Source organism: Streptomyces sp. NPDC096193 (assembly GCF_040302905.1).
Classification (GTDB): domain Bacteria; phylum Actinomycetota; class Actinomycetes; order Streptomycetales; family Streptomycetaceae; genus Streptomyces.
The window spans coordinates 278,734-364,720 of sequence record NZ_JBEOSJ010000004.1 but is presented as its reverse complement, the minus strand read 5'-3'; the positions used below and the strand labels follow the sequence as shown (position 1 = coordinate 364,720).

Sequence of the window (85,987 nt, the reverse complement as noted above, 5' to 3'; positions counted from 1 at the left end):
CGTCGCCGCCGGACTGGATCCCGCCGATGTCGACAGCAAGCTGGGTTTCTCGCAGTCGAAAACCAGCCGCATCGAGCTCGGACGGCACGGCTGCAAGCAGGTCGACGCACTCGCCCTGCTGCATCTGTACGGGGTCGACGGTGAGGAGCGCGTCGACGAGTTCCTCCGGCTGGTCGATCAGTCCCGCCGACCCGACTGGTGGCGGTCGTTCAGTGACGTCCTCTCCGACTTCTTCACACCGCTGGTCGCGCTCGAAGGCGCGGCCGAACGCATCCGTACCTACGAGCCGTTCTATGTTCCCGGACTGCTTCAGACGCCGGACTACACCCGCGCCGTGATCCAGGCCGGCCCCGGGCAGCTGCTCGAGCACGAAGTGGCGCGGCGCGTGGAGCTGCGCCAGGAACGGCAGCGTCAGCTGGACCAGCCGGACGCGCCGCGGCTCTGGGCCGTCATCGACGAGTCCGTCCTGCTGCGGGTCGTCGGCGGCAGGGACGTGATGCGCGCACAGCTGGAGCATCTGCTCGTCATGATGGAGCGCCCTCGCGTCACCCTGCAGATCGCGCCGCTGGACGTGACGGCCGCGGTCGGGGTGGGGACCGGCGTGACCTATCTGCGCTTCGCCCTCGGCGACCTGAAGGACGCCGTGTACATCGAGCACCTCACCGACTCGACGTTCACCCAGAAGCCCCAGGGGGTCGAGCAGTACCGGAACATGCTCGACCGGCTGGGCGCGTGCGCCCTCACGCCCGTACAGTCGATCGCGGCATTGCGCGAGCGCATGGACACCCTCTGACCGTTCCACACACCAAGTACGGTCCGGCAGGCGTGCGGTCGGCGCAAGAGCTACCCGGCACGAGAACGGCCCCGGCACACGCGTCGTAGCGCGCGGCCGGGGCCGTTCTCTGTCGTGGGCGTCAGCCGAGCCGTGCCACGCCGCCCCACTCGATCCACTCGTCGGTGAGCTGCGTGGGCGCCAGATCGGTGTCGGGTCGCCAGGTCGACACCTCCACCAGGCCGGGCTCGAGAATCTGGAGGCCGTGGAAGTACTCCGTGACCTCGCGCTCCTCGCGGACCCTGCCCCAGTTGCCGCCGGTGGCCTCCGCCATGAAGTCGGTGACGAACTTCCGGATCTCCGGCCGATCGCTGACCAGTTGGCAGACGACCAGGAAGCTGCCGGGCACCAGGCGTTCCGCCACCCGCCGGAGCAGCGCCGCCGGGTCGTCCTCGTCCGGAATGCAGTGCATGACCGAAACGAAGAGGGCCGCCACGGGTTGACTGAAATCGATCAGCCGCGTGGTCTCCGGGTGACCGAGGATGTGGTCCGTCTCGCGCATGTCTGCCTGGATCACAGCGGTGTTGTCGTTCTCGTCCAGCAGTGCCCGTCCATGGGCCAGAACGATCGGATCGCTGTCGACATAGACCACTTTGGACGCCGGGTCGATGGCCTGGGCGACCTGGTGGACGTTGTCCTGGGTGGGCAGGCCGGAACCGTGGTCGATGAACTGGCGGATGCCGTACTCGCTGGCCAGCAGGCGGACGACGCGCTGAAGGAACCTGCGGTTGTTGACCGCCAGCACCTTGGTGCTGGGCACCTGCTTGAGCAGCTGCTCGCAGGCGTCACGGTCCGACTGGTAGTTGTCGCTGCCCCCCAGGAAATAGTCATACATGCGTGCCACGCTGGGCACCGTCGTGTCGATGGCGTCCGGGCGCCACGACTCCTCTCGCATCCAGTTCTCACCCGCGTCAGTAGAAATCAGGACCTGTTGGGCGCTCATGCTAAGGAGCGCGGAGCCCCTCCGGATAGGCCACGGGAGAGGGAACAGGCGGACGTGATGCCTTTTCAGCCATCTCTGGTTCAGGGGCGGTTGTACACCCCTGTTCCTGTGGGGAGTTCAGGCCACGGGATGGATCACCGTGCGGATGGCAGCCGTGCAGGCCGCGACGCTGTTACGGGAGTGACGGGAATGTCCGGTTGCGGCCGGATCGTAATGCTCAAGTTCTGCTCAGATCTACTGACGGTGGCCGAACGTCGTCCATACCCTCCTCCCAGCGGACACGGGGGCCCTGCGACGGCGCGCCTCGTGCTCCCGCCGTCGCATCTGCTCTATCCGGACATGAGGGATTCTTGATCATGAAGGTCCGCAAGTCTGCCGCCACCGCGGCGATCGCTGTACTCGCGCTGACGGCGACCGCCTGCAGCAGCAGCGAGTCCGGCACGTCCGACGACGACGTACTCATCGGCGGTTCGGGCGGCAAGGACCAGCCCCGGCTGCCCACCTATCCGGTGGCCAAGTCCGTCGACCTGGACTCCCCGACGCTCAAGAAGGCCCAGAAGGCCGGCAAGATCGTCATTGGTGCCAAGAACGACCTCCCCTTCCTCGGCTTCGAGGACAAGGAGGGCACACGGTCCGGGTTCGACGCCGAGGTGGCCAAGATGGTCGCCGCGGATCTCGGCTTCTCGCCCGCCCAGATCGAGTTCAAGACGGTCGAGTCCAGCGTCCGCGAGACCGCCATCGCACAGGGGGACGTCGATCTGTACGTGGGCACGTACACGATCAACGACAGGCGCAAGAAGCAGGTCGGCTTCGCCGGGCCGTACTTCGTCGCCGGCGCCGACCTCCTGGTCCGCAAGAACGACAAGACCATCGCCGGACCCTTCTCCCTCCAGGGCAAGACGGTCTGCTCGATCAAGGGCTCGACGTCGCTCCAGGAGATCAAGAAGCCGGACTACGGCACCAAGACCCTGGAGCTCGACAAGTACTCCGCGTGCGTCCAGCAGCTGCTCGACAAGAAGGTCGACGCCGTCACCACCGACGACGCCATCCTCATGGGCTTCGCCGCCCAGCGGCCCTCCAAGCTGAAGGTCGTCGGCAGGCCGTTCACCAAGGAGCCCTACGGCATCGGCATGGACAAGAGCGACAAGGTCCTGCGCGACGCGGTGTCCGACTCCCTGGAGGCGCACGACACGAACGGCGACCTCATGGAGGCGTACGACGCGACGCTCGGGCTCTCCGGCTCCGGCTGGATCGGCCCGCCGATGCTCGAACGCTACTGAGGATCGGGCGGGCGGGCCACGGACGCCGCGGCCGCGGTGACCGGATCGGTCCGCCCGTGGACCCCCTCGGCCCTGTTCGGCGCTCGTCCGGGCAGGTCAGACTGACGGCATGACCCGAGCGCTGATTGTCATCGATGTCCAGGAATCCTTCCGTGCCCGCCCGCAGTGGAAGACGATCTCGGACCCGGACGTGGCCCGGAAGGCGGACCGTCTCGTGCAGGCGGCACGCCGGGCGGGCGATCTCGTCGTGTGGGTGCTGCACTGCGAACCCGGCACCGGCGGTGTGTTCGACCCTGTGCTCGGCCACGTGCGGTTGATGGAGGAGCTGCGGCCCCTGGACACGGAGCCGCTGATCCGCAAGACCTCGCACAACGCCTTCACCAGCACCAATCTGCAGCAGACCCTCACCCGGCACGGGGTGGGGCACGTCACTGTCTGCGGGATCCGCACGGAGCAGTGTGTGGAGACGACCGCGCGGGTCGCGAGCGACCTCGGCTACGAGGTCACCTTCGTCGTCGACGCGACCGCCACCAACCCGATCGCCCACCCCGGCGCCCCTGACGACCAGAGCGTGGACGACTTGCTGTCCGACCCCCGCACCCTGAGTGCCGACGAGGTCATCCGGCGCACCGCGTACGTCCTCGCCGGTCGGTTCGCCACCATCACCACGGTCGCCGAGGTGGAGGCTGCCCTCCCGGCCCTGGCCACGGGATCATGAGCCGGGTCGTCTTTCTGCTCCTGCCCGGGGTGCATCTGCTGGACCTGGCAGGTCCAGCGCAGGTCTTCTTCACGGCCGCGGACTTCGGCCACCCCTACACCCTCGGTTATGTGGCGGAGCAGCCCGACGTGGCCTCCGCCCAGGGACTGCCGCTGCGGGCCTCACTCGACTGGCCCGGACTCGGGCCGGAGGATCTGGTGGTGGTGCCGGGCTGGCGAGCGCGCACGCTCGCCGACAGCCCCGTCCTCGGGCCGGCCTCGCTCCGGGCGCTGCGGGAGCACCACGCCCGCGGCGGCACGGTCGCCGGCGTCTGCTCCGGCGCGGAGGCACTCGGCCAGGCGGGTCTGCTGGACGGCCGCCGCTGTACGACCCACCACGAGGTGCAGGACGAACTGGCCCGTCGCCATCCACGCTCGCACCTCGTACGCGACGTCCTGTTCACGGCCGACGACCGGGTGGTCACCTCCGCCGGAATCGCCAGCGGCATCGATCTGTCGCTCCATCTGATCGCCACCCGGCACGGCCCCGCAGCGGCCGCCCAGGTGGCGCGGAGCATGGTCGTCTACTCCCGGCGCAACGGCGACGAACCGCAGACCAGTGTCATGCTCCGGCACCGCTCGCACCTCAGTGACACGGTCCACCGCGCGCAGGACCTCATCGACGCGCAGTTCGACAAGCCCCTGCGCCTGCCCGACCTCGCCGCGGCCGTCGGCGTCAGCGAGCGCACCCTCTCCCGTTCCTTCACACGTGTCACCGGAGGCCTCACCCCGCTGCGCTATCAGCAGACCCTCCGGCTGGAGCGTGCGGAACACCTCATCGGTCAGGGCGCGACGGTCCATGCCGCCGCTCGTTCGGTGGGCTTGCAGGATGCGCGGACGCTGCGCCGGATGCGCGCCCGCTCCCAGTGATCCGGCGGAACCGCGGCGCACGATCGTGCTGGTCGAGAGCGATTCACCGGGACGCGGCGGCTGGGCGGGCGATAGAGAGGCAATTCACCCGATGTGGCCCAAATGTTCCATCGGGCGCGAGGAACGCGAGGAGTGGGGGACACATCAGCAGACGCTCGGCGGCTCCCGACCGCGGCGCCAGGCTGTCCGAAGCGGGCACCTGCGCCAGGGGCCGCCTCCCCCGCTTCTGTACAGGAGATCTCTTCATGGCTCTCATCAAGTCCGCTGCAGTCGCCGCCGGTGTCTGCGCCCTCGTGCTCGGCGGCGCCGGCTTCGCCACCGCCGACAGCGACGCCAACGGTGTCGCGGCGCACTCGCCCGGCTTCCTGTCCGGCAACGTCATCCAGGTGCCGATCAACGCGCAGCTCAACCTCTGCGGCAACACGGTCAACGTCATCGGCCTGCTCAACCCGGCGGTCGGCAACGTCTGCCTCAACGACTGACGAAGCAGTGGTCGGTGTGGCCCCCGGACAGTTGTCCGGGGGCCACACCCCTGTCGGCACCCTGTCAGCCGGCCACGTCCCGCGCCGTGAACACCCACGTGCCGTGGGGGACGCGATGGACCACATGACCGGACTCGGTCCGGTCGTAGCGAGCACCCTCAGGTGCGCTGACAGCCGAGCGGCCCGCGGCGGGCAGATGGACCTCGGCCTGCGAACCGACCGGCACCTCCACCGTGAGGCGCAGCTCCCCACCCGTACGCTGCCAGCCCGCGGACACCCGCCCCCTGACCGTGCGGATCGCGGTGCGGGCCCAGGTGACGCCCGTTCTCGCGTCGGGACGGACGACGAAGCTCCGGTATCCGTCGTCGCCGGGACGCAGGCCGGCCACGTTCTCGTAGAGCCACTGCACGACGGTTCCCTGGAAGTAGTGGTCACGCGAACGTGAGTCGAGCGGCCACATCTCCCACATGGTGTCGGCGCCGTTCTCGAACCAGTGCCCCCAGCCGGGATAGGTCTTCTGCGTGGCGATGGCATGGGCCACGTCCGCGTGCCCCTCGGCCGTCAGCGCGGGCAGCAGCACACTGGTCCCGAGCGCGCCGGTGTTGAGGTGGCTGCCCCGTGCGGCGATGTCGTCGAGGAGACTTTGGGTCACCGAAGCGCGTGCGGACTGCGGCACGAGCCCGAACGCCAGCGGTATCGCGTTGCTGGTCTGCCGGTATCCCGGGTCCTTGGCAGTGCGGTAGTGGCCCGCCACAGGGTCGAGGAACGCCGCGTTGAAGGCGGTCCGGAGCCGCTCGGCGCTCTCCCGGTACCGCTCGGCCGTCGCCGCCTCGCCGATGACGTCGCCCATCTCGGCGGTGTGCAGAAGGGCACGGCGCAGATAGGCCGTGGCGGTCAGACGGGTGTCCTCGGGTGGATTGCCGCCGTAACCAGGAGGCAGATAGTCACCCAGGGCGGTGACGGCGAGACCGTCCTTCAGCCGGGAGGTCTCCCAGTCCAGATAACGGGTGAGCGCGGGCCAGTGCTGCCTGGCGATCCGGTCGTCCCCGTACACCCGGTACATCTCCCGGACCAGGAAGGGATAGACGGTGGTCCATTCCGGCGAGGGGCCCAGATCGCCGTATCCCCAGCCGCCGCTCGGCACGATGACGGGCAGTTGGCCGTCCGCGTTCTGGCTGTCCGCCAGGTCGTCGAGCCACTTGGACAGGAAGCGGTGGACACCGAAGGCGTGGGCCATCACGGGGGCGCCGAGCTGGGCGTCGCCGGTCCAGCCGTTCTTCTCGTACATCGGGGTGTCGGTCGGGATGCCGTGCAGGTTGTTGAGGACCGTGCGGCGCATCGCCCTGTCGAGCTGCTCGTAGAACGGTTCGGAGCAGCGGAACTCGCTCACCTCGTCGACCCTGGTGTGCACCACACGGCCGAGCACCTCGTCGGGGTTCGGCCGCCGTGGCAAGCCGCTGATCTGGACGTGACGAAAGCCCTTGTAGGAGAACTTGGGCTCCCAGGTCTCCCGGCCCCTGCCCGCGCACACGTACTCGTCCGTCTGGAACCGCCCGGGCACGTGGCCGGTCTCGGCGTGCACGCTGCCGTCGGCCTTCAGCTTCTCGCCGTGGATCAGCCGGACCGTGGTCCCGGCGGGGGCGGTGACGGTGAGGCGGGTCCAGCCGGCGAGCGTGCGCCCCATGTCGACGACGTGGACGCCGGGGCTCAGCTCCGTGACAGCGGTCGGCCGGACCGTCTCGATGATCTCGATCGGATCGTGGGGCTGGGCCTTGAGCGTGCCCTTCGGGGCCTGCTGGACACGTGAGGCGGACCACTCACGGTCGTCGAAGCCGGGCCTGGTCCAGCCGCGCTGCGCGCGTCGCGCGTCATAGGTCTCGCCCGCGTAGAGGGAGTTGGAGAGGGTGGGGCCCTGCGTGATCCGCCAGTCGGGGCCGGTCGCCACGGTCGTGCGGGAGCCGTCGGGGTGGTCGATCTCCAGCTGGGCCAGCAGCCGGGGCTCGCCGTGCCAGGGCGGGCGGTGCCAGTTCCAGACGTTCGGGGTGGTCATGCCGTAGAAGCCGCGGCCGAGGGTGACGCCGATGGCGTTGGCGCCACGCTCCAGGTGCTCGGTGACGTCGTGGACGGCGTACAGCACGGTCTCGTCGTAGTCGGTGAAGCCGGGGTCGAGCACCTGGCGGCCCACGCGCCGTCCGTTGATCTCCGCGTCGTAGTAGGCGAGTCCGGAGATGTACAGCCGGGCGCGGGTGAACGGCCTGCGCAGGGTGAACTCCCGGCGCAGCAGCGGCGCGGGCCGCTCCGGGACGGCGACGGTGACACCGGTGCCCCAGGGGCCTTGACCGTAGGGGGCGAGGACCACGGCCGGTGCCCAGCCGCTGTCGTCGTGGTCGGGCCGTTGCCAGCCGTCGTGTTCGGATTCCTCGACCCGCCAGCCGTTGCCGGTCACGAGCTGATGCCGGTGGCCGTCGGCGGTCTCGACCTCGAGACGGACCAGGAGCCCGCCGGGGTTGATGACAACGTTGCCGCGATTGGTCGCCACCGCCGCCAGCACGATGCGGCCACCCGAGGCCCGCACCTGCTCGGTCACGTCGGCGCTGTGGCCGGTGCGCCAGCCGTCCGTCTGCTCGGGGGCGTGCAGTACCTGCTGTCCGCCCAGATGGAGGGTGAAGTCGTCGTCGGCGGTGGCCACCACGGTCGCCCGGGACACCTCGGTCCCGGCGGGCAGTTTCAGGGCGGCACGGAACCAGCGGGGTCCGGCCGGGGCGTCGGTGGAGGTCGCGCCGGGCGACCAGATCCAGGAGGCGCCGTCGAAGCCGGGCGCCTCGGGGGCCGGCTCCGTTCCGATCCAGCGGGCGCGCCAGCCGTCTGCGGGCAGAGCGGTCTCCCACCAGTGGACGGCACTCCACGAGGAGGCGCGGCCCTGTTCGTCCCAGACGCGCACCTGCCAGTGGTAGCGGGTGCGGGGCCGCAACTCGGGTCCTGCGTAGGGGACGTTGCCCGACCGGTCGGAGACTACGCGGCCCGAGTCCCACAGCGGGCGGCGGCTCAGATCACGGACGTCGACGGCGACGCGCACCTGGTACGCGCTCTGTGCGGCGCCCCGGCCACCGGCGGCGAGCTCCCAGCCGAGGTGCGGGGTGGAGATGTCGGTGCCGAGGAGTTCCTCCGCGTACTCGACGGTCGTGCGCTCGACGCGCAGCCGGCCGGCGCCGGGCCCGGGTGGCCGTGGCGCACCGGCGGCGGAGCCCATGGTGCCGGCCGCGGCACCGGCCGCTGCCGACACGACGGCCGCGCGCAGGAATACCCGGCGGTTCCAGCTTCTGCTCATGACTCGTCCCTCGCTCTGGAGTGTGAGATGGAGCGTGATGGCAACGATGCACTCGTGCCCGCCACCCGCATTCGTGACGAAGCGTCAAAAATCCTGTGTATAACCGGCGTTGGGAGAGGGGGGACCTCAGCGCCGTTTGAGAGCCGGCCTCGCGATGGAGGAGCCCCGCACCACCAGCTCGGGCTGGAGCACGATCCGCTGATGACGGTGGTCCGCCGCATCGGGCCCGGTCTCCTCGATCAGCAGCTCGGCCGCCAGCCGCCCCATCCGTACGGCCGGCTGCCGCACCGATGTGAGAGGCACCGCGGCCGCGGAGGCGAACTCGATGTCGTCGTACCCGACGAGCGCGATCTCGTCGGGGACGCTCACGCCGGCGGCGAAGAGTGCCTGGAGGACACCGAGTGCCAGCAGGTCGTTGGCGCAGAACACCGCGGTGGGCCGGGGCGACATCCCCAGCAGCCGGGCCCCGGCGTCCCGGCCGGCCGACACATCGAGCTTCCGGGTCTCGAGGACCGTCAGCCGGTCCGCGTCCAGCCCGGCCTCGGCGAGGGCCCGCAGCACCCCTGTACGCCGGTCCTGGCACTGCGAGAGCTGAAGCGGTCCGCTGACGTACACGATCCGCTCATGCCCCTGGTCGAGCAGATGCCGTCCGGCGAGGCTGCCGCCGACGACGTCGTCCACCGACACCGAACACCCCTCGGCGCTCGGCACCACCCGGTCGACGGTCACGAACGGGATCTCCTGGCGGCGGAAGCCCGCCAGATTGTGCCCGGAGGTGTCCGCGGGGGTCACCAGCACGCCACGCACCCGCTGTTCGCTGAAGAGACCGAGATACTCGGCCTCCTCGTCGCTGCTCTGCGCGCTGTTGCAGAGCATCACGCCGAGTCCGGCGTCACGGGCCACCCGTTCGGCGCCGGCCGCGACGTCGACGAAGAAGGGGTTGGCCATGTCGAGCACGAGCAGCGCGATGATGCGGCTCCGACCGGCCCGCAACTGGCGGGCCGACTCGCTGCGTACATAGCCGAGCCGGTCGATAGTGGACAGGACGCGGGACCGGGTCGCCTCCGCCACCGAGTCGGGCCGGTTGATGACGTTCGACACCGTGCCGACCGACACCCCGGCCTCACGCGCGACATCCTTGATACCCACCGACTGCGTCATCAGGCCGAGACCTCCACCAGCTCCAGTCCGCCGAGATCGGCCAGCGCGCGAAGGTCGGGCAGCAGACGACCGGTGGCCAGTGCCCAGTGATGGCCGACCCCGCCGGCACTCCACGCGTCGGTCCATTCACCGGGGTCGCAGCCGAAGTCGACGCGCGACGTGGTGTTGCCGATCTCGAGGAGCGGACCGCCGACCACTTTACCCTCGGCCGCGACCAGCCGGTATGCGCCCTGACGGGTCTGCCCCAGGCCCACCAGGGTGACCGGTCCATGGCGTACGTCGAACTCCACCGACACGCCCCAGCCCCGCTTGCCGTGGAAGACGCCGAGCCCGCGGAGCAGTGGTCTGCGGGCGCTGACGGCCGGATGGCCCGGGCCGTCGTGGCCCATCTCGACCACGCCCGCCCGGAAGTCCAGTGCCTGGAGTTCGGTGAAGGATCCGCCGCCGCCCAGGCGTCCCGCGATGAGCATCGCGATCGAGGTGCGGAGCTCGTACTCGCCGCAGGCGGGAATCCCGCGAGCGGTCAGCAGCGACGAACCGAGGATCATGCCGGCACCGAGGCGTTCGTGGATCTCGCCGTCCAGACCCCGGTGGTAGTACGCGAGGCTGTCCAGGTCGAAGTCCGCGACGAGCCGGTCCAGGCCCACGGAGACCCGTGCCGCCCACGCGAGGTCCTCCGTCACCACGCTGTCGTCGAGTTCGAAGACCTCGCGCGTCTCGGCGAGTCGGGCCTCCACCTCCGCGTCGTCGGCCTTTTGGACCCGGACCCGCAGATCGTCGAACTCCAGGACCTCCACATGGCCGCCGAGGTGGCCCGGCACCATCGTGAGGTCCGTCGAGACGTCGTACATCCCGGGGTACAGATGGCCCATGAGGCCGTGCCGTCCGCCGCGCAGCACGGCGAGGGCGCCCGTTGCCCTGATCCAGCGGCCGATCCGCTCCCAGGCCCGCTCGTCCTCCAGATACCCGGACACCGAGCGGAAGGGGACGCCGACGCGTTCGAACGTGTTGGCCATCTCGGGCAGCGGACAGGCCCCGCAGTACGCCAGCCAGTCCCCGGTGCCGAACGATGCGTGGTCCATCGCCTCGGTCGGCTGGAGGTTGACGAGCAGCACGGGCGCGCCGCTGCGCCGGGCGATCGGCACGAGCATCGTCGCCGTCATGTACGTGGTCAGGAAGCCGACGATGAGATCGCAGTCGGCCGCGCGCAGCCGTTCGGCGGCCGCCGCACCGTCCGTGGCGTCCGAGATGAAGCCGACGTCGACCACCTCCGCGTCGAACGCCCGCATGCGCTCGGCGACCCGCGCCGCCGACCGTTCCAGCTGGGGCAGCAGATCGGGGAACTGCGGCCAGTAGGCCCCCAGTCCGCCCGCGACGAGACCGATCCTCGGTCTGCGGCTGACGGCGGGGACGCGTCGAAAGGCGCCGGCCTCGGTGGTCATGTCCGTATCTCCGTCTCCTCGGCGTCGCCGCCGAGGTGGAACACCTCGGTCAGCGGCGTCATCGCCTCGTCCGGTCCGGCGCCGGCCGGCGCCTCGAAGAAGTCCGCCATCTGCGCCTGCCAGCGGGCGTTGACCCCGGTGGCGGCCATCGCCTTCCGCGCGGCCGTGAAGTCCTCCGTTTCCAGATAGCCGACGAGCAGGCCGTCCTCGCGCAGGAAGAGGGAGTAGTTGCGCCAGCCGGCGGCGGTCAGCGCCGTGAGCATCTCGGGCCACACGGACTCGTGCCGCCGGCGGTACTCCTCCGTCCGCTCGGGACGGACCTTCAGGACGAAGCACACGCGTTGCATCCCGGCTCCCCGGCTCAGAAGTCGAACTCGTCGATGTTCTCGACGTCGAAGACGGTCGGCGGGCCGAGGATGACCTCCCCGTCCTTGCCGATCGTGTACTCGCCCAGATCGCCTGCCGTGAACATCTCGCCCTGCGCTCCCGTGATCCGGCCGGAGGCGAGGGAGGCCGCCGCGTACGCGCCGAGGCGTCCCAGCTTTTTGGGGTCCCACAGCGAGAACTGCTCGACGGTGCCGTCCTTCACGTACTTGCGCATCTGATTGGGCGTGCCGAGGCCGTTGAGCACGACCTTGCCCTTGTACGACGAGCCGCTGATGTAGCGCGCTGCCGCGGCGATGCCGACGGTGGTGGGGGAGATGATGCCCTTGAGGTTCGGATACGCCTTGAGCAGTCCCTGCGTCTCCTGGAAGGACTTCTGGTCGTCGTCGTCCCCGTAGGCCACCTTCACCAGCTTCATGTCCTGGTACGCGGGCTTCTTCAGCTCGTCCTTCATGAACTCGATCCAGGTGTTCTGGTTGGTCGCGTTCTGGGTGGCCGAGAGGATCGCTATCTCACCCTTGTTGCCGAGCTGCTTCGCGAGATGCTGCACCTGGGTGCGGCCGATCTCCTCGGAGCCGGCCTGGTTGATGAAGATCTGCCGGCAGTCCTTGGCGGTGTCCGAGTCGTAGGCCACGACCTTGATGTCCTGACGCATGGCCTGCTTGAGCGGGCCGCAGACGGCGTTGGGGTCGTTCGCCGCGATGAGGATGGCGTCCTGGCGCTGCTGGATCAGGGTGTTGATGTACGAGACCTGGGACGAGGCCTTGGCGTCGGAGGGGCCGACCTCCTTGCCGGTGGCGCCGAACTCCTTCGCCGCGGCGATCCCCGCTTCGTCGACGATCTTCTCGTACGGGTTGTTGATCTGCTTCGGCAGGAAGGCGAGCTTGAGGCCCTTCTTCATCGGCGCGCCGGGATCCGCTTTCGCGCCGGCCGCCGCGGTCCCGGTGTCCTTCGCGGCGTCGTCCTTGGTGGTGCCCGAGCAGCCGGTGAGAGCGACGGCGAGGGCGCACACGGCTGCCGCGGCGGGCAGGATACGGCGGCGTGCGCGGGAGTGCGGTTGCATGGCGGGGCCTTTCGGGTTGCGGGGGCGGGCATCGGGACGGGTGGTCGGGAGGTGGCATCAACTCACGGGTGTGGCCGCGGCGTTGCGCCGGTGACGGCGCTCGGTGACCGTGGTGACGACCCTCGGGGTGAGCACGGAGGTGATGAGCAGCAGCCCGGTGACGATCACCTGGATCTCGTTGGACACGTCGTTGAGGGTGAGCAGGTTGTTCAGGAGGCCGATCAACAGAACGCCGGCGACGGCGCCGCCGAGGGTTCCCTTGCCGCCGTCGAAGTCGACGCCGCCCAGCAACACCGAAGCGATGACGACGAGTTCGAGCCCGACGCCGTTGTCGGCGCGGGCGCTGCCGTAGCGCAGGGTGTAGACGATGCCGGCGAACGAGGCGACCAGCCCGGAGACCATGAACAGCGCCAGCTTGATCCGCTTGACCCGGATGCCGGCGAAGTGGGCCGCGTCCTCCTGCGCGCCGATGGCGTACAGGGAGCGGCCGAATCCGGTGCAGTGCAGGACGACTGCAGCGACGACCGCGAGGACGGCGAACAACGCGACGGGATAGGGCACAAACGTACCGGGAACGGTCTCCGTGTAGCGGGCCCACCGGGCGTACGACTCGGGGAAGTCGGCCACGGCCTTGTCGCCGAGGGCCACGGAGGCGAGACCCCGGTAGAGGGTGAGGGTGCCGATCGTGACGGCGAGCGAGGGCAGTCCCACCCGGGTGACCAGCCAGCCGTTGAGGAGCCCGCCGAGGACGCCGGTCAACAGGCAGATCGGCACGATCAGTTCGAAGGTCCATCCGGCGTCCCACAGCGAACCGGCCAGCGCGCTGGACAGCCCCAGCATGGAGGCCACCGAGAGGTCGACCTGTCCCGCGACGACCAGCAGCGTCATGGGCAGGGCGATCAGCGCGATCTCCGCCGTGTCGTCCAGCGCGGCCGAGAGGTTCGCGGTGTCGGCGAAGCCCTCGGTGGTGCCCGCGCCGGCGAGGAAGACGGCTATCAGCAGGATCCCGACCGCCGTGTCCCAGCGGAGGTACTTGGTCAGAGTGCTCATCGCCGGCTCTTCTTCCTCAGGGCGCGGGTGGTGCGCACCTGGACGACACGGTCGGTGGTGATGGCCAGGAGCAGCAGGACACCGGTGATCGCCTGCTGCCAGAAGGAGTCCACCTTCAGCACGACCAGGGCGCTGCCGATCGTGGTGAGCAGCAGGGCACCGAGCGCCGCGCCCCACACACTGCCGGTGCCGCCGGTGATGGCGATTCCGCCGACCACGACCGCGCTCACGACGGTGAGTTCCCAGCCGTTCGCGGCGTCGGCGACGACCGTGCCGAACCGTGCCAGCCACAGGGCGCCGGCGAAACCGGCGACCGCGCCCGAGAAGGCGTAGGCGGCCAGGACGCGTCGGCGGATCGGGATGCCGGCCAGTCGCGCGGCCTCGGGGTTGGAGCCGATCGCGTACAGCTCGCGGCCGCTGCGGTAGGTCCGCAGGAAGTACGCGGTGCCGGCCAGGACCGCGGCGGAGATGAGCGGCAGACAGGGGATGCCCATGACGGAACCGCTGCCCAGCGAGAGGACCCCGTCGGGGACGTCGGCGGCGTTGATCTGTTCGCCGTGGGCCCATGCGTGGTCGAGACCCTGGATGACGTAGAGCATGCCGAGGGTGACGACGAGGGCCGGGACCCGGCCGAAGCTGACCAGCGCACCGCTGACCAGTCCGCACACCACGCCGAGCGCGATGCCGAGCACGACGACGGTGAAGGCGCTGTGGTCCGTGCCGGAGACGAAGTTGCCGCAGGCGAAGGCGGTCAGGCCGACGACGGAACCGACCGAGAGGTCGATGTTGCGGGTGATGACGACGACGGACTGACCGACGGCGAGCAGCACCAGGATCGAGGAGTTGAGGAGCAGGTCCTTGATGCCCTGGTCGTCGAGGAAGGACGGATTGGCGAGCCAGGTGCCCGCGATCAGCAGGACGAGTGCGCCGCCGATGCTGATCTCGCGGGCGCGGAAGACGGCGTCGGCGAGGGAGCGCGCCGAACGCTCGGGCTGCGTCCCGGTGGTGGGCGGCTTGTCGAGCGCGGTGGTCATGCGGAGCTCTTTTCGTTGTCTCCGGCTGACGGCGCGGGGACCGGCGGCCGGCCGGCTCCCGCGCCGGTTGCGGCGGCCATCACCGTCTCCTCGGTGGCCTGGGAGCGATCCAGTTCCCCGACGAGCCGGCCCTCGCGCATCACGAGGACCCGGTCGGCCATGCCGAGCACCTCGGGCAGATCGGAGGAGACCATGAGCACCGCGAGTCCGTCGGCGGCGAGCGACGAGAGCAGCCGGTGCACCTCCGCCTTCGTCCCCACGTCGATGCCGCGGGTGGGCTCGTCGACGATGAGGACGGCGGGCCGGGTGGCCAGCCACTTGGCGAGCACGACCTTCTGCTGGTTGCCGCCGGACAGCACGCCGACCGGGTCGGACAGCTTGTTGTACTTGAGCTGGAGGCGGACCGCCCAGTCGGCGGCCCGGGCCTGTTCGAGGGCGCGGCGCACGAGGCCGCCCCTGCCGAGCCGGTCCAGCCCGGTGAGGGCGATGTTGCGCTCGATGGACATCTCCATGACCAGTCCGCGCTGTCTGCGGTCCTCGGGTACCAGCGCGATGCCGGCGTCCATCGCGGCGGTGGGGGAGCCGGCCGGAAGTTTGCGTCCCGCCGCCGTCACCTCACCGGCGTCGGGTCGGTCGACTCCGAAGACCGCCTGGACCACTTCGCTGCGCCCTGCGCCGACCAGTCCGGCGAGTGCCACGATCTCACCGCGGTGCACGTCGAAGGAGATGTCGCGGAAGACGCCCTCCCGCGTGAGCCGCCGCACGGACAGGGCCGACTCCCCGACGGTGGTGCGCTGTTTGGGATACAGCTCGTCGAGATCCCGGCCGACCATCCGCCGTACGAGCGCGTCCTCGGTGAGGCCCTCCAGCGGTTCGGTGGCGATCAGCCGTCCGTCCCGCAGCGTGGTGACACGCCGGCAGATCTGAAAGATCTCCTCCAGGCGGTGGGAGATGAACAGGACGGCGGTGCCCTCGCCGCGCAGCGTCTCGACGACGGTGAAGAGGCGTGCGGTCTCGCTCGTCGTGAGCGCTGCGGTGGGTTCGTCCATGATGAGGACCCGTGCGTCGAAGGAGAGAGCTTTCGCGATCTCGACGATCTGCTGGTCCGCGATGGACAGTCCGCGGGCGGGGCGCTGTGGGTCGAGTCCGACACCGAGCCGGGTCATCAGGGCCGAGGTGGCCTCGTGGACGGAGCGGCGGTCGATACGGCGCAGCGCGCCCAGCGGCTGACGGCCCATGAAGATGTTCTCGGCGACGGACAGGTCGGGGAAGAGCGTGGGTTCCTGGTAGATGACGGCGATACCGGCATCGCGGGCGTCACCGGGCCCGTGGAAGGCCACCGGGACCCCGTCGAGCAGCAGCGTGCCCGCGTCGGGCCGGTGCACCCCGGCGAGGATCTTGATGAGGGTCGACTTGCCCGCACCGTTCTCACCGGCGAGGGCATGGACCTCACCCGGGAGAAGGCTCAACGAGACGTCCTGCAGGGCCCGTACGGCACCGAAGGACTTGGAGACGTCCGTCAGCGCCAGAACGGGGGCCGGGCCCGTGTCGGACTGGTTCATGGGGGACTCCTCAGGGTCGCCGGGGGTCGTTCTTCCCTGACGCCGTGAAAGGTTTCAAATGAGTTTCACGGAAGCTAGACGCGTGGGACCGGCGCCGTCAATGGGTCTGCAGCCCTGAGTTTTCCTGTTGAATCTCGCGACTCAACAGAGCGGAAAGTCCTGCGGGTTGAGCCCTTGACAGTCCTTTGCGGGCTCCTTAGCTTCGGCCTGATGAATCGATTCATGGTGTTGTTGTCCGTGACACGGGAGTGCTGACCATGCCGAGCCGAACCACCGTCATCGCCGCCCTCCAAGCGCAGGCCGTCGAGACGGCCTCCTGGGCGTACGCGAACTCCGGCACCCGTTTCAAGGTCTTCGCCCAGCGGGGCGTCCCCCGCACCCCGCAGGAGAAACTGGACGACGCCGCCCAGGTCCACCGCCACACCGGCGTGGCGCCTACCGTCGCGCTGCACATCCCCTGGGACAGGGTCGACGACTACGCCGCCCTGGCGAAGTACGCCGAGGAGCGCGGACTGCGCCTCGGCGCGATCAACGCCAACGTCTTCCAGGACGACGACTACCGACTCGGCAGCGTGTGCCACCCCGACGCCTCGGTCCGCCGCAAGGCACTGGACCACCTCTTCGAGTGCGTCGACATCATGGAGGCCACCGGCTCCCGCGACCTCAAGCTGTGGTTCTCGGACGGCACCAACTACCCCGGCCAGGACGACATCCGGGCCCGCCAGGACCGGCTCTCCGACGCGCTCGCCGCGGTGTACGAGCGGCTCGGCGACGACCGGCGGATGCTCCTGGAGTACAAGCTCTTCGAGCCCGCCTTCTACACGACCGACGTGCCGGACTGGGGCACCGCGTACGCGCACTGCCTGAGGCTGGGGGAGAGGGCCCAGGTCGTCGTGGACACCGGGCACCACGCGCCGGGCACCAACATCGAGTTCATCGTCGCGGTGCTGCTGCGGGAGGGGAAACTCGGCGGCTTCGACTTCAACTCACGGTTCTACGCCGACGACGACCTCATGGTCGGCGCCGCGGACCCCTTCCAGCTCTTCCGGATCATGTACGAGGTCATCCGCGGTGGCGGACTCGTCCCCGGCACCGCCTTCATGCTCGACCAGTGCCACAACATCGAGGCGAAGATCCCCGCGATCATCCGCTCGGTGATGAACGTTCAGGAGGCCACGGCCAAGGCACTGCTGGTGGACGCCGAGAGCCTCACCGCGGCACAGGCGAGCGGAGACGTGCTGGAGGCCAACGCCGCCCTCATGGACGCCTACAACACCGATGTACGGCCGCTCCTCGCCGATGTGCGTGAGGAGATGGGCATCGACCCCGATCCCGTCGGCGCCTACCGCCGCTCCGGCTGGGCCGAGAAGATCATCGCCGAGCGTGTCGGCGGCACGCAGGCCGGGTGGGGAGCATGAACGAGACGACACAGCACCCGGCGGCCGCCGAACTGCTCGCCCGTTCCCACCGGCTGGGAGCGGACCCCCGGAACACCAACTTCGCCGGCGGCAACACCTCCGCCAAGGGCACCGCCACCGACCCCGTCACCGGCACGGACGTCGAGCTGATGTGGGTCAAGGGATCGGGCGGCGACCTCGGCACGCTCACCGTCGAGGGCCTGGCCGCCCTCCGTCTCGACCGGCTGCGCGCGCTCACCGCTGTCTACCCGGGCATCGAGCGCGAGGACGAGATGGTGGCCGCCTTCGACTACTGCCTGCACGGCAAGGGCGGGGCCGCTCCCTCCATCGACACCGCGATGCACGGCCTCGTGGACGCGGCCCATGTGGACCACCTTCATCCCGACTCCGGCATCGCGCTCGCCTGCGCGGCGGGCGGTGAGGCGCTGACCGAGGAATGCTTCGGCGACCGGGTGGTGTGGGTGGCATGGCGGCGGCCCGGCTTCCAGCTCGGCCTGGACATCGCGGCCGTCAAGAAGGCACACCCGCAGGCGATCGGCTGCGTCCTCGGCGGCCACGGGATCACCGCCTGGGGGGCGACCTCCGAGGAGTGCGAGCGCAATTCGCTGGACATCATCCGTACCGCCGAGACCTTCCTGGCCGAGCGCGGCGCACCCGAACCCTTCGGCCCGGTGCTCGCCGGGTACGAACCCCTGCCCGAGGCCGAGCGGCGGGTCCGCGCCGCCGCTCTCGCGCCGGTGATCCGCGGCCTCGCCTCCCACGACCGGGCGCAGGTCGGCCACTTCACCGATGCCGGACCGGTGCTCGACTTCCTGTCCCGGTCGGAGCATCCGCGACTGGCCGCGCTGGGCACCTCGTGCCCCGACCACTTCCTGCGCACGAAGGTACGGCCCCTCGTCCTGGACCTGCCGGCGGGCGCCGGACTGGAGACCGCCGTGGACCGGCTGAAGGAGCTCCACCGGGAGTACCGCGAGGAGTACCGGGCCTACTACGAGCGGCACGCCGACGAGCACACACCCCCCATGCGGGGCGCCGATCCGGCGATCGTGCTGGTCCCGGGCGTGGGCATGTTCTCGTTCGGCAAGGACAAGCAGACGGCGCGGGTCGCCGGCGCGTTCTATCTCAACGCGGTCGAGGTCATGCGCGGTGCCGAGGCCGTCTCGTCCTACGCGCCGATCGAGGAGTCCGAGAAGTTCCGCATCGAGTACTGGGAACTGGAGGAGGCCAAGCTGCGGCGGATGCCGAGGCCCAGGCCGCTGGCGGCACGGATCGCGCTGGTCACCGGAGCAGGCTCCGGCATCGGCCGGGCGATCGCTCACCGGCTCGTCGCCGAAGGGGCGTGTGTCGTCGTCGCCGATCGTTCCCGGAGCGGCGCCGAGACGGTGGCCGCCGAACTCGGCGGACCCGATCACGCGGTCCCCGTGACCGTCGACGTGACCAGCGAGGAACAGATCACCGAAGCCTTCGCGGCGGCCCATCTCGCCTTCGGCGGCGTCGACCTGGTGGTGAACAACGCCGGGATCTCCATCTCCAAGCCGCTGCTGGAGACCTCGTCGCAGGACTGGGATCTCCAGCACGACATCATGGCGCGCGGATCGTTCCTGGTCTCCCGGGAGGCCGTCCGCACGATGATCGCCCAGCAACTGGGCGGCGACATCGTCTACATCGCGTCCAAGAACGGGGTCTTCGCGGGCCCGAACAACATCGCGTACGGCGCGACGAAGGCGGACCAGGCCCACCAGGTCCGGCTGCTGGCGGCCGAGGTCGGCGAACACGGCATCCGGGTCAACGGGGTCAACCCCGACGGAGTGGTGCGCGGCTCCGGCATCTTCGCCGGCGGCTGGGGCGCCCAGCGGGCCGCCGTGTACGGCGTGGAGGAGGCGGAGCTCGGCGCTTTCTACGCCCGGCGCACGCTGCTGAAGCGGGAAGTGCTGCCGGAGCATGTGGCCAACGCGGTCTTCGCGCTGACCGGCGGGGACCTCTCGCACACCACAGGACTGCACATCCCGGTGGACGCCGGCGTGGCGGCCGCCTTCCTCCGCTGACCGCGCGGCGCCCGATGACGAACAGCCGGAACGCCGCACCCGACCCGGCCCCGACCGGGAGACGTCGGCACCCGACCGGCAGGAGGTGCACGTGACCGTCGCCGAACCACTCGCCTTCGCCGCCGTCGACCTCGGAGCGTCGAGCGGGCGGGTGATGCTGGGCCGGGCGGGCCCGGGCGTACTGGAGCTGACCGAGGTCCACCGGTTCCCCAACCGGCCGGTCAGGACCGGCGCCACCCTGCACTGGGACATCCTCGCCCTCCACCGGGGTGTGCTCGACGGCCTGCGGGCCGCGGCCGCCGCGACGGACGGACGCCTCGCGGGCATCGGCATCGACAGCTGGGCCGTCGACTACGGACTGCTCGACGCCTCCGGCGAGCTCCTCGGCAATCCGGTCCACTACCGGGACGACCGTACGAAGGGGGTGGCGGAGAGGGCGGCGGCCCTCCTGCCACCCGGCGAACTGTACGCGGCGACAGGGCTCCAGTATCTGCCGTTCAACACCGTCTACCAGCTGATCGCGGCAGCGGGCACCCCCCAACTCGCCGCCGCCCGACAGGCGTTGCTGATCCCCGATCTGATCAGTTACTGGCTGACCGGCAGGGCCGGGACGGAGATCACCAACGCCTCCACCACACAGCTGGTCGACCCCCGCACCCGTGACTGGTCGCGCACCGTCGCCCGGCGTCTGGGGATCGACCTCTCCCTCTTCCCACCGCTGCGCGCACCCGGTGACGCCGCCGGCACTCTTCGCCCCGAGGTGCTGGCCGAGACCGGGCTCACCGGGCCGGTGCCGGTGATCGTCGTCGGCTCGCACGACACCGCGTCGGCCGTCGTCGGTGTCCCCGCCGACGGCGAGGACTTCGCCTATGTCGCCACCGGCACCTGGTCACTCGCCGGACTGGAGCTGCCCGCGCCGGTCCTCGGGGAAGCCAGCAGACGCGCCAACTTCACCAATGAGCTCGGCGTGGACGGTACGGTCCGGTATCTGCGCAACATCATGGGCCTGTGGCTCCTCCAGGAGTGCATGCGGACCTGGGAGGCGCAGGGGCGGGCGCAGAGTCTTCCCGCGCTGCTCGACGCGGCAGCCGCCGCCGTACCGCTGCGCTCGGTGGTCGACGCGAGCGACCCCGCGTTCATCGCCCCCGGCGACATGCCCCGCCGCATCGCCGAAGCCTGCCTGCGGACGGGGCAGCCCGCGCCCCGCACCGAGGCCGAGACGGTGCGCTGTGTTGTGGACTCGCTCGCGCTGGCCCACCGACAGGCGGTCGAGGAAGCCGTCCGGCTGTCGGGACGCTCCGTCTCGCGCGTGCACATCGTCGGGGGCGGAGTGCGCAATCCCCTGCTGTGCCGGCTGACGGCCGAGGCGACGGGCCTGCCGGTCGTCGCCGGTCCGGCGGAGGCCGCGGCCTTCGGCAATCTGCTGGTCCAGGCGCGTGCGGCGGGGGCCGTCGGCGGAGGCCTTCAGGATCTGCGTGCTCTGCTCCGCACCACCCAGGAGCCGCGGGTGTACGAGCCGCGGGGTACGAGTGGCAGCACGCGCGAGGCGTGGGACGCGGCGGCGTCCCGCTGTGGTCGCGCCGAAGGGGCACCCGCCGGGCCCGGGTGAACCCGTGCCGCCCCGGTGTCGTCACACCCCTGCGCCCCGGAGGGCCGCGGATCCTCACTGGTCGGGTCGGCCGGGGAGTGCGATTCTGGGAGAGGGCAGTCTGCCGAGGGGACTCGGGAGGGCCGATGGGACGAGACGTTCCGGCGAAGGTGTTCACACGTGAGGACCGCCGCCGGTACCGGATCAAGATGCAGGCATGCCTCGACGCCTTCGCGCAGATGCTGCGCGACTCCCGGTTCGAGTTCGAGCGGCCGCAGGTCGGTCTGGAGATCGAGCTCAATCTGGCGGACGCCGACGGCCGGCCCGCGATGCGCAGCACCGACGTGCTGGAGGCGATCGCCGATCCCGCCTGGGCGACCGAGCTGGGCCGGTTCAATCTGGAGATCAACATCCCGCCACGGCGGCTCACGGCCGGCGGTCCCGACGACTGGGAACAGGAGATCCGGGACGCGCTCAATCATGCCGAGGAGCGGGCCGCCGCCGTCGGTGCGCATCTGATCATGGTGGGCATCCTGCCGACCCTGCGGCAGCCGGACGTGGGCGAGGCCGCGCTGTCGGAGGATCCGCGCTACAGGCTGCTGAACGAGCAGGTCTTCGCGGCCCGCGGCGAGGATCTGAGGATCGCCGTGGACGGGGTGGACCGGCTGCGGACGTACGCCGACACCATCACGCCCGAGGCGGCGTGCACCAGTACCCAGTTCCATCTGCAGGTCTCGCCGGACGAGTTCGCCGGCTACTGGAACGCCGCACAGGCCATCGCCGGCGTCCAGGTGGCACTGGCGGCGAACTCGCCGTTCCTGTTCGGCAAGGAACTGTGGCACGAGACCCGTATCCCCCTCTTCGAGCAGGCCACCGACACCCGCTCCGACGAGATCAAGGTGCAGGGGGTGCGGCCCCGCGTGTGGTTCGGGGAACGGTGGATCAACAGCGTCTTCGACCTCTTCGAGGAGAACGTGCGGTACTTCCCCGCGCTGCTCCCGCTGTGCGACGAAGCCGATCCGCTGCAGATCCTGGACGGTGGCGACATCCCCGAACTGGCCGAACTCACCCTGCACAACGGCACGATCTACCGCTGGAACCGGCCGGTGTACGCCATCGACCACGACAAGCCGCATCTGCGCGTGGAGAATCGCGTCCTCCCCGCCGGGCCCACGGTCGCCGACGTCCTCGCCAACGGAGCGTTCTACTACGGTCTGACCCGCGCGCTGGTCGACGAGGAACGTCCGGTCTGGTCGCGCATGTCGTTCTCGGCCGCGGAGGACAATCTGCACGCCGCCGCGCGGAACGGGATCGACGCACGGCTGTACTGGCCCGGCATGGGTGAGGTGCCCGTGGTCGAGCTGGTGCTGCGCCGGCTGCTGCCGCTGGCGCACCAGGGGCTGGAGCGGTCCGGTATGGACGCGGCATGGCGGGAGCCGCTGCTGGGGATCATCGAGCAGCGGTGCGTCACGGGCCGCAACGGGGCGGTCTGGCAGAAGGAGATGTTCCATCACATCGCCGACTCCACCCATGTCGGATCCCACGAGGCGCTGCGGCGGATGACCCGGCAGTACAGCGACTACATGCATCTCAACGCACCCGTCCACACCTGGCCGGTGGACTGAGAGCGGCACAAGGCCCGGCCGCCTTCGAGAGGTGGCCGGGCCTCCGTCGCTGTTTGTCGTCCGTGTGTCAGGGGGCGTTGATCAGGTCGTGCGGAGGAACGGTGACCTTGCGGGCACCCGCCTTGCCGCTGAGGACGACCTTGCGCAGGGCGACGTTGTTCTTGAGGTTCGTCTCCTGCAGCCGCTTCTCGGGGTTGGCGATGACCTGGATGTAGTAGGTGCCGTTGGGCAGGTCCGTCACGTCGAAGGACTGGCCGGGACGGTACTGGGTGTAGGTGTCGCCGGAGCCCACGTCCAGGACCTCACGCACCGAGATCGAGCTCTGCTGGCCGCACGCGGTGGACAGATCGGTGTTGAACGGGTGCCAGTTGGCGTTCTTCACCGTGTAGTCGATCGCGTCCGTGTTGGCCAGGCAGAAGGCCTCCTTGCCACTGCGGACGATCTCGCTCTGGTCGGCGCTCAGGAGGCGGTAGCTGGCGAAGTCGGTGAAGTGCCAGTGCTCGTGGCCGATACGTGGGTCCCACTCCATGGTGCCCGTGGGGGTGTAGCCGACCTGCTTGCCCTTCGCGTCGTAGAAGTACTGGTAGGCGTCCATCAGGTCCTTGCCGGGACTGCGGAAACCGTCCACGACGAGCGGCGCGGGACCGGCGTTCCACACGTTGGCGCTGAAGACCATGTAGTCCTTGCCAGGGACGTCACCGTCCTCGCCGTCGGAGATGCCGATGTCCCAGGCGGGCAGCGAACGCAGGTCGGGCTTGGGCACGTCGGGCACACTCGCCCGGCCGGTCGGACGCTTGGCGTTGGGCTGGAGGGCGGGAGCGATACGGGAGCCGTCGGTGTGGCCCGGGCCGTCACCGAGGTGACCGGCCGCACGGGCGGCCTTGAGCGCGTACGGCAGGGCGGGCGGCGCGGGTGCGTCGGCTCCCCGGCCCTCGTGGTAGGCGTGCCCGGAACCGGCAGCCGGCTTCCCGTGGGCGGCGCCGTGACCGGAGTGACCGGTCTTCGACGAGCGCATCCCTTCCCCGGGCGGGCTCTGGCCTTCCCCGGACGGGCCCTGGCGCACGGTCACCTTGAGCGACTTGGTCTCGTTGGGCATGCCGAACAGATCGCGGTACGCCTTCGTCACCGACAGCTTGGCGGTGTACTCACCCACGGGCAGGTTCACCGGCTCGGAGTAGTACCCGAGGTAGGTGTTGGAGGCCCAGCCGTTCTCGACGCCCCAGACCGAACCGAGGGTGAAGGGGTTGGTGGGACAGCTCTCGGGATACTTCGACTTCGCCGGGGCGTCCGGGCGGATCCGGCCGGACGCGTTGTTCGGGCAGAAGGTCTCCTGCTTGCTGAGCACCTTCTTCCCGTTCTTGTCGGTGATGGTGACCTGGAGGAAGCCGGCCAGACCGGTGAAGTCCTTGACGAGGCCCTTCGGCAGCGTCTTGGTCGTGGTCTTCTTCCCCTGGCGGACGACCTGTCGGGCCACGACAGGGTCCTTGTAGGACGCGCGCCTGACCTGGAACTCCAGGGGCGCGCCCTCGGCGGTGAGGTAGGTGCCGAGGTCGAGATAGACCCCGGATTCCTCGTCCCGGTCGAGAGTGACAGCGTTGGAGGCGGCGATCAGCCGAAGCTTGGGTGTGGTCTGGGCCTTGGCGGTGTCGGGTGCGGCGGCGGCAACGCCGGCGATCACAGCCAGCGCGGCGGAGCCCGCGAATGCGGCGCGCCAGAGACGATTGCGGTGAGGTCTGGTCATCGGTTCCTCGTCCTCGGGAGCCAGCGGAATGACCGATCAGTTCTGATCGGAGCCTGGCCGACCTGTCAGAACGCAGGACGCCCGAACCGGTTGTCTGAGGACCCTCAAGTCCTCGATCGTTGTCCGAAATGATGGCCGGTCCGCGACAATCCGGCCGTCCCTCTGCCTTCTCGCCCCGCGCCAAACGGCGCTGTGCTAACGGACGCGGCCGGGTCCGGACCATGCCTGTCGCGGTGTCACCACACAGTGATCCCGGTGGAGCGGTGCCCCGGTTCCGGGAGTGAGGGAAACTGGTGATCATGACATCTGAGGCGATTACCGCGACGGCCGCGGGCACCTGGAGACTCGGCGACCTCGTGGTCAACCGGATGGGATACGGCGCGATGCGCCTCACCGCGACCGCGGACGGGCGGCCGACCGACCGCGACCGGGTGATCGGCGTGCTGCGCCGCGCCGTCGACCTCGGGGTCAACCACATCGACACAGCGGCGTTCTACTTCTCGACGCTGCGCTCCGCCAACGAACTGATCAACAGCGCACTCGCGCCCTACCCCGACTCCCTCGTCATCGCCACCAAGGTCGGCCCGGGGCGCGACCCCTCGGGAGTCTGGTCGTGGGCCACGCCCGGACAACTGCGCGGCCAGGTCGAGGAGAACCTGCGCCAGCTCGGCCGCGACCACCTGGACGTGGTGAATCTGCGGATCCCGCGGCAGGACAGCACCGGTTCGATCGCCGAGCACTTCGGTGCACTGTCCGAGCTGCGCAACGCCGGACTGATCCGTCATCTGGGGCTGTCGAACGTCCGGCCCGACCACCTCGCCGAGGCACTCGCCATCGCGCCGGTGGTCTGCGTCCAGAACTCCTACGGGGTCGGCGCACCTCCCGGGGAGCACGCGTTCCTGCGCGCGTGCGGCGAACAGGGCATCGCCTACGTGCCGTTCTTCGCCATCGCGGGCGCCGGTCGCGAGGAGGGCGCGAGTGCCACCGACACCCACGAGGTGCTGGCCGTCGCCCGGGCCCACGGAGCGAGCGCCGCGCAGGTCCGCCTTGCCTGGACGCTCCAGCGCGGACCTCATGTGCTGGCCATCCCGGGCACCGGCAACCCGGACCACCTGACCGACAACGTGGCCGCGGGCGCGCTGCGGCTGTCCGAGGACGAACTGGCGCGGCTCGCCGGGTAGAAGGCAACGCCGGTCGGACGGGAGCCGGACGGCCGCCTGGCGCGGCGGGCGGTGAGGGCGTGGCGTGGCGGACACCGCGCCCTGACGGCACCGGGGCCGGCGCGCCTGTCGGCTCATCGGTCTCGGACGGCACTCCGGCTTCGTTGACGGCGTCGGGCCCCGCGCGTGGCAGCACGCTGCCGGCGTGCCCGACCGCGGACAGCTGCCCCGATCGTGCCGGGCACAGGGCACTGATCATGCCGGGCACAGGATGTCGGGTGCGGGACCGGACCCACGTCCTAGCGTGGGTGATCAACAGGGAGGAGGCCGGCGTGCTGGACAGACTGAACCAGGCCATGGAGCACATTGAGCGCCGACTCGACCAGCGGATCGAGACGGCCGAGCTCGCACGTATCGCCGTCACGTCGGAGTACCACTTCCGGCGGCTGTTCTCCGCACTCGCGGGGATACCGCTGTCCGCATACATCCGGCGCAGGCGGCTCACCGTCGCCGGGGCCGAGGTGATCTCCGGGGAGCGGACGCTGCTGGAGATCGCCGTGCGATACGGCTACGGATCGGGCGAGGCGTTCGCCCGCGCCTTCAGGGCCGTGCACGGCGTCGGACCCGGCGAGGCCCGGCGCACCGGTGCGGCTCTGGTCTCCCAGCCACGGATGTCCTTCCATCTCGTCGTCGAAGGGAGCAGCAGCATGCAGTACCGCCTGGTGGAGAAGGAGGAGTTCCATGTCGTTGGGCGCAGGGCCCGTGTGCCGCTGGTGCACGAGGGCATGAACCCGGCGATCGTCGCGTTCATCCGGAGCATCGGGCAGGAGACGTTGCAGCGGATGACGGACCTGTCCGACCAGGAGCCGCGGGGGATCGTCGGGGTGAGCGACAACCTCGCCGACAGTCGTGCGGAGGGAACGGAACTCGACTACTACCACGCTGTGGTGAGCGCCTCTCCGGCACCGGAGGGCATGGACTCACTCGCCGTTCCGGCCGGCACCTGGGCGGTGTTCGAGAACGCGGGTGCCTTCCCGCAGGCGCTGCAGTACCTGTGGCGCGATGTGTTCACCCAGTGGTTCCCGTCCAATCCGTACCGGAGCAGGCCGGGCCCGGAAATCCTGCGCACCCGGCTCTCGCCGGACGGTGCACAGGCGGAGGCGGAGCTCTGGATCCCGGTGGAGAGGACCGAGCCCTGACGCCATGAGCGACCCCGGTGGCGCCGCAACGGATGGACCACCTTGCCCGTACACCGGTCGCGGCCTACTGTTCCGGTGCCGGAGACCCGGTGCGGTCTCCGGTGCCAATGACCCACTCCGGTCTCAGTGGCTCACCCCGAAGACCTGCGTCCACCACGGACCGCCCGGGCCTTCGTGGATGCCGAGGCCCATGTTCTTGAAGTCGCAGTTCAGGATGTTCGCCCGGTGACCAGGGCTGTTCATCCAGCTCTCCATCACCGACGCCGCAGTCTGTTGTCCCCTGGCGATGTTCTCGCCGTAGGTCCGCCACTGGTAGCCGGCAGCGGTGATGCGGTCGCCAGGGCTCCTGTCGTCCTGACCGGTGTGCGAGAAGTAGTTCTTCGCCGCCATGTCGTCGGAGTGCCGGCGAGCGGCCGTGTCCAGCCGGGCGTTGCCGCTCAGCGGTCCGCAGCCGGCCGCGGTCCGCTCCTTGTTGACCAGGGAGAGGACGGCGCCGGCAGGTCCGGACCGGGTCTGCCGCGTTGCTGTGTCCGGTTTCGGAGCGGGCGCGGAGTCCGCGACGACGGGACGTGGGGCCGGCGTGCGGGTCGCGGCGCGCTTCGTCGGTGACGGCGAGGGCCGGGGTGTCGGGCTCGCGCTGCTGCGAGACGGCGAAGGTGAGGCGGTCGCCGTCGCCTTCGCCGGGGGAGTGGATGGCAGAACTCCCTGTGCTTCGCTGACCGTCGACGGGGTCTGCGTCCCGGGATCCTGGTCGTCCGTGAACAGGTGGAGCGTGCCTCCCGCGGTGACCAGCGCCGCCACGGTCAGGGCCGCGGCGGTCGTCCGCCGGCGTCGTCGGGCCCGATCCAGCCGCCGCTGCGCCTCGCGCCCCTGGGCACGGCCTCCGCCGTGTCCGAGGCCCGTTGTTCCGTGCTCCCCAGGTGTCTCGTGACGCCCGGCCGTCTCGCGCTCCCCGGATATATCGTCGTGCCCGGGTATCCGGTCGTGCGCTGCGGCGAGTGCCGGATCCGCCGCTGCCAGAGTGGTCGCGGCGGCCGCGAGCGGCACGAGCCCCAGTCCGACGAGGAGGCGCTCCGCTGGGACGAGCCCCGCCGAACAGCCGGAACACACCGTGCATTCACGGGCATGGCGGGCGATGCGCTTGCGCCACAGGGCGGAGGGCGCCCCGTCCCACCCCTCGACCAGCGACTCCAGCAGCACACACCGCGGTTGGGCCGCGAGGGCACGCACGACCACCCGGGAGGCGTCGAGCTGGGCCTTCATCCGCTGCACGCGTACGGCCGTGTGCTGCGGGGACAGCTCCATGGCCACGGCGACCTCGGCGCGGGTCAGTTCGCCGGTGGACTCCAGCCACCACAGGGACAGCAACGACCGGTCGTCCTCGTCGAGCCAGCGGGTCGCCTCCGCGACCTCGCGTCGCTGCCCCGACAGACCGAGGCGCGCGATGGTCAGGTCGACGAAGTCCGCCCCGGGGTCGGCCAGGTCGTAGGCGTCGTCCAGACCGCCGGCGACAGGCGCGTCCCGGTGCCGGCGCCAGTGGCCGCGGATCTGATTCACCGTGATGGCCACCAGCCACGACCGGAAACTGCCCGGGTCGCGCAGCGTCCCGATACCGGAGAGTGCGCGGAGCATGGTCTCCTGCGTCACGTCGTCGACATCGGCGTGCCCGTCGAGCGCCCGCCCGACGATGTTGTGGACGAGAGGGAGGCACGCGGCCACGAGCCGGTCCTGGGCCCGCTGATCCCCGGACCGGGCCGCCACGATCTCCGAGACCTCGAGGTCACTGCTCACGTTCTCTCCACTCCTTGCTTCCGACTCGGGCCTGTTCCGTCCCACAGAAGGGAGATGCGAGGAGTCCAGGCCGATAACAGAAACCGGGAAACCGGCCGATGGGCGCTCCCGTCGGCGTGGGTCGCAGAGATCGTAAGCGAGCAGGTGTTCCGGGGCGACGGGTGCCTGACGGAAGAGTGATATCGGGTGCCGTCCTTGAAAACGCGCTTGCCATCTCGTGGCCTCGGACCCGTCCGCGCCTATGCATGCGCCGGCCCGCCGTCGCCCCCCGCCGCGAGTTCGGCCGCCTGGATGGTGAGGTAGTGCCGCTCCGGGAGGCTCGCCGTCCGGTTGGCGGCGGCCCGGTAGTTCGCCACCGCCCCCTCCCGGTCGCCGGCCATCCGCAGCAGATGGGCGCGCACCACGTACAGCCGGTGGTGGTCCTTGAGCCGCGCGTCCGACGCCAGGACCTCCAGTACCTCCAGGCCGGCGTCGGGACCGTGCACCATGGCGGCGGCGACGGCCCGGTTGAGTACGACGAACGGATTGTCCGAGATGCGCTCCAGCACGCCGTACAGCGCCAGGATCTGCGGCCAGTCCGTCTCCTCGGCCGTCGGCGACTCGTCGTGCACCGCGGCGATCGCCGCCTGCACCTGGTACGGGCCGACCGGGCCGCGCGGCAGTGCGGCGGTGATCAGGGCGACACCTTCGGCGATCGCGCCGACGTCCCACAGGCTGCGGTCCTGTGCGGCGAGGGGGATCAGTTCACCGGCGGGGCCGGTCCGCGCCCGGCCGCGCGCGTCGTTGAGGAGCATCAGGGCCAGCAGCCCGGTGACCTCGCCGTCATCGGGGAGCTGGGCATGCACGGCACGCGTCAGACGGATCGCCTCGGTCGAGAACTCGACGCGCCGGACATCCGGGCCGGTACTGCTCGTGTAACCCTCGTTGAAGATCAGGTACAGCACGTGGAGAACCGCGTCCAGCCGGTCCGGCCACTCCTCGCGGTCCGGCATCCGGAACGGGATCCCCGACGTCTTGATGCGCTGCTTCGCCCGGCTGATCCGCCGGCCCAGCGTGGTCTCCGGAACCATGAACGCCTGGGCGATCTCGCCGGTCGTCAGTCCTCCGACGGAACGCAGCGTGAGCGCGATCGCCGCATCGGCCGACAGCGCGGGGTGGCAACACAGGAAGAGCAGCATGAGCGTGTCGTCGTGGTCCGCACCGCGCGCGGTGTCCGCCGCGGGCGCGGTCCGCCGGTCCGCCGGGTTCTGCGCGGCGACCAGTTCCTCCCGGCGGCGCCGGGCCTGCTCGCTCCTGACCTGCTCCGTCATCCTCCGCTGTGCGACCTTGATCAGCCAGCCCCGCGGATTGCGCGGCAGCCCCTCCTCCGGCCACTGGTGCGCGGCCGCGAGCAGAGCTTCCTGCGTCGCGTCCTCGGCCGTCTCGAAGTCGCCGTAGCGCCGGGTGAGTACGCCGACGACCTGCGGCGCCAGGCGGCGCAGCAGGTCGCTCTCGGACTCGGGCAGGCCGGTCAGAGTCGTCGTCCTTGTCCTCGGTCACCGTCGGCAGGCGTCGACCGGCCGGCGGCGCGTGGGCCCGGGGTGACGGGCCTACCACCCTTCCTACAGGTCGCCGGTCGGAGCCGACATCACCTGTCGTACCTCGATCGGCATGTTCAGGGGCGCTCCGCCGGGGCCGGGAGCGGCCGACACGGTCGCCGCGATCTCGACGGCACGCTCGACGTCCGGGCAGTCCACGATCCAGTAGCCGGCGAGGAACTCCTTGGTCTCGGGGAAGGGCCCCTCGGTCACCACCGGCGCCCCGCTGCCGTGACCCCGGACGATCTTGGCCGTCTCCGGCATGGCCAGCCCCTGGCCGTCGACCAGCTCGCCGCGGGCCGTGAGCTGCTGATTGGTCTCGTTCATGAAGGCCATGTGCGCCTTGACCTCGTCGGCGGACCAGGCGGTGATCGGCGGCAGCTCGTCCTGCATGTCCGCGCTGAACTGCATGAGCAGCATGTACTTCATGGTGGTCTCCCTCTGTCCGGGGAGCCCCTCCTGGGGCGCCCTCACAGGTAGGTAGAAGCACGGGCCGCGATTTCGACAGCCTACGGACGATCTGCCGAAAAATTCTGGCGTCGGCTTCCACCGGGCGCCGCTCCCGACCGCCGGACCTGCCCTCGTCGTTCATGCACACATCGCATTCGTCATCGGTGCGGCGCATGATGGGGGGCATGGCGAAGCCGACCATCCTGACCGTCGATGACGATCCAGGAGTCTCCCGAGCCATCGCTCGCGACCTCCGTCGCCGGTACGGCGACCGGTACCGCGTGCTCCGGGCACCGTCGGGCGAAGAGGCGCTGGAGGCTCTGCGCGAGGTCAAGCTGCGCGGCGAACCACTCGCCGTGATGATCGCCGACTACCGCATGCCGACGATGAACGGCGTGCAGTTCCTGGAAGCGGCGATGGATCTCTTCCCGCTGGCCAGACGCGTCCTGCTGACGGCGTACGCCGACACGGGGGCCGCCATCGACGCCATCAACATCGTCGACCTCGACCACTATCTGCTCAAGCCGTGGAGCCCTCCGGAGGAGAACCTCTACCCGGTGCTGGACTCCCTGCTGGAGCTGTGGTCGAACGCCCCCGAACGAGGGGCGGGCGAGACCCGTATCGTCGGCCACCGCTGGTCGGCGCCCTCCTTCGCCGTACGGGAGTTCCTCGCCCGCAACCTCGTCCCCTACCGCTGGATCGCTGCCGACGATCCGGAGGGCCGACGGCTCCTGGACGCCGCGGGCCTGAGCGCCGACGACGTACCGCTGGTGATCACCTCCGACGGCAAGACCCTGCAGTCGCCGACTGAGGCCGAGCTCGCCGACCAGGTCGGCCTGAGCACCACACCCGCCTCCGACTTCTACGACGTCGTCGTCATCGGTGCGGGCCCCGCCGGTCTCGGAGCCGCCGTCTACGCGGCGTCCGAAGGCCTGCGGACCGTCCTGGTGGAGCGGAGGGCGACGGGCGGGCAGGCCGGCCAGAGCAGCCGCATCGAGAACTACCTCGGCTTCCCGGACGGAGTGTCCGGGGCGCAGCTCACCGACCGGGCACGCCGCCAGGCCACCCGCTTCGGGGCCGAGATCCTCAGCGCCCGCGAGGTGGTCGCCCTGGAAGCGGCGGGAGCGGGCCGGGTGCTGCGGTTCAGCGACGGCACCTCCGTCGGCGCGCACACGGTGGTCCTCGCCACCGGGGTGTCGTACCGCCGGCTTGAGGGAGAGGGCCTGGACGAGTTCACCGGAGCGGGCGTCTTCTACGGCTCGGCGTCCTTCGAGGCCGCGAACTGCTCCGGTCAGGACGTGTACATCGTCGGCGGCGCCAACTCCGCCGGCCAGGCCGCCGTCTACTTCTCCCGCTACGCCCGGCGCGTCCATCTCCTCGTCCGCGGCGCCGACTTGATCCGGTCGATGTCGTACTACCTCGTGCAGCAGATCAGCGCCATCGACAACATCGAGGTCCATCCGCACACCGAAGTGGCGGGCGGTGAGGGCGACAGGCATCTGCAACGGCTGACGCTGCGCGACAACCGGACCGGGGATGTCGTGATCACCGACACCTCCTGGCTGTTCATCTTCATCGGCGCCGAGCCGCCCACCGACTGGCTGGACGGCGTCGTGGCCCGTGACGGACGCGGCTTCGTGCTCACCGGTCCCGATCTGCTCATCGAGGGCGCGAGGCCCGCCCACTGGCCGCTGTCCCGGGACCCGTACCACCTCGAGACCAGCGTGCCCGGAGTCTTCGCCGCCGGAGACGTGCGCGCTGACTCCGTCAAACGGGTCGCATCCGCGGTGGGGGAGGGTGCCATGGCCGTCTCCCTGGTGCACCGCTATCTGGAGGCGCCATGACCGACCCGGGCCCGCGCACCGGGCTCACCCCGGCCGAACTCCAGGAACTGTTCCTCTTCGAGGCGCTCGACGACAAGCAGTTGCGCTGGCTGTCCGAACGCGGCCGCGTCGAGACACGACCTGCCGGCTCACCCGTGTACTCCGAAGGTGAGGCCGCCACCTGCTTCTTCGTCCTGCTCGACGGCACGGTCTCCATCGGCCGCCGTATCCACGGCGACGACCTGGAGTTCAACCGCACCGACCAGAAGGGTGTCTACGCCGGGGCCACGCAGGCCTATCTGGGGGACCGGGTGGATCAGGTCTACCCCAACACCCTGGAGGCGATCACCGACGTCGAACTCTTCCTGCTGCCCGCAGACGAGTTCGCCTACGCCGTCCGCACCTGGTTCCCGATGGCGCTGCACCTGCTCGAAGGCCTCTTCTTCGGGACCCGGGCCAGCAACACCATCATCGGGGAACGCGAACGGCTGGTCGCCCTCGGCTCCCTCACCGCGGGCCTCACGCACGAGCTCAACAACCCCGCTGCCGCGGCCGTCCGGGCCACCGACACCCTGCGCGACAGGGTCACCAAGATGCGCCACAAGCTCGCCCTCATTGCCGACGGACGCGTCGACGGGACCCGGCTGCACCGGCTCGTCGAGATGCAGGACGCCGCCGTCCAGCGGGCCACCAACGCCCCCAGGCGGACGGCGATCGAGTCCTCCGACGCCGAGGACGAGGTCGCCGACTGGCTGGAGGACCACGAGGTCGACCGGCCCTGGGACATCGCGCCCGTCCTGGTCGCCGGTGGCCTCGACCCCGACTGGCTGGCCGACGCGACCGACGACCTGGGCGATGAGAACCGGCAGGCAGCGGTGGGTTGGCTCACCTACACCGTCGACACCGAACTGCTGATGAGCGAGATCGAGGACGCCGTCAACCGTATCTCCGGACTCGTCGACGCGGCGCGCCAGTACTCCCAGCTCGACCGCTCCGCCCAACAGCCCGTCGACGTGCACGAACTCCTCGACGCCACGCTCGTGATGCTCCAGGCCAAGGTTCCCCCCGGTGTGCGCGTGGTGAAGGAGTTCGACCGCACCCTGCCACCCGTCCCGGCGTACGGCGCCGAACTCAACCAGGTGTGGACGAACCTCATCGACAACGCGCTCGGCGCGATGAACGGCAGCGGCACCCTCACCATCACCACCGGGCGCGAGGGCGACCGCCTCTTCGTCGAGGTCCGCGACACCGGCCCCGGCATCCCCGCCGACGTCCGGCCGCGGATCTTCGAGCCCTTCTTCACCACCAAACCCGTCGGCGAGGGCACCGGACTCGGTCTCGACATCTCCTATCGCATCGTCGTCAACAAGCACCACGGCGACATCCGGGTCGACTCGCATCCCGGCGACACACGCTTCCGCGTCTGTCTGCCCATCACACCCCCCTCGGACGACGGCAGTCCACCGCCCGAGGACGTCGGCAGTACCGGAACCGAGCCGGCCTCCGGCTGAGTGAGGAGAGACGCCATGGCAGACGACCGGATCCCCGGTATCGACACCTCGGCCGAGCCCAGCGGGGAGGGATGCGCCGAGTGCCTGGCCGGCGACGGACCGGGCTGGTGGGTGCATCTGCGCCGCTGTGCCGCGTGCGGACACATCGGCTGCTGCGACTCGTCACCGTCGCAGCACGGCACGCGGCACGCGAAGCAGGAGGGCCACCCGTTCCTCACCAGCTTCGAACCGGGGGAGGAGTGGTTCTGGAACGTCGAGACGGAGCAGTACTACGAAGGCGGTCCCCAACTGCCGCCTCCTGTCGCCCATCCGCTCACGCAGCCGACGCCCGGGCCGGAGGGTGCCGTACCCCCCGACTGGCAGCAACACGTCAATTGATCGCGGGCCGGCCGCGGTGCCTATGGTGGGTCATGTCGGTCTGCCTACGCGATTGATGGGGATGGCGGATGCTGTGGAAGACGTTTCGCTGGTCGTTCGGCATCACCGCCATCGGTCTCGTGGTGGCGGTGTTCTACGACGGGTGGGCGGCACTGGGGGTCGTGGCGATCCTGACCGTGCTCGAGATCTCGCTGTCGTTCGACAACGCGGTGATCAACGCCGGAATCCTGAAGAAGATGAGCGCCTTCTGGCAGACGATCTTCCTCACGGTGGGCGTGCTGATCGCCGTCTTCGGTATGCGGCTGATCTTCCCGGTCGTCATCGTCGCCGTCAGCGCCCGGCTCAGTCCGCTCGACGCGGTGCACCTCGCCGTGACCGACAAGCCCCGCTACCAGGAACTCGTGACCGACGCGCATCCCTCGATCGCCGCGTTCGGCGGGATGTTCCTGCTGATGATCTTCCTCGACTTCGTCTTCGCCGACCGTGAGATCACCTGGCTCGGCTGGCTCGAACGCCCGCTGGCCAAGCTGGGCAGGATCGACATGCTGTCGGTGTGCATCGCCCTGATCGTGCTGCTGCTCAGCGCCACGACCTTCGCGACCCACGCCCATCAGCACGGCGGCGCTCACGTCGACAAGGGCGAGACCGTGCTCGTCGCGGGTGTCGCGGGGCTGGTGACGTATCTCGTCGTCGGCGGGCTGTCGGGCTTCTTCGAGAACCGGCTCGAACAGCAGGAGAAACGCGAGCACGAGGCAGAGGAGCAGGCGCGGCGCAGCGGGAAGGATCCGTCCGCCGTGGTCCTGGCGGGCAAGGCCGCGTTCTTCATGTTCCTCTACCTGGAGGTGCTGGACGCGTCGTTCTCCTTCGACGGTGTCATCGGCGCCTTCGCCATCACCAACGACATCGTGCTGATGGCGCTCGGTCTCGGCATCGGTGCCATGTACGTCCGGTCGCTGACCGTCTACCTGGTTCGCCAGGGCACGCTCGACGACTACGTCTACTTGGAACACGGCGCGCACTACGCGATCGGCGCCCTCGCCGTGATCCTGCTCGTCACCATCCAGTACCAGATCAACGAGATCATCACCGGACTCATCGGCGTCGTCCTGATCGGGGCGTCGTTCCTGTCCTCCGTACGCCGCAACAGGGTGCTCGCCGCCGACGGCGAAGACCCGTGACCGGCGCCGTCAGGGGGTGGGGATGCCGCCCGGCCGTGCGGGGCGGCCGAACCGTACCGGGACACCGGGCGAGTACAGGACGCTCACCGGATCACCCACGGGTGCCCGGAGCCCGGCGGCCGTGATCAGGGACTCGTCGCACTCGACCAGATCGGCGCGGTGCAGCGGCCACCGGGGGTGGGTGTTGGGCAGGTAGAGCTGCCGTCCGAAGAACGTGCTGTGCATGCCCCAGCGAGCGGTGAGGAAGTGTTCGAGGCCGGTCGGCTCCTCGATGCTCCCCCTGATGCGGATGCTGATCCTGCTGTGCGCGCCCCGAGGCCCCGGCCAGCGCCGGGCGCTGTTGTAGGTGATCGTGTCGTCCGTGTGACGGATGGTCATCCTCGACCACATGTACGGCAGCCGGAAGAGGGCGCGGGCCACCGCCACGGGGATGAACCGTGAGGCGTCGAGCGAACGGAAGACGACCCCACGCCGTCCGTGTTCGTCCACCGAGTAGAGCCGCACATTGGTCTCCGGGAACGTCCCGAGATACGGGACACCGGGCAGACGGAACCACCCCACGCGGTGCATACGGAAGGCGACGAGGCCCACGTAGCTCACCCCGCCGAGCGTGTCGGGCACGGTTCCGGTGGGGAGCAGCGGTGCCACATCGGCCGGGTCCACGGCCCAGTGCAGAAAGGCCAGGTCCAGCCACGACTGCGTGAGCAGCGGATTCTCCGTACGGTGCGGAGGATCGGCCGCTATCGGGCCCGCGTCGAACGATGGTTGGGACACCGCGCCAGCATCTCAGATGCGGCCCGCGACCGGCCGTCGCGTCAGTTCCGCCCGCGTCCGCCGCCCAGCACATCGGCGGCGACGGACGTACGCATCGCCTCCAGGGCCGCTGCCTGCTCCTTCGCCCGGTCGAGGAGCCCGTCGAGGAGGCCCGCGTCCAGCCGGCTGTCGGAGTCCGCCAGCGCACGCAGCGTCCGCCAGCACGACGCCTTTCCCTCCACCCCCAGCCGCATGACCTCCAGCTCCAGGACGTCGCTCAGCGGCGAGCGGGAGGCGACGCGGCCGTTGAACTTCAGCCGGCCCGCCTTCTCACCGATCCACCCCACGGCGACCTTGGCCCGCTGCGGCGGCACACCGAGCTGCGCCATGAGCCGGAGCAGCGTCTCCCGGTCGGCCGCCACCTCGGCGGCCAGTCTCGCGAGTTCGGCCCCGATCGAGCTGTTCCGGTGCGATCGCGCCGACCGCCGCAGCAGTTCCACGCCGCCCGTCGCACCGGCCAGATGGTCGTTGAGATAGATCCGCAGCAGCGACGACGTGTCGCGGGTACCGGCCGCCTGGGTCTCCATGGCAGTCCTCCAGCTCGTCGGAGCGCGGTGGGATCTCCATGGTGCTACGCCCCGTGCCGCGTGTCCTGCGCGGTGTGTGACCCGCTCCTGCGGGGGAACTCGGAGTCCGTCAGGGCCGGGGCTCCGTGCAGGGGCCGGGCGGCCGGTGTCCATCGCAGACGAGGAGCCGCGCGTGAGCGAGCACATCTGGGGTTACCCGCAGACGGCAGGGCATGTCGCGGGGGTCGACCTGGTCGGGTACAAGGTCGAGGCGCTGGACGGAAGCGTCGGCAAGGTCGACAAGCACTCCGACGACATCGGCTCCGCCTATCTGGTCGTCGACACGGGCGTGTGGATCTTCGGCAAGCAGGTTCTGCTGCCCGCCGGCACTGTCTCCCGCATCGACACCGAGGGCGGGACGATCCACGTCGACCGCACAAAGGCCCAGATCAAGGACGCTCCCGAGTTCGACAAGGACAAGCACCTCGGGGATCTGGGCTATCACCAGCAGCTCGGCGGGTACTACGGCAGCCACCGCGCCTGAGAGTGACCCGGGCCGGGGGCACGCCCGGCTGACGACCGATGCATCGGGCTGATGCGGTCGGTCCCGGTCCCGTGGTCGCGACCGGTGCAAAAGTTGTCGGGCGGCAACGGTGTAGGGCTGCGCTGTCCGGGCAGGTGCCTAGAAGGCCCCTAACCCGAGGTGACGTCGTGACGACATCCACGCAGGTGAGCGGAACGCCCCGTACGACCCACCGGTCGGCACCGCAGGCGGTGGCGGACGCGACGGGCGGGCTGCCTCGGTTCGCCGACGCGGGCAAGATCGCCCCCAAGGACGCCCGGGAGCTGTCGCGGCTGTTCTTCTCCCGCCTCCAGGCCCTGGATGAAGGCACCCACGAGTACCAGTACGCCCGGAACACGCTGATCGAGATGAACCTGTCCCTGGTCCGCTTCGCCGCGCGCCGGTTCCGCAATCGCGGCAGCGGTGAGATGGAGGACATCGTCCAGGTCGGCACCATCGGGCTGATCAAGGCGATCGACCGGTTCGAGCTGTCCCGCGAGGTCGAGTTCACCTCGTTCGCCGTGCCCTACATCGTGGGCGAGATCAAGCGGTACTTCCGTGACACCACCTGGGCCGTCCATGTGCCGCGCCGCCTTCAGGAGCTGCGTGTCGACCTGGCCAAGGCCAAGGAGGTGCTCTGTACCCGTATGGACCGCGACCCCACCGTCAAGGAGCTGGCCGCCCACCTGGACCTGAGCGACGAGGAGGTCCTCGAAGGGCTGGTGGCCGCCAACGGTTACACCGCGGGTTCCATCGACACTCCCGGCGTCGGCGAAGACGAAGCGGGCGACGGCGGACGTGTCTACGCCGACACCATGGGCGAGCCCGATCCTGCGATGGACCTCTTCGAAGACCTCCATGCCCTCGCTCCCCTTCTCGACCGGCTGGACGACCGCGAGCGGACCATCATCGACATGCGCTTCGGCGGCGAGATGACCCAGGCGCAGATCGGTGAGGAGCTGGGCATCTCCCAGATGCACGTCTCCCGGCTGCTGGCCCGCACGCTGGGCAAACTGCGTTCCGGCCTGCTCACCGACCAGTGAGCCGTCGTCCTGCGAGACCGGCTCGTCCGTGAGACCTGCCGACCCGCAGGACCTGTCGATCCGTGAGAGGCGTCAGTGAGCGGGGTGCGGCGACGGCTCGGCACCCGGGGTGAAGCAGGCCGTGATGGTCTTGCCACCCGGCTGAGGCCGGGTCTCCCAGTGATCGGCGAGAGCGTCGATGAGTACGAGCCCGCGTCCTGAGGGCCTGGTGAAGTCGGGTTCGCGGGGCGTGGGGATCCCGGTGTCCGAGTCGTGCACGCTGACGTGCAGGCATTCGCTGTCCCAGGTCAGGATCAGCTGGGCGTCGCTGTGGGCGTGCACATGCGCGTTGGTGACCAGCTCGGAGACCGTGAGCAGGACCGCGTCCACCGTCTCCGGCGCCCGCGCGGTCCAGCCGAGGGCTTCCAGATGTTCCCGCGCCCACTCGCGTCCTGCCCGTACGCCGTCGGACACGGGGAAGGACTGGGCCCACCCCACGGCCCTCAACGAGGTGTCGGTCATGGTCTGCCCTCTCTGCACCGATTGCGGCTCCGGCCTGTCGAGTACCCGCTCACGGCCCGGTCACCGGTCGTTCTGCGGGCCCTCGGACGGAGTGCGGGATCAGGCCGCCAGGATCAGACAGGTGTTCAGGCGGGCGGGGTGAGCAGGGAGCGCTGGCGGGCCAGTTCGACGGCCTCCATCAGGCCGGCGATGTCGTACGCCCCTTGATGACGGCGCCCGTTGACGAAGAACGTGGGAGTGCCGGTCACACCGCTCAGATCGGCGGACTCCACGTCATCGGCGATCCGCCCGGCTCCACGACGACGTTTGACGTGATGGCGGAAGGCGTCCACGTCCAGCCCCAGTTCCGAGGCGTAGCGCACCAGATCGGCGGGTCGCAGGGCGTCCTGCCGCTCCATCAGCAGGTCGTGCATCTCCCAGAACGCCCCCTGATCGGCAGCGGCTTCCACCGCTTCGGCGGCGAGCTGGGCGTTGGGGTGCACATCGGTGAGGGGCAGGTGGCGGAACACGTAGCGGACGTCCCCGTCCTCCGCGAGCAGATCCCGTACGACCGGTTCCGCCTGGCCGCAGTAGGGGCACTCGAAGTCGCCGTACTCGACGAGGGTCACCGGCGCCTCCCGCGGGCCGCGCATCCTGTCGCGTTCCTCGTCGACGGGGACGGTGAGGTCCGTGAGGGGTTCGGTGGTGCCGAGCAGGGCGCGGGCGCGGCGATGTGCGGGCAGCAGCCCGATCACCCAGGTGATCGACCAGCTGACGACGAGAGCGCCGATCAGCGTGGCGAGGATGCCGATCTTGGCGTTGTCGAGCTCCTCGCCCTCGAAGGCCAGCACGGCGATCAGCAGGGAGACCGTGAAGCCGGCTCCCGCGATGCTGCCCGCTGCGGCGACCGAGCCCCAGCCCACCGGCGGGCGCAGCCGGCGGCGGGTGATGCGGGTGACCAGCGCCGTGGCGCCGAGGACGCCCACCACCTTGCCGACCACGTACGCGGCCAGGATGCCGAGGGTCACGGGGGAGGTGAAGGCGCGTGCCAGCTCGCTCGGGCCCACCGGGATACCGGCATTGGCCAGGGCGAACAGCGGCACGATCACATAGCTGGTCCAGGGGTGGTACATCTGCACCAGGCGCTCGTTCACCGAGACGGCCGAGGCCAGGCCCCGCCGTACGGACCGTTCGAGTTCCGGTGTCGGCTGTTCACGGAAGCGGCGGAACAGCCCGCTGGCGGCCTCCAGATCGCTGCGCGCGGCCGGGTAGGCGACGGCGAGCGCCCCCACCGCGAGCCCGGTGACCACGGGATCGATGCCCGCCTCCAGGAGCGCCACCCAGACGACGACGGCGAGCACGCCGTACAGCGGACCGCGTCCGACGCCCGCGAAGCGGACCACGAGGATCAGGGCCATCGCGCCGGCGGCCACGGCGAGCGCCGGCAGGTGGATGGTGTCGCTGTAGAAGACGGCGATGACCAGCAGCGCGATCACATCGTCGACCACGGCGACGGACAGGATGAAGGCCCGCAGCGACGCCGGGAGCCGCGAGCCGAGGATCGCGAGGATGCCGAGTGCGAAGGCGGTGTCCGTGGACATCGCGGCACCCCAGCCGTGCACGGAATCACGGCCGCTGTTGATCGCCACATAGATGAGAACCGGCACGATCATGCCGCTCACGCCGGCGAAGAGGGACAGCAACACCCAGCGCCGGTCGCGCAGTTCACCCACGTCGAACTCGCGCCGTGCCTCCAGGCCCACGACGAGGAAGAAGAACGTCATGAGCCCGCTGTTGATCCATTCGTGGAGATCCAGCGAGAGACCGTACGAGCCGATCCGGAAGGACAGTTCGGTGGCCCACACCATCTCGTAGGCGTGCAGATCGACGTTCGCCCAGACGAGGGCGGCCACCACGGCGGCGAGCAGCACGGCGGCACTGCCCGTCTCCGTACGGAGGAAGTCCCGCAGGGGCTTGTTGACCTCACCGGCATCGGTCGTCTGACCCGAGAGGTCGGAGTCGTCCGCTGTCCCGCTCACCGGAGCAGTATCTCCGCACGGCGGCGACTCAGCACCTCCGCGCGGCAGTGCTGCCCGGGAGCCACGGCGGCTCCCGGCGGAATAGAGGCGCCGCCTTCCCGGTTGTGGCATCCGCACAGGCTTTCCGGCCTGGAGCCCGACGGAAGGTGGAACCGCCGTGAAGGTTCGCAAGTCTCTACGTTCCCTGAAGTCGAAGCCGGGAGCGCAGGTGGTCCGACGGAGGGGTGTCACCTTCGTCATCAACAAGAAGGACCCGCGCTTCAAGGCTCGCCAGGGCTGACCCACCGGCGGGTTCGTCCGGGGGAATATCCCGGGGCGGCCCGCCGTTGAAGCTAGCAGACATTGACATGAGCGAGACAAGCTCAGGTGGATGTTCCGCGCTAGGAGGATTCATGGCCCGCAGTACCGCACGCCCCGTCGTCACGCTCCGGTCGTCGGCCGGCACCGGCACCACGTATGTGACGCGCAAGAACCGCCTCAACGATCCCGACCGCCTCGTGCTGCGCAAGTTCGACGCGGCAGCGGGAGAGCACGTCCTGTTCCGCGAGGAGCGCTGAACCACGCATTCCGCCGGGTTCTCCGGTCGGCGGACGGCAGCAGGAAGGACACCGCATGAAGCCTCGTATCCACCCCGAATCCCGTCCGGTCGTCTTCCGTGACCGTGCCGCCGACGTCGCGTTCCTGACACGGACGACCGCCGACTCGGCACGCACGATCCAGTGGGAGGACGGCAACACGTATCCCGTGATCGACGTGGAGACCTCCTCGGCGAGCCACCCGTTCTACACGGGCACCTCGCGCGTGATGGACACCGCCGGTCGCGTACAGCGCTTCGAGCGCCGCTACGGAAGCGGTGCCGCCGCCCGCCGCGGCTGAGGATCCGCCGAGGCGGGGACGTGAATCGAGCACGGCCCCGGTGTCATGGTCAGCCGACCGTGACACCGGGGCCTTCGCCGTTCCTCCCCACGACCGGCCGGGGAGGACCCAGCCGGAGATGAGTAGCAGCGCTCAGGCGCCCGCCGGCCTCCGCGGCCGACGATGAGGACCTCTTCCCGTCGTCGCACCTGTGGAGGTCCGCCCATGCTCAGCCGTATCGCCGGGACCGTGCTGCCCGCATTCGGCCGTCTCACCGTGACGACGGACCCGGAGACCCGGCTCGTGCCCGGGAGCGTCGTCGTCGCGAACCACACCTCCCTCGCCGACCCGGCCGTGGTGCTCGCCGCGCTGCACCGCCTCGGCGTCGAGCCCGTCGTGCTGGCGACCGCCGGGCTCTGGCGCATTCCCGGGCTCGGCCGGGCGCTCACCCGCGAGGGCTTCGTCCCGGTGCACCGCAACGGCCCGCGGGCGTCCGACGCCCTGGCCGGTGCCGCGAGCGCCCTCGCGGAGGGCAGGATCGTCCTCATCTACGGCGAGGGCGGCATCCCGCCCCGCAAGGGCTCCGGCGAAGCACCGCCCGCCGCGTTCCGCACGGGCGTTGCCCGGCTCGCGCAGCACACCGGAGCGCCGGTCTCACCGCTCGGCCAGGTGGGGGCCCGGCGGCTCTCGTCCGGCACCTGGGCGAAGCAGCTCGCCGGACTGGTCACCGCTCCCGTACGACGGCCCGCCCTGCACGTCCACGTCGGAGCGCCCCTGCGGCTCACGGGGGACCCGTCGTCGGCGTCGGCGCGGGTGCGCGAGGCGGTGACGGCTGCCTGGCGTACCGCGGCCGGTCACATCGGTGAGGCGTGCCCGATCGCGCTTGCCGAGGAAGGCGCACGTGAGTCGGTGGCAGCCTGACACCCCGCGCGCCGGGCACGGCCCGTGCCGAACGATCCGGGGTGCGGAGCCGGTTCGCCCTCACCGGCTGAGCGGGCCGTTCAGCACGGCCGGCACGGGCCCGCCGGTCACTCCCAGGACGAGCGAGGCGGCGGCCGCGGTGCAGGTCACCGTGCGGGCCGTGCGGCTTCCCTCGTCGTGCGCCTGCGGGCCACCCCCGGGCGTCCGACGGGCACCGCCGCTGAGAGCGGGGACGATCCACCGCAGGGAGGAGAAGACGAGCACCAGGAGCACCGGAAGCCAGTCCGCGCCCGCCATCAGACAGTCCCTCCCGCGCTCGCCTCGCCGTCGCCGCGGCCGGCGCACGGGCCGCCGTGCGCCGGTGCGGACGCGACATGTCGGGGCATCCCCGGCAGGTCCGGGGAGGTGGTCGAGGCGAACTCTCCGCTGCGCAGGGGCAGTCGGCGCGAGCTTATACGGGCAGGGGGTATGGGGGGGATCGGGTACGACGGCGACTCCTCGCGGGCCGATGTCACCCGGTGGCCCGGAAGTTGCGCAGCCGCAGGCTGTTGCCGACGACGAAGACGGAGGAGAAGGCCATCGCCGCGCCCGCGATCATCGGGTTGAGCAGCCCGGCGGCGGCGAGCGGCAGGGCCGCGACGTTGTAGGCGAACGCCCAGAACAGGTTGGACCTGATGGTGCCGAGTGTCCTGCGGGACAGCCTGATCGCGTCCGCCGCGGCTCGCAGATCACCTCGTACCAGGGTGAGGTCGCCCGCTTCGATGGCGGCGTCGGTACCGGTGCCCATCGCGAGTCCGAGGTCGGCCTGGGCGAGGGCGGCGGCGTCGTTGACCCCGTCACCGACCATGGCCACGGAACGGCCCCCGGCCTGAAGCCTCTTGACGGCCTCGGCCTTGTCCTCGGGCATGACGTCGGCGATCACTTCGTCGATGCCGACCTCGGCCGCGACGGCACGGGCGACCGCCGCGTTGTCGCCGGTGAGCAGAATCGGCGTCAGCCCGAGACCGCGCAGCCGTCGTACGGCTTCGGCGCTGGTGTCCTTGACGGCGTCGGCGATTTCCAGGACCGCGCGTGCCTCCCCGTCCCAGGCGACCGCGATCACCGTCCGCCCGGCGCTCTCGGCGTCGCGGGTGGCACGGGCGAGCCGCGCGGGCAGCTCGATCGCCCACTCCCGCAGCAGCTTCTCGCGGCCGACCAGGACCGCGTGGCCCTCCACGATGCCCTGGACGCCCAGCCCGGGGATGTTCACGAAGTCCTCCGGCGCCGGCAGGACGCCGACCCGGCCGGCCGCTCCCGCGGCGACGGCCCGGGCGACGGGGTGTTCGGAGGCGTGCTCGAGCGCGCCGGCCCGTCGCAGCACCTCGGTCTCGTCCGCGCCCTCGGCTAGATGCACGGCGAGCAGTGTCATCGTGCCGGTGGTCACTGTGCCGGTCTTGTCGAGGACGACGGTGTCGACGGTGCGGGTCGTCTCCAGGACCTCGGGGCCCTTGATGAGGATGCCGAGCTGCGCGCCGCGGCCGGTGCCGACCATGAGCGCGGTCGGTGTGGCGAGCCCCAGGGCGCAGGGGCAGGCGATGATCAGTACGGCGACGGCCGCGGTGAACGCGGTGGTCAGCCCCGCGCCGTTGCCGAGCCAGAATCCGAGCGTGCCGAGCGCGAGGGCGATCACCACGGGGACGAAGACCGCGGAGATCCGGTCGGCGAGGCGCTGGGCGGCCGCCTTGCCGTTCTGGGCGTCCTCCACCAGCCGTGCCATTCTTGCCAGTTGGGTGTCGCCGCCGACGCGGGTGGCCTCCACGACGAGACGGCCCGAGGTGTTCAGCGTGGCGCCGGTGACGACATCACCGGAGGTGACATCCACGGGCACGGACTCGCCGGTGAGCATCGACGCGTCGATCGCCGAGGAGCCCTCCACGACGGTGCCGTCCGTGGCGATCTTCTCCCCGGGCCGGACGAGGAAGCGGTCGCCGACCGTCAGCTCGGAGACGGGGACGGTCTCCTCACGTCCGCCGCGCAGCACGTTGACATCCTTCGCCCCCAGCTCCATGAGTGCCCTCAGCGCGGCACTTGCCGTGCGCTTGGAACGTGCCTCGAAATAGCGGCCGGCGAGGATGAACGCCGTGACGCCCGCCGCCGCTTCGAGGTAGATGTTCCCGGCGCCGTCGCTGCGGCCGATGGTGAGTTCGAAGGGGTGGGTCATCCCCGGTGTGCCGGCGGTGCCGAAGAACAGGGCCCACAGGGACCACAGGAAGGCGGCGGAGGTGCCGACGGAGATCAGCGTGTCCATGGTGGCAGCGCCGTGGCGGGCATTCGTGAACGCGGCCCGGTGAAAGGGCCAGGCGGCATAGGTGACGACGGGGGCGGCGAGGGTGAGGGAGAGCCACTGCCAGTACTCGATCTGCAGTGCGGGGATCATCGCCATCGCGATGACCGGCACGGCGAGCACGACGGCGGTGACGAGTCGCTGCCGCAGCGTCCGCAGCTCGTCGGGCTCCGCCGGTGCGTCGTCGTCGCCGGTCCCGGGTGAGGTGCGCGGCGGGGCCGGCTCGGTGGCCGTGTATCCGGTGGCCTCGACGGTGGCGATCAGATCCGTGACGTCCAGGTCGCCGCCGTAGACGACCTTGGCCTTCTCGGTGGCGTAGTTGACCGTGGCCCGGACACCGTCCATGCGGTTGAGCTTCTTCTCGATACGGGCGGCGCACGAGGCGCAGGTCATCCCGCCGATGGCGAGTTCGACCTCGGCGGTTTCGGTGACCGTGGTGGTCATCACTGCTCCTCGGACTGTGGGTGCACGGGGCGGGGCGCCGGACCCGTGGGCTCGTCCGGCAGGGGCGCCGGGTGGCCCGGCGGCGGGACATGGACTCCTTCTGAACATGCGTCCCATACCCCCTAGGGGTACCCTGAAGGTCTTCAGGTATACCCCCGCCCCGTATTTTTGGCAAACGGCTCCACGGCCTCTGCCTATACCCCCATGGGGTATACGCTCGGCGATGGCAGCCCCAGCCGGGGGCTCCCCCAGGAAGGACCGTCATGAATACCGTCGTGAAGATCACCGGGTTCGGCGCCGCCCTCGTGGCCTTCTTCGGGGCCGCCTACGGCCTCGGCAGCGCCGTCGGCCCCGTCACCTCCGAGCCCGCGCCCGCCGCTCACTCCCGCCACGACGGGGGCGCCTCGCCGGCTCCCGGCGGCGGCTCGGCCGACACCGCCCCGGGAGGACTCCAGATCTCCGAAGGGGGCTACACCCTCGACCTGAAGACGGCCGGCGTGCGTGCCGGGGAGGAGGGCGAACTGCGCTTCGCCATCCGCGACCGGCACGGCCGTCAGGTCACCGCCTTCCAGCGGGAGCACGACAAGGAACTGCATCTCGTCCTTGCCTCACGCGACCTGGTCACCTACCAGCACCTGCACCCGTCGCGGGCCGCCGACGGCACGTGGTCCACCCCGGTCACGCTCCCCGCCGCGGGGTCCTACCGGGTGTTCGCCGACTTCACCCCCGGCGTGAAGGGCGGGAAGAACCTCACCCTCGGCGCCGATCTGCCGGTCGCCGGTCCCTTCAAGGCCGCGGAAATGCCGGTGCCCTCGCGGACGGTGACCGTCGACGGCTACACCGTCACCCTGGACGGCACCCTCCCGCCCGGCAAGCCCGGCCGGCTCACCCAGAACGTCGCACGCGACGGCCGGTCGGTCACCGATCTCCAGCCCTACCTCGGCGCCTACGGCCACCTCGTCGCCCTGCGCTCCGGGGACCTCGCCCATCTCCACGTCCACCCGAACGGCGAGCCCGGCGACGGCAGGACCCCGCCCGGGCCGGGCATCTCGTTCACCACCACCGCTCCCAGCTCGGGCACCTACCGCCTCTTCCTCGACTTCCGGCACAACGGCACCGTCCGTACCGCCGCCTTCACGGTCGAGTCCGGGGCGGGCGGGGACACCGCGGCCCGGGAATCCTCGCCGGCCGAGACGGACGGGCATGCCGGGACCGGTGGAAGCCGCGGGCACGGGCACTGATCCGGTATCCGAGCAGGGCGTCGAGGGGTGCCGGTCCCTGCCGTGTGCGGCCGGGACCGGAGCCGCCGGCGCTCGTCATGTGATCACTCCTCGGTCACGTGCTCCGCGCATGCCCGTCAGGAGCCCGGGACTCCGGCACGGCCCAGCTGGGCCGCCGCGCTGTCGAGCAGCATCTCCAGGGCAGCGGGGTATGCGCTGTCGTTCATCCGGGCGACCAGCAGGTGCGCGGTTGCCGCGATATGGGGGTGCGTGGCGGCGGGCAGCCTCGCGTACGTGGCCTGCCAGACCTCCTCGTCCGACTCCCGGGCGGCCGCCGGCAGCGCCAGTGAGGCCGCGTCGAGTGCCGAGAACGCCAGAGCCTGGTCGATGAAGGCGTGATAGATCCGCACGGCGACCGCGTCCGGGAAACCGGCCGTGCGCAGCACCCCCAGGATCGTCTCGTCGGCGGCCACCTCGTGCGCCCTGCCGCTCACCCGGCTCGCGGTCAGCACCGCGGCCTGCGGATGTCCGAGGTACGCGGAATGGATCCGCAGCCCCAGGTCCCGCAGGTCCGACCGCCAGTCCCCGGTGGACTTCCAGCCCGTCACGGCCCGCCCCACGAGTACGTCCCCGATGGCCAGGGTCAGATCGTCGATGCCGCGGAAGTAGCGGTACAGCGTGCTCGGATCCGCGCCGAGCGCGATCCCCAGACGACGGACGGTGAGGCCCGCGCCGCCGTGCTCGCGCAGCATGCGCAGCGCCGTCTCGATGATCACCTGCTCGGACAGCACCGCGCCGTTCTTCGTCGGTCGGCGCCGTCGCCGGGCCTCTTCCGGCACGACGGGCTTGGCCACAGCGCGCTCCTTCGCCACGAGCCGGCCACGGCTCCCGAAGCGGCCGCGTCCTGGCGTGTCGACCTTATGCCAACACCATTGACGTGAATAGTGGCGCACGCGTTGGATCGAATGAGGACAGGCGCCGCAATCTGGAGCGGCGCCCCGCAGGCTGTGCCTGGAACGGAGATCTGCCATGCGTGTACTGCTCGTGGGGGCCGGCGGGGTCGGTACCGCCATCACCCGGATCGCGGCCCGCCGCTCCTTCTTCGACCACATGGTCGTCGCCGACTACGACCTCACGCGGGCCGAGTCCGCCGTGGCGGCCCTCGCACCCGACCAGCGCTTCAGCGCCGAGCGGATCGACGCGGGCGACGAGGCCGCCGTTGCCGCCCTGCTCCGGCGCGAGAACTGCGACGTGCTGCTCAACGCCACCGACCCGCGTTTCGTCATGCCGCTCTTCCAGGCGGCCCTGTCCGCCGGGGCGAACTACCTGGACATGGCCATGTCCCTGTCCCGCCCGCACCCGGAGCGCCCCCACGAACTGTGCGGGGTCAAGCTCGGCGACAGTCAGTTCGAGCGGGCCGGGGACTGGGAGAAGGCGGGCGCCCTCGCCCTCGTCGGGATCGGCGTCGAACCGGGTCTGTCCGATGTGTTCGCCCGGCACGCCGCCGACGAACTCTTCGACGAGATCGAGGAGATCGGCATCCGTGACGGAGCCGATCTCACCGTCGACGGCTACGACTTCGCCCCGTCCTTCAGTATCTGGACGACCATCGAGGAGTGCCTCAACCCGCCGGTCGTGTGGGAGGCCGACCGCGGCTGGTTCACCACCGCCCCCTTCAGCGAGCCCGAGGTCTTCGACTTCCCCGAGGGCATCGGCCCGGTGGAGTGTGTGAACGTCGAGCACGAAGAGGTGCTGCTGGTGCCGCGCTGGGTCGAGGCGCGCCGCGTCACCTTCAAGTACGGCCTCGGCGAGGACTTCATCCGGACCCTGCAGACGCTGCACCTGCTGGGCCTCGACCGGACCGACCCCGTGCCGGTGCCCGCGGCGGACGGATCGGGGACCGTGCAGGTCTCCCCGCGGGACGTGGTCGCGGCCTGCCTGCCCGACCCGGCGACGCTGGGGGAGCGGATGCACGGCAAGACCTGCGCCGGCACCTGGGTCAAGGGCACCAAGGACGGCCGCCCGCGCGAGGTCTACCTGTACCACGTGGTCGACAACCAGTGGTCCATGCGGGAGTACGGCTCACAGGCGGTCGTGTGGCAGACCGCCATCAACCCCGTGGTGGCCCTCGAACTGCTCGCGTCCGGCACCTGGTCGGGCAGCGGGATCCTCGGTCCCGAGGCGCTGCCGGCCAGGCCCTTCCTGGACCTGCTGACGGAGTACGGCTCGCCCTGGGGCATGCGGGAGCAGTGACCGGCCGGTGCCGGTGTACGGGCCGCGCACATGCACGGCCCGCACACCGCCGGGTTCGAGGTGTCAGCACACCGCCTCGCTCAGGACGTCAGCCCACCGTGAAGGCCGGCGACACCCCGGTGAACGGCGTGATCCTGCCGAGCAGGTTCTTCGAGTCGCCGAAGTGCACGATGCGATACGTGCCGGGGGCGGCGCCCGCACCGACGGACCAGGTGATCGTGGCCTTCGACGTGCCGGTCAGACCATTGATCCGCGTCCAGCGGTACTTCGTCTCCCAGTCGCCGTCGTCCAGGGTGCGCACCCACTGCCCGTCGACGAGCCGCTGCACCTCCAGGAAGGTGCCGGCCCGCCGCAGATTGTTCTTCGGGTGCCCGGTGGCGAAGTCGACGGTCACCGTCTGACCACGGCTGTACGACGCGGCAGGCGGGGTGAGGACCGACCCGAACGAACTGTTCGGAGGCGGGTTGTCGTACACGACGCCGGTCTGGAAGTTGAACTGCCGGGCCGACTCGTCCGGCGGCGCCGTGCCGCGGTCCAGCGGGGTACCCGCGCGCAGGGACGCCGCCACCCGGGCGAACTCCTGCTGGTACGCGGGCAGGGTGTAGCGCCCGTACAGCGTGGAACCGCCCTCGTACTGCTGGGCGTCGTACTCCTCCGGCGTCGTCACGTACTGGCTGTAGGCGTTGGCGTACCCCTGAAGCAGAACTCGGTCGAGCGGCACACCGAGCTGCGCGGCCACGGTGCGGCGGACGCGCAGACCGGAGGTGATGGTGAACTCTCCCGGGCCCGCGACGAGGTAGAGCTCGCCGATCTTCATGATCTGCAGCGGCATGATCTTCGGAGTGACCGGATGGACGTTGCTCAGCAGTCCGGTGGGGACCAGGCTCGCCTTCGGGTACTGGCAGGCCGCGAGCCACGAGGGCGTGTCGATGTGCAGCGCGTCGATGATGGCGGCGACCGGGGTCCGCATGCCCTCGGTGAAGCCGGGGATCGCCGGCCCGTCCTCGACACTGCCGGCGAGCGTGGACGCCCCCACGACGGCCGGGCAGGTGCGGTGCTCCTGCTGGTCCGGGGTGTAGGCGCCGCTCACGGTGACGTTCTCCATGTCGACGTACGTCAGCCGTGAGTCGACACCGCCGCTGACCGGCTTGGCGTTCCGGTAGACCTCGCTGGCCTTGTCGAACTGGCGCTCACCCAGGATGCGTGCGTTCTCGAACTCGTCCTCGGTGGGCCCCGAGCCGGGCTTCAGATTGAGGTTCGGCGACATGTCGCCGGCGTTCGTGTTGGGGAAGGCGGCGACGAAACCCGGGGAGTTGTCGAGGTAGCGGACGCCCTCGTGGTCGTGCTCCCAGGTGTAGGCCGCATACCCCTTGTTGTCGGGGCTGATGAGCGTGTTCTTGTTGGTGATCGACGTGTTGTGGGTGGCGAACCAGCTGATCGCGCCCGCGTCCTTGTCACCCTGACGGAAACGCAGCACGGTCATGGCCGGGTCGATGCCACCGGGGAACGCGGCCCGGTCGTAGGCGGGGTTGCGCTCGAAGGCGGTGCGGGAGCGGTTCACGCTGGCATTGGTGAGGGTGCCGGTGCCGAGACTGATCGTGCCCGGCTTCAGATCGTCGTGCGCCTTGGCGACCGAGTCGACGATGCCGTCGACGATGGCGCGGTAGGTGCCGCTCTGGAAGCCGAGGACGGAGAGGTTGTAGGCGACATGGTGGGAGTAGCCGCCGGGCCCGGAGTGCGTGTGGGTGGCCGACAGGAGCACGTTCTCGTCGCCGTACAGGCTCCCGTAGCGCTCCTTGAGGCGGGCCATGACGCCCTGTTGGACGGACTGGAAGATCATGGCGAGATCGGCGTTGACGTACACCACGCGTTTGCCGCTCGCCCGGTCCACGACGACGAAGGCGCGGGACCGCTGCCGCTGATGGATGCCGGACGTCTTCTGGTCGAAACTCGAATAGCCCATCATCCCGGTCTCGGCGGCCTCGCCGGTGACGTCGGAGATGCCGCGGCCGACGAGGTACTCCCCGTCGAGTGCGGCACCCGAGGCGGGCGAGGGGGCGCCGAGAGTGACCGCTCCCAGGGTCGCGGCGAGCGCCACGATCGGGAGTTTGCGTCGGGAGCGGCGGGGTGTGGGGGGCATGGAACCTCCTGGGGCGGGAGAAGACCTGTCGCCCGGTCCCGGTCGGCGGCTCACCGGCCTGTGGTGGTCCCGGAGCGGTGCCCCGACGGTAGAGGGGTGTGACCTGCGTCGCATAGATCTCTACCAGCCAGTAAGAGCCTTTCGCGGCACCGCCGTCCGACCCGCGAGGGGATATCCGCCTCTATGCGGGGGTCCACCCCTCTTACTCCGTGCGCCGACGCGCGGAGCCGGTCACTCGTTCGCGAGGAGATCCTCGGCGCCGTCGAGCGAACCGTCGGCAACGATCGGAACGGAGACCGGGAGGCCCAACGGGCCTTCCTGTGTGTCGGCGTGCGCCTGGGGCGACGGGGTGAGCAGGGATGCCACGACACCGGTGACAAGGGAGGCAACAGCGGCCATGCTTCGCTTCTTCATGACGTGGTCAACGTCCGACGCCCCTCGACGTCACGGTTCGCGTGGCGTGCTCGGGGCAAAAGGCTGCACCGCCGGCCGGGCCGGACCCGCTGTTGGTTCGGTGCCGGCCGTCACGACGCGGGTCCACGGCCCGGTGCGTCCGAACCATCAGTCGGCAGACGGTCACCCCACGTGCCTGAAGGTCCGTCATGATCGCGTCGGGGGTCGCCGAAGTACGCGCGGTCCCGCATCGTGACGGGCGGTCCGACCCGCTCCAGGGACGGCAGTTCGAGCAGAGGGCCGGCGTTCTCCAGCGACGTACACGACCCGAGAGAGCGCGGTGGCGCCGACGGTCAGCGCGCCTGCCCGCAGGAAGCGGCGCAGGTCGAGGGGCAGGAGGGCGCTCCTGCCGGTGGGATGTCGAGGGAGCGGCCGTGCGTCCCGGTGAGCGCCGGGGAACGGGGGCCGCGCGGCCCGGTGTCGAAGGGCCGAGGGGGCCGGGTGGCCCGCCCACCTCGCCAAGTGAGGTGGGCGGGCCATTCGGATCAGGGGTTGGTGCAGGTGAGTGTGCCGTTCTCGGCGCCCTTGATCAGCGCCTCGTGCGCAGCCTTGAGGCGGCCGACATCGGACTTGACCACTCTGCGGTCATAGGTGATCAGACCGTTCAACTCACCCTCCACATCGGTGATCTGGGTGTAGACCGCACCGTTGCCGCCCTTGCACGCGGCGAGTTGCCCGACCTCGTTCAGCCGGTCGACGTAGACATCGGTGTACTTGTCCTTCTCGACACCGACATAGGTGTGCTGGACCGGGAAGGAGTGTCCCGGCACGGCGAGGCCGAGACCGCCGTACTCGCCGCTGACCAGGGCCCGTTTCCCGTCGGAAGCGGGCAGCAGCGCGGTGGGATAGCCGTGCGCGTCGGCGATGTCCCCGTTGCCGCCGTCGACCGCCCCGCAGCAGTTGACTCCGCTCATGTTGTTGACCAGCCGGGTCGGGTCGAGCGACTTGGCGTAGTCGGCGATCCTGGCCTGGTCGTACTGGCCCCAGCCCTCGTTGAACGTGACCCACATGATGACCGAGGGGTGGCTGTCGTGCTGCTCGATCATCCGCTTCAGTTCCAGCTCGAACTGGGTGCGGGCCGCCCCCTGCGGCGTCCTCGGCATGGACGGCATGTCCTGCCACACCAGCAGACCGAGCCTGTCGGCCCAGTAGAACCAGCGGTCGGGTTCGACCTTGATGTGTTTGCGGACCGAGTTGTAGCCCATGGCCTTGTGCATCTTCAGGTCGTACGCGAGCGCCTGGTCCGTCGGCGCGGTGTGCAGGCCGTCCGGCCAGAAGCCCTGGTCGAGGGTGGCCATGGAGTAGACGGGCTTGCCGTTGAGCAGGGTGCGCTGCTTGCCGTCGACGGTCTTGACCTCGACACTGCGCATACCGAAGTAACTGCCGACGCGGTCCCTGCCGACGGACACCTCGAGCCGGTACAGATGCGGGTCCTCCGGCGACCACAGATGCGGGTCGGGCACCGGGACGGTGAGCGGCTTCCCGGTGGTGCCCCGGGCCCGGCCCACCTCACGGCGGCCGTCGTAGGCGACGGCCGTGACCGGTACACCGGCCCTGGTGCCGCGTACCTCGACGGCGACCTTCTCGCCGGTCACATCGGGGGTGGTCTTCACATCCGTCGCGCGGTCGGCGGCGACCGGCTCCATCCACACCGTCTGCCAGATGCCCGAGGAGGAGGTGTAGAAGATGCCGCTCGGGTCGAGCCGCTGCTTGCCCATCGGCGGATTCTCGCCACCCGCCGCGTCCGTCGGGTCGTAGACGCCGACGATCAGCTCCTGCGGGCCACGCCCCTTGAGGGCGTCGGTGACATCCACGCTGAAGCGGTCGTAGCCGCCCTTGTGGTCGGCGAGCTTCTTGCCGTTGACGTACACGGTGGTCTGCCAGTCGACCGCGTCGAAGTTGAGTTGCAGACGCCTGCCGTCGCCGACCTGCCAGTTCGGCGGCACGGTGAAGGTGCGGCGGTACCACATGCGGTCCTCGTGCCGCTGGATGCCCGAGAGCTGGGACTCCACCGGGTACGGCACCAGGATGCGTTCGCGCAGCTGCTTCCCGAACGGCGGCGCCTCACCGGCCTCCGCGCCCGCGAACTCCCACCGGCCGTTGAGGTTCTTCCAGTCCTTGCGGGTCATCTGCGGCCGCGGGTACTCGGGGAGCGCGTTGTCCGGTCCCACCTGCGAGGCCCAGGGCGTCTTCAGTTGGTACGTCGAATTGATCGGGCCGCTCGTCCAGAACTCCGCGACCGCCTTGCCGTCCGCGCGGGTGAGGCCGCCCCGACCGTCGTAGCGGACGTCGGCGGAGCCACCGTGACCGCCGACGACCGGCTCGTCCAGCGGCACGATCAGCCGCTTCGGGTCGGCCGGGTCGAGCCGGGCCGCACCCCGCGGCCACTCGGTGCCGCCGATCTCGATGCCCAGATGCTCATCGAGCCCCGCCGGGGGAGCGGCGAGGGGCTCGGCGAAGTCGAGGGTGAGGGTGCGGCCCGTCTTCTCGACGGCCACCGCGGTCGGGCCGTCGTAGTCGAAGCCGTCGGGGAGGGTGAACGCGGACTGGGGCACGGCCTTCTTCTCGCCGCCCGGGGGCGTCCAGCGCAGATGGAGGTTGGAGCCGCCGAAGTGCTCGAAGTACTCCACCTTGATGTCGTACGCGCGGCCGGCTTCGAGCGCGACGGGCTGCGAGTTCTGCTCGCGGTCCCAGTCGTCGACCCAGTGGTCGATGACGAGCGAGCCGTCGATCCAGAGCCGGAATCCGTTGTCACCGATGATCGAGAAAACATGGTCGCCGGTCTTCTCCGGTGTGATCCGGCCGGTCCAGCGGACGCTTGCGTCGTCGGCCTGGCCGGTGCGTGCGCGCAGTCGTGGTTCGAGGTCGTTGAAGTCCAGTGACGGATCGACGGCCGTGGTCTTGAGGGTGCCGAAGTCGAAGGCACCGGGGGCGGACTGAAGGAAGTAGTCGCCTTTCAGACCGTGTGCGGCCGCGGGCTCCGCGGCCTCGTTCTGAGCGGCGGCCGGGCCGGTCGTGGTGAGCAGAAGGGCGAGTACGGAGAGGAGGGCGACGGCCCAGCCGTGCAGGCTGCGCCATGGACGAGAGGAGAGTGATCGCACGGAACCTCCGGGAAACGGAGAAGCGGGTGCTGGCTCTGCCGGTTGTCCCCACCATCTTGTATAACGTTGGAAACAAGGGCAGTTGGCATGACAGCACGCCTCCTGCGCCCTGTCCAGGTGCATGACAAGCGGGGATGGAGTGTCGGGTGAGGGTGAGCCTCAAGGACGTCGCCGAGCGGGCCGGTGTGTCGATCAAGACCGTCTCGAACGTCGTGAACAACTATCCGCACGTCACACCGGCCATGCGCACCCGGGTGCAGCAGGCCATCGACGAACTCGGCTATCGCCCCAATCTCACCGCCCGCCACCTGCGCAAAGGGCGCACGGGCATCATCGCGCTGGCCGTCCCCGAGCTGGGCAACCCCTACTTCGCCGAACTCGCCGGAGCGGTCATCGACGCGGCGGCGGAGCACGACTACACCGTGCTCCTCGACCACACCGGGGGCAGCCGGGAGCAGGAGATCCTCGTCTGCCAGGGGTTCAGGTCCCGGGTGATCGACGGGTTGATCCTGAGCCCTCTGGAACTGGAGACGGAGGATCTCGCCGCGCGGGCGGACGACATCCCGATGGTGCTGCTCGGCGAACGGCGTTACGACCTGCCGTACGACCACATCGCCATCGACAACATCGCCGCGGCACGGGCCGCCGTGCGCCATCTGCTCGACCTAGGCCGCCGGCGTATTGCCTTCCTCGGCGCGCGCCAGGACCGCGTCCATCAACCCGCTCACCTGCGCCATCTCGGCTGGCAGGCGGAGCTGGCCGCCCAGGGGGTGCCGATCGACGAGGCGCTGGTGGTGCACAGCCGCGGCTGGGGTCGCGAGGACGGCGCTGTCGCCATGGCCCAGCTGCTCGACTCGGGAGTGGTGCCGGACGCGGTGTTCGCGTACAACGACCTGGTCGCCGTGGGAGCGATGCGGGTGATGTACGAACGTGGGCTGCGGGTGCCCGAGGACATCGCCGTCGTCGGCTTCGACGATGTGACCGAATCCCGGTTCGGAGCAGTGTCGTTGACCACGATCGCCCCGGACAAACAGGTGATCGCCCGCCTCGCGGTCGAGTCCCTGGCGAGCCGGCTCGACCGGGACCAGGACGGCGCCGTGACGCGAACCCCGCGTGAGCTCCAGCCGGGGTTCGCCCTGGTGGAACGCGAGAGCACCCTAGGGCGAACATTCGCCTGACGTGTCGTCAACTCCGTGGCCTGCACGGTCTTCTGTGGGGTCGCGTAGGACACCAGTTGCTGCGCGGGGTGTTTACAGCGTCCTTCCAACGATGTAAAACCGTCCCGGATGTGGTCCACCACCCGGCCCTCGGCGCCTTGAGATGGGGAGTCCCATGAAGCCGCACGCCCGCCTCACGATCACCAAGAGCCTTCTCTCCGTCGGTCTCACCGCGACCCTCGCGCTGTCCACGGGCTGCGCCAAGTCCGAGGACGACCCTACCGAGAGCAAGGGTTCCGCCTCCGGCGCGACGCAGGACAGCGGCCAGAAGGTCGCCGAGAGCAGCAGTGGCGAAAAGTGCGGCATCGAGGCCTACGGCGGCAGGAAACTCGACCTCAAGGGCGCCACGGTCGGCTTCTCGCAGTCCGAGAAGGAGGCCAATCCGTTCCGCATCGCGGAGACGGCGTCCATCAAGGCCGAGGCCGGGAAACGGTCCGTCAAACTCCTCACGGCCAACGCCCAGTCGCAGTTCTCCAAGCAGATCAGCGACGTCCAGGACCTGATCGCCAAGGGTGCCGACCTGCTGGTCATCGCCCCGCTGAACTCCGACGGCTGGGGGCCCGTGCTTCAGCAGGCGAGCGCCAAGAAGATCCCGATCGTCACCATCGACCGCAAGATCAACGCCGAGCCCTGCAAGGACTACATCAGCTTCATCGGCTCCGACTTCACCGAGCAGGGCAAGCGCGCCGCGGACCAGATGATCGACGCCACCGGCGGCAAGGGCGAGATTGCCATCCTCCTCGGCGCCCCCGGCAACAACGTCACCACCGAACGGACCAAGGGCTTCAAGGACCGGATGGCGGAGAAGGCCCCGGACCTGAAGGTCGTCTTCGAGCAGACCGGTGAATTCGCCCGCGAGAAGGGCCAGTCGGTCACCGAACAGCTCATCCAGTCCAAGCCGGGCATCACCGGGATCTACGCCGAGAACGATGAGATGGGTCTCGGCGCGGTCAACGCCCTCAAGGGCGCGGGGAAGAAGGCCGGCGCCGTCAAGATCGTCACCATCGACGGAACCCGCAACGCCGTCCAGGGCATCGTCGACGGCTGGATCCACGGTGTCGTCGAGTCCAACCCCCGCTTCGGCCCGCTGGCCTTCCAGACCCTCGACAGCTTCACCAAGGGCGAAGAGGTCGGCGAGAACATCGTGATCCAGGACAGCGAGTACACCCAGGGCAATGCCAAGGGCGACCTCGGCAAGGCGTACTGAACGTGACCGCGGAGGACTCCCGGGACGGGACCGGGCAGGGAGCCCGGGGAGACACCGTGCACGAGAGCGCGGCACGGAAGGAACCCCGGGCCGGGGCCCGACAGGAACCCCCGGACGATCCGGCCGCCGACCGGGCCCGCCGCGTACTGGAGGTCCGGGGTCTGACCAAGCGCTTCCCCGGCGTCGTGGCACTCGACGACGTGACGTTCGCGGCCCGCGCGGGGGAGGTGCACGCGCTCGTCGGAGAGAACGGCGCCGGCAAGTCCACCCTGATCAAGGTTCTCACCGGCGTCCACCACCCCGACGAGGGCGACCTCGTCCACCTGGGCGAACCGGTGTCCTTCGCGACACCGCTCGCCGCCCAGCATGCGGGCATCTCGACCATCTACCAGGAGGTCAACCTCATCCCGCTGATGAGTGTGGCCCGCAACCTCTGCCTCGGCCGCGAGCCCCGCACCCGTTTCGGCCTGATCGACTTCGGACGCATGCACCGCGAGGCCGGCCGGACCCTGCGCGAGTACGGCGTACACGTCGACGTCCGCAGGCCCCTGCGCGAACTCGGCGTCGGTGCCCAACAGATGGTCGCGCTCGCCCGGGCCGTCTCGGTGGACGCCGGCGTGGTCATCATGGACGAGCCCACCTCCTCACTGGAGCCGCGGGAGGTCGAGACCCTCTTCGGCGTCATCCGCAGGCTGCGCGACCAGGGCATCGCCGTCGTCTACGTCAGCCACCGCCTGGAGGAGCTGTACGCCGTCTGCGACACCGTCACCGTCCTGCGCGACGGCCGCGTGGTCCACACCGGGCCTCTCGCCGAGACCGACCGTCTCGCCCTCGTGTCCCTGATGCTGGGCCGGCCGCTCGGCGAGGTACGCGCGGAGGGTGTCACCAAGTTCTCCGGCGCCCACGACACCGGACAGGAACCCGTCCTGCTCGCCGAGGGCCTCACCAGGCGCCACCAGCTGCACGACATCTCCCTGCGCATACGCCCCGGCGAGGTGCTCGGCCTCGGCGGGCTCCTCGGCTCGGGACGCAGCGAGACGGCGAAGGCCATCGCCGGGGCGCTGCCGCTCGGTTCGGGCCGGATCACGGTCGCCGGCACCGCGCTGCGCACCGGTTCGACGCCCGCCGCGATCCGGGCGGGCATCAGCCTGCTCCCCGAGGACCGCAAGGCCGAAGGCATCGTGCCCGGCCTGTCGGTCCGGGAGAACATCGCCCTCGCGGCCCTGCCGCGACTGTCCCGCTTCGGCCTCGTCTCCGACACACGTATCGACGCAGTCGTGGACACCTTCATGAAGCGGCTGCGCATCAAGGCGTCCGGACCGCACCAGAAGGTCGGCGAACTCTCCGGCGGCAACCAGCAGAAGGTGCTCCTGGCCCGCTGGCTCGCCATGCATCCCAAGGTGCTGCTGCTCGACGAACCCACCCGCGGCATCGACGTCGGCGCCAAGGCCGAGGTCCAGAAGCTCATCGACGAACTCGCCGAGGACGGTCTGGGAGTCCTGCTGATCTCCTCGGACGTCGAGGAGCTGATCGAGGGCTCCGACCGGGTGGTGGTGCTCAGGGACGGCGCCGTCGTCGGCGAACTGTCGGGGGACGACGTCACCGAGGACCGGCTGATGCAGGCGATCGCCGCGGCGGCCGAGGAGGAGGCGGTCACGCATGGCTGACGTGGCGCTGCGCAAGGCGGTCCCGGCGGACAGGGCCGTACTGCTGCGCCGGCTTCAGGAGTACGGCGTCTACGGCGGGCTGGTCGTGCTGCTGGTGTTCAACATCGCCTTCACCGACAACTTCCTGTCCGCCGAGAACTTCCGCACCCAGGCCGTCCAGGTCTCCCCGATCCTCATCGTCGCTCTCGGCATGGCGCTCGCCATCGGGACCGAGGGTGTCGATCTGTCGGTCGGGTCCGTGATGGCCCTGTCGACATCGCTGCTGGCGCTCTACCTCGGCTACGGTCCCTGGCTCGCCCTGCTCGTGGTCCTCGTCGGCGGCGCGGTCGTGGGTCTCCTCAACGGCTCGCTCATCGCGTTCGTCGGGGTACAGCCCATCGTGGCCACACTGGCCCTGATGGTCGCCGTGCGCGGCCTCGCACTCGTCCTGCTCCCGCAGCTGAAGGACGTGCGCAACCCCGGTATGGCCTCTCTGGGCTCGGGTGACGTCGCGGGCATCCCCTACGTCGTGCTCATCGCCGTCGCGCTGGCACTTCTCGTCGGGTTCGCCGTCCGCCGCACCACCTTCGGCCGTCAGCTGCTGGCGATCGGCGACAGCCGGCCCGCGGCCCAGCTCGCCGGACTTCCCGTCCGCCGGATGCTCGTCCTCGTATACATCTGCTGCGGCATGCTCGCGGCGGTCGCCGGCTTCCTCGCGACCGCCCGGCTCCAGGCCAGCGACCCGACCTCGCTCGGCAATCTCATGGAACTGTCCGCCATCACCGCCGTGGTGGTCGGCGGCACTCCGCTCTCGGGCGGCCGGGTGCGGATCGCCGGAACAGTCGCCGGAGCTGTGCTGATCCAGCTGCTCACGGCGACGCTCATCAAGCACGATCTGCCGCCGTCCTGGACGCAGATCGCCCAGGGCGCGGTGATCGTCCTCGCCGTCTACGCGGCACGGGAAAGGGGAAAGCGGTGACCGTCATGAAGGAGCAGCCCGCCTCCCTCGCGACCACGACGGACGAGGGCACGCCGGGAAGCGGCCGCGGCGAGCGGCTCAGCGCCCTCGCCCAGCAACACGGCGCACTGGTGGCACTCGTGGTCCTCGCCGCCGTCGCCTCGTTCTCCTTCGACTCTTTCGCCACCGGAGACAACCTGGAGAACATGGCGGTCTCCTCCGCCTTCCTGGCCGTTGTGGCGCTCGGAATGACCTTCGTCATCATCACCGGCGGCATCGATCTGTCCGTCGGTTCGGTCTTCGTCCTCGGGGGTGTGCTGGCCGCCTGGGGATCGCAGTACGGGACCGTCGTCGCCATCCTGCTGCCGCTCACCGTCTGCGGACTCGTCGGTCTCGTCAACGGACTGCTCATCGCGAAGGCGCGGCTCGCGCCGTTCATCGTGACGCTGGCGACCATGCTCGCCGCCCGCGGAGTGATGCTGAACATCACCGACGAGGGTGGAATGACCTATCTCGTCGACGAGGACGCCTTCTTCGCGCAGCTCGGCCAGGGCAAGGTGCTGGGCATCGGGACGCCTGTGTGGATCACCGTCGTGCTCTTCGTGATCGGGGCGGTCGCCCTGCGCCGCAGCCGCTTCGGTCAGCACGTCTACGCCGTCGGGGGCAACGAGGACGCCGCGGCGCTGATGGGCACGCCCGTCGCCCGTACGAAGATCATCGTCTATGCGCTCTCGGGGGTGTTGGCCGGGCTGGCGGGCGTGCTCAACGCGGCGTGGCTCACCTCCGGCGTGACCATCCTCGGCATCGGCATGGAACTGGACGCGATCGCCGCGGTCGTCATCGGCGGAACGCTGCTGTCCGGTGGTATGGGCTTCGTCAGCGGCTCGCTGGTGGGTGTGCTGCTGCTGAAGGTGATCCAGAACATCATCAACCAGATCGGCTCGCTCGACTCGGCGTACCAGCAGGTGGCCAGTGGGGCGTTCCTGGTCGTGGTGATCATCGCGCAGACCTGGCTGGGACGCCGCCGACGGGTGCTCTGACCGGCGGCCGGGTACGTCCGACCGGCGTCCCGGAGCCCGTCACATTCCGCCGGCGACCCGCATGATCGTCCCCGTCGCGAAGGAGGCATCACCGGAGAGCAGCCACGACACGGCGCCGGCGATCTCCTCGGGCTGCCCGGCCCGTCCCATCGGGATGACGGCGGCCATCCTCTCGGGGCGCTGCGGGTCCGCGTGGAAGTCGGTCCAAATGACGCCCGGAGCAACGCAGTTGACCCGGATTCCATCGGCTGCCACCTCCTTGGACAGACCGACGGTCATGGTGTCGACGGCGGCCTTCGCGGCGGCGTAGTGCACGTACTGGCCGGGGCTGCCGAGCGTCGCCGCGGCCGAGGAGACATTGACGACGGCGCCTCCGCCGGTCCGCGTCATGTCGCGCACGGCACGGCGGGCGCACAACAGATATCCGAGGACGTTGACTTCGAGGGCGCGCCGCATGCCGTCCGCGTCCGCTTCGGCCAGCGGTCCGTTGGGCCCGCTGACGCCGGCGTTGTTGACCAGCCCGGTCACGGTGCCGAGCTCGGCCGCGGCGTCGAAGAGCCGGTCGACATCGCCCTCGTCGGTGGTGTCCACCCGCACGGCGAGCGAGCGGCGGCCGGCCTCGCGAACGGTGGCGGCGACCGCTTCGGCGGCGGTGGCGTCCGAGGCGTAGCCGACGACGACGTCGTGGCCGTCCGCGGCGAGTCGTGCGCAGATCGCGGCGCCGATGCCACGGCTGCCTCCGGTCACGATGGTGAGCTGGCGCACGGAGACCTCTCGCTCTCTGTCCGGTGACGTCGACACGATCACCCTACGACGGCGGCGGGCAGGCGCTGCGGCCGCCGGAAGAGACGGCGTGCGACCCTCCGCGCGTCGCTCCAACCCGCCCTGACCAGGGGGAAGGTGACCGTGCGTGAGGCACGCGGGAGGTGGAGGGGTGGCGTCGGCTGTCCTTGCTGTGCAACGCTGGGAGGAAGAAGAGGCTGTGTCCGGTTCTTTGGCAAAGAGGATCTGGGGACAGGGGTTCTCCGAACGTTGCCCCCTTCACGGGCATTCGGCCCCCTCCATCGCTGACCGGTACGCGAAATCTCCGGCCGCCGTGGGCTTCCGACCCCGCAAGGGGGACCGCCCCGCATGAAGACCATCACCACCATCAGCGGCACCACCGCGACCATCACGTTCCACACGGACATCGACTTCGAGTCGCTGCACGAGATCGAGGCGGCCGTGACCCTGCCGGCCACGGTGACGGACGTGACCTGGAACCTGGAGAACACCCCCTTCATGGATGTCACCGGCCTCCGGTTGCTCCAGGAGCAGCGCGACGCCGCCCGTGCCCGGAAGGGCTCCCTCACCGTCACTGGTCTGCACAGCCAGCCGCAGCGCCTGCTCCAGACGGCCGCCGAATTGTTCCCCGCCATGGACTGGGACCAGTTCCTTCCCCGGCCCACGCATTTCCCCGCCCCTGGCCTGTCGGCCCGGGGATCGGGAGTGGTCGGCATTTCCTGAAGCATTCGCGGGCCGGATTCACGCGCGCCAATCGCGCGGCACGTACGCATTCGAATGCCGTGGTCCGGCCCCTCCGCGAAACGACGCGGTGACCTGCATTCCCGCAAACCGCCATACCGTTGCGCTGCCTGTTGATGAAAAGCGCCGGTGCTAATGTGGCGGCATGTCTGAGTCCGAGCACCGCGTCGTTGTCGAAGGCTCCCGGATTCTTACGCCGCGGCTCATTCTGCGGCCCTGGGAGCGAGAGGACGCCGAGCCGGCCCTGTCGGTCTACGGATCCGACGACGTGGCCCGCTGGCTGGCGCCGGCCGTGGAACGCGTGCCGGACGCGCAGACCATGCGGGCGTTCATCGATCACTGGATCGCCGACTCCGAGACCCGCGAGCAGCCGCAGGGGCGCTGGGCCGTCGTCCTTCGGGAGACCGGTGAACTCATCGGGGGAGCGGCACTGTTGCCGCTGCCCCCGTACGACGTCGACCTCGAGATCGCCTGGCAGCTGGCGCCGGACGCATGGGGCAAGGGACTGGCGGCCGAGGCAGGCCACGCTGTCGCCCACCACGCGTTCGCGTCGGGGATCGACGAGCTCTTCGCGGTCGTACGGCCCAACAACGCGCGGGGTGCCGCGACCGCACGGCGCGTCGGGATGGCCTGGGTCGGCGAGACCGAGAAGTACTATGACCTCCGGCTCCAGGTGTACCGCCTGCGCAAGGCCGATCTGGACGCGCCGGCACAGCCCTACGGGATCTGAACCCCCGCCCCCTGAGGGGGGCCGGGCGCTGTGAGGGGTCTGCTACTCGCGGGGGAGCTTCGCCGCGGTGTCGAGGTAGAACGCGTCGATGCTCTGCACGGCCCGGTTGAAGTCGTCGAGGTTGACGGGCTTGGTCACATACGCGTTGGCGTGGCGCTGGTACGCGCCGGTCACGTCGTCGGGTGCTGCCGAAGTCGTGAGAACCACCACAGGGATGGCACGCAGGGCATCGTCGGCCTTGAGGATGGCGAGGAGCTCCCGGCCGTTCATGCGGGGCATGTTCAGATCGAGCACGATCAGATCCGGCTTGGGGTTCTCGGAATTGCGCAGATAGTCCAGCGCGGCAACGCCGTCCTCGACCTGAGTGAGGTTGCGGGCACCGCGTTCGGAGAGTGCGTCGCCGATGAGCATGGCGTCGGCGAGGTCGTCCTCGACGAGCAGCACGTCGTAAGGGCGTGCTGAAGCTGTCATCATCATCGTCGGCTCCGGGTGCGGTGGGAGGTGGTGCTCGGGGCGGTGGCGAGTGTCCGCCGTATCCGGTTCCCGCCTGCGGTGGCAGGCAACCTCACTTTAGGCGGGAGCTGCAGTGTAGAACAACAACAGTTGTCGGACAGCAGTTAAAGTGGCGCCTGCCGCGGGGGGCTCGGACAGCGGCGAAGCGGAGGGCGGACCAGAGTGGTGACAGACGAGACCGGCCGGAGGTCCGGACGGGGCGGCCCGTGGGCCACCTGGACGACCCGGCAATGGCTGCGGGTGGGCGTCGGCGTGGCCCTCGCGGTGCTCGCGGTCCTCGGAGGCGTCGGCATGTGGACGCTGAGCCGCACCACTGACCTCACTCATCAGCTGGTCGACGTCCGCTCGCCGGCACTGATCAACTCCGTCCGGTTGGAAGCCGCGCTCCTCAACCAGGAGACGGGCGTTCGCGGTTACGGGCTCAGCGGCCAACAGCAGTTCCTCGGCCCGTACACCCAGGGGCTGGCCGACGAGCAGGCCGCCCTCGACCGGCTGCGTCCGCTGGTTCGCAAGGACGGCCGTGCGCTCGCCGACATGGAGACGGTGCTCGCGCGCGCGGAGCGATGGAAGGAGCGGGTCGCCCGCCCCATCGCGGGGGCGGCCTCCGGTCCGGCCGTGGCGCTCGCGGACGAGCGTGCGGGTGAGGGCAAGACCACGTTTGACGATCTGCGCCGGTCGATGGACCGGCAGCAGGACTATCTGCAGGAGGCACGGACCGCGGCCGGCTCCGACCTCGAACGGGCGACCCGGCAGCGCAACGGAGTGTTCATCGCGATCGGTCTGCTGATCGTGCTGCTCGCCGGACTGGTCTTCGAAGGCCTGCGGCGAGGCATCACCGACCCGCTGACCCGGCTCAGCAGCGACGCACGCCTGGTGGCCGAGGGCAGCTTCGGCCACGCGATCACCGCGACGGGACCGGCCGACCTACGCCGGCTGGCCGGGGACGTGGAGGCGATGCGGCAGCGTCTGTCGGACGAGCTCGGCTTCGCCGAGGAGGCGCGGCAGCGCCTCGACGAGCAGGCGGCGGATCTTCGGCGGTCCAACGCCGAACTGGAACAGTTCGCCTATGTCGCCTCGCACGACCTTCAGGAGCCGCTCCGGAAGGTGTCGAGTTTCACCCAGCTCCTGCAGCGCCGCTATGCCGGCCAGTTGGACGACCGGGCGGACCAGTACATCGGCTTCGCCGTCGACGGCGCCAACCGGATGCAGCGGCTGATCAACGATCTGCTGGCGTTCTCCCGCGTCGGGCGCGTCCACAATCAGCAGGAGGTCGTCGATCTGGAGACGGTCGCGGACGGCACCGTGGAGGCGCTGAGCGTCGCCATCGAGGAGTCCGGCGCCGAGATCACCCGCGATCCGCTGCCCACGGTCGTGGGGGACGCCACACAGCTGGGCATGCTGTGGCAGAACCTGATAGCCAACGCGGTGAAATTCCGCAGCCCCGATCGGAATCCTCGCATTCACGTCGAAGCGCGGCGCGACGGCGACACATGGCGATTCGCTGTCACCGACAACGGCATCGGTATCGGGCCGGAGTTCGCGGAGAAGGTCTTCGTCATCTTCCAGCGGCTGCATACGAAGGACGCCTATCCCGGCAATGGTATCGGCCTGGCGATGTGCAAGAAGATCGTGGAATTCCACGGCGGCACCATTGCCATCGACACCACCCACAGCAAGGGGACGCGGATCCTGTTCACCCTCCCTGTCCACACACCCGTCGAGGGCGACGACACGACCGGAGAACCGAGACCGTGATGCCCGCCGGTTCGGCCGATCCCCGGTACCGCATCCTGCTCGTCGAGGACGACGCGGGAGACGCGGTCCTCGTGCGCGAGTACCTCGCCGACACCGAGCTCGCGTACACACTCCAGTGGCACAAGACGCTGAGCGAGGCGCGGACGGAGCTGCAGGGCCGGACGGTCGACTGTGTCCTGCTGGACCTGCATCTGCCGGACGCGGTGGGGCTGAGCGGGGTGTCGGCGATCCAGGAGGCGGCGCCGGACGCGGCCGTCATCGTGCTGACCGGTCTGGCCGAGTCGCAGGCCGGCGCCGACGCGCTGGCGGCGGGCGCCCAGGACTACCTGGTCAAGGACAAGGTCGAGCCCGAGCTGTTGCAGCGAGCAGTGCGCTACGCCGTACAGCGAAAGCAGACCGAACGCGCCGGTGCCGACCTCCAAGCCGGACACCTGCGCGCGCAGGAGAACGCCCGGCTGGAGCGCGGCCTGCTCCCGCAGCCCATGCTCGGCATCGCCGGGACCCCCGCCGTCACGGCGACCAGCCGTTATCTGCCAGGCCGTGAACGCGCCCTGCTGGGCGGCGACTTCCTCGATGTCGTCGAGACCGACAACGGACTCGTGCACGCGGTCATCGGCGATGTCAGCGGTCACGGTCCCGACGCGGCCGCTCTGGGGGTCTGCCTGCGCATCACCTGGCGCGCACTGGTCCTGGGCGGCCACCGGGGCCACGAACTGCTGCGTCTGCTCGAACGCATGCTGGTTGCGGAACGCGCCCAGACCGATATGTTCGCGACCTGCTCGCTGGTCACCCTGGACCTGTCGGCGAGCACGGCCACGATCCACCTCGCGGGCCACCACGAACCGCTGCTGACGGATTCCGGCGCGACCGGGGAGGTCGTTGCCCAGCACGGGATCGGCCTGGGCATAGCACCCGGAGTCGAACACTGGCCCCCGACGACCCTGCGGCTTCCCCGGGTGGGCACCCTGACCCTGTACACCGACGGCCTGTTCGAAGGGCATGCGGGCGATGGCGGCGACCGACTCGGGCCGGACGGGCTCCTGGCGCTCATCAACCGCCTGTCCTCGGACGACCCGGACAGTCTTCTCGACCGGCTGATCGCTGCTGTCAGCGAGCTCAACGCCGGGCGCCACACGGACGACCTGGCCATCCTCCGCCTCGACTGGGCGACCGCACGGGTCGGCGCGCAGCCGGGGCCGCCGACCCTGCCGGGCGGTACCACGAGCATGTGACGCAGTTGCGGGACCGGCCGAAGGAGCCCCGGTCCGTCCCCCCGAGAAGGCGGGCGGACCGGAGCGTCCGACTGACCCTAGAAGCCGGAGACCCAGTAGGGCTCCAAGGTCATCGAGCCGTTGTCGCGAGCGCCGCCGGACGAGCCGGACAGCGATTGGGCGAGTGTGTACCAGGAGTCCACGTAGTCCGGATCGTCGGTCCACCAGTCGTCGGGCATGGCATCCAGGACGGCGTTGACCAGGGGAATGTACGCGCCCAGGTCGGCGATGGTGAGCAGGACACCGGCGATTGCCGTCGCGAGGGCCCGGTAGTTGGTACTGCCGTCCTCCTCCATCATCACCACGTCGGCGAGGTTGTACTTGTAGGTCGACCAGTTGACCAGGATCTGGTTGGGGCTGTAGGTCTTTCCGTCCTCGTCGAGGTACGGCATGTCGACCGGGTCGACGCGCACCTTGCCGTCGAGGCCGAATCCGGTCACCAGGGAGTAGATCTCGGCGTCGCCCTTGACCCACGGTTCCTCGTCGTCGGACAGCCGGACCGAGGAGATACGGCTGGTCCAGAATCCGTTCGCGGTGGCGGCGGCCGGAGGTGTCGCCGGGCCGGAGAGGCCGTGGGCGGCGAACTGCTCGCGCAGGACGGCCATGCCCGCGGCGACGGCCTTGTCACCGTCGAGGTCGATCACATAGACGGGGCGTTCGGGGATCTTCCGCATGTCCAGCAGGTGGGTGCGGCCACGGCTGTCGTAGGCGGTGACGGCGGTGGTGTCGTCGTCGGAGGGCGCGGCGGCCACCACGGGCTCGGCTCCTGCCCCGAGCGCCCGGCGCATGGAGCTGTCACCGAGGCGCAGTTGCAGGAGCGAGCCGGTACCGGCGCGGAGTCCCTTGGCACGGGCGAGGTCGCGGTCGGCATCGGCAATGGCGGACTTCAGGCTCTCGGCGGCAGGTGAGCCGGGCTTGTCGACGAGCGAGCCGAGCGTCACCGCGGGGGAGGCGAGGGCGGCGTTTCGTATCTCGCTTCGCCAGGCAGGCCGGCCGAGGGACGCGGCGAGCGTTCGGGCCGTACGGTCCTCGATGCCGGCGACGGCCTGGGCGCGTATGCCGTCCGCCGGGTGTGCGGAGGCGGGGGCCGTGCGCTCCGCGGAGGGGGCTGGGGCGGTTGCCGCGGCCGAGGCGGCCGGGACGCCGAGGAGGCTGAGAGCGGAGAGGGCGGCACACACGACGGTCGTTCTGTACCGGTACCGGTGCTTGGTCACGCGAGTCTCCTGTGAGGTGGGGGGTGAGCCTGTGCAGGGACGTGCGAGGTGCGGCCGGTTGTCTATGCGGGTAGAACCCGGCCCGGCGACAAGAATGACGGTGTCATGCCAAGGCGACAAGAGGGCTTGCCGATCAGATATCTGACGGGCAGTGAGGCGTGCGGACGCGGCCCGGGAATCCCGGGCCGCGCCGTGCTCTTCGACCGATGGGAGGCGCCGAAGTCCTTGCGCTCCGGCGACGCCCGGCAGAGCGTGCCTGGCTCAGGGCGCTCGCCTCGTGGACCCGGGCGCATGGCACCCTGCTGGTGGCCGACGACATCCACATGGGCTGCGGGCACACCGGCCCGTTCTTCTCCTTCGAGACGGCCGGGATCGTCCCCGACATCACCTGCCTTTCCAAGTCCATCAGCGGGTACGGGATGCCCATAGCCCTCACACTGTTGCGCCCCGTGTACGACGTGTGGCGGCCGGGCGAGCACAACGGCACCTCCGGGGCTACAACCCGGCGTTCGTCACCGCTGCCCGTGCCCTGGAGGTGTTCTGGTCCGACGGCGCCCTCGCGGCCCGGACCGCGACACTGGGCGAACGCGTGCGCCGCTCCCTCGCCGAAACGGCGCACCACCACGGCCTGGCCGGTCCGCGCGGGCGGGGCCTGGCCTGGGGCCTTCCCATGGACCGCCCGGGCGCGGCCCGCGAGGTGTGCGACGCCGCATACCGGGCGGGACTGCTGCTGGAGACCGCAGGCCCGCAGGACGAGGTGGTCAAACTGCTGCCCCCGCTCACCGTGGCGGAGGGGCAGTTGGAGCAAGGCCTGGCGATACTCGACGAGGCCGTCGCGGCGGTCTCCGGCACCCGGACCCTGGTGGCCTGACCGCGACCCCGGTCCGCAGACGCGCACGATCCCCCCGGCCGCAAGGCCGCGGGGCGGACGAACGGAGAACGAATGTCGGTCGATCTCATCGGCTTCCTCGGCGTGGTGCTGGTGGCGTACGTGGTCCCCGGGCCGGACTTCCTGGTGGTGGTCCGCTCGGCGGCAGAGCATCCCGCCAAGGGGCGGGCGGCGGCGCTGGGGGCCCAGGCCGGGCTGTGCGTGCACATGCTCGCCGCCGCCATCGGCCTGTCGGTGATCGCCGCCCGCTCCCCCCTGGTCTACGACACCATCAAGCTCCTGGGCGCCGCCTACCTCGTCTATCTGGGTGTGCGCGCGGTGCTCGCCGCCCGGCGGGCCGCCCGGGAACGCGCCGCTGGGCGGACGGAAGGGAGTGAGAGCCCGTACGCCGCCCCGCCGGACCCACCGGGAGAACCGCAGTCAGCCGGCGCGCGGTGGCGCTCCGGCTTCGCCCAGGGATTCCTCACCAACGTGCTCAACCCCAAGGCGGCGCTGTTTTTCCTCAGCATCCTGCCGCAGTTCGTCAACGGTGGCGGCTCGACGACCCGGCAGATCTTCTTCCTGGGCATCCTGGACGTCCTGATCGGGATCGTCTACTGGTTCGCCCTGGTCGCCGTCGCCGCCCGGCTACGCACTCTGCTGGCCCGCCCGAAGGTCCGCCACCGCTGGGAGCTGACCACCGGCTGGCTGTTCATCGCCATCGGTATCGGTGTCGCCGCGGTCGCCTGACCGGTCGTCCGAGGCGCACCGGGCAGCCGGGCACCGGCCCGCTCACCAGGTGAGCCCCGGCCGGCCCTCGACCATGGACCGTGCAGCCCAGGTCACGATCTCCACTCCCGTCCCGCGGATGCACTTCACTCCTGCCACGGGGTGATCTAGGCGTTCGGGACCCCCCTGCGCCATGCCCGGGTACGAAACGACAGCCTCACGTCATGGTGGCGATCTCGGCGAGGCCGGTGTGCCGCAGTGTCCGCTGCACCATCCGCGGCGTGCCCTGGATGGTGACTGCTGGGGCTTCGCGTAGGGAGGTGATGGCCCGTATCAGTGCGTAGGCGCCGGCGAGTTCGAGGCGGGTGACTTCGTGCATGTCGATGAGCCATTCGCCGGCTCGGCTCAGTGGCGGGGCGTTGAGGGTTCTTTCCAGCTCCGGCAGATCCTCGGTCCTGATCTCTCCGGACAGGACCAGTTCAGCCCGCCGGCCGTCGGCCGCGTAGACCGTGATGCCCGGTCCGGTCGTTGGGATGGTGGGGTTTTCGGCTGCCACGGTGACCTCCCTCGGGCGCCCACGACGCTCCGCTGTTTCCTGTGGGCGCCCGCCCGACGCCCGGGCTACGCGGGCGACGATCACGGGACGGCCTCTGGGCCGCGGTGCGGGCCCGCATGCCCCTGTTGCTGTGGTTGGACTTCCGGCACAGGGCATGCCGCGGATGCGGCGGCTCAAAGGTTGATACGACGGACGGAGACTGCTCGACTTGCCAGGGGTTGCCGAGCAGGTCGATGCCCAGCGCGTCACCGGCGGCCTTGTAGTTCAAGTTCCAGCTGACCTGGATGGGGCCGCGGCCGTAGTAGGCGGCCTGGCCGGCGGGGCCGCCGTAGGGCCGGCTCCAGTCGCAGTAGTGCGGGTAGGTGGCTTGCAACCCCCTGCATGCCTCCGGAACGTGAAGTCGGGGATGTCCCCGGGCGGTACTCCTGGGCCTGCCGCCGCCTCCAGGGCGTGTAGCGCTCGTCCGCACCCTGGGCGGTAGGGAAGCTTCCGGTTCCGTATCGCCGTCCGTTCTGTGTCTACCGTCGGTAATCGCTCCTGCGTAGACTCCACATCTCCCCCGAGCCCGACGAGAGACGCTGGAGCGGACGACGATGTCTGCAGAGCAACACCCCCGACGTGAAGTCGTCACCGGCGTACCGCGCAGTGCCCGGCGGGCCCCCGGCCACGCGCCCGCCCGCTCCGAGATCAGTGAGCAGACAACCCTCGGCGCCACCTACGTGCGCTCGCTCATGCGCAGCCAGCTCAGGGCCGCGCTCTACGCACTCGGCACCCTTGCCCTGCTCGTCGGTTCACTGCCCCTGCTGTTCGCGCTCCCGGCCGCGCTCGACGGCAGCCCGGCCTCACCGGAACCGTTCGTCTGGGCGGCGCTCGGCCTCGCCGTCTACCCCGTGATGTGGCTGACGGCTCGCTGGTACGTGCGGCGGGCCGAGCGCAACGAGCAGGACTTCACCCGACTCGTCGAAGGACGCTGACGGGTGCTGCGGACGGCAGGGCCCGGTGACCGGGCCGGCACACGGCGGCCGGACGGGCGGAGATGAACCAGACCTACGCGGTCACCGCCGTGACCGTGGTGGTGCTCGCCACGGTGCTCATCGGCGCTCTCGGGCTGCGAATATCGCGCACCACCTCGGACTTCTACGTCGCCTCACGGACGGTGAAACCGGGCCTCAACGCGGCGGCCATCAGCGGTGAGTACCTCTCTGCCGCGTCCTTCCTCGGTATCGCCGGCCTGGTGCTGCTCCAGGGGCCGGACATGCTCTGGTACCCCGTGGGATACACCGCCGGGTACCTCGTCCTGCTGGTACTGGTGGCAGCCCCCCTCCGCCGCTCCGGGGCCTACACCCTCTCCGACTTCGCCGAGGCCCGGCTGGAGTCCGCCGCCGTGCGCCGGCTCGCGAGCCTCTTCGTCGTCGGTATCGGCTGGCTCTATCTCCTGCCCCAACTCCAGGGCGCGGGCCTCACCCTGGAGATCCTCACCGGCGCACCCGACTGGGTGGGCGGCCTCGTCGTGGCCGTGGTCGTCACCGGGGCGGTCGCGGCGGGCGGCATGCGCAGCATCACCTTCGTCCAGGCCTTCCAGTACTGGCTCAAACTCACCGCACTGCTGGTGCCCGCGCTCTTCCTCGTCGCGGCCTGGGCTCATGACGACGCCCCGCGCGCCCGGTTCGACGCGCCCGCGCTGCTGCGCGAGCACACCGTCGTCCGGGTGGGCGACACCGTACGCGTGGAGCTGGAGATGCCACTCACCCTCACGGTCCGCGGGGAGATCGACGGCACCGCGTACGACAACCGCACCGTCACCCTCGACGAGGGCACCCACCGGATCGACGCCGGTACCCGCCTCGGCTTCCCCGAAGGCGCGGAGGTGCCCGAACGGGCCTTCACCGGCGACGATCCGGCGGGCTGGTCGCAACCGCTGTCCGGCGGGCGCGACGGCTACCACCTGTATGCGACGTACGGGCTCATCCTCGCCACCTTCCTCGGCACGATGGGCCTCCCGCACGTCGCTGTCCGCTTCTACACGAGCCCCAACGGGCGCGCCGCGCGCCGCACCACGCTCGTCGTGCTGGGACTGATCGGCGCGTTCTACCTGCTGCCTCCCGTGTACGGAGCGCTCGGCCGGATCTACGCACCCGAACTCGCCCTCACCGGGGACGCGGACGCCGCCGTGCTGGTGCTTCCGGAGCGCGTCGTCGGCGGGATCGCGGGCGATCTGCTGGGTGCGCTGCTCGCGGGCGGCGCGTTCGCCGCCTTCCTGTCCACCGCGTCCGGGCTGACCATGTCCGTCGCGGGCGTGATCACCCAGGACGTCCTGCCCTCACGCGGCGTACGCCACTTCCGGCTCGCGACCCTGCTCGCCATGGTGGTTCCACTCGCCGTGAGCGTCGTCGCCACGAACGTCCCGGTCGCCGATGCCGTCGGGCTGGCGTTCGCGGTGTCGGCGTCCTCGTTCTGTCCGCTGCTGGTGCTCGGCATCTGGTGGCGAAAACTCACGCCGCCGGGCGCTGCCGCGGGCCTCGTCATCGGCGGCGGCACGGCGCTCACCGCGGTGATGGCCACCCGCGCCGGACTCGCGCCCGAAGGCTGGCCGCACACCCTGATGGCGTGGCCGGCCGTCTGGTCCGTACCGCTGGGATTCCTCACCATGGTGCTGGTGTCGCTCGCCACCGCACGCCACATACCGCGGGGCGCCACCGCCATGCTGGCGCGACTGCATCTGCCGGAAGACCTCGTCGGCAGACCCCAGCCCGAGGGAGCGGAGCGATGACCGGGACCGGACTGGCGGCACTCGCGGCGGCAGGTGTCGTCCTCCTCGTGATCGGTGTCGTCGTCGGCCGCCTCACCGCACGCCGTGGCGGGGAGAGGGACCTCGACCTCGGCACGCCCGTCGAGCGGGCCACCTTTCACACCCTGCACACCGCGTCGCTCGCCGCGCCGCCCCTGCGGGCCGGACTGACCGAGGACACGGCCCGCAAGGCCGCCCGCCGGCTGCGTTCCCTCCTCGGCACCGAGGCGCTGTGCCTCACCGACCGGGAGACCGTGCTCGCCTGGGACGGTCCGGCCGCCGACCACCACCGACTGCGGGTGATGGAGCCTGTCGCCGAAATGCTGGAGTCGGGGCGCAGCATGAGTGTGCGCACCGACTGCGACGAGTTGGAGTGCCCGCTGCGCTGGGCGGTGATCGCGCCGCTGACCGGTGAGGAAGGGGTGCTCGGCGCGCTCGTCGCCTACGGCTCCCGGGAGTCGGCCGTGCTGGTGCGGGCCACGACCGAGGTGGCCCGCTGGGTGTCCGTACAGCTGGAGCTGGCCGAACTCGACCGGTCCCGGACCCGGTTGATCGAGGCGGAGATCCGCGCACTGCGGGCCCAGATCTCACCGCACTTCATCTTCAACTCCCTCGCGGCGATCGCCTCGTTCGTCCGGACCGACCCCGAGCGCGCCCGCGAACTGCTGCTGGAGTTCGCGGACTTCACCCGCTACTCCTTCCGCCGGCACGGCGACTTCACCAACCTCGCCGACGAACTGCGGTCCATCGAGCAGTATCTGGCGCTGGCCGGGGCCCGGTTCGGCGACCGGCTGAAGGTGACCCTCCAGGTCGCCCCCGAAGTACTGCCGGTGACGCTGCCGTTCCTGTGCCTCCAGCCGCTCGTCGAGAACGCCGTCAAACACGGCCTGGAGGACTCCAGGAACGAGTGCCGGGTCACCATCGCCGCCCAGGACGCTGGTGCCGAGGCCATGGTGACCATCGAGGACGACGGCGTGGGAATGGACCCGGCCGTGCTACGCGCGATTCTCGCGGGGGAGCGGCCCGCGACATCGGGCATCGGTCTCTCCAACGTCGACGAGCGACTGCGCCAGGTGTACGGGGACGACTACGGCCTCGTCATCGAGACCGGCGTCGGTGCGGGCATGAAGATCACGATGCGGTTCCCCAAGTACCGCTCAGGTGTGCACTCTTCGGCGGGCCGCCGCTCCTCCGGATGACCCGCCCGTGCGCCGTCGTCGTACGCGCGCCGCAGACGTCTCGTACGTGCGCGAGGGCGGGGACCGCACCTGCGCGAGGGACGTGGCCGTGTGCGCGCGCATGCCCTGGCCGACCTCAGCGGCCTGATCTGCGGATTCCCGGGTACCTGATGCGGACGTGGATCATTCACTGATGGGAGGGGACGTCGATGGCGACGGAAGCGCAGCAGGATGCCGTCAGAGCGGACGGCCGGGACGAGACGCCGGACGAACGGGCCGATCGGCAGTGGGGCGAACTGGTCCAGGAGATACGCGTCGCCCAGACCGGTGTGCAGATCATGTTCGGCTTTCTGCTCACCGTCGTCTTCACGCCCCGGTTCGTCACGCTCTCAGGCACCGACAGGGCCATCTACATGGTCACCGTGGTGCTCGGCGCCGCCGCTGTGGGTGCCATGATCGCGCCCGTCGCCTTCCACCGGATCGTCTCCGGACGGCGTATCAAACCGCATGCGGTGCAGTGGGCTTCGCGGCTCACCTTCACCGGACTGCTCCTGCTCCTGGCCACGCTGGTCTCGGCGCTCCTGCTGATCCTGCGGGCGGCCACGCACGACCACATCGTGCCCTGGATCGTCAGCGGAGTGTTCGCCTGGTACGTGCTCTGCTGGTTCGTGCTGCCTCTGTGGGCGAAGCGCCGGCACACCACGGCCCCGTGAGCGGAACCCGACGGGACGCGGCGGAGGTATGAGCAAGGGCCGCTTGCGGACCCGGCGGCGGTCCGCACCCGGCGGGCGAGCAGGCGTCGGGTGGCCGGAACCGGCCGCAACCACCGGCAACCGAACCACCTGGCCCGCCGTCAGGCCTGAGCGACCCCGGTGAGCCGCGCGATGTCCTGGGGGTCCAGACCGGTGAGCCGGGCGATGCGCGAAGCGGGGACCCCGGCCGCCAGGGCGCGGTGCACCAGGGCTTCCCAGTCCTGCGTCACCTCCCGGAACCCGAGCAGTTCGTGCTCCATGTCCGTCACCGCCTGAGGAGCACACTCCTGCTGTACGCGGAAGGCCTCCTCCTCGCTCAGCGGAACGGGCAGCCGGTCGACGTCCTCGGGGATGAACACCTCGGAACCGCCCGGCAGAATCCGCACCTGCTCGGAGGAGGCGGAGACACGATGGGCGTCCAGCCAGCCGCGGACCGCCGGGGTCTCCAGGCACTCCAGGCCGCCGACCGCGCCGAGTGCGGCCCCCAGCAGAGGAGAACGGTCGGGGAGCAGGAAGAGACAGGCCTCGTCAGCCATCGTGCGGAACCGCCTTCGTCGTAGAGCAAGCGGACACCGATGCTAACGCCGCCCGTCGGCGCGGCCCGCCACGCCCCTCCGGGGCGCGGCGCGCCCCGGAGGCGGAACCGGCGGCCCGGCCGAACCGGCGAGCCGGGCCGGACCGGCGGAACGAGCGGACCGGCCGCACGAGCGGACCGACACGTCCCGGCCGAACGAGCGGACACCTGGTGACACCGAGCCCCCGCAGGTCGGGGCTCTCGTCGCGGATCCGGACCGGCCGCGGGGCGATGCGGCGGCATGCGGGGCGGGCGCCCGGCCAGCCGGGCGCCCGTACCCCCGGACACCGGGCGTGGCGCGCCCCGGGCGGCGTGTGTCCCGAGGTGCGAACGATGGTGAACGCGCGGAGTGTGGAAGTAACCCGATCGGCCTACGGCGAACCGTCCGGGAGGCTTTGCAGCACCGGGTGAAGGAGCAGACCATGACCAGCCATGTGAGCGGGGCCCGACCGCACTCCACGTCGAGGAGTTCCACCAGCAGCGCGTTCGTCAGCGGCTGGACGGTGTTCGCCGGCGTCATGATGATCTTCGGTGGTCTCATGGCCCTCTTCGCGGGCATCGCCGCCATTGCCAAGGACGACGTGTTCGTCGCCACGCGCAACTACGTCTTCCAGTTCGATCTCACGGGGTGGGGCTGGATCCACATGATCCTCGGCATCGTCATCGTGATCGCCGGGTTCGCCCTCTTCCAGGGCGCCACCTGGGCCAGGGTGGCCGGTATCGCGCTCGCCGGCCTCGCCATGCTGGCGAACTTCCTGTGGCTGCCGTACGCCCCGTTCTGGGCCATCGTGCTGATCGCCATCGACGGCTTCGTGATCTGGGCACTCTGCGCACCCCGCCACTCGGAGTCCCCGGCGCACTGAGCTTCCCCGCTCGCGGCGGGCCGCGACCGGTCCCCGCTTTCCCGGCCCGCCACCACGACGGTCTCGTCAGCGGGCCGGTGCGTCGGGTCGTGGCCCTGGAGGGTTCCGGCTGCGGCCGGGAAGGGAGGAGAGAGGAGTGGGCGGTCCGACCGAGCCGCGTCCCTTCGGACGCGAGTGGGGCGACGCCCTCCTGGAGGCGCTGTTCACCGAGTCACCCATGGGCCTCTACCTGTTCGACGAGGACCTCAGGCTGATCCGTATGAACAGCGCGGCACGCGGGTGGCGGGGGGCGGCCGTCGAGGACCACACGGGCCATCGCCTCGGGGAAGTGGTGCCCGGCTTCGACACCGAGGCGATCGAGGCCATGCTGCGGCGGGTGCTCGACACCGGGCAAGCCGCGATCGACTTCGAGCAGCGCGGCTTTCCGCCCACCGATCCCACCCGCGAGTACGTGGCGTCCATCTCGGCCTTCCGGCTGCGGGGCAGTGGCGACGCCGCCCACCGGATCGGAGTGGCGGCGGAGGTCACCGATGTGACGGGGCAGTTCCGCGCGCGCAACCGCGTGATGCTGCTCAACGCGGCCGGCGAACGGGTCGGCAGGACGCTCGACATGACCGGCACGGCAGAGGAGTTCGTCGAGTTCGTCGTTCCGGCGCTGGCCGACGCCGCCACGGTCGACCTGTTCGACTGTGTGCTGCGCGGAGGCGAGCCCCCGGCCGGGCCGGTGGAATCGCACCTGCCGCTGCGACGTGTGGCCCGTCGCGACGTGGAGAGCACCGGCTCGGACGGCGATCAGGACGGTTCGATCCCGCTGATCAGCTTGGACCCGCCGACGCCGTACACCCAGAGCGTCGTCGATCACCGGCCGCGGCTGATCCAGCAGCCCGGCGTCGACCCGGGCGTCCCGGCCACCGGCGGACGCGAGGCGGCCGACGGCGAATCCGGCTCCGGCACCGGCTCCGTTCTGGTGCTGCCTCTCGTCACTCGCGGAGTGGCCCTGGGCGTGGCCGTGGTCCGGCGGAACACCCTCTCCGACCCGTTCGACGAGGACGATCTGGCGATCGCCGCCGAGGTGGCCGGGCGGATGTCCCTGAGTCTGGACAACGCCCGCCGGTACGAGCGTGAGCACGCGACGGCCCGTACGCTCCAGCGCGGGCTGCTGCCTCCCGCGTTGCCGTCCGTCTCCGCCGTGGAGACCGCCCACCGGTATCTGCCGGGTCTCGACGCCGGCGGGGACTGGTTCGATCTCCTCACGCTGTCCGGTGGCCGGGTCGCCCTCGTGGTGGGAGACGTCGAAGGCCACGGCCTGGCCGCCGCCACGACCATGGGGCAGCTGCGGACCGCCGTCTTCACACTGGCCGCGTTGGACCTCCAGCCGGAGGAGGTGCTGTCGCGCCTGGACGACATGATGGCCCGTATGGCAGAGGAGCGAACCCGGCTCTCGGCCGACGTGGCGAGCGACCCACCCGGGGCGAGTTGTGTGTACCTCGTCTACGACCCCGTATCCCGGCTGTGCACCTTCGCCCGCGCGGGACACCCGCCGGCCGTGCTCGTACGGCCCGACGGGCAGACGCAGGTCCTCGACGGCGGGGCGGGACCCCCGCTCGGCCTCGGCGGGCTGCCCTTCGAGGCCGAGGACAAGGAACTGCCCGAGGGGAGTCTGCTGGCCCTCTACACCAACGGGCTGATCGAAGGCCGCCGGGCCTCCGACGACGCGCTGGGCCGGCTCCAGCGGGTCCTCGCACATCCGGGACGGTCCCTCGCGGACAGCTGCGACGAGGCCGTGTCCGCCGTGCGGCCACGGCGGGCGGACGACGATGCCGTTCTGCTGCTGGCGCGCACCCGTTCCCTCACATCCGACTCCGTGGCCACCTGGACCCTGCCGCTGGACCCGGCGATCGTCTCCACGGCGCGCACCCTGGCAGGCCGCCAGCTGGCCGCCTGGGACCTGGACGACCTCGCCTTCACGACCGAGCTGATGGTGAGCGAACTGGTCACCAATGCCATCCGGTACAGCACGGGCACGGTCGTGCTGCGTCTGATCCGCGACGGCGACTCACTCCTGTGCGAGGTGTTCGACAACAGCACCACCGCGCCGCATCTGCGCCGTTCCCGCGAGAGCGACGAAGGGGGACGCGGTCTGCTGCTGGTGGCGCAGTGCTCGCGACGCTGGGGCACACGCCTGACGGCCACGGGCAAGGCGGTCTGGGCCGAACAGCCGCTGCCCGAGCCCGTATCCGTGGGACGCCTGTCGCAACGGCCCGCCGACCCGGGGTCTTCGGTGCCGTCGGGCCAGGAACCGCCGGCGTGAGCTCCGGTCACCCGCGCCGGGCGTGCCGTTCAGTCCGGGTTCGAGGGGAACGCGTCGGCGCGAACATGCGGCATGGCCCGGCTGGCCACCCGGTAGCGGCCGTTGGGCAGCTGCTCCGACGAGGTGGTGACGCGCACGGTCAGCGGACCGGCCCACTCGTATCCCTGCGTCTCCCCATGGCGGGCCAGTGAGTCCGTCAGCGCCCGCCCGACCTCCCCGACGCGCCGCAGCAGCTCCTTGTGCACACTGCGGGTCAGTTCGATCTCGTACGCGTTGGGCACGACGACGCGGCTCTGGCTGCACACCACCGCATGGGTGTCGCACTCACCGCGCAACGCGTCGACCAGTTCCACCGGGTCCCGATGAAAGACCTTGCCGAGCAGATCGTCCTGCCAGCGCTCAAGGGCCTGTTCCCACCGCTTCAGATGTCCCATGACACTTCGCGTGCCCGTGACACCGTCAGATCACGCACCCCGGAACGGTGCTCTCCCCGGACGGCGGCACTCCGGTGCCTGCGCGATCCGGCCGGCACGCCTACGACGCGGGCGCTCCCGCCGGTGCGGTGTGCCGGGCGTGCGAGAGGAAACTGCGGGCGGCGGCACTGAGCGGGCCCCGCGGATGTGCGATACCGACCGGACGTAGAAGAGGGGGCCTGAAGGATCGGACCTCCACCCGGTGATGGAACACCCGGAACACCGTGTCCCGGTAGCCGAACAGCGACCCGCGTTCCTCCGTGACAGCCGTTTCCGCGGCCGGTCGCTCATCCTTTTCGGCCACGGCCACCGGGCGCACACCGAGCCGGCCGAACATCGCTTCGAGCTCGGTACGCCGGCCCGTGCCCGGCGGAGGGAGCACCACCCGCAACCCGCCCAGCATCCGCAGCGGCACCGGGTCGGGCAGCTCCGAGCCCGGTGGCGAGATCAGCACGATCTCGCGGTCCTGGAGGCGGTACGCCGACAGATCCTGGTCCACCGGCAGATGGACCAGCCCCAGTTCGGCCGCGCCGTCGACCAGGGCGCGCTCGAGTGCCTCGCGGCTGTCGTGGCGGAGCAGCCGTACGTCGATCTGAGGGTGGCGCTCGATGAACGAGGGCACGAGCCCGGCGGCGACCGCACCGCAGAGGGCCGGCGTCGCGGCCACCTTCACGGTGGTGCGCAGCGCACTCCCGCGGGCCGTGCCGACGTCCTCGATCGCTCCGACCGCGTCGAGCACCGTTCGCGCCAGACGCACGACACGGGTGCCTTCGGCGGTCAGGGTCGCACGCCTGCCCCGGCGGTCCAGGAGCGTCACGCCGAGATCCCGCTCCAGAGACTGGATGGACCGGGAGAGGGCGGGCTGGGCGATGTAGACGGAGCACGCTGCGGCTGTGATGGAGCGGCAGTCAGCGACGGCGACGAGGTATCGCAGCTGTTGCAGTGTGGGGGTCATGTGCGGACGTTAGCCCTCCGGGTCTGAGCCCTGAAAGAGGCACTCAGGTCAACAAATCCCGTGCCCTGTATGAAAACTGACGCACCGTCCGTTGTCATCCATACCTCTGCGGCATGGATGGGCGGATGGGCGTTGACAGTGCCGCCGGGCCGCCGCAGGATGCAACGCGGCATTGCGAAGTTACTGGCCGTTAATCACCTCAGGCACCCGCGCACCCCCCACCTCACCGCCGTCGTGCCCCGCTCCCTCGACCGGCCCTGCTCGGAACCCAAGGAGAGCCTGTGATCTCTCAGCCTGCCCGGCGTTCCCGCCGGGATCTTGTCGTCGTGGTCAGTCCGTTCGAGGAGCCCCGCCCCCGGATGGTCGCGTCTGCGGAACGTGCGGGAGCCCTGGGCGTCCTGGATCTCGGCAGGGACCGCGACCGGGCCCGCGCCGCCATGGCCGCACTGCGTGGCAGGTACGGGGTGCGGGTACCGGCCGGATGCCCGCTCGCCCCGGACGACCTGCCCGCCGCCGTGGACACCGTGCTCCTGACCGCATCCCACTGGCGCGGTGGCGCCGGCGCCTGGTCGGACGGCGGACGGCGCCGGGTGTGGGCCGAGGTGGTCAGCCCGGCCGAAGCCGCGGACGCCGTCGCCGCGGGAGCCGACGGCATCGTGGCCAGAGGGCACGAAGGCGGCGGCCGCGTCGGCGAACTGACCACCTTCGTCCTGCTCCAACGCCTGCTCGCCGACCCCCGGTTGACCGTCCCCGTGCACGGGGCGGGGGGCATCGGCCTCCACACCGCGGCGGCCGCGGTCGCCGGCGGCGCCGCAGGCGTCGTCCTCGACACCCAACTCGCCCTGACCACCGAGGGACTGGAAGGACTGCCCCGCGCGGTCGCCGACGCGATGCGTGCCATGGACGGCAGCGAAACCACCGTCGTCGCGGGCCACCGTGTCTACACCCGGCCCGATATCGCGCTTCCCGAGGGCGACATCGCCGAGCGGCTCGGCGCGGGAGACCTGCACGGCATGCCCTTACCCGTCGGTCAGGAGGGAGCGACGGCCGCGCGCCTCGCCGCGCGTCACCGCACCACCGGCAGTGTCGTCCAGGCGGTACGGGCGGCGATCACGGGCCACATCGCCGCGGCCACCCGGACCCGGCCCCTGCTGCCGCGCACCGGCGAAAACCTGCTGCCCGTGGTCCAGGGCCCCATGACCCGGGTGAGCGACCGGTCCGCCTTCGCCTCCGCGGTCGCCGATGCGGACGGACTGCCCTTTCTGGCCTTGGCCGTCATGGACGGCCGGGAGGTGCACGACCTGCTCACCGAGACCGCGAGTCGGTTGGCCGACCGGCCCTGGGGCGTCGGTCTGCTCGGCTTCGCACCGGAGGAGCTGCGCCGGGCACAACTGGAAGCGGTCGCCGCCGTACGCCCGCCGTACGCGATCATCGCCGGCGGCCGGCCCGCCCAGGCCGCACCGCTCGAAGCGGCGGGCACCAGGACCTATCTGCACGTGCCCTCACCGGGGCTGTTGGAGCGCTTCCTCGCCGAGGGTGCCCGGCGCTTCGTCTTCGAAGGACTCGAATGCGGCGGACACATCGGTCCGCGTGCCGCCTTTCCGCTCTGGGAGGAGCAGATCGAGCGCCTGCTCGCGTTCCCGCACACGGAGGAACTCGACGTGCTGTTCGCCGGCGGCATCCACGACGAGCGCTCCGCCGCCATGGTCACCGCCGCCGCCGGCCCGCTGGCCGAACGAGGGGCCCGTATCGGCGTACTGATGGGCACGGCCTACCTCTTCACCGAGGAGGCCGTCGCCGCCGGTGCCGTACTGCCCGGATTCCAGCAGGCCGCGCTCGACTGCGACACCACCACACTGTTGCGTACGGCTCCGGGCCACGCCACCCGGTGCGCCGCCACCCCGTACGCCGACACCTTCACCGCCACGGCCGAACGGCTGCGCGCGGACGGCGCGAGTCCGAACGAGGTCTGGGAGGAACTGGAGAAGCTCAACCTCGGCAGGCTGCGGATCGCCAGCAAGGGCCTGCGCCGGACCGGAGCGGAGCACACCCCGGTCGATGAGGACGAACAGCGCGCCGAAGGCCTCTACATGCTCGGGCAGATCGCCACCGCGCGCACATCCGTGATCAGCGTCGCGGCCCTTCACGCGCAGGTGACCGAGGGAGCGACAGCCCTCCTCGCCGAGCGCGCCCGGCTGCTCGGGGCCGACGAGGCCGCCCCGGAGACGGCGGAACGGGCGCCGCTGGAGATCGCGGTCGTCGGGATGGCCTGCCGGTATCCCGGCGCGGACGACCTCGCGGGGTACTGGGCCAACATCGTCGCCGGTACCGACTCGGTCACCGAGGTCCCCGCCGACCGCTGGGACACCGCCGCCTATCACGACCCCGACCCGGCGCGGGCGGGCGAGCGGACACCGTCCCGCTGGGGCGGGTTCCTGGACCCCGCACCCTTCGACGCCCTCACGCACGGCATCGCCCCCGCCTCCCTCGGCAGTATCGAGCCGGTCCAACTGCTCGCGCTCGACACAGCGGCACGCGCCCTCGCGGACGCCGGATACGCCCCCGGACGGCACTTCGACCGGTCCCGCACCTCCGTCGTCTTCGGTGCCGAAGCGGGCACCGACCTCGCCGGCGCCTACGGCTTCCGTGCCCTGCACCGCGGCTACCTCGGCGACCTGCCGCCGGACCTGGACACCCAACTGCCCAGGCTGACCGAGGACTCCTTCCCCGGAGTGCTCGCGAACGTGATCGCCGGACGCGTCGCCAACCGCCTCGACCTCGGGGGCGCCAACTGCACCATTGACGCCGCCTGCGCCTCCTCGCTCGCCGCCCTCGACCTGGCGTGCAAACAACTCGGCGACGGGGACAGCGACATGGTGCTGTGCGGCGGCGCCGATGTGCACAACAGCATCAACGACTACCTGATGTTCGCCTCCGTGCGGGCCCTTTCGCCCACCGGCCGATGCCGGCCCTTCGACGCCTCGGCCGACGGCATCGCCCTTGGCGAAGGCGTCGCCTGTCTCGTACTCAAACGGCTCGCCGACGCGGAACGCGACGGCGACCGCATCTACGCCGTCGTCCAGGCCGTCGGAGCGTCGAGCGACGGCCGGTCCCTCGGTCTGACCGCACCACGCCCCGAAGGACAGCGCCGGGCCCTGGACCGTGCCTATGCGCGAGCAGGGATCGCGCCCGCCGACATCGGCCTGGTGGAGGCGCACGGCACCGGCACGGTGGTGGGTGACAGCGCGGAACTGTCCGTCCTCACCGAGGTCTTCGGCGGCCAGGAGACCGGCTTCTGTTCACTGGGCTCGGTCAAGTCGCAGCTCGGACACACGAAATGTGCGGCCGGTCTCGCCGGCCTCATCAAGGCGGTGCGAGCCGTGCACTCAGGAGTACGGCCGCCGACGCTGCACCTGACCGGCCCCAACCCGGACTGGACGGCGCAGAGCAGCCCCTTCTTCTTCGACACCGAGGCCAGACCGTGGGCCGCGCCCGCCGGCAGTCGGCGGGCCGCCGTCAGCGCCTTCGGCTTCGGAGGCACCAACTACCATGCTGTGCTGAGCGGGTACGCGGAGGCGGAGGAGCCCGAGCACGGCCTTGACGTCTGGCCCGCCGAGCTGTTCCTGTTCCGCGGAGCCGACCGGCAGGCCGCGGTACGCGCCGTCGACCGCCTCAGCGCCCGCCTGGAGCAGAACGACGCAGCCGGGCGACCCTGGCCGCTGCGCGACCTGGCGGCCGAGGTCTCCACCGAGGACGGCACGGTCCGGGTCGCCGTCGTCGCGACAGACCTCGACGACCTGGCCGGAAAGCTGTCCCGTGCCCGCGAGTTCGCGCCCGGCGACGGAGTCCACGTCCCGCGGGAGGGATGCGAGACCGGACGGACGGCCTTCCTCTTCCCCGGCCAGGGCAGCCAGCGCCCGGGCATGATGGGCGATCTCTTCATCGCCTTCCCGCGCCTGCGGTCGGTGCTCCACGACGCGGATCCCGGCTGCGTGGCCGCCATGTTCCCGCCTGCGGCGTTCACCGCCGGGGAACGGGAGGCGCAGCGCGCCGCCGTCACCGACACCCGAACGGCGCAGCCGGCGCTCGGTCTGACGGGGGTGGCAGCCCACCGCCTTCTCACCTCGCTCGGTGTGCGCCCGGACTGCACGGCCGGCCACTCCTACGGAGAACTGGTCGCCCTGTGGGCGGCAGGTACCTACGACACCGCCACTTTGCTGCGGCTCAGCGACCGCCGGGCCGCGGCCATACTCGCCGCGGCGGGGGACGACCCGGGAGCCATGGCAGCCGTACCCTGCGCGCCGCAGGACATCGCGGGCCCGCCGGCCGGCTGCGTCGTCGCCAATCACAACGCGCCCCGGCAGAGCGTCATCTCCGGTCCGACCGCGGCGGTGGAGGCCGCGGTGGCGCAGTTGCGGGCGGCCGGCGTGGCCGCCGAACGCATCCCGGTCGCCTGCGCCTTCCACAGCGACGTCGTCGCCGGCGCCGCGGACCTGCTGTCAGCGGAACTCGCGGACGCCACCGTGACCGCCCCCGACCTGCCGGTCTGGTCCAACACGACCGCCCGCCCCTACGGCCCGGACCCCGCCGCCGTACGGGAGCTGCTCGCCCGCCAGGTCGCCGAGCCCGTCCGGTTCGTCGACCAGATCGAGGCCATGTACGCGTCCGGGGTGCGGATCTTCGTCGAGGCAGGGCCCGGCCGCGTGCTCAGCGGACTGGTGGGCCGCATCCTGGGCGACCGCCCGCACACCGCCGTACCTCTCGACGTCCGCGGCGAACACGGCCTGACGCGGCTGGTCACCGCGCTCGCCGAACTCGCCGCCGCGGGTGTCCCCGTCGACCCGGAACCGCTGTTCCGGGGCCGTGCTGCCGTACTGCCCGCCAAGGCACCCCGGCGCCCGGGCTGGCTGGTGGACGGGCACCTCGTACGGACCGCGGACGGTGTGCCCGTGGCAGGAGGATTGCAGCCGGCCCGACGGGTGGAGGCGCCGGTCCCGGCGGCGGCAGACGACCGCCGGGAGGACGCCGTCCTGGAGTACCTACGCGGCGCACGGGAGCTGGTCGCGGCCCAACGAGACGTATTGCTCGGCTACTTGGGCGCGAGTGATGCGGCCTCGTCGCCGGAGCGCGAGGTCGCGCCCCGGGAGTTCGCGCCGCGGCACACCGCGGAGGAGACGGCGCCCGGCAGAGCCGTGCCGGCCCCTGCGGGCAGCGACGACCGCCCCCTGACACCCGCTCAGCTCCTGGATGCCGTACTGGAGATCATCCACATCCGTACGGGCTATCCGCACGAGATGCTCGACCGGGCACTCGATCTGGAGGCCGACCTCTCGGTGGACTCCATCAAACGCGTGGAGATCATCGGGGCACTCGCCGACCGGATCGGGCTGCCGTCCGGGGCCGGCGGCGCCGAGGAGTCCGCGATCGAGGAACTCGCCCGCATCAAGACGATCAGCGGCATCGTCGACTGGCTCGTGGCCCGCGGTACGACCACGACCGGGCACGGTACGACGGTGGCCGAGGGCGCTGTGATCACGGCCGAACCGGGTCGGGCAGCCGGGCCGGACGGCGGTCGGGCCGGCGGCGACAAGGTGCCTCTCCCCGCCGCCGCCTCCGTCCCGCTGACCAGGCTGCTCGTCGAAGTCGCCGCCGCGGAGCCGCCGGCGGCCCGCGACCCGGCCGAGGTGCTGGCGGGACGGCAGTTCGCCGTCGTCGACGACGGACTGGGCGTTGCCGTCGCCCTCGCGGCGGCACTGGAGGCGCAGGGCGCGGACGTGCGCACCGTGCACCCGGACCGGCTGACCGAAGCCGCGGGCTGCGACGGCGTCGTCGACCTCAGCGCACTGCGCCAGGCGCCCGCCCCCGTCCTGCCGGAAGGCTTCCGCGCCTTGCGCGAAACCCTGGTGGCCGGGACGCGCCGGTTGCTGCTCGTCACCGGCTGCGGAGGAGCGTTCGGCCGGGTCGCCGTCCCTGGCGGCGCGCACGGCGATCTGCTGCCTGAGGGCGCGCCCGAGGCCACGGACCCCATTCCGGGGGCCGGC

The 85,987-nt window shown here is 70.6% G+C and carries 71 protein-coding genes and 2 pseudogenes (1 of these 73 cut by a window edge); 42 read left to right on the top strand and 31 right to left on the bottom strand.

Going from position 1 to position 85,987, the window contains the following annotated elements; genetic code table 11:
• A partial coding sequence (locus ABTX78_RS09435) for a helix-turn-helix domain-containing protein (protein WP_352206191.1) occupies nt 1-793 on the top strand: 793 nt, incomplete at its 5' end.
• Nucleotides 794-914: 121 nt separating this feature from the next.
• On the opposite strand, the gene ABTX78_RS09430 is transcribed toward ABTX78_RS09435, so the two are convergent.
• On the bottom strand, nt 915-1,727 hold the full coding sequence (locus ABTX78_RS09430; RefSeq protein WP_352206299.1) for an SAM-dependent methyltransferase: 813 nt from the start codon (nt 1,725-1,727) through the stop codon (nt 915-917).
• Nucleotides 1,728-2,131: 404 nt separating this feature from the next.
• Between ABTX78_RS09430 and ABTX78_RS09425 the strand changes: the two genes are divergently transcribed.
• From ABTX78_RS09425 to ABTX78_RS09410, 4 genes are all read left to right on the top strand, one after another.
• Nucleotides 2,132-3,055 (top strand): glutamate ABC transporter substrate-binding protein, encoded by a 924-nt coding sequence (locus ABTX78_RS09425; protein ID WP_352206190.1) that lies wholly within the window; start codon nt 2,132-2,134, stop codon nt 3,053-3,055.
• Nucleotides 3,056-3,164: 109 nt separating this feature from the next.
• A complete protein-coding gene (locus ABTX78_RS09420) occupies nt 3,165-3,773 on the top strand; it encodes an isochorismatase family protein (RefSeq protein WP_352206189.1) in 609 nt (202 codons plus the stop codon).
• The gene (locus ABTX78_RS09415; protein ID WP_352206188.1) at nt 3,770-4,681 is read left to right on the top strand and encodes a GlxA family transcriptional regulator; all 912 of its coding nucleotides are present in this window, start codon (nt 3,770-3,772) and stop codon (nt 4,679-4,681) included. The genes ABTX78_RS09420 and ABTX78_RS09415 overlap by 4 nt, the downstream gene beginning before the upstream one ends.
• Nucleotides 4,682-4,926: 245 nt before the next feature.
• Entirely contained in the window at nt 4,927-5,163 is a 237-nt protein-coding gene (locus ABTX78_RS09410; RefSeq protein ID WP_352206187.1) for a chaplin, read from the top strand.
• 64 nt (nt 5,164-5,227) lie between these two features.
• On the opposite strand, the gene ABTX78_RS09405 is transcribed toward ABTX78_RS09410, so the two are convergent.
• The 8 genes from ABTX78_RS09405 to ABTX78_RS09370 form a co-directional block, all read right to left on the bottom strand.
• A complete protein-coding gene (locus ABTX78_RS09405; RefSeq protein WP_352206186.1) occupies nt 5,228-8,491 on the bottom strand; it encodes a family 78 glycoside hydrolase catalytic domain in 3,264 nt (1,087 codons plus the stop codon).
• Nucleotides 8,492-8,617: 126 nt separating this feature from the next.
• Nucleotides 8,618-9,652 carry a LacI family DNA-binding transcriptional regulator gene (locus tag ABTX78_RS09400; RefSeq protein ID WP_352206185.1) on the bottom strand — a complete coding sequence of 345 codons (1,035 nt, stop codon included), beginning with the start codon at nt 9,650-9,652 and terminating at the stop codon, nt 8,618-8,620.
• Entirely contained in the window at nt 9,652-11,094 is a 1,443-nt protein-coding gene (locus ABTX78_RS09395) for an L-fucose/L-arabinose isomerase family protein (protein ID WP_352206184.1), read from the bottom strand. Before ABTX78_RS09395 ends, ABTX78_RS09400 begins: the two co-directional genes overlap by 1 nt.
• On the bottom strand, nt 11,091-11,441 hold the full coding sequence (locus tag ABTX78_RS09390; RefSeq protein ID WP_352206183.1) for an L-rhamnose mutarotase: 351 nt from the start codon (nt 11,439-11,441) through the stop codon (nt 11,091-11,093). The genes ABTX78_RS09395 and ABTX78_RS09390 overlap by 4 nt, the downstream gene beginning before the upstream one ends.
• Before the next feature lie 14 nt (nt 11,442-11,455).
• Nucleotides 11,456-12,541 (bottom strand): rhamnose ABC transporter substrate-binding protein, encoded by a 1,086-nt coding sequence (gene rhaS, locus ABTX78_RS09385; protein WP_352206182.1) that lies wholly within the window; start codon nt 12,539-12,541, stop codon nt 11,456-11,458.
• Between the two features lie 57 nt (nt 12,542-12,598).
• Complete coding sequence (locus ABTX78_RS09380) at nt 12,599-13,591, bottom strand: ABC transporter permease (RefSeq protein ID WP_352206181.1); 993 nt, start codon at nt 13,589-13,591, stop codon at nt 12,599-12,601.
• Nucleotides 13,588-14,625, bottom strand: a complete 1,038-nt coding sequence (locus ABTX78_RS09375) for an ABC transporter permease (protein ID WP_352206180.1) — start codon at nt 14,623-14,625, stop codon at nt 13,588-13,590. The genes ABTX78_RS09380 and ABTX78_RS09375 overlap by 4 nt, the downstream gene beginning before the upstream one ends.
• Nucleotides 14,622-16,187, bottom strand: coding sequence for a sugar ABC transporter ATP-binding protein (locus tag ABTX78_RS09370; RefSeq protein WP_352206179.1), 1,566 nt, complete (start codon nt 16,185-16,187; stop codon nt 14,622-14,624). Before ABTX78_RS09370 ends, ABTX78_RS09375 begins: the two co-directional genes overlap by 4 nt.
• Nucleotides 16,188-16,444: 257 nt before the next feature.
• On the opposite strand from ABTX78_RS09370, the gene rhaI reads away from it, so the two are divergent.
• The 4 genes from rhaI (at nt 16,445) to ABTX78_RS09350 (ending at nt 22,863) form a co-directional block, all read left to right on the top strand.
• Entirely contained in the window at nt 16,445-17,605 is a 1,161-nt protein-coding gene (gene rhaI, locus ABTX78_RS09365; RefSeq protein ID WP_352206178.1) for an L-rhamnose isomerase, read from the top strand.
• A complete protein-coding gene (locus ABTX78_RS09360; protein ID WP_352206177.1) occupies nt 17,602-19,650 on the top strand; it encodes a bifunctional aldolase/short-chain dehydrogenase in 2,049 nt (682 codons plus the stop codon). Before rhaI ends, ABTX78_RS09360 begins: the two co-directional genes overlap by 4 nt.
• A gap of 154 nt (nt 19,651-19,804) precedes the next feature.
• Complete coding sequence (locus ABTX78_RS09355) at nt 19,805-21,259, top strand: rhamnulokinase (RefSeq protein ID WP_352206298.1); 1,455 nt, start codon at nt 19,805-19,807, stop codon at nt 21,257-21,259.
• A 125-nt stretch (nt 21,260-21,384) separates the two neighbouring features.
• Nucleotides 21,385-22,863, top strand: coding sequence for a glutamate-cysteine ligase family protein (locus ABTX78_RS09350; RefSeq protein WP_352206176.1), 1,479 nt, complete (start codon nt 21,385-21,387; stop codon nt 22,861-22,863).
• Nucleotides 22,864-22,930: 67 nt separating this feature from the next.
• On the opposite strand, the gene ABTX78_RS09345 is transcribed toward ABTX78_RS09350, so the two are convergent.
• Nucleotides 22,931-24,604, bottom strand: coding sequence for a lysyl oxidase family protein (locus ABTX78_RS09345; RefSeq protein WP_352206175.1), 1,674 nt, complete (start codon nt 24,602-24,604; stop codon nt 22,931-22,933).
• Between the two features lie 299 nt (nt 24,605-24,903).
• Here ABTX78_RS09345 and ABTX78_RS09340 point away from each other — a divergent pair, with 299 nt between their 5' ends.
• On the top strand, nt 24,904-25,785 hold the full coding sequence (locus tag ABTX78_RS09340) for an aldo/keto reductase (RefSeq protein WP_352206174.1): 882 nt from the start codon (nt 24,904-24,906) through the stop codon (nt 25,783-25,785).
• A gap of 311 nt (nt 25,786-26,096) precedes the next feature.
• Nucleotides 26,097-26,963 carry an AraC family transcriptional regulator gene (locus tag ABTX78_RS09335; protein WP_352206173.1) on the top strand — a complete coding sequence of 289 codons (867 nt, stop codon included), beginning with the start codon at nt 26,097-26,099 and terminating at the stop codon, nt 26,961-26,963.
• Nucleotides 26,964-27,086: 123 nt separating this feature from the next.
• On the opposite strand, the gene ABTX78_RS09330 is transcribed toward ABTX78_RS09335, so the two are convergent.
• From ABTX78_RS09330 to ABTX78_RS09320, 3 genes are all read right to left on the bottom strand, one after another.
• The gene (locus ABTX78_RS09330) at nt 27,087-28,754 is read right to left on the bottom strand and encodes a sigma-70 family RNA polymerase sigma factor (protein WP_352206172.1); all 1,668 of its coding nucleotides are present in this window, start codon (nt 28,752-28,754) and stop codon (nt 27,087-27,089) included.
• A 239-nt stretch (nt 28,755-28,993) separates the two neighbouring features.
• Nucleotides 28,994-30,268 carry an RNA polymerase sigma factor gene (locus ABTX78_RS09325; RefSeq protein ID WP_502993837.1) on the bottom strand — a complete coding sequence of 425 codons (1,275 nt, stop codon included), beginning with the start codon at nt 30,266-30,268 and terminating at the stop codon, nt 28,994-28,996.
• Between the two features lie 87 nt (nt 30,269-30,355).
• Nucleotides 30,356-30,760 (bottom strand): YciI family protein, encoded by a 405-nt coding sequence (locus ABTX78_RS09320; RefSeq protein WP_352206171.1) that lies wholly within the window; start codon nt 30,758-30,760, stop codon nt 30,356-30,358.
• A 206-nt stretch (nt 30,761-30,966) separates the two neighbouring features.
• On the opposite strand from ABTX78_RS09320, the gene ABTX78_RS09315 reads away from it, so the two are divergent.
• From ABTX78_RS09315 to ABTX78_RS09300, 4 genes are all read left to right on the top strand, one after another.
• Complete coding sequence (locus ABTX78_RS09315) at nt 30,967-32,625, top strand: NAD(P)/FAD-dependent oxidoreductase (RefSeq protein ID WP_352206170.1); 1,659 nt, start codon at nt 30,967-30,969, stop codon at nt 32,623-32,625.
• Nucleotides 32,622-34,115: an ATP-binding protein gene (locus ABTX78_RS09310; RefSeq protein ID WP_352206169.1), complete on the top strand. Its 1,494-nt coding sequence runs from the start codon at nt 32,622-32,624 to the stop codon at nt 34,113-34,115. The genes ABTX78_RS09315 and ABTX78_RS09310 overlap by 4 nt, the downstream gene beginning before the upstream one ends.
• 15 nt (nt 34,116-34,130) lie before the next feature.
• Complete coding sequence (locus ABTX78_RS09305) at nt 34,131-34,493, top strand: UBP-type zinc finger domain-containing protein (protein ID WP_352206168.1); 363 nt, start codon at nt 34,131-34,133, stop codon at nt 34,491-34,493.
• A gap of 68 nt (nt 34,494-34,561) precedes the next feature.
• Complete coding sequence (locus ABTX78_RS09300; protein ID WP_352206167.1) at nt 34,562-35,671, top strand: DUF475 domain-containing protein; 1,110 nt, start codon at nt 34,562-34,564, stop codon at nt 35,669-35,671.
• Between the two features lie 9 nt (nt 35,672-35,680).
• On the opposite strand, the gene ABTX78_RS09295 is transcribed toward ABTX78_RS09300, so the two are convergent.
• Together ABTX78_RS09295 and ABTX78_RS09290 are read right to left on the bottom strand one after the other, a co-directional pair.
• A complete protein-coding gene (locus tag ABTX78_RS09295; protein WP_502993817.1) occupies nt 35,681-36,445 on the bottom strand; it encodes a YqjF family protein in 765 nt (254 codons plus the stop codon).
• A gap of 41 nt (nt 36,446-36,486) precedes the next feature.
• Nucleotides 36,487-37,011, bottom strand: coding sequence for a hypothetical protein (locus ABTX78_RS09290; RefSeq protein ID WP_352206166.1), 525 nt, complete (start codon nt 37,009-37,011; stop codon nt 36,487-36,489).
• A gap of 172 nt (nt 37,012-37,183) precedes the next feature.
• Between ABTX78_RS09290 and ABTX78_RS09285 the strand changes: the two genes are divergently transcribed.
• Together ABTX78_RS09285 and ABTX78_RS09280 are read left to right on the top strand one after the other, a co-directional pair.
• Nucleotides 37,184-37,534 (top strand): PRC-barrel domain-containing protein, encoded by a 351-nt coding sequence (locus ABTX78_RS09285; protein WP_352206165.1) that lies wholly within the window; start codon nt 37,184-37,186, stop codon nt 37,532-37,534.
• Nucleotides 37,535-37,701: 167 nt separating this feature from the next.
• Entirely contained in the window at nt 37,702-38,595 is an 894-nt protein-coding gene (locus tag ABTX78_RS09280) for a SigB/SigF/SigG family RNA polymerase sigma factor (protein ID WP_502993816.1), read from the top strand.
• Nucleotides 38,596-38,667: 72 nt separating this feature from the next.
• Here the strand turns inward: ABTX78_RS09280 and ABTX78_RS09275 are convergent, their stop codons facing one another.
• Nucleotides 38,668-39,096 (bottom strand): ATP-binding protein, encoded by a 429-nt coding sequence (locus tag ABTX78_RS09275; RefSeq protein WP_352206164.1) that lies wholly within the window; start codon nt 39,094-39,096, stop codon nt 38,668-38,670.
• 125 nt (nt 39,097-39,221) lie between these two features.
• A complete protein-coding gene (locus ABTX78_RS09270; RefSeq protein ID WP_352206163.1) occupies nt 39,222-41,114 on the bottom strand; it encodes a Na+/H+ antiporter NhaA in 1,893 nt (630 codons plus the stop codon).
• 157 nt (nt 41,115-41,271) lie between these two features.
• On the opposite strand from ABTX78_RS09270, the gene ykgO reads away from it, so the two are divergent.
• The 4 genes from ykgO to ABTX78_RS09250 all read left to right on the top strand — a co-directional run bounded on the left by ykgO (nt 41,272) and on the right by ABTX78_RS09250 (nt 42,890).
• Complete coding sequence (gene ykgO / locus ABTX78_RS09265) at nt 41,272-41,394, top strand: type B 50S ribosomal protein L36 (RefSeq protein ID WP_028801377.1); 123 nt, start codon at nt 41,272-41,274, stop codon at nt 41,392-41,394.
• Between the two features lie 112 nt (nt 41,395-41,506).
• Complete coding sequence (gene rpmG, locus ABTX78_RS09260) at nt 41,507-41,671, top strand: 50S ribosomal protein L33 (protein WP_313942455.1); 165 nt, start codon at nt 41,507-41,509, stop codon at nt 41,669-41,671.
• A gap of 55 nt (nt 41,672-41,726) precedes the next feature.
• Nucleotides 41,727-41,990, top strand: a complete 264-nt coding sequence (locus tag ABTX78_RS09255) for a type B 50S ribosomal protein L31 (RefSeq protein ID WP_352206162.1) — start codon at nt 41,727-41,729, stop codon at nt 41,988-41,990.
• A gap of 204 nt (nt 41,991-42,194) precedes the next feature.
• A complete protein-coding gene (locus ABTX78_RS09250; protein ID WP_352206161.1) occupies nt 42,195-42,890 on the top strand; it encodes a lysophospholipid acyltransferase family protein in 696 nt (231 codons plus the stop codon).
• Between the two features lie 60 nt (nt 42,891-42,950).
• Here the strand turns inward: ABTX78_RS09250 and ABTX78_RS09245 are convergent, their stop codons facing one another.
• Nucleotides 42,951-43,187: a hypothetical protein gene (locus ABTX78_RS09245; protein ID WP_352206160.1), complete on the bottom strand. Its 237-nt coding sequence runs from the start codon at nt 43,185-43,187 to the stop codon at nt 42,951-42,953.
• Nucleotides 43,188-43,401: 214 nt separating this feature from the next.
• Complete coding sequence (locus ABTX78_RS09240; protein WP_352206159.1) at nt 43,402-45,657, bottom strand: heavy metal translocating P-type ATPase; 2,256 nt, start codon at nt 45,655-45,657, stop codon at nt 43,402-43,404.
• A 263-nt stretch (nt 45,658-45,920) separates the two neighbouring features.
• Here ABTX78_RS09240 and ABTX78_RS09235 point away from each other — a divergent pair, with 263 nt between their 5' ends.
• Nucleotides 45,921-46,898 (top strand): DUF8832 domain-containing protein, encoded by a 978-nt coding sequence (locus ABTX78_RS09235; protein ID WP_352206158.1) that lies wholly within the window; start codon nt 45,921-45,923, stop codon nt 46,896-46,898.
• A gap of 116 nt (nt 46,899-47,014) precedes the next feature.
• On the opposite strand, the gene ABTX78_RS09230 is transcribed toward ABTX78_RS09235, so the two are convergent.
• Entirely contained in the window at nt 47,015-47,731 is a 717-nt protein-coding gene (locus ABTX78_RS09230) for a TetR/AcrR family transcriptional regulator (RefSeq protein WP_352206157.1), read from the bottom strand.
• Between the two features lie 175 nt (nt 47,732-47,906).
• On the opposite strand from ABTX78_RS09230, the gene ABTX78_RS09225 reads away from it, so the two are divergent.
• On the top strand, nt 47,907-49,130 hold the full coding sequence (locus ABTX78_RS09225) for a saccharopine dehydrogenase family protein (protein WP_352206156.1): 1,224 nt from the start codon (nt 47,907-47,909) through the stop codon (nt 49,128-49,130).
• A gap of 88 nt (nt 49,131-49,218) precedes the next feature.
• Here the strand turns inward: ABTX78_RS09225 and ABTX78_RS09220 are convergent, their stop codons facing one another.
• The 3 genes from ABTX78_RS09220 to ABTX78_RS09210 form a co-directional block, all read right to left on the bottom strand.
• Nucleotides 49,219-51,270 (bottom strand): neutral/alkaline ceramidase, encoded by a 2,052-nt coding sequence (locus ABTX78_RS09220; protein ID WP_352206155.1) that lies wholly within the window; start codon nt 51,268-51,270, stop codon nt 49,219-49,221.
• Between the two features lie 231 nt (nt 51,271-51,501).
• Nucleotides 51,502-51,669 (bottom strand): hypothetical protein, encoded by a 168-nt coding sequence (locus tag ABTX78_RS09215; protein ID WP_313942438.1) that lies wholly within the window; start codon nt 51,667-51,669, stop codon nt 51,502-51,504.
• A 539-nt stretch (nt 51,670-52,208) separates the two neighbouring features.
• Nucleotides 52,209-54,947, bottom strand: coding sequence for a PA14 domain-containing protein (locus ABTX78_RS09210; protein WP_352206154.1), 2,739 nt, complete (start codon nt 54,945-54,947; stop codon nt 52,209-52,211).
• 23 nt (nt 54,948-54,970) lie between these two features.
• On the opposite strand from ABTX78_RS09210, the gene ABTX78_RS09205 reads away from it, so the two are divergent.
• The 5 genes from ABTX78_RS09205 (at nt 54,971) to ABTX78_RS09185 (ending at nt 60,892) form a co-directional block, all read left to right on the top strand.
• Nucleotides 54,971-56,002 carry a LacI family DNA-binding transcriptional regulator gene (locus ABTX78_RS09205; protein WP_352206153.1) on the top strand — a complete coding sequence of 344 codons (1,032 nt, stop codon included), beginning with the start codon at nt 54,971-54,973 and terminating at the stop codon, nt 56,000-56,002.
• A gap of 154 nt (nt 56,003-56,156) precedes the next feature.
• Entirely contained in the window at nt 56,157-57,248 is a 1,092-nt protein-coding gene (locus ABTX78_RS09200; protein WP_352206152.1) for an ABC transporter substrate-binding protein, read from the top strand.
• A 146-nt stretch (nt 57,249-57,394) separates the two neighbouring features.
• Nucleotides 57,395-58,915: a sugar ABC transporter ATP-binding protein gene (locus tag ABTX78_RS09195; RefSeq protein ID WP_352206294.1), complete on the top strand. Its 1,521-nt coding sequence runs from the start codon at nt 57,395-57,397 to the stop codon at nt 58,913-58,915.
• On the top strand, nt 58,908-59,873 hold the full coding sequence (locus ABTX78_RS09190) for an ABC transporter permease (protein WP_352206151.1): 966 nt from the start codon (nt 58,908-58,910) through the stop codon (nt 59,871-59,873). Before ABTX78_RS09195 ends, ABTX78_RS09190 begins: the two co-directional genes overlap by 8 nt.
• 5 nt (nt 59,874-59,878) lie before the next feature.
• Nucleotides 59,879-60,892, top strand: a complete 1,014-nt coding sequence (locus tag ABTX78_RS09185; RefSeq protein ID WP_352206293.1) for an ABC transporter permease — start codon at nt 59,879-59,881, stop codon at nt 60,890-60,892.
• Nucleotides 60,893-60,931: 39 nt separating this feature from the next.
• On the opposite strand, the gene ABTX78_RS09180 is transcribed toward ABTX78_RS09185, so the two are convergent.
• Nucleotides 60,932-61,693, bottom strand: coding sequence for an SDR family NAD(P)-dependent oxidoreductase (locus tag ABTX78_RS09180; protein WP_352206150.1), 762 nt, complete (start codon nt 61,691-61,693; stop codon nt 60,932-60,934).
• Between the two features lie 330 nt (nt 61,694-62,023).
• Between ABTX78_RS09180 and ABTX78_RS09175 the strand changes: the two genes are divergently transcribed.
• Both ABTX78_RS09175 and ABTX78_RS09170 read left to right on the top strand, forming a co-directional pair.
• Nucleotides 62,024-62,398: an STAS domain-containing protein gene (locus ABTX78_RS09175; protein ID WP_352206149.1), complete on the top strand. Its 375-nt coding sequence runs from the start codon at nt 62,024-62,026 to the stop codon at nt 62,396-62,398.
• A 163-nt stretch (nt 62,399-62,561) separates the two neighbouring features.
• Entirely contained in the window at nt 62,562-63,146 is a 585-nt protein-coding gene (locus ABTX78_RS09170) for a GNAT family N-acetyltransferase (protein WP_352206148.1), read from the top strand.
• A 42-nt stretch (nt 63,147-63,188) separates the two neighbouring features.
• Here the strand turns inward: ABTX78_RS09170 and ABTX78_RS09165 are convergent, their stop codons facing one another.
• The gene (locus ABTX78_RS09165) at nt 63,189-63,620 is read right to left on the bottom strand and encodes a response regulator (protein ID WP_352206292.1); all 432 of its coding nucleotides are present in this window, start codon (nt 63,618-63,620) and stop codon (nt 63,189-63,191) included.
• A 204-nt stretch (nt 63,621-63,824) separates the two neighbouring features.
• Here ABTX78_RS09165 and ABTX78_RS09160 point away from each other — a divergent pair, with 204 nt between their 5' ends.
• Together ABTX78_RS09160 and ABTX78_RS09155 are read left to right on the top strand one after the other, a co-directional pair.
• Nucleotides 63,825-65,414 (top strand): sensor histidine kinase, encoded by a 1,590-nt coding sequence (locus tag ABTX78_RS09160; RefSeq protein WP_352206147.1) that lies wholly within the window; start codon nt 63,825-63,827, stop codon nt 65,412-65,414.
• Nucleotides 65,414-66,646, top strand: coding sequence for a PP2C family protein-serine/threonine phosphatase (locus tag ABTX78_RS09155; RefSeq protein ID WP_352206146.1), 1,233 nt, complete (start codon nt 65,414-65,416; stop codon nt 66,644-66,646). Before ABTX78_RS09160 ends, ABTX78_RS09155 begins: the two co-directional genes overlap by 1 nt.
• Nucleotides 66,647-66,723: 77 nt before the next feature.
• On the opposite strand, the gene ABTX78_RS09150 is transcribed toward ABTX78_RS09155, so the two are convergent.
• Nucleotides 66,724-67,899 (bottom strand): DUF3103 family protein, encoded by a 1,176-nt coding sequence (locus ABTX78_RS09150; protein ID WP_352206145.1) that lies wholly within the window; start codon nt 67,897-67,899, stop codon nt 66,724-66,726.
• A 206-nt stretch (nt 67,900-68,105) separates the two neighbouring features.
• Here ABTX78_RS09150 and ABTX78_RS36120 point away from each other — a divergent pair.
• The 3 genes and pseudogenes from ABTX78_RS36120 to ABTX78_RS09140 all read left to right on the top strand — a co-directional run.
• Nucleotides 68,106-68,333 (top strand): annotated as a pseudogene (locus ABTX78_RS36120) (aminotransferase class III-fold pyridoxal phosphate-dependent enzyme); the annotation flags it as partial.
• A 26-nt stretch (nt 68,334-68,359) separates the two neighbouring features.
• Entirely contained in the window at nt 68,360-68,770 is a 411-nt protein-coding gene (locus ABTX78_RS09145; RefSeq protein WP_502993814.1) for an aminotransferase class III-fold pyridoxal phosphate-dependent enzyme, read from the top strand.
• A gap of 72 nt (nt 68,771-68,842) precedes the next feature.
• Complete coding sequence (locus ABTX78_RS09140) at nt 68,843-69,517, top strand: LysE family translocator (protein WP_352206144.1); 675 nt, start codon at nt 68,843-68,845, stop codon at nt 69,515-69,517.
• Between the two features lie 196 nt (nt 69,518-69,713).
• Here the strand turns inward: ABTX78_RS09140 and ABTX78_RS09135 are convergent, their stop codons facing one another.
• Nucleotides 69,714-70,052 carry an STAS domain-containing protein gene (locus tag ABTX78_RS09135; RefSeq protein ID WP_352206143.1) on the bottom strand — a complete coding sequence of 113 codons (339 nt, stop codon included), beginning with the start codon at nt 70,050-70,052 and terminating at the stop codon, nt 69,714-69,716.
• 187 nt (nt 70,053-70,239) lie between these two features.
• A pseudogene (locus tag ABTX78_RS09130) lies at nt 70,240-70,419 on the bottom strand (glycoside hydrolase family 19 protein); the annotation flags it as partial.
• A gap of 226 nt (nt 70,420-70,645) precedes the next feature.
• Here ABTX78_RS09130 and ABTX78_RS09125 point away from each other — a divergent pair.
• The 4 genes from ABTX78_RS09125 to ABTX78_RS09110 all read left to right on the top strand — a co-directional run bounded on the left by ABTX78_RS09125 (nt 70,646) and on the right by ABTX78_RS09110 (nt 74,731).
• Complete coding sequence (locus tag ABTX78_RS09125) at nt 70,646-71,026, top strand: hypothetical protein (protein ID WP_352206142.1); 381 nt, start codon at nt 70,646-70,648, stop codon at nt 71,024-71,026.
• A 62-nt stretch (nt 71,027-71,088) separates the two neighbouring features.
• On the top strand, nt 71,089-72,822 hold the full coding sequence (locus tag ABTX78_RS09120) for a sodium/solute symporter (protein ID WP_352206141.1): 1,734 nt from the start codon (nt 71,089-71,091) through the stop codon (nt 72,820-72,822).
• Nucleotides 72,819-74,039: a histidine kinase gene (locus tag ABTX78_RS09115; RefSeq protein ID WP_352206140.1), complete on the top strand. Its 1,221-nt coding sequence runs from the start codon at nt 72,819-72,821 to the stop codon at nt 74,037-74,039. Before ABTX78_RS09120 ends, ABTX78_RS09115 begins: the two co-directional genes overlap by 4 nt.
• Before the next feature lie 188 nt (nt 74,040-74,227).
• A complete protein-coding gene (locus ABTX78_RS09110) occupies nt 74,228-74,731 on the top strand; it encodes a DUF6328 family protein (RefSeq protein ID WP_352206139.1) in 504 nt (167 codons plus the stop codon).
• A gap of 140 nt (nt 74,732-74,871) precedes the next feature.
• Here the strand turns inward: ABTX78_RS09110 and ABTX78_RS09105 are convergent, their stop codons facing one another.
• On the bottom strand, nt 74,872-75,306 hold the full coding sequence (locus ABTX78_RS09105) for a DUF6003 family protein (RefSeq protein ID WP_352206138.1): 435 nt from the start codon (nt 75,304-75,306) through the stop codon (nt 74,872-74,874).
• Between the two features lie 460 nt (nt 75,307-75,766).
• On the opposite strand from ABTX78_RS09105, the gene ABTX78_RS09100 reads away from it, so the two are divergent.
• Both ABTX78_RS09100 and ABTX78_RS09095 read left to right on the top strand, forming a co-directional pair.
• Complete coding sequence (locus ABTX78_RS09100; protein ID WP_352206137.1) at nt 75,767-76,207, top strand: DUF7144 family membrane protein; 441 nt, start codon at nt 75,767-75,769, stop codon at nt 76,205-76,207.
• A 136-nt stretch (nt 76,208-76,343) separates the two neighbouring features.
• Complete coding sequence (locus tag ABTX78_RS09095; RefSeq protein WP_352206136.1) at nt 76,344-78,518, top strand: SpoIIE family protein phosphatase; 2,175 nt, start codon at nt 76,344-76,346, stop codon at nt 78,516-78,518.
• Nucleotides 78,519-78,547: 29 nt separating this feature from the next.
• Here the strand turns inward: ABTX78_RS09095 and ABTX78_RS09090 are convergent, their stop codons facing one another.
• A complete protein-coding gene (locus ABTX78_RS09090; RefSeq protein WP_352206135.1) occupies nt 78,548-78,952 on the bottom strand; it encodes a DUF3662 domain-containing protein in 405 nt (134 codons plus the stop codon).
• 100 nt (nt 78,953-79,052) lie between these two features.
• The gene (locus ABTX78_RS09085; RefSeq protein WP_352206134.1) at nt 79,053-79,946 is read right to left on the bottom strand and encodes a LysR family transcriptional regulator; all 894 of its coding nucleotides are present in this window, start codon (nt 79,944-79,946) and stop codon (nt 79,053-79,055) included.
• Nucleotides 79,947-80,227: 281 nt separating this feature from the next.
• On the opposite strand from ABTX78_RS09085, the gene ABTX78_RS09080 reads away from it, so the two are divergent.
• Nucleotides 80,228-85,987, top strand: the 5' portion of a protein-coding gene (locus ABTX78_RS09080) for an SDR family NAD(P)-dependent oxidoreductase (protein ID WP_352206133.1). Its footprint extends 1,095 nt past the window's final position; 5,760 of the gene's 6,855 nt are visible here — the first part of the coding sequence; the start codon lies at nt 80,228-80,230; the stop codon falls past the right edge of the window.

Excerpts from the sequence above, each read along its gene's own strand:
- ABTX78_RS09245 (WP_352206160.1), bottom strand. The coding sequence starts at position 43,187 with ATGGCGGGCGCGGACTGGCTTCCGGTGCTCCTGGTGCTCGTCTTCTCC.
- ABTX78_RS09090 (WP_352206135.1), bottom strand. The coding sequence starts at position 78,952 with ATGGGACATCTGAAGCGGTGGGAACAGGCCCTTGAGCGCTGGCAGGAC.
- ABTX78_RS09405 (WP_352206186.1), bottom strand. The coding sequence starts at position 8,491 with ATGAGCAGAAGCTGGAACCGCCGGGTATTCCTGCGCGCGGCCGTCGTG.
- ABTX78_RS09255 (WP_352206162.1), top strand. The coding sequence starts at position 41,727 with ATGAAGCCTCGTATCCACCCCGAATCCCGTCCGGTCGTCTTCCGTGAC.
- ABTX78_RS09105 (WP_352206138.1), bottom strand. The coding sequence starts at position 75,306 with ATGGCTGACGAGGCCTGTCTCTTCCTGCTCCCCGACCGTTCTCCTCTG.
- ABTX78_RS09410 (WP_352206187.1), top strand. The coding sequence starts at position 4,927 with ATGGCTCTCATCAAGTCCGCTGCAGTCGCCGCCGGTGTCTGCGCCCTC.
- ABTX78_RS09190 (WP_352206151.1), top strand. The coding sequence starts at position 58,908 with ATGGCTGACGTGGCGCTGCGCAAGGCGGTCCCGGCGGACAGGGCCGTA.
- ABTX78_RS09115 (WP_352206140.1), top strand. The coding sequence starts at position 72,819 with ATGACCGGGACCGGACTGGCGGCACTCGCGGCGGCAGGTGTCGTCCTC.
- ABTX78_RS09210 (WP_352206154.1), bottom strand. The coding sequence starts at position 54,947 with ATGCACCTGGACAGGGCGCAGGAGGCGTGCTGTCATGCCAACTGCCCT.
- ABTX78_RS09420 (WP_352206189.1), top strand. The coding sequence starts at position 3,165 with ATGACCCGAGCGCTGATTGTCATCGATGTCCAGGAATCCTTCCGTGCC.
- ABTX78_RS09250 (WP_352206161.1), top strand. The coding sequence starts at position 42,195 with ATGCTCAGCCGTATCGCCGGGACCGTGCTGCCCGCATTCGGCCGTCTC.
- ABTX78_RS09120 (WP_352206141.1), top strand. The coding sequence starts at position 71,089 with ATGAACCAGACCTACGCGGTCACCGCCGTGACCGTGGTGGTGCTCGCC.
- ABTX78_RS09140 (WP_352206144.1), top strand. The coding sequence starts at position 68,843 with ATGTCGGTCGATCTCATCGGCTTCCTCGGCGTGGTGCTGGTGGCGTAC.
- ABTX78_RS09355 (WP_352206298.1), top strand. The coding sequence starts at position 19,805 with ATGCTGGGCCGGGCGGGCCCGGGCGTACTGGAGCTGACCGAGGTCCAC.
- ABTX78_RS09240 (WP_352206159.1), bottom strand. The coding sequence starts at position 45,657 with ATGACCACCACGGTCACCGAAACCGCCGAGGTCGAACTCGCCATCGGC.
- ABTX78_RS09310 (WP_352206169.1), top strand. The coding sequence starts at position 32,622 with ATGACCGACCCGGGCCCGCGCACCGGGCTCACCCCGGCCGAACTCCAG.
- rhaS (WP_352206182.1), bottom strand. The coding sequence starts at position 12,541 with ATGCAACCGCACTCCCGCGCACGCCGCCGTATCCTGCCCGCCGCGGCA.
- ABTX78_RS09340 (WP_352206174.1), top strand. The coding sequence starts at position 24,904 with ATGACATCTGAGGCGATTACCGCGACGGCCGCGGGCACCTGGAGACTC.
- ABTX78_RS09390 (WP_352206183.1), bottom strand. The coding sequence starts at position 11,441 with ATGCAACGCGTGTGCTTCGTCCTGAAGGTCCGTCCCGAGCGGACGGAG.
- ABTX78_RS09185 (WP_352206293.1), top strand. The coding sequence starts at position 59,879 with ATGAAGGAGCAGCCCGCCTCCCTCGCGACCACGACGGACGAGGGCACG.
- ABTX78_RS09155 (WP_352206146.1), top strand. The coding sequence starts at position 65,414 with ATGCCCGCCGGTTCGGCCGATCCCCGGTACCGCATCCTGCTCGTCGAG.
- ABTX78_RS09290 (WP_352206166.1), bottom strand. The coding sequence starts at position 37,011 with ATGGAGACCCAGGCGGCCGGTACCCGCGACACGTCGTCGCTGCTGCGG.
- ABTX78_RS09345 (WP_352206175.1), bottom strand. The coding sequence starts at position 24,604 with ATGACCAGACCTCACCGCAATCGTCTCTGGCGCGCCGCATTCGCGGGC.
- ABTX78_RS09395 (WP_352206184.1), bottom strand. The coding sequence starts at position 11,094 with ATGACCACCGAGGCCGGCGCCTTTCGACGCGTCCCCGCCGTCAGCCGC.
- ABTX78_RS09360 (WP_352206177.1), top strand. The coding sequence starts at position 17,602 with ATGAACGAGACGACACAGCACCCGGCGGCCGCCGAACTGCTCGCCCGT.
- ABTX78_RS09320 (WP_352206171.1), bottom strand. The coding sequence starts at position 30,760 with ATGAAGTACATGCTGCTCATGCAGTTCAGCGCGGACATGCAGGACGAG.
- ABTX78_RS09370 (WP_352206179.1), bottom strand. The coding sequence starts at position 16,187 with ATGAACCAGTCCGACACGGGCCCGGCCCCCGTTCTGGCGCTGACGGAC.
- ABTX78_RS09415 (WP_352206188.1), top strand. The coding sequence starts at position 3,770 with ATGAGCCGGGTCGTCTTTCTGCTCCTGCCCGGGGTGCATCTGCTGGAC.
- ABTX78_RS09170 (WP_352206148.1), top strand. The coding sequence starts at position 62,562 with ATGTCTGAGTCCGAGCACCGCGTCGTTGTCGAAGGCTCCCGGATTCTT.
- ABTX78_RS09315 (WP_352206170.1), top strand. The coding sequence starts at position 30,967 with ATGGCGAAGCCGACCATCCTGACCGTCGATGACGATCCAGGAGTCTCC.
- ABTX78_RS09400 (WP_352206185.1), bottom strand. The coding sequence starts at position 9,652 with ATGACGCAGTCGGTGGGTATCAAGGATGTCGCGCGTGAGGCCGGGGTG.
- ABTX78_RS09430 (WP_352206299.1), bottom strand. The coding sequence starts at position 1,727 with ATGCGAGAGGAGTCGTGGCGCCCGGACGCCATCGACACGACGGTGCCC.
- ABTX78_RS09200 (WP_352206152.1), top strand. The coding sequence starts at position 56,157 with ATGAAGCCGCACGCCCGCCTCACGATCACCAAGAGCCTTCTCTCCGTC.
- ABTX78_RS09175 (WP_352206149.1), top strand. The coding sequence starts at position 62,024 with ATGAAGACCATCACCACCATCAGCGGCACCACCGCGACCATCACGTTC.
- ABTX78_RS09235 (WP_352206158.1), top strand. The coding sequence starts at position 45,921 with ATGAATACCGTCGTGAAGATCACCGGGTTCGGCGCCGCCCTCGTGGCC.
- ABTX78_RS09375 (WP_352206180.1), bottom strand. The coding sequence starts at position 14,625 with ATGACCACCGCGCTCGACAAGCCGCCCACCACCGGGACGCAGCCCGAG.
- ABTX78_RS09275 (WP_352206164.1), bottom strand. The coding sequence starts at position 39,096 with ATGACCGACACCTCGTTGAGGGCCGTGGGGTGGGCCCAGTCCTTCCCC.
- ABTX78_RS09100 (WP_352206137.1), top strand. The coding sequence starts at position 75,767 with ATGACCAGCCATGTGAGCGGGGCCCGACCGCACTCCACGTCGAGGAGT.
- ABTX78_RS09305 (WP_352206168.1), top strand. The coding sequence starts at position 34,131 with ATGGCAGACGACCGGATCCCCGGTATCGACACCTCGGCCGAGCCCAGC.
- ABTX78_RS09215 (WP_313942438.1), bottom strand. The coding sequence starts at position 51,669 with ATGGCCGCTGTTGCCTCCCTTGTCACCGGTGTCGTGGCATCCCTGCTC.
- ABTX78_RS09225 (WP_352206156.1), top strand. The coding sequence starts at position 47,907 with ATGCGTGTACTGCTCGTGGGGGCCGGCGGGGTCGGTACCGCCATCACC.
- ABTX78_RS09125 (WP_352206142.1), top strand. The coding sequence starts at position 70,646 with ATGTCTGCAGAGCAACACCCCCGACGTGAAGTCGTCACCGGCGTACCG.
- ABTX78_RS09220 (WP_352206155.1), bottom strand. The coding sequence starts at position 51,270 with ATGCCCCCCACACCCCGCCGCTCCCGACGCAAACTCCCGATCGTGGCG.
- rpmG (WP_313942455.1), top strand. The coding sequence starts at position 41,507 with ATGGCCCGCAGTACCGCACGCCCCGTCGTCACGCTCCGGTCGTCGGCC.
- ABTX78_RS09380 (WP_352206181.1), bottom strand. The coding sequence starts at position 13,591 with ATGAGCACTCTGACCAAGTACCTCCGCTGGGACACGGCGGTCGGGATC.
- rhaI (WP_352206178.1), top strand. The coding sequence starts at position 16,445 with ATGCCGAGCCGAACCACCGTCATCGCCGCCCTCCAAGCGCAGGCCGTC.
- ABTX78_RS09300 (WP_352206167.1), top strand. The coding sequence starts at position 34,562 with ATGCTGTGGAAGACGTTTCGCTGGTCGTTCGGCATCACCGCCATCGGT.
- ABTX78_RS09165 (WP_352206292.1), bottom strand. The coding sequence starts at position 63,620 with ATGATGACAGCTTCAGCACGCCCTTACGACGTGCTGCTCGTCGAGGAC.
- ABTX78_RS09085 (WP_352206134.1), bottom strand. The coding sequence starts at position 79,946 with ATGACCCCCACACTGCAACAGCTGCGATACCTCGTCGCCGTCGCTGAC.
- ABTX78_RS09350 (WP_352206176.1), top strand. The coding sequence starts at position 21,385 with ATGGGACGAGACGTTCCGGCGAAGGTGTTCACACGTGAGGACCGCCGC.
- ABTX78_RS09425 (WP_352206190.1), top strand. The coding sequence starts at position 2,132 with ATGAAGGTCCGCAAGTCTGCCGCCACCGCGGCGATCGCTGTACTCGCG.
- ABTX78_RS09110 (WP_352206139.1), top strand. The coding sequence starts at position 74,228 with ATGGCGACGGAAGCGCAGCAGGATGCCGTCAGAGCGGACGGCCGGGAC.